This is a genomic window from Caballeronia sp. dw_276 (assembly GCF_018449635.1).
GTDB lineage: Bacteria > Pseudomonadota > Gammaproteobacteria > Burkholderiales > Burkholderiaceae > Caballeronia.
Genome location: NZ_JAAVUV010000015.1, coordinates 114,455 through 198,934, shown reverse-complemented (window position 1 = coordinate 198,934; position 84,480 = coordinate 114,455). Strand labels below are relative to the sequence as shown.

The 84,480-nt window shown below is 61.0% G+C and carries 85 protein-coding genes, 1 pseudogene and 1 riboswitch (1 of these 87 running past the window's edge); of the genes and pseudogenes, 48 read left to right on the top strand and 38 right to left on the bottom strand.

The genetic code is table 11. The annotated features are described in order from the left end of the window. Positions 1–147: 147 nt before the first annotated feature. The 5 genes from flhA to flgA all read right to left on the bottom strand — a co-directional run bounded on the left by flhA (position 148) and on the right by flgA (position 6,480). Complete coding sequence (flhA, locus tag HB633_RS27070) at positions 148–2,244, bottom strand: flagellar biosynthesis protein FlhA (protein WP_213781232.1); 2,097 nt, start codon at positions 2,242–2,244, stop codon at positions 148–150. Next, on the bottom strand, positions 2,241–3,461 hold the full coding sequence (gene flhB, locus HB633_RS27065) for a flagellar biosynthesis protein FlhB (protein WP_213781231.1): 1,221 nt from the start codon (positions 3,459–3,461) through the stop codon (positions 2,241–2,243). Before flhB ends, flhA begins: the two co-directional genes overlap by 4 nt. A gap of 475 nt (positions 3,462–3,936) precedes the next feature. Continuing rightward, the gene (locus HB633_RS27060) at positions 3,937–4,380 is read right to left on the bottom strand and encodes a flagellar protein FlgN (protein ID WP_213781230.1); all 444 of its coding nucleotides are present in this window, start codon (positions 4,378–4,380) and stop codon (positions 3,937–3,939) included. A 99-nt stretch (positions 4,381–4,479) separates the two neighbouring features. After that, a complete protein-coding gene (gene flgM / locus HB633_RS27055) occupies positions 4,480–4,812 on the bottom strand; it encodes a flagellar biosynthesis anti-sigma factor FlgM (protein WP_213781229.1) in 333 nt (110 codons plus the stop codon). Between the two features lie 189 nt (positions 4,813–5,001). Beyond that, a complete protein-coding gene (gene flgA, locus HB633_RS27050) occupies positions 5,002–6,480 on the bottom strand; it encodes a flagellar basal body P-ring formation chaperone FlgA (RefSeq protein WP_213781228.1) in 1,479 nt (492 codons plus the stop codon). A 224-nt stretch (positions 6,481–6,704) separates the two neighbouring features. On the opposite strand from flgA, the gene flgB reads away from it, so the two are divergent. From flgB to flgL, 12 genes are all read left to right on the top strand, one after another. Beyond that, positions 6,705–7,199 (top strand): flagellar basal body rod protein FlgB, encoded by a 495-nt coding sequence (gene flgB / locus HB633_RS27045; protein WP_213781227.1) that lies wholly within the window; start codon positions 6,705–6,707, stop codon positions 7,197–7,199. Positions 7,200–7,230: 31 nt separating this feature from the next. After that, positions 7,231–7,656, top strand: coding sequence for a flagellar basal body rod protein FlgC (gene flgC / locus HB633_RS27040; protein WP_056356433.1), 426 nt, complete (start codon positions 7,231–7,233; stop codon positions 7,654–7,656). A 10-nt stretch (positions 7,657–7,666) separates the two neighbouring features. Next, a complete protein-coding gene (locus HB633_RS27035; RefSeq protein WP_213781226.1) occupies positions 7,667–8,392 on the top strand; it encodes a flagellar hook capping FlgD N-terminal domain-containing protein in 726 nt (241 codons plus the stop codon). A gap of 24 nt (positions 8,393–8,416) precedes the next feature. Continuing rightward, the gene (flgE, locus tag HB633_RS27030; RefSeq protein ID WP_213781225.1) at positions 8,417–9,646 is read left to right on the top strand and encodes a flagellar hook protein FlgE; all 1,230 of its coding nucleotides are present in this window, start codon (positions 8,417–8,419) and stop codon (positions 9,644–9,646) included. A gap of 47 nt (positions 9,647–9,693) precedes the next feature. Next, positions 9,694–10,449, top strand: a complete 756-nt coding sequence (gene flgF, locus HB633_RS27025) for a flagellar basal-body rod protein FlgF (protein ID WP_213781224.1) — start codon at positions 9,694–9,696, stop codon at positions 10,447–10,449. Positions 10,450–10,504: 55 nt separating this feature from the next. Next, positions 10,505–11,293, top strand: coding sequence for a flagellar basal-body rod protein FlgG (gene flgG, locus HB633_RS27020; RefSeq protein WP_213781223.1), 789 nt, complete (start codon positions 10,505–10,507; stop codon positions 11,291–11,293). 50 nt (positions 11,294–11,343) lie between these two features. After that, positions 11,344–12,042, top strand: a complete 699-nt coding sequence (locus HB633_RS27015; RefSeq protein WP_213781222.1) for a flagellar basal body L-ring protein FlgH — start codon at positions 11,344–11,346, stop codon at positions 12,040–12,042. A gap of 2 nt (positions 12,043–12,044) precedes the next feature. Continuing rightward, positions 12,045–13,169 carry a flagellar basal body P-ring protein FlgI gene (locus tag HB633_RS27010; protein ID WP_213781221.1) on the top strand — a complete coding sequence of 375 codons (1,125 nt, stop codon included), beginning with the start codon at positions 12,045–12,047 and terminating at the stop codon, positions 13,167–13,169. A gap of 15 nt (positions 13,170–13,184) precedes the next feature. Beyond that, positions 13,185–14,216 carry a flagellar assembly peptidoglycan hydrolase FlgJ gene (gene flgJ, locus HB633_RS27005; RefSeq protein ID WP_213781220.1) on the top strand — a complete coding sequence of 344 codons (1,032 nt, stop codon included), beginning with the start codon at positions 13,185–13,187 and terminating at the stop codon, positions 14,214–14,216. A 412-nt stretch (positions 14,217–14,628) separates the two neighbouring features. Then, the gene (locus HB633_RS27000) at positions 14,629–15,378 is read left to right on the top strand and encodes a flagellar brake protein (RefSeq protein WP_255581197.1); all 750 of its coding nucleotides are present in this window, start codon (positions 14,629–14,631) and stop codon (positions 15,376–15,378) included. 343 nt (positions 15,379–15,721) lie between these two features. Continuing rightward, positions 15,722–17,671 carry a flagellar hook-associated protein FlgK gene (flgK, locus tag HB633_RS26995; protein ID WP_213781218.1) on the top strand — a complete coding sequence of 650 codons (1,950 nt, stop codon included), beginning with the start codon at positions 15,722–15,724 and terminating at the stop codon, positions 17,669–17,671. 10 nt (positions 17,672–17,681) lie between these two features. Further along, on the top strand, positions 17,682–18,935 hold the full coding sequence (flgL, locus tag HB633_RS26990) for a flagellar hook-associated protein FlgL (RefSeq protein WP_213781217.1): 1,254 nt from the start codon (positions 17,682–17,684) through the stop codon (positions 18,933–18,935). Between the two features lie 206 nt (positions 18,936–19,141). Here the strand turns inward: flgL and fliR are convergent, their stop codons facing one another. From fliR to fliF, 13 genes are all read right to left on the bottom strand, one after another. Continuing rightward, positions 19,142–19,933: a flagellar biosynthetic protein FliR gene (gene fliR, locus HB633_RS26985; RefSeq protein WP_213781216.1), complete on the bottom strand. Its 792-nt coding sequence runs from the start codon at positions 19,931–19,933 to the stop codon at positions 19,142–19,144. Between the two features lie 8 nt (positions 19,934–19,941). After that, complete coding sequence (fliQ, locus tag HB633_RS26980) at positions 19,942–20,211, bottom strand: flagellar biosynthesis protein FliQ (protein WP_056356411.1); 270 nt, start codon at positions 20,209–20,211, stop codon at positions 19,942–19,944. A 26-nt stretch (positions 20,212–20,237) separates the two neighbouring features. Beyond that, complete coding sequence (gene fliP / locus HB633_RS26975; RefSeq protein WP_213781215.1) at positions 20,238–21,008, bottom strand: flagellar type III secretion system pore protein FliP; 771 nt, start codon at positions 21,006–21,008, stop codon at positions 20,238–20,240. Beyond that, positions 21,008–21,526 (bottom strand): flagellar biosynthetic protein FliO, encoded by a 519-nt coding sequence (gene fliO / locus HB633_RS26970; protein ID WP_213781214.1) that lies wholly within the window; start codon positions 21,524–21,526, stop codon positions 21,008–21,010. Before fliO ends, fliP begins: the two co-directional genes overlap by 1 nt. Then, entirely contained in the window at positions 21,523–21,960 is a 438-nt protein-coding gene (fliN, locus tag HB633_RS26965) for a flagellar motor switch protein FliN (protein WP_213781213.1), read from the bottom strand. Before fliN ends, fliO begins: the two co-directional genes overlap by 4 nt. After that, entirely contained in the window at positions 21,953–22,951 is a 999-nt protein-coding gene (gene fliM / locus HB633_RS26960) for a flagellar motor switch protein FliM (protein ID WP_056356403.1), read from the bottom strand. The genes fliN and fliM overlap by 8 nt, the downstream gene beginning before the upstream one ends. 68 nt (positions 22,952–23,019) lie before the next feature. Beyond that, a complete protein-coding gene (gene fliL, locus HB633_RS26955; protein WP_213781212.1) occupies positions 23,020–23,511 on the bottom strand; it encodes a flagellar basal body-associated protein FliL in 492 nt (163 codons plus the stop codon). 202 nt (positions 23,512–23,713) lie between these two features. Then, positions 23,714–25,150 (bottom strand): flagellar hook-length control protein FliK, encoded by a 1,437-nt coding sequence (locus tag HB633_RS26950; RefSeq protein WP_213781211.1) that lies wholly within the window; start codon positions 25,148–25,150, stop codon positions 23,714–23,716. 43 nt (positions 25,151–25,193) lie between these two features. After that, positions 25,194–25,643, bottom strand: coding sequence for a flagellar export protein FliJ (gene fliJ / locus HB633_RS26945; RefSeq protein WP_213781210.1), 450 nt, complete (start codon positions 25,641–25,643; stop codon positions 25,194–25,196). Positions 25,644–25,677: 34 nt separating this feature from the next. Then, the gene (gene fliI / locus HB633_RS26940) at positions 25,678–27,225 is read right to left on the bottom strand and encodes a flagellar protein export ATPase FliI (RefSeq protein WP_255581190.1); all 1,548 of its coding nucleotides are present in this window, start codon (positions 27,223–27,225) and stop codon (positions 25,678–25,680) included. Then, positions 27,225–27,926 carry a flagellar assembly protein FliH gene (fliH, locus tag HB633_RS26935; RefSeq protein WP_213781209.1) on the bottom strand — a complete coding sequence of 234 codons (702 nt, stop codon included), beginning with the start codon at positions 27,924–27,926 and terminating at the stop codon, positions 27,225–27,227. Before fliH ends, fliI begins: the two co-directional genes overlap by 1 nt. After that, positions 27,919–28,914: a flagellar motor switch protein FliG gene (fliG, locus tag HB633_RS26930; protein ID WP_056356390.1), complete on the bottom strand. Its 996-nt coding sequence runs from the start codon at positions 28,912–28,914 to the stop codon at positions 27,919–27,921. The genes fliH and fliG overlap by 8 nt, the downstream gene beginning before the upstream one ends. Next, a complete protein-coding gene (gene fliF / locus HB633_RS26925; protein ID WP_213781208.1) occupies positions 28,904–30,682 on the bottom strand; it encodes a flagellar basal-body MS-ring/collar protein FliF in 1,779 nt (592 codons plus the stop codon). The genes fliG and fliF overlap by 11 nt, the downstream gene beginning before the upstream one ends. Before the next feature lie 352 nt (positions 30,683–31,034). Between fliF and fliE the strand changes: the two genes are divergently transcribed. From fliE to HB633_RS26900, 5 genes are all read left to right on the top strand, one after another. After that, positions 31,035–31,385 (top strand): flagellar hook-basal body complex protein FliE, encoded by a 351-nt coding sequence (gene fliE, locus HB633_RS26920; RefSeq protein ID WP_213781207.1) that lies wholly within the window; start codon positions 31,035–31,037, stop codon positions 31,383–31,385. 251 nt (positions 31,386–31,636) lie between these two features. Next, the gene (gene fliS / locus HB633_RS26915; protein ID WP_213781206.1) at positions 31,637–32,050 is read left to right on the top strand and encodes a flagellar export chaperone FliS; all 414 of its coding nucleotides are present in this window, start codon (positions 31,637–31,639) and stop codon (positions 32,048–32,050) included. Between the two features lie 24 nt (positions 32,051–32,074). Continuing rightward, complete coding sequence (locus HB633_RS26910; protein WP_213781205.1) at positions 32,075–32,404, top strand: flagellar protein FliT; 330 nt, start codon at positions 32,075–32,077, stop codon at positions 32,402–32,404. Between the two features lie 98 nt (positions 32,405–32,502). Beyond that, positions 32,503–33,861, top strand: a complete 1,359-nt coding sequence (locus HB633_RS26905; protein WP_213781204.1) for a flagellar hook-length control protein FliK — start codon at positions 32,503–32,505, stop codon at positions 33,859–33,861. Further along, positions 33,858–34,184 carry an EscU/YscU/HrcU family type III secretion system export apparatus switch protein gene (locus HB633_RS26900; protein WP_213781203.1) on the top strand — a complete coding sequence of 109 codons (327 nt, stop codon included), beginning with the start codon at positions 33,858–33,860 and terminating at the stop codon, positions 34,182–34,184. The genes HB633_RS26905 and HB633_RS26900 overlap by 4 nt, the downstream gene beginning before the upstream one ends. Positions 34,185–34,201: 17 nt before the next feature. Here the strand turns inward: HB633_RS26900 and HB633_RS26895 are convergent, their stop codons facing one another. Next, positions 34,202–35,902, bottom strand: coding sequence for an isovaleryl-CoA dehydrogenase (locus tag HB633_RS26895; RefSeq protein ID WP_213781202.1), 1,701 nt, complete (start codon positions 35,900–35,902; stop codon positions 34,202–34,204). A gap of 217 nt (positions 35,903–36,119) precedes the next feature. Between HB633_RS26895 and HB633_RS26890 the strand changes: the two genes are divergently transcribed. Further along, the gene (locus tag HB633_RS26890) at positions 36,120–37,778 is read left to right on the top strand and encodes an OmpA family protein (RefSeq protein ID WP_213781201.1); all 1,659 of its coding nucleotides are present in this window, start codon (positions 36,120–36,122) and stop codon (positions 37,776–37,778) included. A gap of 105 nt (positions 37,779–37,883) precedes the next feature. Here the strand turns inward: HB633_RS26890 and HB633_RS26885 are convergent, their stop codons facing one another. Beyond that, positions 37,884–38,837 carry a LysR family transcriptional regulator gene (locus HB633_RS26885; RefSeq protein ID WP_213781200.1) on the bottom strand — a complete coding sequence of 318 codons (954 nt, stop codon included), beginning with the start codon at positions 38,835–38,837 and terminating at the stop codon, positions 37,884–37,886. Between the two features lie 202 nt (positions 38,838–39,039). Between HB633_RS26885 and HB633_RS26880 the strand changes: the two genes are divergently transcribed. The 5 genes from HB633_RS26880 (at position 39,040) to metF (ending at position 43,138) form a co-directional block, all read left to right on the top strand. Beyond that, positions 39,040–39,435, top strand: coding sequence for a CidA/LrgA family protein (locus tag HB633_RS26880; protein ID WP_255581189.1), 396 nt, complete (start codon positions 39,040–39,042; stop codon positions 39,433–39,435). A 25-nt stretch (positions 39,436–39,460) separates the two neighbouring features. Then, on the top strand, positions 39,461–40,183 hold the full coding sequence (locus tag HB633_RS26875; protein WP_213781245.1) for an LrgB family protein: 723 nt from the start codon (positions 39,461–39,463) through the stop codon (positions 40,181–40,183). A gap of 52 nt (positions 40,184–40,235) precedes the next feature. Continuing rightward, positions 40,236–40,387, top strand: a riboswitch (S-adenosyl-L-homocysteine riboswitch). Positions 40,388–40,420: 33 nt separating this feature from the next. Beyond that, positions 40,421–41,842, top strand: a complete 1,422-nt coding sequence (ahcY, locus tag HB633_RS26870; RefSeq protein WP_213781198.1) for an adenosylhomocysteinase — start codon at positions 40,421–40,423, stop codon at positions 41,840–41,842. A gap of 68 nt (positions 41,843–41,910) precedes the next feature. After that, positions 41,911–42,264, top strand: coding sequence for a phage holin family protein (locus HB633_RS26865; protein ID WP_213781197.1), 354 nt, complete (start codon positions 41,911–41,913; stop codon positions 42,262–42,264). A 34-nt stretch (positions 42,265–42,298) separates the two neighbouring features. Then, positions 42,299–43,138 (top strand): methylenetetrahydrofolate reductase [NAD(P)H], encoded by an 840-nt coding sequence (gene metF / locus HB633_RS26860; RefSeq protein WP_213781196.1) that lies wholly within the window; start codon positions 42,299–42,301, stop codon positions 43,136–43,138. Between the two features lie 62 nt (positions 43,139–43,200). Here metF and HB633_RS26855 read toward each other — a convergent pair whose 3' ends face one another. Then, complete coding sequence (locus HB633_RS26855; RefSeq protein ID WP_213781195.1) at positions 43,201–44,202, bottom strand: fimbrial protein; 1,002 nt, start codon at positions 44,200–44,202, stop codon at positions 43,201–43,203. A gap of 455 nt (positions 44,203–44,657) precedes the next feature. Between HB633_RS26855 and HB633_RS26850 the strand changes: the two genes are divergently transcribed. The 8 genes from HB633_RS26850 (at position 44,658) to HB633_RS26815 (ending at position 52,655) form a co-directional block, all read left to right on the top strand. Beyond that, positions 44,658–46,292, top strand: a complete 1,635-nt coding sequence (locus tag HB633_RS26850) for an ABC transporter substrate-binding protein (RefSeq protein WP_213781194.1) — start codon at positions 44,658–44,660, stop codon at positions 46,290–46,292. Positions 46,293–46,405: 113 nt separating this feature from the next. Next, positions 46,406–47,416, top strand: a complete 1,011-nt coding sequence (locus HB633_RS26845) for an ABC transporter permease subunit (RefSeq protein ID WP_213781193.1) — start codon at positions 46,406–46,408, stop codon at positions 47,414–47,416. A 4-nt stretch (positions 47,417–47,420) separates the two neighbouring features. After that, complete coding sequence (locus tag HB633_RS26840; protein ID WP_213781192.1) at positions 47,421–48,338, top strand: ABC transporter permease subunit; 918 nt, start codon at positions 47,421–47,423, stop codon at positions 48,336–48,338. After that, positions 48,335–49,336 (top strand): ABC transporter ATP-binding protein, encoded by a 1,002-nt coding sequence (locus HB633_RS26835; protein WP_213781191.1) that lies wholly within the window; start codon positions 48,335–48,337, stop codon positions 49,334–49,336. The genes HB633_RS26840 and HB633_RS26835 overlap by 4 nt, the downstream gene beginning before the upstream one ends. Continuing rightward, complete coding sequence (locus HB633_RS26830; protein ID WP_213781190.1) at positions 49,333–50,337, top strand: peptide ABC transporter ATP-binding protein; 1,005 nt, start codon at positions 49,333–49,335, stop codon at positions 50,335–50,337. Before HB633_RS26835 ends, HB633_RS26830 begins: the two co-directional genes overlap by 4 nt. After that, a complete protein-coding gene (locus tag HB633_RS26825) occupies positions 50,330–51,403 on the top strand; it encodes a TraB/GumN family protein (protein WP_213781189.1) in 1,074 nt (357 codons plus the stop codon). The genes HB633_RS26830 and HB633_RS26825 overlap by 8 nt, the downstream gene beginning before the upstream one ends. Before the next feature lie 109 nt (positions 51,404–51,512). Then, complete coding sequence (locus HB633_RS26820) at positions 51,513–52,352, top strand: hypothetical protein (RefSeq protein WP_213781188.1); 840 nt, start codon at positions 51,513–51,515, stop codon at positions 52,350–52,352. Next, positions 52,353–52,655, top strand: coding sequence for a hypothetical protein (locus tag HB633_RS26815; protein ID WP_213781187.1), 303 nt, complete (start codon positions 52,353–52,355; stop codon positions 52,653–52,655). A gap of 186 nt (positions 52,656–52,841) precedes the next feature. Here HB633_RS26815 and HB633_RS26810 read toward each other — a convergent pair whose 3' ends face one another. From HB633_RS26810 to pxpB, 5 genes are all read right to left on the bottom strand, one after another. Continuing rightward, positions 52,842–53,798, bottom strand: a complete 957-nt coding sequence (locus tag HB633_RS26810) for a DUF979 domain-containing protein (RefSeq protein ID WP_213781186.1) — start codon at positions 53,796–53,798, stop codon at positions 52,842–52,844. Then, the gene (locus tag HB633_RS26805; protein WP_213781185.1) at positions 53,795–54,514 is read right to left on the bottom strand and encodes a DUF969 domain-containing protein; all 720 of its coding nucleotides are present in this window, start codon (positions 54,512–54,514) and stop codon (positions 53,795–53,797) included. The genes HB633_RS26810 and HB633_RS26805 overlap by 4 nt, the downstream gene beginning before the upstream one ends. A gap of 165 nt (positions 54,515–54,679) precedes the next feature. Further along, a complete protein-coding gene (gene pxpA / locus HB633_RS26800; protein WP_213781184.1) occupies positions 54,680–55,432 on the bottom strand; it encodes a 5-oxoprolinase subunit PxpA in 753 nt (250 codons plus the stop codon). A 21-nt stretch (positions 55,433–55,453) separates the two neighbouring features. Next, positions 55,454–56,485, bottom strand: coding sequence for a biotin-dependent carboxyltransferase family protein (locus tag HB633_RS26795; protein WP_213781183.1), 1,032 nt, complete (start codon positions 56,483–56,485; stop codon positions 55,454–55,456). Next, positions 56,482–57,135 carry a 5-oxoprolinase subunit PxpB gene (gene pxpB, locus HB633_RS26790; protein WP_213781182.1) on the bottom strand — a complete coding sequence of 218 codons (654 nt, stop codon included), beginning with the start codon at positions 57,133–57,135 and terminating at the stop codon, positions 56,482–56,484. Before pxpB ends, HB633_RS26795 begins: the two co-directional genes overlap by 4 nt. Positions 57,136–57,291: 156 nt before the next feature. Between pxpB and HB633_RS26785 the strand changes: the two genes are divergently transcribed. Then, on the top strand, positions 57,292–57,804 hold the full coding sequence (locus HB633_RS26785; protein WP_213781181.1) for a winged helix DNA-binding protein: 513 nt from the start codon (positions 57,292–57,294) through the stop codon (positions 57,802–57,804). 787 nt (positions 57,805–58,591) lie between these two features. Here the strand turns inward: HB633_RS26785 and HB633_RS26780 are convergent. Continuing rightward, complete coding sequence (locus tag HB633_RS26780) at positions 58,592–59,158, bottom strand: 5-formyltetrahydrofolate cyclo-ligase (protein ID WP_213781180.1); 567 nt, start codon at positions 59,156–59,158, stop codon at positions 58,592–58,594. 50 nt (positions 59,159–59,208) lie between these two features. Between HB633_RS26780 and HB633_RS26775 the strand changes: the two genes are divergently transcribed. The 4 genes from HB633_RS26775 (at position 59,209) to HB633_RS26760 (ending at position 64,113) form a co-directional block, all read left to right on the top strand. Beyond that, positions 59,209–61,176 carry a lytic transglycosylase domain-containing protein gene (locus HB633_RS26775; RefSeq protein WP_213781179.1) on the top strand — a complete coding sequence of 656 codons (1,968 nt, stop codon included), beginning with the start codon at positions 59,209–59,211 and terminating at the stop codon, positions 61,174–61,176. A gap of 100 nt (positions 61,177–61,276) precedes the next feature. Then, positions 61,277–62,230, top strand: coding sequence for a complex I NDUFA9 subunit family protein (locus tag HB633_RS26770; protein ID WP_213781178.1), 954 nt, complete (start codon positions 61,277–61,279; stop codon positions 62,228–62,230). Positions 62,231–62,257: 27 nt separating this feature from the next. Further along, positions 62,258–62,878, top strand: a complete 621-nt coding sequence (locus HB633_RS26765) for a glutathione S-transferase family protein (RefSeq protein ID WP_213781177.1) — start codon at positions 62,258–62,260, stop codon at positions 62,876–62,878. Then, a complete protein-coding gene (locus HB633_RS26760) occupies positions 62,875–64,113 on the top strand; it encodes a multifunctional CCA addition/repair protein (RefSeq protein ID WP_213781176.1) in 1,239 nt (412 codons plus the stop codon). The genes HB633_RS26765 and HB633_RS26760 overlap by 4 nt, the downstream gene beginning before the upstream one ends. On the opposite strand, the gene HB633_RS26755 is transcribed toward HB633_RS26760, so the two are convergent. Continuing rightward, positions 64,110–64,304, bottom strand: coding sequence for a DUF2905 domain-containing protein (locus HB633_RS26755; RefSeq protein WP_213781175.1), 195 nt, complete (start codon positions 64,302–64,304; stop codon positions 64,110–64,112). The genes HB633_RS26760 and HB633_RS26755 overlap by 4 nt on opposite strands. 4 nt (positions 64,305–64,308) lie before the next feature. Beyond that, positions 64,309–65,523, bottom strand: a complete 1,215-nt coding sequence (locus tag HB633_RS26750; RefSeq protein WP_213781174.1) for an SAM-dependent methyltransferase — start codon at positions 65,521–65,523, stop codon at positions 64,309–64,311. Positions 65,524–65,536: 13 nt separating this feature from the next. On the opposite strand from HB633_RS26750, the gene HB633_RS26745 reads away from it, so the two are divergent. The 6 genes and pseudogenes from HB633_RS26745 to HB633_RS26720 all read left to right on the top strand — a co-directional run bounded on the left by HB633_RS26745 (position 65,537) and on the right by HB633_RS26720 (position 71,867). Continuing rightward, positions 65,537–66,364, top strand: coding sequence for an SDR family oxidoreductase (locus HB633_RS26745; protein ID WP_213781173.1), 828 nt, complete (start codon positions 65,537–65,539; stop codon positions 66,362–66,364). Between the two features lie 27 nt (positions 66,365–66,391). After that, a complete protein-coding gene (locus tag HB633_RS26740) occupies positions 66,392–66,793 on the top strand; it encodes a dihydroneopterin aldolase (RefSeq protein ID WP_062000591.1) in 402 nt (133 codons plus the stop codon). A 44-nt stretch (positions 66,794–66,837) separates the two neighbouring features. Then, a pseudogene (gene ttcA / locus HB633_RS26735) lies at positions 66,838–67,734 on the top strand (tRNA 2-thiocytidine(32) synthetase TtcA); the annotation flags it as partial. Positions 67,735–67,917: 183 nt separating this feature from the next. Continuing rightward, the gene (gene glmU, locus HB633_RS26730; RefSeq protein WP_213781171.1) at positions 67,918–69,279 is read left to right on the top strand and encodes a bifunctional UDP-N-acetylglucosamine diphosphorylase/glucosamine-1-phosphate N-acetyltransferase GlmU; all 1,362 of its coding nucleotides are present in this window, start codon (positions 67,918–67,920) and stop codon (positions 69,277–69,279) included. Between the two features lie 79 nt (positions 69,280–69,358). Next, a complete protein-coding gene (gene glmS / locus HB633_RS26725) occupies positions 69,359–71,176 on the top strand; it encodes a glutamine--fructose-6-phosphate transaminase (isomerizing) (protein ID WP_213781170.1) in 1,818 nt (605 codons plus the stop codon). A 250-nt stretch (positions 71,177–71,426) separates the two neighbouring features. After that, positions 71,427–71,867 carry a DUF488 domain-containing protein gene (locus HB633_RS26720; RefSeq protein WP_213781169.1) on the top strand — a complete coding sequence of 147 codons (441 nt, stop codon included), beginning with the start codon at positions 71,427–71,429 and terminating at the stop codon, positions 71,865–71,867. Positions 71,868–72,187: 320 nt separating this feature from the next. Here HB633_RS26720 and HB633_RS26715 read toward each other — a convergent pair whose 3' ends face one another. From HB633_RS26715 to HB633_RS26700, 4 genes are all read right to left on the bottom strand, one after another. After that, on the bottom strand, positions 72,188–72,436 hold the full coding sequence (locus HB633_RS26715) for a hypothetical protein (RefSeq protein WP_056364551.1): 249 nt from the start codon (positions 72,434–72,436) through the stop codon (positions 72,188–72,190). Positions 72,437–72,464: 28 nt separating this feature from the next. Continuing rightward, on the bottom strand, positions 72,465–72,707 hold the full coding sequence (locus HB633_RS26710; RefSeq protein WP_213781168.1) for a hypothetical protein: 243 nt from the start codon (positions 72,705–72,707) through the stop codon (positions 72,465–72,467). 114 nt (positions 72,708–72,821) lie between these two features. Continuing rightward, a complete protein-coding gene (locus tag HB633_RS26705) occupies positions 72,822–73,094 on the bottom strand; it encodes a hypothetical protein (RefSeq protein WP_213781167.1) in 273 nt (90 codons plus the stop codon). A gap of 164 nt (positions 73,095–73,258) precedes the next feature. After that, positions 73,259–73,537 carry a GlsB/YeaQ/YmgE family stress response membrane protein gene (locus tag HB633_RS26700; protein WP_213781166.1) on the bottom strand — a complete coding sequence of 93 codons (279 nt, stop codon included), beginning with the start codon at positions 73,535–73,537 and terminating at the stop codon, positions 73,259–73,261. A 270-nt stretch (positions 73,538–73,807) separates the two neighbouring features. Here HB633_RS26700 and HB633_RS26695 point away from each other — a divergent pair, with 270 nt between their 5' ends. Next, entirely contained in the window at positions 73,808–75,190 is a 1,383-nt protein-coding gene (locus HB633_RS26695) for a sigma-54 dependent transcriptional regulator (RefSeq protein ID WP_213781165.1), read from the top strand. A gap of 40 nt (positions 75,191–75,230) precedes the next feature. Next, positions 75,231–76,022 (top strand): hypothetical protein, encoded by a 792-nt coding sequence (locus tag HB633_RS26690; RefSeq protein WP_213781164.1) that lies wholly within the window; start codon positions 75,231–75,233, stop codon positions 76,020–76,022. Positions 76,023–76,026: 4 nt separating this feature from the next. Here HB633_RS26690 and HB633_RS26685 read toward each other — a convergent pair whose 3' ends face one another. Then, on the bottom strand, positions 76,027–76,302 hold the full coding sequence (locus HB633_RS26685) for a hypothetical protein (protein ID WP_213781163.1): 276 nt from the start codon (positions 76,300–76,302) through the stop codon (positions 76,027–76,029). Between the two features lie 269 nt (positions 76,303–76,571). On the opposite strand from HB633_RS26685, the gene HB633_RS26680 reads away from it, so the two are divergent. Continuing rightward, positions 76,572–76,934, top strand: a complete 363-nt coding sequence (locus HB633_RS26680; RefSeq protein WP_218626868.1) for a hypothetical protein — start codon at positions 76,572–76,574, stop codon at positions 76,932–76,934. A gap of 15 nt (positions 76,935–76,949) precedes the next feature. On the opposite strand, the gene HB633_RS26675 is transcribed toward HB633_RS26680, so the two are convergent. After that, entirely contained in the window at positions 76,950–77,843 is an 894-nt protein-coding gene (locus tag HB633_RS26675; RefSeq protein ID WP_213781162.1) for a LysR family transcriptional regulator ArgP, read from the bottom strand. A 107-nt stretch (positions 77,844–77,950) separates the two neighbouring features. On the opposite strand from HB633_RS26675, the gene HB633_RS26670 reads away from it, so the two are divergent. Beyond that, positions 77,951–79,066: an aminotransferase class I/II-fold pyridoxal phosphate-dependent enzyme gene (locus tag HB633_RS26670; RefSeq protein ID WP_213781161.1), complete on the top strand. Its 1,116-nt coding sequence runs from the start codon at positions 77,951–77,953 to the stop codon at positions 79,064–79,066. Between the two features lie 71 nt (positions 79,067–79,137). Then, positions 79,138–79,422: a DUF6440 family protein gene (locus HB633_RS26665; RefSeq protein WP_213781160.1), complete on the top strand. Its 285-nt coding sequence runs from the start codon at positions 79,138–79,140 to the stop codon at positions 79,420–79,422. A gap of 30 nt (positions 79,423–79,452) precedes the next feature. On the opposite strand, the gene HB633_RS26660 is transcribed toward HB633_RS26665, so the two are convergent. Next, a complete protein-coding gene (locus tag HB633_RS26660) occupies positions 79,453–82,857 on the bottom strand; it encodes an autotransporter outer membrane beta-barrel domain-containing protein (protein ID WP_213781159.1) in 3,405 nt (1,134 codons plus the stop codon). 278 nt (positions 82,858–83,135) lie between these two features. Between HB633_RS26660 and HB633_RS26655 the strand changes: the two genes are divergently transcribed. Then, positions 83,136–83,339 carry a cold-shock protein gene (locus HB633_RS26655; RefSeq protein ID WP_056364527.1) on the top strand — a complete coding sequence of 68 codons (204 nt, stop codon included), beginning with the start codon at positions 83,136–83,138 and terminating at the stop codon, positions 83,337–83,339. A gap of 90 nt (positions 83,340–83,429) precedes the next feature. Here HB633_RS26655 and aqpZ read toward each other — a convergent pair whose 3' ends face one another. Further along, complete coding sequence (aqpZ, locus tag HB633_RS26650; RefSeq protein WP_213781158.1) at positions 83,430–84,173, bottom strand: aquaporin Z; 744 nt, start codon at positions 84,171–84,173, stop codon at positions 83,430–83,432. 176 nt (positions 84,174–84,349) lie between these two features. Next, positions 84,350–84,480: the 3' portion of a DUF2252 domain-containing protein gene (locus HB633_RS26645; RefSeq protein WP_213781157.1), read on the bottom strand. It continues 1,282 nt past the right edge of the window; 131 of the gene's 1,413 nt are visible here — the last part of the coding sequence; the start codon falls outside the window, past its right edge; it ends in the stop codon at positions 84,350–84,352.

The following is an 84,480-nucleotide window of genomic DNA, read 5'->3' as shown; positions in this document are numbered from 1 at the left end:
GCCGTTGGACAAAGAAATGAAGTGCCGCCACGCACAGTGGCTAACAGTGCTAAAGAAATCAGATAACAGTGAACGCGCGAAGACCTAAAAAGCAGCAACCCAGCATCAACCCCGACCACAAGAACTGCCCCCGAGCGCCAGCGAAAATCACCCTCCGATTAAATTCACCACCTTAATCCCCCGAGTATCGGGCACTTCCGCATACGACAACACCTTCAACTGCGGCAAACTCCTGCGCAGGAACCTCGCGAGCATCGCCCGCAATGAATGCTGCACAAGCAAAACCGGCGGAAGCCCAATATTCTGCTGGCGCATGATCGCGTTCTGCGTCGAATTCAAAAGCGTCTGCGCCAACCCCGGCTCGAGCCCGGGATTCGCCCCCGTCGACAAAGCCTGCGACAACACCCGCTCAAGCGATGGATCCAGCCCCATCACCTGCAATTCGCCGCCGCCCGGATACCACTGCTGCGTAATCGCGCGGCCAAGCGCGAGGCGAACAGCGGCGGTCAGATCGTGAGCATCGGAGATCTTGGGGGCATGCTCCTGAAGCGCATCGATGATCGTGCGCATGTCGCGAATAGGCACGCCTTCTTCCAGCAAATTCTGCAGCACCTTTTGCAGCGTGGTCAGCGCCATGACCTTCGGCACGAGATCATCGATCAACGTCGGCGTGTCCTTGCCAACGCGCTCCAGCAACGCCTGAACTTCCTGACGTCCGAGCAATTCGGCGGCGTGCGTGACGACCAGATGATTCAAATGCGTCGCGACGACCGTGCTGGCATCGACGACCGTATAGCCGTAGACCTGCGCCTGCTCGCGCAAACTCGTATCGATCCACACCGCCGGCAAACCGAACGCCGGATCTTGCGTCGGACTGCCCGGCAAGGTCGCGGTGACTTGCCCCGGATTGATCGCGAGCCATTGGCCGGGGAACGCCTCGCCCACGCCGACTTCCACGCCTTTCAACGCAATCCGATACCCGTTCGGCCGCAATTCGAGGTTGTCGCGAATATGAATCACCGGCGGCAGGAAGCCGATTTCCTGCGCGAATTTTTTCCGGATGCCCTTGATGCGCTTGAGCAATTCGCCATCGGTATTGCGATCGACAAGCGGAATCAACCGATACCCCACTTCAAGCCCGAGCGGATCGATCATCGCGACATCGTCCCAGCTTGCTTCGCTGTTTTCGACAGGCGCGGCCGCCGGCGCGACGAGATCCGTCACTGCCGCCGCTTTCTTCTTCGCCTGGGCGCGCTGGTTCATCGTGCGTGCGGCGTAGATGAGACCGCCGCCAAGCAGCAAGAACGCGAAGTGCGGCATGCCCGGAATCAAACCCATGATGCCGATGATCACGCCCGTGATCATCAACACGCGCGGGTTGCTGAACAACTGCCCGGTCAACTGGGTGCCGATGTCCTCTTCGGTGGCCACGCGCGACACGATCACGCCGGCCGCCGTCGAAATGATCAGCGACGGAATCTGCGCGACCAGGCCATCGCCGATGGTCAACAACGTGTAGTTCGTGGCCGCGTGCGCGAAGTCCATGTCGTGCTGCAACATCCCGACGATCAACCCGCCCACGATGTTGATCACCATGATCAGCAAACCGGCGATCGCATCGCCGCGCACGAATTTGCTTGCGCCGTCCATCGACCCGTAGAACTCGGCTTCCTGCGCGACCTGCACGCGGCGCTTGCGCGCCTGGTCTTCGTTGATGAGGCCGGCGTTCAGGTCGGCATCGATAGCCATCTGCTTGCCCGGCATCGCATCGAGCGTGAAGCGCGCGCCGACTTCCGCGATCCGCCCTGCGCCCTTCGTGATCACCATGAAGTTGATGATCATCAAGATCACGAACACCACGATCCCGACCGCGAAGTTGCCGCCCACGAGGAAGTGGCCGAACGATTCGATGACCTGGCCGGCGGCATCGGGACCGGTATGGCCTTCGAGCAAGACGATTCGCGTCGATGCCACGTTCAGCGACAAACGCAGCAACGTGGAGAACAGCAGCACGGCCGGGAACGCGGCGAAATCGAGCGGTTTTTGCGTGTACATGCTGACGAGCAGCACCATCACGGAAAGCGCGATGTTGAACGTGAACAACAGGTCGAGCAGGAATGCCGGCAACGGCAAGATCATCATGCCGAGAATCATGCAGATCAGCACCGGCCCGGCCAGTGCTCTCAAGTTCTGCGATCCCAACGCCTCAGGGCGCTTCGAGAAAAATCCGGCGCGCGCGTTCATGCTTTGCTTCCTTTTGCTGATTCGTTTTTAGCGGCTTCGTCGGCCAGCGCTTCGGCGGCTTCCTGATCGGCTTCGGATTCGGGGACGCTGCCTTTATCGAGTTCCGGCGGAACGTCGAGGTTGTCCGGTTCTTCGGGTTTTTCGCCGCCGTCTTCCTTGAATTTGCGCAGCTGATAAACCCAAGCCAGCACTTGCGCGACCGCGCCGTACAGCGCGCCTGGAATCTCGCGATTGATCTCGACGTTGTGATAAAGCGCCCGTGCGAGCGGCGGCGCTTCGAGCAGCGGAATGTTGTGCTCGCGCCCGAGTTCGCGAATGCGCGCCGCGACCAGGTTCACGCCCTTTGCGACGACCTTTGGCGCGCGCATTTCGCCATCGGCATATTTGAGCGCGACGGCAAAGTGCGTCGGGTTCGTGACGATGACATCGGCGGTTGGAATCGAGGTCATCATCCGGCGACGGGCGGCTGCACGTTGTTGCGCGCGGATGCGGCCCTTGACGTGCGGATCGCCATCGCTTTCACGATGTTCGCGCTTCACTTCCTCTTTGCTCATGCGCAGCTTTTTGGCGTGCGTCCAGAGTTGATAGGGAACATCGAGCGCGGCGACCAGGAACAAGCCGGCGATCGCCATGCCGCAGCACACCACGATCAGATGCATGGCATCGGCGAGCGCGAGACTCAGCGGCTTCGTCACGAGACCGAGCACTTCTTCCTTGCGATGCCATATTGCCCAGCCGGCCAGCCCGCCGACCACGAGCGTCTTCAGGACCGACATGCCAAGCGCGATAGGACCTTGCGACGAAAAGATCTTGCCCAGGCCGCTGATGGGATTGAGCCGGCCGAAATTCGGCGCGAGCGGTTTGGTGGTGAGCAGCCAGCCGCCGAGCGCCATGGGCGCGGTGACGGCGGCGAGCGCGGTCAGCGCGAGCACCGGAAACAAGGCGAAGAAACCTTCCTTGCCCGCGGCTGCGGCGCCGATCAGCATCTGGTTTGTATCGAGAACCGTGTTGTGGTTGAACGTGAGCGCGCCGCGCAGGATGGATTGCAGATGCTGGCTGATGGGCCCGGACATGCCCCAGATGCCAAAAAATCCCGCCGACAACAACGCAAACGACGCCAACTCCCGCGAGCGCGCGACCTGACCTTCCTCCCGCGCCTTTTCGAGGCGCTTGGGAGTGGCTGATTCGGTCTTTTCGAGGTCGCTTTCTTCTGCCACGTCGCTGCACTCCGGTTCAGCCGGCCTTCGATGAAGACCTGACGTTCTGATCCAGTGAAGCGATTATTGCGAAAAGCGGCGAGTGACCATCGGCTGATCAAGGTGGGGAAAGGGGGGTAATTCGGGGAATGACGACGCTGACGCAGCGCAGGTTTCCGTGTTAATGGATTCCCACACTGGTGGCGAAGCGTGTGGGTATCTATTGACGGAGAGGGAGGGTTTCAACTGTTCGTTGTTATTCGCCGCGCGTGCTTTTGGGGTCCCAAGCAGTCCGGAACTGCACGCTCGGGACACTTATGAGCCAATTGTTGGAAGGCGTTTTCTTTGCTTCGTTTCTTTGTCGCCGTTGGACAAAGAAATGAAGTCCCGCCACGGACAGTGGCTAATAGTGCTAAAGAAATCAGCCAGAACAGAACGCGCGAAGACTAAAAAACAGCAACCCGGCATCAACCCCGACCGCCCAAGCGCCAGCGCCCTACAGGCCCAAAACCCCCGGCACCCGTCCATCCGGCCCATAAAACGCCGACTTCACCGGCGCAATGGTCAGCGCCGCCAGCGCTGTCCGGTTGTACTCCATGCGCGTGCGGATCAGCACACCATTGTTGTTGTTGCTGCGCTTGGCGCGCCCCGCCACATCCAGCAATTCCTGCCAGTGGACAGTCAGCTTTTCATCGCCGATAACAACCTGTTCCATACCCGCGAACCCCGCAGGCAGGCCAAGCGCCCCGAGCTGCTCATCGCGCGTGCGTTCCAGCACGGCGATCTGCTCGGTCAAGACGACCTTCTGTTCGATGATCGAAGGCAGCGTCTCAAGCGGCGAAGCAGCCGTGAGCGCTTTCTCTTCGTAGGCAAGCAGCGATTCAAACGCCTCGACAGCGGCGATTTCTTCTATGACGGTGGCAAGCAAAGCGTCTTTCATGGGCGACTCGCTAAAAACTCCGGCCCGCGCTCAATGGCGGTGCCAAGGTCTGAAAAAGCCGCCCGGCGCTGCATCGGCGCCTGTAAAAGGACGTCGTGCTCAGCCGGCCGGCGGGGTTTGCGTCTTCAACAACTCGCTGGCGCTCGACAAAATGCCGTCGGCGACCTTGCCTGCATCGACCTTGTAGCTGCCGTCCGCGATCGATGCCTTGATCGCCGCGACTTTCGCCGTGTCGATATCGGCGCTGCTCGACGTACGCAGATCCGTCGATAACGCCGACAAACTCACCGTGGAATTCGAGCCACTGGTGCTGCTGGTGGCCGTAGTTCCGTTAGTGGTGCCCGGCGTTTGCGAATCGGCTTGCGCCGCACGTTGTTGCGCAGCTTCCTGCAATGCTGCGATCTGGCTGGTGTTGCTGGAATCGATTTTCACGATGGTCTTCCCTGACGATGTGATCCTTTTATCGGCGAAGCGGTGTAAAAACTTAACCCCTTGCGCTTCTGGAACCACCCGCTGCCGGGTTACATCGGCTGGAAATCCTTACACAGCAAGGCTTCCGGCTAATTGAAACAAAGTGCAACAAGTGAGGGTTAGCCCACATAAGGCGCTCAAGCCCGGCTTTTACAACTGGACTTCAACCGTCGAACTGTCCTTCACAATGCCCGTAATGATCTGGCCCCCAGCCGTTTTCACGCGAACCTGCTGTCCGGGCGTGGCGTTGTTCATGGCGCTGCCTTCCGCCGATATCGAAAAACCGGCGCCGCTCGTCACCACATGCACTGACGATCCAATCACAACCGAACTGGCGCCGCGCAGCATGTCGGTGCGCAGCGGCAAGCCGGCAACGATCCGCGACAGCGTCGTCGCGCCGACCGCTTGGGACGGATCGGTGACGATGGCTTGCGGCATCGACGTAATGTCGCCATCGCGGGCGGTCAGGTCGGCGGCGGTCAGCACTTCGCCGGGCGCCATGGCGCGGGCCGCGAGGTAATACGTTGCTTGCAGCGAGACGCGCGCCTGCAGGTAAAGCGTCCACGGCCGGTCGCCCGTGCAGCGCACGCCAACCGTGGTACGGCCCCAGATGCGCGCGCCCGGCGGCATGAAAGGTTCGAGCGTCGCGCAGGGCGCGAGGCCGCGCGGGAACACGGGCGTGACGGTGATATCGGCTTTACCGGGCAATCCGGCGGCTTGTTGCTGGAGGAACGCGAGCGCGGCGGCGCGGATGGAATCGCCGTCCTGCGAGGGCTGCCCGTTCCGGGGCGTCGCGGCGGCAGGGGCGAGCGGGGCGCGAATGGCGGCGGCCTGCAAAGGTGCGGCCTGCACTGGCGCGGCCGGGCGCATCGATACCGCCATCATCCCGCCCGTCACCGGCATGGCAGGCGCGGCGGCAATAGGCCGGGCCTGAAAACCGCGCGTGGCGATGCGATTCGGCACCACGGCGTCAGTCGCCTCGACTACAACCGGCGTCACATCTCTCGCCGATGCCCCCACGCGCTGAACCGGCCGCGCCGCAGTCGCACTATTACTAATAGCAGCGTGCGCGGAAGGTTCGCCGTTGCCGGGAATCTCGATCATGCCGCTGGCCGGCGCGCTTTGGGCCGCGCTTTGGCTCTGGCTCGGCGCCATCGCCAATTTGGGTTGCGCCGGTTTCGCTTCGCCATTCCCCGGGATCACGATCATGCCGCTGTTATCGGCGGAAGAAGATGAGGCATCGGCGGCGTCGGCGCGGGCTTCTAACGCGAGCGCTGCGGCGCGCATCGCGGCATTGGCGCCATTCACGGCGCGCGCGTAACCACGCGGGCTGGGCCCGCCCATCGATTGGACGTTCGGCTGCGGTTGAGCCGCGGGCGTCGCGCCGTTCACGGTCATTCCGGCGTTCCTGGCCATCGCGACGACGGCAGCGGGATTCGTCTCGCCCGGGCCCGAGATCATGATGGCGCCGCCATTTTCCTGCGCGAGAGCCGGCATTGCGGCAACTGCCAGCGCCAGCGCGCACCCAAACGCCAGCGCATTCAGCCGCCACGCGATAGTGCTCGTCGAGCCAACCGTCCCCTGACGGCGCGTGGCCGTTCGACGGTCAGGCGCAGCGAAGCTGTGCATTGCGTTTCTCCCAGGCAAAACCAGATAAATCTCATCGATAACAACCTACGAGACGAATTCTAGATATTGGCGGGGAAAGGCAACCGTCGAATAGAGGCCGCCTTTCCCTGTTATTCGTCTGATTGCATCTTGCGGTCCGCTCCTAAGATTCGTCTCATGCCAAAAAGTCTTCCGTGCCGCGCAGCGCCGGAACCGAAGACCCGAAAAGCCGAAGGAGAACCGTGATGCTGGACAAGCTCGACAAGGAATTTGCGTTTGGCCGCGAAGCGCTCGATGTACGGGCGTATCGGCAGGAACTGCTGTCGTCGAATATTGCGAACGCCGATACCCCCGGCTACAAGGCGCGCGACGTCGATTTTTCAAGCGCCCTCGCCGGCGCGCTGAAGAAGACCGGTGACGCGTCGGGTACGTCGGCTACGTCCGGAACGGGGTCGCTGCAGATGGCGCAGCCCGTGAGCGTATCGACGAGTGCGGGGTTGGCGGTGACATCGCCGGGACATATGGCGGGTGCATCGAAGCTGACGGCAAGCGGCGGCAGCACCGACGACTACGGCAAGCTCGCCTATCGGATTCCGAGCCAGCCGTCGCTGGATGGAAACACGGTGGACATGGATTCGGAGCGCGTGCAATTCGCCGATAACGCCTTGCACTTCGAAGCCGGCATGACGGTGATCTCGTCGCAGATCAAGGGAATGATTTCGGCGATCACGTCTAACTGAGCGTCGAATCAAGCACAGAAAAGGACAGGCCATGCCTTCTTTAATGAACATTTTCAACGTAGCCGGATCGGCGATGTCAGCTCAGGCGCAGCGCCTGAACGTGACGGCGTCGAACCTGGCGAACGCGGACAGCACGACCGGTCCCGACGGCCAGCCGTACAAGGCGAAGCAAGTCGTGTTCGCCGTCGATCCGCTCGGCGGCGCGCGCACCGCGTCCGGCCAGCAAGTGGGCGGCGTGCAGGTGACGGGCGTGATCGACGACCCGACGCCCATGAAAACCAGCTACGACCCGACCAATCCCGCGGCGAATCCGGACGGCTACGTGACCATGCCGAACGTCGACCCGGTGCAGGAAATGGTCAACATGATTTCCGCGTCGCGTTCGTACCAGGCGAACGTCGAGACGCTCAATACCGCCAAGCAGCTGATGCTTAAAACCCTGACGATCGGAACCTGAGGACAACCCCGTGACAACCAACACCACGATCGGCAACAACGGGACGACCGTATCCCAGACGCTGCTGGACACCATGAACGGCGCGTCGAGCGCGTCGTCGTCGAGTTCGGCTTCCAGCGCGACGGGCGGCCAGTCGGCGTCCGACTTGCAGAACACTTTCCTGACGCTGCTCGTGACGCAGTTGAAGAACCAGGACCCGACGAACCCGACCGACAGCTCGCAGATGACCTCGCAACTCGCGCAGATCAGCACGGTTTCGGGTATCGGCCAGTTGAACACGTCGCTGACATCGCTCGCAGGACAGTTGTCCGCTGGACAGTCGACGCAAGCCGCGTTGCTGATCGGCTCGACGGTCCTTGCGCCGGGCAACAGCGTGACGGTGGCAAGCGGCAAGTCGACCAGCTTCGGCGTGCAGACGGCGAATGCGCTCGACGACCTCACGATCAATGTCAAGAACTCGTCCGGCCAGATCGTCAACACGCTCGATCTCGGCGCGCAGCCGGCGGGCGTGGTGCCGCTCTCGGGCTGGACGCCGGTCGACAAGAACGGCGCAACCCTGCCCGACGGCACGTACACCATCTCGGCGGCCGGCACGATCAGCGGCAAGGCGGCGACGGCCACGGTGCTGTCGGCGTCGCAGGTTCAAAGCGTGGTGCAACAAGCCGATGGAACCGCCGGACTCCGGCTCGCGAACGGCACGACGGTCGGCCTGACCAGCGTCGCCTCGATTCTCTAATCAAATTCAAAAGCGGAGACCGTCATGGGTTACCAACAAGGTTTATCGGGTTTGTCGGGCGCGTCGAGCGACCTGGATGTGATCGGCAACAACATCGCCAACGCGAACACGGTTGGCTTCAAGCAAAGCCAGGCGCAATTCGCCGATATGTACGCGAACTCGGTCGCGACCGCGGTGAACAACCAGGTGGGTATTGGTACGAAGCTGGCTGAAGTTCAACAGCAATTCGGCCAGGGCACGATCACGACGACCAATCAGGCGCTCGATGTCGCCATCAACGGCAACGGCTTTTTCCAGCTCTCGGACAATGGCGCCTCGGTGTATTCGCGTAACGGCGTGTTCCACCTGAACGCGGACGGCACGATCGGCAACTCGGCGGGTCTGCTGCTGATGGGTTATGCCGCCGACAAGTCGGGCATTGTGAACAGTGCGGCGACGGTGCCGCTGACGGTATCGACGGCCAATCTTCCGCCGGTCGCGACCAAGAACGTCAAGTTCGGCTTCAACCTGAATTCGCAATCCGCCGACATCCCTGCCACGACGGCTTTCAGCGCCACGGATTCGAGCACGTACAGCGCGACCAGCTCCATCAACGTCAACGATTCGCTTGGCGGCACGCATCAGGTTGCGGTGTATTTCGTGAAGAACTCGACCGGCTCGTGGACCGCTTACGGCACGACCGGCACGCCCCCGGCGCCCGTGGGACCAAATGCGGACGGCAAGCTCGGCACGGTCGCCTTCGATGCATCCGGCAACATGACCGGCTCGAGCAAGTTCAATTTCACGATCCCCGACGGCGCGGTTGCCGGCAAGACGCAAGCCCTGACGATGGACTTCGCCGGCACGACCCAGTTCGGCGCCACAAGCGGCGTCCAGAGCAGCTCGCAGGACGGCGCGGCATCGGCGAGCCTGACGGGTTTCTCGGTCGGCACGGACGGCACGCTGACCGGCAACTACTCGAACGGCAACACGCAGGCGCTCGGCCAGATCGCGCTTGCCAACTTCGCCAACCAGAACGGCCTGCAGGATCTCGGCGGCAACGTGTACGCGCAGACCGGCGCGTCGGGCGCGGCGCAAGTCTCGGTGCCGGGCGCGACCAACCACGGCACGCTGCAAGGCGGCGCGGTGGAGAACTCGAACGTGGACCTGACGAGCGAACTCGTGAACCTGATCACGGCGCAGCGCAACTATCAGGCGAACGCGCAGACCATCAAGACGCAGCAAACAGTCGATCAGACGTTGATCAACCTGTAAGCACGGCCTAAGCACCATTAGCGACACATAAGCGAGAGAGAGCCAGCATGGACCGTCTGATTTATACCGCGATGACCGGCGCCGCCCAGTCGCTCGAACAGCAGAGCACGGTGGCGAACAACCTCGCCAACGCGTCGACGACGGGCTTCAAGGCGCAGCTCTCCGCGTTCCGTCAGGTGCCGATGAACTTCGAAGGCAACGCGAACGGCGATCCGAGTTCGCGCACCTTCGTGCTGGCCTCGACCCCGACGGCCGACTACACGCCGGGTCCGGTCCAGCAGACCGGCAATCCGCTCGATGTCGCCATCCAGGGACCGGGCTGGCTTTCGGTCCAGGCCGCCGACGGCACGGAAGCCTACACGCGCGCCGGCAACCTGCATGTGGACGCGAACGGGCAGATCGTGACGGCGAACAACCTGCCGGTGATCGGCACCGGCGGCCCGATTTCGGTGCCGCCGGGCGCGGAAATCACCATCGGCAAGGACGGCACGGTGAGCGCCATCGGTCCGGGCGACCGGGCGACGGCGATTGCCGCCGTCGATCAGCTGAAACTCGTCAACCCGGACCCGGCGACGATCTCGCGCGGCGACGACGGTCTGTTTCACACCGCCGACGGTAATCCCGCCGACGCCGATCCGGCCGTGACGGTCGCGCCGGCATCGCTTGAAGGCAGCAACGTGAATGCGGTATCGGCGATGGTGGACATGATCACCAACGCGCGCCAGTTCCAGATGCAAACCAAGATGCTCGATTCCGCGAACCAGATGGACCAATCGGCCAACAAGCTGCTCGATTTCAGCTGATCCGCCGCCGCCGATTTATCTCGCTTATTTTGTTTAGCCACAAGGCCAGAAAAACATGAACCGCTCTCTTTACATCGCTGCAACCGGCATGAACGCGCAGCAATCGCAGATGGACGTGATTTCGAACAACCTCGCCAACGTCAGCACGAACGGCTTCAAGGGTTCGCGCGCGGTGTTCGAAGACTTGCTGTATCAAACCGTCCGCCAGCCGGGCGCGAATTCCACGCAAACCACGGAACTCGCATCGGGTAGCCAGCTGGGTACCGGCGTGCAACAGGTCGCAACGGAGCGCCTCTACACGCAGGGCGCGCTGTCGCAGACCGGCAACTCGAAGGACGTGGCCATCAACGGCAACGGCTTTTTCCAGGTGACCATGCCCGACGGCACCACCGCCTACACGCGCGACGGTTCGTTCCAGGCGAGCCCGACGGGCCAGCTGGTGACATCGAGCGGATATCCAGTTACGCCGGCCATCACGTTGCCGACGAACTACACGAGCCTGACCATCGGCTCGGACGGCACGGTCACGGTCACGCAACAAGGCAGCTCGGCCAACACCACGGTCGGGCAGTTGCAGATCGCCACGTTCGCGAATCCCGCGGGCCTCGACGCGAAGGGCGAAAACCTGCTCGCCGAAACCAATGGATCAGGCGTGCCGAACGTCACGACGCCGGGCTTGAACGGCAGCGGCACATTGCAACAGGGCTACGTGGAAGCATCGAATGTGAACGTGGTGCAGGAACTCGTGAACATGATCCAGACGCAGCGCGCCTACGAAATCAACAGCAAGGCCGTGACCACGTCGGACCAGATGTTGCAAACGCTCAGCCAGATGCAGGTTTAACAGGCCCAACCGGCTTGATGCCTGCTACGTATTTCCGAAGGATCACGAAGATGTCGCCCATTTCTTTCTCGTTTCGCCGCCTTACGACCGTCGTGCTGGCGGGCGTTCTCGCCGCCACGCTCGGCGCGTGCGGGCTCGTGCCGAAAGAACCGATCACCCAGCAGCCGATGACGGCCCGGCCGCCCATGCCGCCCGTGAACGCGCAGTCGCCGGGCGCGATCTACAACGCAGGCTACGCTGGACGGCCGCTGTTCGAAGACCAGCGGCCGCGCAATACGGGTGACATCGTGACGATCGTGATCGCGGAAAACGTCAACGCGACGAAATCATCGGCGGCGAATGCGGCGCGCGGCAGCGCAGCGGCGTTTGCCGTGCCGACAACGCCAGGCATCTTCGGCGGCCTTTTCAACAACACCAACCTTTCGGCCAGCGGTTCGCAGAAGTTCAACGGTTCGGGCGGCGCGAGCGCGGCCAACACGTTCAACGGCACGCTCACCGTGACCGTCACCGGCGTGCTGCCGAACGGCAATCTGGTCGTGAGCGGCGAAAAGCAGATGCTCATCAACCAGGGCAACGAATTCGTGCGCTTCTCCGGCGTGGTCAATCCCACGACCATCTCCGGCGCCAACACCGTCTTTTCGACGCAAGTTGCCGACGCGAAGATCGAGTATTCGGCGAAGGGTTATATCGATGAATCGCAGAACATGGGCTGGCTGCAGCGATTCTTCCTCAACGTGGCGCCCTTCTGATCATGAAACTCGCTCTCCGTTTTTGTTTTGGCGCGCTTGCCCTGGCTTTGGCCGCTGTGCTGCCGCAAGCGGCGCAAGCCGAACGCCTGAAAGACCTGGTTTCGTTCCAGGGCGTGCGTGACAACCAGCTGATCGGCTATGGCCTCGTTGTCGGACTCGATGGAACCGGCGACCAGACATCGCAAACGCCGTTCACCACGCAAAGCTTGACCAACATGCTGGGCAATCTCGGCATCACGCTGAACGCCGCGACCACGCAGAACATGCAGTTGAAGAACGTCGCGGCCGTGATGGTTACCGCCGTCTTGCCGCCGTTCGCACGGCCGGGCGAGGCAATCGATGTCACGGTTTCATCGCTGGGGAATGCCAAGAGCTTGCGTGGCGGCACGTTGCTGATGGCGCCGCTCAAAGGCGCCGACGGCCAGGTCTACGCGATGGCCCAGGGCAACGTGGTGATCGGCGGCGCGGGTGCGAGCGCCAACGGCAGCAAGGTCCAGGTCAACTCGCTTGGCGCAGGCCGGATTTCGGGCGGCGCGCTGGTCGAACGCGCGGTGCCGAGCAGCTTCACCCAACCGGGCGGCACGATGCAGATGGAACTGCGCGACATGGACTTCGACAACGCGCAAAAGATCGTCGCCGCCGTGAACAACCAGTTCGGCATGGGCACGGCAGTCGCGCTCGATGGCCGCACGATCCAGCTGCGCGCCCCGACCGACCCGACGAGCCAGGTGTCGTTCATGGCGCAGCTCGAGAATATCGATGTCCATCCGTCGCAGGCCGCCGCCAAGGTGATCCTGAATGCGCGCACGGGTTCTATCGTGATGAACCAGATGGTGACGCTGCAGAATTGCGCCGTCGCGCACGGCAATCTGTCCGTGGTGATCAACACGCAAACCGCCGTGAGCCAGCCGGGCGCGTTCTCGAACGGCCAGACGGTGGCCGCGCGGCAATCGAATATTCAGTTGAAGCAGGACTCGGGCGCGCTCAAGACGGTCGCGGCAAGCGCCACGCTCGCCGAAGTAGTGAAGGCGCTCAACGCGCTGGGCGCGACGCCGGCGGATCTGATCTCGATCCTCCAGTCGATGAAAGCAGCAGGCGCCTTGCGCGCCGACCTGGAAATCATATAAAAGGACCAAGCGCACATGAACGCGAACGGGACGGCAAACAGCACGCTGGCATCACTGAGTGGCTCGGACACGAGCAGCGGCCTGAATTCTTTATCGAACCGGTTCGCGCTCGACGTGCAAGGTTTCGACGCCATGCGCGCCCAGGCCAACGCCTCGCCGCAGGCAGGTTTGAAGGCGGCCGCCAAGCAATTCGACACGGTCTTCACGCAGATGATGCTCAAAAGCATGCGTGAAGCGACGCCGTCGGACAGCCCGTTCGATTCCCACGACACCGCCACCTTCACATCCATGCTCGACCAGCAGATGGCGCAGAACATGGGCTCGAAGGGCATCGGCGTGGCCGACATGATGCTCAAGCAACTGATGCGCAACGCGGGCGCCGGATCGGCTTCGAGCCTCGACCCGAGCGGCGCGGGCGCGGGCGCGGGTGCGGGTGGCGACAGCAGTGCGAACGCCGGCAACATCGCCGCGATGAACGCCATGGCTAAGGCTTACGCGAACGCGGCGGCATCGGGGACATCGAAGGACGCATTGCAGGGCAAGGGCTACAGCGCCAACAGCGCGCTGGAACCGCCGGCACGCGGCGTAGGATCGGACAAGGTCGCGGGGTTCGTCGACCGGCTTGCAGCGCCCGCGCAGGCCGCCAGCGCGGCGACGGGGATTCCGGCACGGTTCATCATCGGACAGGCGGCGCTGGAGTCCGGCTGGGGCAAGCGCGAAATCAAGAATGCCAATGGCAGCACCAGCCACAACGTGTTCGGCATCAAGGCGACGAGCGACTGGACCGGCAAGACCACGAACGCCGTGACGACCGAGTACGTGAACGGCAAGCCACAAAAAGTAGTGGAGAAGTTCCGCGCGTACGACTCGTACGAGGACGCGCTCACCGACTACGCCAGCGTACTCAAGAGCAACCCGCGATACGCGCCGGTGGTCGAAGCATCGCGCGATGCCGCCGGTTTCGCGCACGGCATGCAGAAGGCCGGATACGCGACCGATCCGCAATACGCGAAGAAACTGATTTCGATCATGAAGCACATTGCATGAAGAAGCGTGCACTGGCGCGCGTTTTGCTGCAATTTGTCGGGTGGAACATTAGTAATACGAGTAATGTGTCATAAGCGACGGGGCCAATGTCGCAATAGAAGACGAAGCCGGCCGGCGTCCGGTTCCCGCAATTTGCGTTGCGCGGGACGGACCGCCGGCCGAGCCGCATAGAAATGGGGCTGAGAGCGGGTTTGTTTCTTTTCGTGCGCTTTGGACGTTTTCGGTTGCGAAATCCAGGTAAATCAGGGGTAAAGCGGGGTTTTTAGGAAATTTTTGCAGCTAGCCCTAAATAATCCTGCCCTGTTGCCGCTAAATGGAACACCGAAGTGCCGGATCCAAAGGTCCGGTTGGACGCCTACCGGCCTTGATAGCCGGGGCGGCACGAGCAAACGAACACGGCAAGCCCATGAATATGAACGAGTCGAACGGTTCCGACATCGCTGACGACGAGTCCGACCATCCCGATTTTGGCAGGCGTAATCCTCTGGAAATCGGTGTATCACTACGCAACCTCGTCAATCGAGGCGATTTCCTGACCGTCGAGCACGGCAACGGGCAGATCGTGACGCGTCTGCTCGACGTGAATCCTGCCGCGCATACATTCGTGTTCGACTGGGGCGCGGTCGCCGGCGAGAACGCGGCTGTCCTCGCGACCGAAAATCTGATGTTCAGCGCGAGCCCGGATGGCGTGCGCGTGGAATTCGCCACCGGCACGCCGCGTGAAATCGTTTTCGAAGGACATCCGGCGTTCGAAGCGGACTTTCCTCCGGTGCTCTTCTACATGCAGCGGCGCGAGTATTTCCGCGTGGAAGCGCCGGTGCTCGATCCGTATATCTGCAGCGGTACGTTGCCAAGCGGCGAGCGTTTCCGGTTCGAAGTCAACGATCTGTCGCTGGGCGGCGTGGCGCTGCGGACCATGGATGAGCGCGTTGCCGCGCTGGAAGTCGGTGTGATCCTGAAAGATGTAGAACTTCATTTCAGCAACCCGGGCAAGGTCGTGCTCGACGTACAACTGATGTCGAACCGGCAAATCGTGAACGCGAAGGGCGACCGGCGCTATACGCTGGGCTTCAAGTTCATGAGCTTGCCGGGTTCGGCGGAGAACACGCTGCAGCGCCTGATCACCCAGCTCGAGATGAAACGGCGGTCACTCGCGCGGTGAATCTGCCGCTAATTGCCGATACAAGCCCGCGGTTTTATCGCGGGCTTTTTTATCGGCGCGATGTTTGTTCCCGTCGTGTCACTTCATTGCGTTACATCGTTCCCGTAACGTCGCGGATCCTTCCGGGTCCATCCCCCGAATTAGCCCCCAATGTCCCTGCTGCTTCACGGATTGCATCCGGCCACGCCGGTGAATAATCCGGACAAGGCGCAGTGCGCTTGCGGCGCGGTACATCGGCGGATAAAAAAGCCGTGCGCCGCTCAACTTTTTTCCATTTCGGCCGATATACATCAGTGTCGCCACTTGGCGAGCCGGGGCTCATGCCTTTACCAGGATTCCTTGCATGTCCAGCAACCTATTCGATATTGGCGTGAGCGGTCTCAATGCAGCCCAGTGGGGACTGACGACGACCGGCCAGAACATCAGCAACGCGGCGACTCCGGGCTATACGCTCGAGCGCCCGGTTTACCAGGAATCGTCCGGGCAATACACGGCATCGGGCTTTGCCGGACAAGGCGTGACGACGGCCACGGTCACGCGTTCCTACAGCGATTTCCTGACCAAGCAACTCAACAGCAGCCAGTCGAACAGCAGCTCGCTGAACACGTACTACTCGATGCTTTCGCAGCTGAACAACCTCGTCGGCGATCCGACCACGGGTATCGGCGCGGGCATCACCAGCTATTTCACCGGCTTGCAATCGGTCGCGAACAGCCCGGGAACCACGGCCACGCGGCAAACGCTGATGAGCAGCGCGCAATCGCTCTCCGACCAGATGAACGCCGCCGCCACCACGTACAACCAGTTGCGCGATGGCGTCAACCAGTCGTTGAGCAGCGCGGTCGCGCAGGTCAACACCTACGCCAAGCAGATCGCCGACCTGAACGTGCAGATCGCCACCGCCAGTTCGGCCGGCCAGCCGCCGAACCAGTTGCTCGACCAGCGGGATCTCGCGGTATCGAACCTGAGCCAGCTCGTGAGCGTCCAGGTCACCACGAACAACAGTGGCTACAACGTATCGTTTGGCAACGGCCAGCCGCTTGTCGCCGGCAGCAGTTCGTACCAGTTGACGACGGCGCCGTCGCCATCGGATCCGAGCGAATTGTCGATTGCGTACGCTTCGCCCGATGGTTCCACGCAAACCGCCAAACAGACCCAATACTTGCCGGATTCGATGTTCAGCGGCGGCGGCACCATTGGCGGCTTGCTCGACTTTCGCAGCCAGTCGCTCGATCCGGCGCAGGCCAAGCTCGGCGCCATCGCGACCAGCTTTGCCACGCAGCTGAACGACCAGAACGAACTCGGCATCGACTTGAACGGCAAAGCGGGCGGCGCGTTGTTCTCGACCGGCAGCCCGACCGTCTACGCAAACTCGCGCAACAGCGGCAACGCAACGCTCAACGTTTCCATCAACGATGGCACGCAACCGCCGACCGGCGACTATTCGCTCGGCTTCGACGGCGCAAACTACACGCTCACCGACCGCTCGTCGGGCGCGGTAGTCGGCCAGTTCGCAAGCCCCGCGACGAGCGGCACGATCGCGGGCATGACCATATCGATTGCAAGCGGGTCGATGACGAAAGGCGATTCGTTCACCGTCCTGCCCACGCGCGGTTCCCTCGACAATTTTTCGCTCAGCAACTCGAATCCGTCGGCGATTGCCGCGGCTTCGCCGGCAGTGGCGTCGGCGGCGACGGGCAACACGGGCACGGGAAAGATCTCGGCGGCCACCGTCACAGCGGGATACTCGATCCCCAGCCCCGGCATCACGCTGACCTACAACTCCGACAACACCCTGACGTCGAACGTGGACATCACGCTGCCGGACAACACCAAGGTTACGGCCGGCACCAAATTCCCTTACGACCCTACCAAGGGCCTCACCATATCCAACGGCTCCAAGGTAAGCGCGACCATCAGTGGCACGCCGTCGACCGGCGATAGCTTCACGATCGCGCCGAACAAAGGCGGCACGAGCGACGGCAGCAACGCGCTTGCCATGGCCAACCTCGGCACCGCCAAGTCGATGAACGGCGGCACGGACACCTTGACGAGTTCATACGCGAACTTCGTCAACCAGATCGGCAACCAGACGAACGCGCTGAAGGCATCGAGCACGTCGGCGACCGCGGTACTGAATCAGGCTACGTCGGCGCAGCAGGCGGTATCGGGCGTGAACCTGAACGAGGAAGCCGCCAACCTGATCCAGTACCAGCAGCTGTACCAGGCCAACAGCAAGGTCATCCAGACGGCTTCGTCGCTGTTCCAGACACTGCTCGGCATCTTCAACTGAGGCTTTCACGATGCGTATTTCCAGCTCGCAGTACTTCACGATGAACGTCCAGACGATGAGCGACCAGCAGGCGTCGCTCGCCGCGCAGTACGCGCAGATTTCGTCGGGCAAGAGAATCCAGAGCGCGTCCGACGATCCCCTCGGCGCCGCGCAAGCCGTGCAGTTGAGCAGCCAGTCCGCCACGCTCTCGCAATACAGCACCAACCAGTCGGCCGCGCTGACCTCGCTGCAGCAGGAAGATTCGACGCTGACCAGCATCGGCAACGTGATGCAAAGCATCCAGACGCTCGTGGGGCGCGCGGGCAATGCATCGTTCAACGATACCGACCGCGCGTCGATGGCGACCCAGTTGCAGGGTTACCGCGACAACCTGATGACGCTCAGCAATTCCACCGACGCCAACGGCAACTACATTTTTTCGGGCTTCAAGGGCACCACGCAACCGTTCACCGACAACGCATCGGGCACGGGCGCGACCTACGCGGGCGACAACGGCCAGCGCCAGGTGCAGATTTCCGATGGCCGTTCCATCAACGTCGCCGACAACGGCGCAACCGTGTTCCAGAGCGTGTCGCCGAACGAGAGCTTGCCGGTTTCATCGTCGTCGGCGGCCAATACGGGCTCGGGCACGATCGGCCCGGTCAATGTCAGCAACCGGGGTGATCCGGGCAATGCATCGACTTACACGATCGCGTTCGCAACCACCGGCACGGGTTCGACGGCCACCACGACTTACACGGTCACGGACCAGAACGGCGCTGTGGTCACGCCGGCAACGCCGTATGTAGCGAAGCAGGACATCGCGCTGGGCGGCGGGCAGAAAGTGGCGATCGACGGTGCGCCGGCCAACGGCGACAAGTTCACGGTCGCGCCGGCGAACACCGGCAATGCCTCCGATACCGACATCTTCTCGACGCTCGACTCGCTGATCAGCGCGCTGAAGCAGCCGACCACGGGCAACCCGGCTGCGCAGGCGACGCTGCAGAACGCGCTGACCACGGGCGGCACGAAGGTCAACAACATGTACAACAACGTGCTGACGACGCAGGCATCGGTCGGCGGCCGCGAGCAGGAAGTCACCGCGACGCAGACGGCGATGCAAACGACATCGACGCAAACGGCCAGCACGCTGCAGGATCTGACCAGCATCAATCTGGTCAGCTCGATCAGCCAGTACGAATTGACGCAAAACGCGTTGCAAGGCGCGCAGCAGGCGTTTGCGCAGATTCAGAAGATGTCGCTGTTCCAGTACATCAGCAGCTGACCGAGGCTCGATTTACGGGGAATGATGTGGGTAGTTAGGAAGTGTTTTGGGCCGCCTTTCGAGGCGGCCCTTTTTATTTGTTCAAGGTCGTGCGGCGATCAGAGAGCTTATTCACCGCAAATTATGCGGAGAATAAGCAAGCTATTCACCGCATAATCTTCGGCGAATACGTCCGCTTTGTGAGAGGTCCGTCCGGATCCAAGCGGCTAAAGCGCCGCCGCCACCCGACCCATCTGATCGATGCCGTTCTCAAAAATGCGTTGAAAGAACGGAATCAGGTTGGGGATCATCAACTGGATGAGCAGAAATCCCACCAGCATGGTGACGGGGAAACCCACCTGGAAAATCCCGATCTGCGGCGCCGCGCGATTCAGGATCCCGAGCGCCAGATTGGCGATCAACAACGCCGCCACCACCGGCAGCGACAACAACAGGCCCGTCGAAAACACGCTCATGCCGTAGCCTGCGACCGTCTGCCATCCGCGCGCGTGGGTCACCGCGCCGAGCACGTTCGCGCTCACCGGCACGTTTTGAAATGTCTGCACGAGGGCGCTGATCATTTGCAGATGGCCATCGAAGACGAGAAAAGCGAGGAACGCGATGGTATTCAAATACCGCGATATCACCACCGAATTGCCGCCTTGACGCGGATCGTAGAGCATCGCGAAACCCAGGCCCATCTGCTGGCCGATGAATTCGCCAGCGGCATCGATGGTCGCAAAAGCAATCTGCATGGTCATGCCGAGCGCCGCGCCGACCATGAACTGGTTGATGAGGATCAATACGCCATCGGCGGAAAAAACGGTGACCTGAGGAACCGCGCCAATGGTGGGCGCCACGATCAGCGAGATGAAGGCGGCAAGCCCGACTTTGACCCGAATCGGGATCGCCATATGGCTCAATAACGGCGCGGTCGCGATCAACGCGAGAATCCGCGTGAACGGCCAGAGGAACGATGTCAGCCAGACATTGAGCTGCGCATACGTGACCGAAAACATCGACGACGTCAGCCGGTAATGGCGGGCGTGATCGTGAACACGTGGCGCATGTAGTCGAGCAGCGTTTCCATCATCCACGGACCGGCAATCACGAGCGTGACGGCGACCGCGAGCAGCTTCGGAATGAACGAGAGCGTGCTTTCGTTGATCTGCGTGGCGGCCTGGAACAGACTCACTACAAGGCCTACGACCAGCGCGACGAGCAACAAGGGAGCCGCGAGCAACAGCGCCACGTACATGGCCTGATGCGCGATCGACATGACGGATTCGGGGGTCATCGTGTGTATCTCTGTGCTTTGAAGGCTTACGAAACGAAGCTCTGCGCGAGCGAACCGATCAGCAATTGCCAGCCGTCGACCAGCACGAACAGCATCAGCTTGAACGGCAGCGAAATGGTCGATGGCGACACCATCATCATCCCCATGGACATCAGCACGCTCGCCACGACCATATCGATGATCAAAAACGGAATGAAAATGGTGAAGCCGATCTGGAAGCCAGTCTTGAGCTCGCTCGTCACAAACGATGGCACCAGCAGAGAAAGCGGTACGTCCTCGGGACCGTTCATCGGCGGGGCCTTGGAGATCTTGGCGAAGAGCGCGAGATCCGCTTCGCGCGTCTGGCGGATCATGAACTGCTTGAACGGCGTGACGCCGCGCGTGACCGCCTGGTCCATCGTGATCGTGCCGTCGGAGAAGGGCTTGTACGCGTCGTTATAAGCGCGGTCGAGCACCGGCGACATCACGAACAACGATAAAAACAACGCCAGCCCGACCAATACCTGATTTGGCGGCGTGCTGGTCGTGCCGAGCGCCTGGCGCAACAGCGACAACACAATGATGATGCGCGTGAAGCTCGTCATCATCAGCACCATTGCCGGCAGGAACGACAGCATGGTGAGCAGCAGCATCGTCTGGACGCTGAGCGAATACGTCGTTCCGCCGTTCGGGCCCGGGCTGGTGTTGAACGCGGGCAGACCCGCCGTGCTTTGTGCGAAGGCCGCGTAGGGAAGGGCGGCGATGATGACCGGCAGCGCCAGCTTCGCGCATCGTGTTGCTGAAAACCGAACCTGCATTACTTGCTCCCGCCCGCGAATTTTTGCAGACGTTTGGTCGCTTCACCGGCGAGGGCATCGCGAAAACGTTGACCGAAATTGCCTTGCAGTCCGCTCGACTCAGGCGCTGTTCCCACTTCCACGCCGTTGGGTTCCACCGATCCCGCCGGCATGGTGTGCAGCAAGCGCACGTTGCCGGGCGCGGCGCCGAGCACGAGCCACGTATCGCCGATTTCCACCACCGATACTCGTTCCTTGTTGCCAAGCGACGCACCGCCGATCACCTTCACCAGGCCCGTGCGCTTCGTTCCCGCCACGCCGAACTTGCGTGCAAGCCACGCGCAACCGAACACGAACGCGATAACGATCGCCAGCCCGAGCAGCGTCTGCAACACAGCGCCGAAACCGAGCGACGGCACCGCCGTTCCCGCGCCCACGCCCGACGCAATTTGCGCGGCATGATTGACGGCGTTCATATCGGCGGCGTGCGCTGAAAATGCTGAGACGAGCGCCGGGAAGGCAACGGCAAAGCGTTTCATCGATTCAACTTCCTGATGCGTTCCGACGGCGTGATGATGTCGGTCAGACGGATACCGAACTTGTCGTTCACGACCACCACTTCGCCCTGCGCGATGAGGCAGCCGTTGACGAGGACGTCCATTGGTTCGCCGGCGAGGCCGTCGAGTTCCACCACCGACCCTTGCGCCAGTTGCAGCAAGTTGCGGATCGCGATCTTCGTGCGCCCGAGTTCCACCGTCATCTGCACGGGGATATCGAGAATCATGTCGATGTCATTGCGCGTTGTCGGCGCCGCGACTTTCGACAAAGGCTGGAACACCCCCGCCGACGATGCCGCCGCCGGCGTCTCGTTGCCGTTCTGCTCGGCCAGGGCGCTGGCCCAGTCGTCCATGCCGAAATCCTCGCTTTTCAGCGGGTCGGACGGCAGCGTGCCCGGTTCGGTTACGTCACTCATATCCACCTTCCTTCATCGTGTCGGTTGCGCTGATCATCTTCTGGACGCGCAACGCGTATTGACCATTGAAAACGCCGTATCCGCATTCCATCACCGGCACGCCATCCACTTTTGCCGTGACATGTTCGGGTACGTTGAGCGGCAGGACGTCGCCGGCGCGCATGTTGAGAATCTGTTCGAACGTCGTGCCCACCTGCGCGAGATCGACCGTGAGTTCCACCTCGGCGGACTGCACTTGCTGTGACAAGACGCGGATCCAGCGCCGATCCACTTCGAGCGCTTCGCCTTGTATGGGCGATGACAGCACGTCGCGGATCGGCTCGATCATCGAATACGGCATGCAGATGTGGAGCGTGCCGCCCGTCGAGCCGAACTCGATGGAAAACTGCGTCACGATCACGATCTCGTTCGGCGTGGCGACGTTTGCGAATTGCGTGTGCATTTCCGAGCGCACGAATTCGAAGTTGAGCGAGCGCACGCTTTTCCAGGACGCCGCGTACTGTTCGAACACGAGGTTGAGCAGCTTGCTGATGATCCGATGCTCGGTCTGCGTGAATTCGCGGCCTTCCACGCGCGTGTGGAAACGGCCGTCGCCGCCGAAGAGGTTGTCGACGACGAAAAACACCAGGTTCGGATCGAACACGAACAGCGACGTGCCGCGCAAGGGCTTCACGTGGACGAGGTTCAGGTTCGTCGGGATCGGCAGATTGCGGGTGAATTCGCTGTACTTCTGCACCTTCACCGGACCGACGGAAATCTCCGCCGAACGCCGCATGAAGTTGAAGATGCCCACGCGCAAGAGACGCGCGAAGCGGTCGTTGATAATTTCCAGGCCCGGCATCCGGCCCCGGACGATACGTTCCTGCGTCGCGAGGTTGTAGGGGCGCACGCCTTGATAGCGTGTTTCGTCGGCAATGGTGTCGACTTCCCCGGTGACGCCCTTGAGCAGGGCATCGACCTCCTCCTGCGACATGAACTCTTCGTGGCCCATGAGTGTTCCTTGGTTCCTGTCCTGCGCTTATCTGGTTCGGCTTCGTTTTTGCGCTTACTCGCCACGCATTACTGGACGACGATTTCCGTGAACAGCACTTCCTGCACATGCGCCGGTTCTTCCGGCGTGCCGCCGAACGTGTTGACCGTGGTCAGGAGTTCTTTCGCCAATGCGCGTTTTCCATCGATACCCGCAAGGTCGTCCGGATGTTTCGCCGACAGCAGCATCAATATGTGGCTGCGCACTTCCGGCATGCGTTCGGCGAGCGCGGCTTGCGCCTTGTCGTTCGGCAGCTTCAGCGTGAGGCCGATGCGCAGGTAATGCATGCCGTCGTCGGATTGCAGATTGACGGTCATGGAATCGAGCGGATAAAACACCGGCGGCACGGCGGGCGCGGGTTTCGCGGGTTCGTGCGAGGCGGTTTTATGCAGCCAGAAATACGCGCCAGCGCCGCCTGCGCCGAGCAGGACGATTGCGCCCACCGCGATCAGGAGGATGCGTTTGAGCTTGCCGGTTTTAGCCGGGGCGACGGGTTGTTGTGCTGTTGCTGTGGTTGCCATGTTTGCGGGCCTCTTTCTGTAGCCTGAATTGTTGGCGAAAGTAGGCTTGCGCGATGGGTCGAACAGAAGGGGTTATTAGTGCTAACTCGGGAGTTTGCGCAAAGAGGAGGGTTTTACGTTTGCGACGCGCACAGCGCGGCAGACGTGAAAAAGCCGCGCGGCGGTGAGGCTCGCGCGGCTTGTTTGCTACGTCTGACGCGGCTCAGGCGAACGTATCCACCAACCCGACCTGACGGCGCAGCGGCATGCTGACGGTGCTTGCCGTATCGCCCACGGCACCAATTCCGCCGCCCTGACCCGATCCGCCCCACGGCGACGACCTTCCGCCGCCATCCTGCTGCCCCGAACTCGCCTGCTTTCCGGCGAAGCCATCGCTGACACTCGTGCTACCCAAACCGATGCCGCTTGCCTGCATCGCTTCACGCAAGGTCGGCAATGCAGCTTCAACGGCCGCACGAACCTGCGCATGGTCCGATACAAACAGCGCATGCGCGTGATTCCCCGCGACCTGCAGCACCACTTGCAGCGGCCCGAGATCCTTCGGGTTCAACGTCAGCTCGGCGCTTTGCTGATGCGCATTCGATAAAAACACGACCTTCTGGCTGAAGGCATCGTCCCAGCCGCTCGATCCGACGTGCGGCGCAATCGCCGCGCTATCGGCTGCGGTCGCCGCGCCTTGCAGGGTCGCTCCGCTCGTCGCCGCCGATGCCGCCTGTTGCACGCCCGCGTGCGCGGTGGCGTCGGCGGTTGCCGCGCTTGCCTTGTATGCGGCGCTGCCGTCGTCGGGCGGGGTCAGCGCGGCGAGGGCGGCTGCATCGGCTTGTTGCGTGGCGGCCGCGCCGCCTTGTTGCGTCAGCGCCGCGTTGCCCTGGGTTTTGGCATCGGTCGTTACGCCAAGCGGCGTGTCGCGGCCGGCTTTCGTGCCTGTCGTTGTGCCGTTGTTCATATTGCCGGCGTGCGCTGCGCCCATGGCTGCCGCGGCCGCTGCATTGAGCGGCGTGGCCGGGGTTTGCACATTCGCCGCCGCCGTCAGCGATGCCTGCAACGCGTCGGCTGCGGCTTTTGCATCGGCGGCTTTGGCGGGCGCGGGGATGCTGCTTGCGTCGGTGGCATCGGTGGATGCCGTGTCCGTTGCCGCCGATGCCGCCGCGTCAGCCAGATCCGCCGGGGTCTTGGCCGTACCGTTGGCAGCGCGTGCCTTCAAGAGCGCGGCCTTTTGCGCGGCAGCCGTTGCGATGGCCTCGGCGGTCTCCGGCGCAGCCTTTGTCACGTCGGTGGTTTTATCGGTCGCGGCAGGCTTGTCGGCGGTCGAAGCCGTCGTCTGATCCGCCGCCGCGCTTTGATCCGCATCGCTTACTGATTTATCCTGATCGGTTGAATCCGTCGCATCGGCTTTTGAGGCGTCGTGCACGCTGCCACGCGCTGCAGCGGCCTTCGCAGCGGCTTTATCGGCTTGAGCGCGTTCCTGCACTTTAGCCTGAGCGGCTTCGCGCTCATTGGCCTTGGCGGTGATGTTATGGAGCGTCGATCCAAACGATGCCGCCGCTTCATCGCGAGCGGACGCCGCCGCTGCGCTGCGTGAAACAGCCGATACGCTCGATAAACCCAGCAACGCGCTGGCCGAATTAACTGACGACATGGTGACCTCTTGTATCTTGTGCGAGATAAAACCGCGATAAGACTTAAGCCCGTTCGGCCCGCATCCGCAGAACCTTCGCGGAGTGCTCATCCGAATCGCGCTGTTCGATCCGGGCGTCCTGTTTGGCCTGCACGGCGTCCGCGCGCGCGGCCAGAACCTGGTACGAACCCAGCTTCTGCTTTTTCTGCTGCCATTCAGGCTTCGCCGCCTCGAGACGCGCGGTCGCGGCCACGAGCAAATTGCGTTGCTGGTTGATTGCCGAATCGAGCGTATCTACGAATGCCTGGAAATTGCGCAAGGTCTGTGCGGTCGTGCCTTCTTGCGCCGATGCCGTGAAGCGCGCGTGATATTCATCGCGATACGTCACGAGCGAATTCAACTGCGTCTCCACTTCGTTGCGTTCCTGCTGCAGCTTGCCGAGCTTTTTAGTCGCGGCTTCGAGTTCTTCTTCTGCGAGGTTGATCAGGGTATTGATCGGCAGATGCTTTGACATGGAGGTCTAATTCCTGATTATCTTTATCGTGTTGTTACGCGAACAGCTCGTCGAGTTTGGCCAGACTCGGCTCGAACATCGCTTGCTCGCGAAATCCTTGCTGCAAAAACGCTTCTATGCGCGGATACAACGCAATCGCCCGGTCCAGCAGCGCATCGCGTCCGCTGGAATACGCGCCCACGTTGATCAGGTCCCGGTTGCGCTGATAACGCGACAACATTTGCTTGAACAGACGTACTCGGTCCAGATGTTTGTCGTCGATAAGCGCCGTCATTGCGCGGCTGATCGATGCCTCGATATCGATGGCCGGATAATGCCCCGCTTCGGCCAGCGACCGCGACAACACAATATGTCCATCAAGAATCGCGCGCGCGGAATCGGCGATAGGATCTTGCTGATCGTCCCCTTCCGTCAAGACCGTATAAAACGCCGTAATCGATCCACCGCCTTCCGGCCCGTTCCCCGTGCGCTCCACGAGTGCAGGCAACTTGGCGAACACCGACGGCGGATAGCCTTTGGTGGCGGGCGGTTCGCCGATGGCCAGGGCGATTTCGCGCTGGGCCATGGCATAGCGCGTGAGCGAGTCCATGAGCAGCAGTACGTGTTTGCCCTGATCGCGAAAATATTCGGCGAGCGAGGTTGCATATGTTGCGCCCTGCATACGGAGGATCGGCGAAACGTCGGCGGGCGCGGCGACCACGACCGAACGTGCGAGTCCGTCCTCGCCAAGAATCTGTTCGATGAACTCCTTCACTTCGCGGCCACGTTCGCCGATCAACCCGATCACGATGACTTCGGCGCTGGTGTAGCGCGCCATCGTGCCGAGCAGCACGGATTTACCCACGCCCGAACCCGCGAACAGGCCCATGCGCTGGCCGCGTCCCACGGTCAGCAGCGCGTTGATGGCGCGCACGCCGACGTCGAGGACCTTGTGGATCGGTTCGCGATTCAACGGGTTGATGGTCGGCGCGGACAACGGCGCGTCGCGCTTGGCGCCAAGCGGACCGAGGCCATCGAGCGGACGGCCGGAGGCATCGACTACGCGGCCGAGCATTTCCCAGCCGACCGGCAGGCGCTTGGCGCCGGCCATCGGATCATTGATGGGCGCGCTTTCCAGCGGATAAACGCGTGCGCCGGGCAGCAAGCCGGAGACTTCGGTGGTCGGCATGAGGAACAGCTTGTCGCCCGAGAAGCCGACGACTTCGGCTTCGGCCATCGGAATAGAACTGCCTGCGGGCAACTCGATCATGCATTCGGATCCCACGCCGAGCTTCAAGCCCACGGCTTCGAGCACGAGGCCGGCCGCGCGGGTCAACCGGCCACACGCGCGCAATGGCTTCGAAATCTGGCTGCGCGCCTTGCTGGCTTCGAGCTGGGTGCGCCATCCATCGAGATGCGGGTTGTTGACCATCTCCGCCAATTCCACGATGGTCTGTGCCGCCATGTCTTCCAGAGTCGGCTCGGGCGTCACGTCGGGATCGGCGAGCGGTCCGAACGACGCCCGCGCGAGTTCCTGTTCGAGTTCGCTCAAGCCTTCCTGCGTCACGCGGCGCGCTGCGCTCGCGGCGTTATGAGTTTGCATTACCACGGTTGCGACCTCCCGAGCGCCGCTGCGACGCGCTCCCAGCGCGTTGCATTGGTTGCATCGATTTCACCGCTTGCCGCGTGGGCCTTGCAGCCGCCGCGTTCAATGTCCGGATCGGTGCGGAAGGTCCATCCGGCTGCCTGCAATTCTTCCAGCAAATAGGCTTCGACAATCGGCAGATCCGCCGGGTTCACGATCAGGTACGGCGCGCCGGAGAGCGCCGGTTCGGCCGCGATCACCGAGCGCGCAACGGCCAGCACGGCGGTCGGGTCGAGCGTCAAATGCTGCGATACGACTTGCTGCGCAATATCCAGCGCCAACGCGGTCAGCGCCTCGGCGACAACGGCGTCGGCGGCTTGCAGGGCGGTCTTGAAGGCATCGGCCATCGATGCCAGCCGCGCCGCTTCAGAACGGGCATCGAGGCGGCCTTCTTCTTCGCCCTTCGCGTAACCCTGGTCGTAGCCGGCCTGATATCCCATCGCCTGGCCGGCAACGTGGCCTTGCGCCAGACCTTGGGCATGCGCTTCATCGCGGACACGGCGAAGATGCTTTTCGAGCGCGGCCTGATCGGCAGCGGATCGATCCACCGGAACCGGATCGAACGACGCCATTTCCCAGCGCTGATACGCGGTCATGCGCGCCTTCTTTTCGGCGTCTGTCGCGTGAGCCTGCTTCGCGGCTTCTGCTGCGTCAGACATATGCGTCCTCGGCCTTGCCGCCTAACTGGATCTGGCCGCTTTCGGCAAGATTGCGCACGACTTGCAGGATCTTGCGCTGCTGCGTTTCCACTTCCGACAAACGCACCGGACCGCGCGAATCGAGGTCTTCCGCGAGCAGTTCGGCGGCACGCTGCGACATGTTCGCGAGGAACTTCTGGCGCAACGGCGGTTGTGCGCCTTTCAGCGAAACAATCAGCGTTTCCGACTCCACTTCCTTCAGCAACATCTGGATGGCGCGGTCTTCGAGGTCCATCAGGTTTTCGAACACGAACATCTGGTCGATGATCTTCTGCGCCAGTTCCGCATCGAATTCCTTGACGTTTTCGATCACGGATTCTTCGTGCGCCGTCGACATGAAGTTAAGGATTTCCGCCGCCGTGCGAATGCCGCCCATCGGCGCGCGCTTGAGGTTGTCGCTGCCGGAAAGCAAGGTGGTGAGCACGTCGTCGAGTTCGCGCAGCGCGGCGGGCTGAATGCCGTCGAGCGTGGCAATGCGCAACAGCACGTCGTTGCGCAGGCGTTCGGTCAGGAGCGCCACGATTTCCGATGCCTGATCGCGGTCCAGATGCACGAGAATCGTCGCGATGATCTGCGGATGTTCGTTCTTGATCAGCTCGGCGACCGCGGCGGAATCCATCCACTTCAGGCCTTCGATACCGCTCGTATCGCTGCCCTGCAAGATCCGGTCGATCAGCGCGCCGGCCTTGTTCTCGCCGAGCGCCTTGGTCAGCACCGTGCGGATGTATTCGCTCGAGTCGAGCGACAGCGCCGTGTGCTGTTCGGCTTCGTGCACGAACTCGGTCATGACGTTATCGAGCTGCTCGCGCGTGACGTTCTTCAACTGCGCCATGGTCGCGCCGATCTTCTGGACTTCACGCGGTCCCAAGTATTTGAAGACTTCCGCTGCTTCGGATTCACCAATCGACATCAGCAGGAGCGCGGCTTTGTTGAGGCCTTCAGCGTTCATCGGACACCCAGTTCTTGACGACCGTCGCAACGATTCTCGGGTCCTGGCGCGCGATCATCCGCGCGTAGTCGAGATTGCGTTCGAACTTGGCCTTGTTGCTTTCGTTGCCGAGCAAGCTGACTTCGGCATCCTTGTCTTCATCGATCGCGCTCTTCGGCATGGACGGACCGTCGAGCAGCGACAGTTCATCCGGTGCGCCGAGTGCGGGCGGCGGGGGCGGCGGCGGGAAAGCGCGGCGCAGCGCCGGCTTCACCATCGTGAAATACAGGAACATCGCCACCAGGCCAATACCCGAGTACTTCGCCAGCTGGATGCCGCGCGCGATCATGTCCGGCGTGCGCCACCAGGGCACATCGGGGATCACGTTCGTATCCACCAGGAAAGTGCTGTTCACCACGTTGACCGAGTCGCCGCGCTTTTCGTCGTAGCCCATCGCGTCTTTCACGAGTTGCTGGACTTGCGCGAGCTTGTCGGCGGGAAGCGGTTGCATCGTGACGATGCCTTTCGCGTCCACTTGCTTCTGGTAATTCACGACCACCGCGACAGAGAGGCGCTTGATGCCGCCCATCGGCTGCTCGTAGTGGCGCACGGTCCGGTCGACTTCGTAGTTGGTCGTGGTGTCCTTGCGCACGTTGACCGGCAGCGTCTTTGCGCCGTCGGCGCCGCTCGCCGCTGCATCGATAGGCGCCGATGCCGCTGCCGGCGGCTGGTTCGACAACGCGCCCGGCACGCCGCCCACGCTTGCCCCGCCACCGTCCTTCGATTCACTCGATTGCTGGCTGCGGATCGCGGTGTTTTGCGGATTCGCGTTCGGGCCGTAGCTTTCGGCGGTCTGTTCGAGCTTCGAAAAGTCGATGTCCGCGCTCACCTGCGAGTGGGCGTTGCCCGCGCCGAACAACGGCGCCAGGATTGCATCGATACGCGATTGCGTATTGCGTTCGATCTGCTGCACGTATTTGAGCTGCGAGGCGTCGAGGCCGTTCGGCCCGCTGCCTTGCTGCGTCAGAAGGTTGCCGTCCTGGTCGACGATGGTCACGTTCTTCACCGGCATGTCCGCCACGCCCGAGCTGACCATGTGCTGGATTGCGAGCGTCTGCGCTTCGTCGAGCGCGCGGCCGGGATAGAGATTCAGCATGACCGACGCTGTCGGCAATTCCTTTTCGCGCACGAACACTGTCGGCTTCGGAATGGCGAGATGGACGCGGGCTTCGCGAACCGAGGATATCGACGCGATGGTCTTTTCCAGCTCGCCCTCAAGCGCGCGCTGATAGTTGACCTGTTCGGCGAACTGGCTGATGCCGAATTTCTGGTTGTCCATCAGTTCGAAGCCGACCGAGCCGTTCTTGGGCAATCCTTGCGATGCCAGCCGCAAGCGCGTTTCGTGCACGGCTTCGCTCGGAACCAGGATCGCGCCGCCGGATTCGGCGATCTTGTAGGGAATGTTCCCTTGCTGCAGCGCGGCGACAATCGCGCCGCCGTCACGATCGGACAGATTGCTGAACAGCACCCGGTAATCCGGCTGACGCGACCACATCACGAGTCCGGCGACGACCATGGCCAGCACCGCCACGGCGATGATCAGCGGCATGCGCGGGTTGTTGCGGAACTGGTTGAGCATCGGCATGCGGCCGCCGAGATTGCCGCTGAAGTCGGAACTGCCGGCAAAACCGGCGCCGCCCGAACCTGCCGCGATCGATCCGGCCGCCGGCTGCGCGCCGGCCAGACCCATGCGGGCGTCCGGGTTGATCAGGTTATTGGTGGAATCCATGCGTCGAAGCTCTCCGAATCTTGCGTTTTCCGCGAGGGGTCCGGTTGAAGCCGGGCGCATTCGCAGACTCTTTCATGAGAGGAATTATCCGTAAGGACGGGTAAGTCGATTGGGCGAACAGAAGCCGGTTTTGGCGCTCTTTCCGGGCTTTGCGAAACAACGCCGCTGCTAGACTTTTTCGTAATCGGTCAGGCCGTATGGCGAACCGCCCAGGCTCCGGTGCAGACGCCAGCCTTAGGCCCGGGACAGGCCCCGGTTCGAAATGTCCCAGAAACACCGCCCACCATACGTTGCCGCCGGTTACTCATTGTTTTGGAAAGTTTGTTTACCGCTTGATCCTTCTGGAGTCACCATGAATGCATCCATCAGCCCGCTGAGTTCGGCGCTCCAGCAACTTCAGTCCATGGCCACGCAGGCCGCCGGCGGCGCGGGCAATGTCGCGGGCGGCGCCGTCGTGCCGGAATCGGGGGCGGCGAGCGCGGGCAGTTTCGCGGATGCGCTGAAATCGTCCATCGACAACATCAGCGGCGCCCAGAAAAGCGCCATGAGCGAAGCGCACGCGTTTGAAATCGGTGCGCCGAATGTGTCGCTGAACGACGTCATGGTGGACATGCAGAAAGCCAACGTTGGCCTGCAATTCGGGCTGCAGGTGCGCAACAAGCTCGTCTCCGCGTACAACGACATCATGAATATTTCGGTCTGAGCCGGGTTGCGCAGACCGCTTGATGGATACCGCACCACCGGCATCTGAACGCCGCCTGGCGACCGTTGCACTTTCCGGAACCCGCTGTGACGCAAACCCTTCCTAAAGCTTTCGCCGCTTTCTCCGATAACCCTAAGTAACAGCACGGCAAACAGTCAGACAAATCAACAGGTCTTGATCGCAATGCCGGCATCGGTTCATCACGATTTCCGCAATCGGCACGCGCGGACATCGAAATTGGAGAAAGTCGGATGTTTTCCCAGGGACATGCGGGAGCCAACGCGTACGCACGCGTCGGCGTGCAAACCGGAGTGATGGGCGCCAGTCCGCACAGACTCGTCGTCATGCTGTATCAGGGCGCGCGCCAGGCTATCGCCCAGGCGCGGATGCACTTGCAGCAGGGCAACATCGCGGCGCGCGGAGAGGCGATCACGAAGGCGATCGGCATTATCGAAAGCGGTTTGCAGCAGGCCCTGAACAAGGAAGCCGGCGGAGAAATCGCAGCGCGGCTGGACGCGCTCTATACGTATATGTCGCACCGCCTTCTGCAAGCGAACGTGCAGCAAAGCGAACCGATGCTGGTGGAAGTCGATGGCTTGTTGGCGACTCTGGAAGACGCCTGGATCGCAATTGCACCCGACGCAGCAAGAATGGCTGCGGCGTGACAATGCGAAATTTGTCCGCACATAATGAAAACGACACAAGAATATTTCTCTCATTACGAAGCGATTGCTGAACTTTCTGCGCGCATGCTGGCCGCGGCGCGCACGGGGGAATGGAGTGAGTTGAAGATCATGCAGGGGGCGTATCGCGAGTTGATCGACGGCTTGAGAGAAGTCGATGCCGCCTCCCAGCTCGACGACACCGCGCGCGCCCGCAAGTTTGAGCTGGTGCGCCGGATTCTCGCCGACGACGCCGCCATTCGCGACCTGAGTGCGCCCAGCCTTGCGCGTTTATCGGCGCTGTTCACGGTGAACAGGCCTGCGCGAGTTTTGAAAAAGATGATCGGGCTGCGATAAACACGTTTCTTGTGGTTCACGTGTTTGCAGCCCGCCGAAAACCGGTGACGGGCAGATCCGATTGTTGATCGCTTGACCGGTGACCCGAGGAAACCGGCATGCCTGGTCTGGACTCCGCGATCGCTGCGCTCATCGCCAGCCGCACTGACATGCTGTTATCGGCGCTCCTTCCGCAGGGCGGATCGACCTCGGGCGCGACGGCGCAAACCAGCACGTCGCAACTTCTCGTCGATACCCCGCCGTTTACCGTCCCCGTTCCAGCAAACGCGGCGAACACGCCGCCCTCCGCTTCCGCGCAAACCGCGCTCAGCAATGTCGCGCGCACGCTCGACGCCATTTCCCGTTTCGGCGGCCAAAACACGCCGCCAATGACAAGCGATACCCCGTTGTGGCCAACCGCGCCACGGCCGCTGCTTGCCGCGAGCGCGTTCGCAACGTTATCGGGGTCGTTGTTCGATACGCAGGCGGCTTCCGCGTATTCCACGGCGCCTTCGACCGCTTCCGCGGGGTCCATTGCTGCCACCGCCTCCACCGCCGCTGTCAATCAAGCCGCGCAGGTTTTGCCTGCCGATGCGCTGGCGTCTGTGCTGGCGAAAACCGTGAGCGAAAGCGGGCTTTTCTACGAAAGCCATATCGCGCAATGGCTCGCCGGGCAACGCACGCTCGCGTCGCTGAACGATGAGCCGCAAGCGCGTGCGGATAACCTGACGGCCGCCCTTCCGTTCGACACGCCGCAACCGCAGCCTGATCTTCCGGCAGATATGTGGATCGATGAATCCCTGCTGCCGCCGACGTTCTCCGCCGATCCGCCCGATCCGATGAACCCCGTGCGCCTCGTCCCCATGCCGCTCACGCCGCAGCAGGCGGCGGCGCTGGCGGCGTCGGTGCGCGCGGTGCCGCCGAACGTGTTCTCTCCTCCCGGCACGCGGGCGGGCGCTGGATCCGCATCCGCCGCATCCGATGGAAACACGCATGATCCGGCCGTACAGGCATCGATCAGCGCGGGCATTCATCCATCGACTATTCCGCTGGTGCGCCAGCAGCTCGATCTGCTCGCCACCAACCAGTTCCGCTGGTCCGGCGAAGCGTGGCCCGGTGCGAAATTCGAGTGGGAGATCCAGCCGCGAGAGCGCCGCGCGCGGGATGGTGCGGAAAACCTGCCGCTCGGCGATGAACGCGCCTGGCACACACGCGTGACCTTGGCGCTGCCGACGCTTGGCAACGTCGACGCGAACCTCGTGCTCACCGGGCAGCAGTTGCTGGTGAAGCTCAACGCGAGCGCGGACGGCGCGATCCTGCTTGCCCGCGATGGCGCCCATTTCCAGCAGCAACTCGAAGCCGCCGGCCTGCGGCTCGCCGGCATCACCATCCGCGCGATGGACCCGCTGGCCGAATCGACCGGCGATATATCACCGGATACGGGTTCACCGCCGGCCGGCGCGGAGAGTGCGGCATGACGCAGCAAAACGATGCGCGCAAGCAAGCCACCGCGCTCACCTACGACACGAAGAAACCCGACGCCGCGCCCCGCGTGGTTGCAAAAGGTTACGGCCTGGTCGCCGAGATGATCGTGCAGCGCGCGAAGGACGCCGGGTTGTACGTGCACGAATCGCCGGATATGGTGTCGTTGCTGATGCAGGTCGATCTCGATGCCCGCATCCCGCCCGCGTTGTATCAGGCGGTGGCGGAATTGCTGGCGTGGTTCTACAGACTGGAAAACGGGCTGGAAGAGGGGCCGGCGCCGGAAGTCGCGCCGGTCGCCGGAATGCCCAAAAGATAGGCCGTCCTTCCCAAGTACTAGGCGGCAAACGCCCGCGCGATGATCGCCGCAAAATCAAACCGCGCCGGCAACGTGCCATATACGCGATTCGCGGTGCCGCGTGCATCGCCGAGACGGGTTTCGATGAACGCCGCCGACACTTCCGCCGGCGCGTGCTGCGCCAGCAACACCCCTTGCGCGGTCAGCACGAGCTGCTGCGCGATCCGCCGCGCCGATGCCTCGCGCGAAACCGCATCGTCCTGAAGCATCCCGAGCAGCGTGTTCAACGCGTCGCGCAACGCCGGATGCTCCTGCGCGACCGCACGCCACGAATCGAGCAACGCGCGCGCGGCTTCGGGTTCACGCTCGATCGCCCGCAACACGTCGAGGCACATCACATTGCCCGAGCCTTCCCAGATCGAATTCACCGGCGCTTCCCGATAAAACCGCGCCATCGGCCCCGTCTCGACGTAACCATTGCCGCCCCAGACTTCCATTGCTTCGCCGGTGAATTCGAGCGCGCGCTTGCAGACCCAGAACTTCGCGGCCGGCGTCACGATCCGCCGCCACGCGCGCTCCTCAGGCGCCGATGAATCCTCAAACGCGCCCGCGAGCCGCATGAACAACGTGGTCGCCGCTTCGGACTCCAGCGCGAGGTCGGCGAGCACGTTGCGCATCAGCGGTTGATCGACGAGCTTCGCCCCAAACGCACTTCGATGCCGCGCGTGGTGGATCGCGTGGATCAGCGCGGCGCGCATCAACGCCGCGCTGCCGATCACGCAATCGAGCCGCGTGAAGTTCGCCATTTCGATGATCGTCGGCACGCCGCGTCCCTCGTCGCCGATCATGATGCCGTAGGCATCGAGAAACTCGATTTCGCTGCTGACGTTCGAGCGGTTGCCGAGCTTGTCCTTCAGTTGCTGAATCTGAACCGCGTTTTTGGAACCATCGGGGGCGAAGCGCGGCACGTAGAAGCACGAGATCGGGCCTTTCTCATCGGCGCTTTCGCCGGTCCTCGCGAGTACGAGATGCGCGTCGCATTGCGGCGCGGAGAAGAACCATTTATGCCCGATCAGCCGATACTCTCCACCCCGTCCGCCCGCGCCCAACGCCATCGCGCGGGTCCGGTTGCTGCGCACATCCGAGCCGCCTTGTTTCTCGGTCATGCCCATGCCGATCATCATGGATTCCTTGCCGGCGTCGAGCGGGATATCGCGAGGATCGTGCTTGCGCGAAAGCAATTGCGCCTGCAGGCGCGCGTATAGCGCGGGTTCCTTCTGCAGGACCGGGATGCTCGCGAACGTCATGGTCAGCGGACACAACGATCCGCTTTCCAGTTGCGCGTGGAGAAAATATCCGGCGGCGCGCGCGGCCATGGCGCCGGGCCGCGGCTTGCCGGACGAACCGGATTCGAACGGCAACGCGTGCAAGCCTTGTTCACGCAACATTGAAAGCAGCGTATGCCACGCGGGATGAAACTCGATGGCATCCACACGCTCCCCGCGCGCGCTGAACGGATGATGTTCGGGCGCATGCCGGTTGGCGAGGTCGGCGAGCGCGAGGACGCCCGGTTGCGTCAGCGCACGGCCGTCGCGCACGAGCGTTTCGAGATGCCAGTCCGCGCCTTCGCGCCCGAGCGCGGCGATTAGCGCCGGGTCCCCGGTCATCGCGTCATAGCGCTCGAGCGGCGGCGCCTGGTTCGTGATTTCGTGGGTCTGGCCGTAGGTGGATGGGGTCATCGGTTACCTCCGTCGGAGTGAATATTTTGCTCCTAAAAGCCGCGCTTCGGATCGACCCGCCTAAACCGGGAGCCGTTGAGAACCGTCTTAATTATTCCGCCTTGAGGTATTTCCGATTTTTAGTCGGAAGTCCTTATCTCTTTAAACCCGAACCTATAATCGCCAATCCCATTCTGGGCGTTTGGCGACATCACGCAAGTAAGGAAAGGCAAATCAAATGAGCATCAATGTTATTCAGCTAGTACAGGGCGCTTTAACCGAAAGCGTGTTGCAGCAACTCGCCACTAAACTCGGCGTTGCGCCGGAAGCGGCAAAGCGCGTGGTCGGCATGATCGCGCCGGCAATGGTCGGTTCACTCATGAACAAGGCGTCGTCGCCGGAAGGCGCACGCGGCTTGTTCGCATCCATCATGTCACCGGATTCGAACGCGAACATTGTCGAGATGCTGCCGCAACTCGTGCACGGCGACGGCTTGCAATCGCTGCTCGCAGCGGGAACGCGACTCGCTTCGGGCGTCGCTTCCGAAGATCGCATCAACGGACTGAGCAGCGCAGTTGCCGCGAAAACCGGCGTGTCGGTAGGCGCTACGCACGCGCTTGGCGGCATTGTCACGACCGCATTGTTCGGCGTGCTGAAACACTACTTCTCGAAGTCCGGCGGCAACGTCGGTCAGTTGCCAACGCTCCTCGGCCATCAATTGCCAATGGTGAAGGCGAGCATGTCGGAAGACATCTCCAGCGCGCTGGGTCTTGGCGGCGCGGGCAGTTTCCTGACGGGCGTGGCGGCGCAATTGAAAGCGGTGTCGTCGCATCTGGAACATCCTTCTACGGCCGGCGGTTCGTCATCGGCTGCGAATTCATCGCTCGACAAGATCGTGATGGAAGAGAAGGCAGGATCGAAGAAATGGTGGTGGCTCGCAGTTGCCGCCGCGCTCGCATTGCTGGCCCTGCTGTTCGGCCGTAGCTGCACCAACCAGCAGCCCGTGACAGCCGCACCGGCTGAAGCGCCTGTGGTGAATTCGACCCCGGCAGTCGCAGCCTTGCCGGCATCGGAACCTGCTTCGGCGCCTGCTGCCGTCGCGGCTCCCGCTCCGACCAAGGACGCATTGCTGACGTTCACCGTCGACAAGCTCGGTGCACCGTCGATTCACGCCACCGTTGGCAGCGAAGAAGAAAAGGCCAAGCTGCTTGCCGCATTGACGGCGAAGTTTGGCGCGGATCATCTGAACGCGACCATCACGGTTGATCCGGACACGAAGCCCGCAAGCTGGCTCGACAAGCTCGACGGCCTGTTGCCGCTGATGCAATTGCCGGGCGCGGAAGCAAAGTTGTCGGGCGAAAAGATTGAACTGAGCGGTACGGCTGCGGACGTTCGCAACGGCTGGATGGACAAGCTCAAGTCGCTGTTCGGCGCAGGCTTCACCATTGGTACCTTCGACGTCAAGCAAGCAGTCGAAAACGCGAAGGACTCGTTCATGAGCGCGTTCTCGTCGCTGAATGATGACTGCGCCGCGGCAGATGTCGCCAAGGTGCTGAACCTGCAAGTCATCAACTTCCGCACCGGTTCGGACGTGCCGCCGCAAGACGCGCAACTGGCGCTGGCTAAATCGGCTCAGCTGTTGAAGTCGTGCCAGGACGCCGGCAAGACGGTCAAGCTGAACATTGGCGGTTACTCGGACAACGTTGGTCTGGCCAGCTCGAACCTGACTTTGTCGAAGAAGCGTGCTGAAGCAGTGCGCGCCTTCCTGGTCAAGCACGGTGTTTCCGCCGACGGTCTGACGGCACAAGGTTATGGCGACCAACACCCGATCGCCGATAACTCGACGGCCAGCGGACGTTTCGCTAACCGCCGTATCGACTTTGCGGTTCAAGAGTAATTGTGTGACCGGGCGTGTTTAAGTCCGGGTAGCAAAGCAGCAAAAAAACACCCGGTCGCGCGTGACGCGTGACCGGGTGTTTTTCGTTGTGTTTTGATCGGGCCGTTATCTCGATGAAGCGTCGCGCACCTGTGCAGGAAACCGGGCCGCCGCGCCTTGCAGGAAGTCATCGCCGAGATTGGCCGGCAATGCCTTTCGAGCGACTTCCAGCCACGCGCGCGCGGCGTTCGATAAATACCCGTTGCGCCGCCAGCCAACGGCCATGTCCCAGTGAATCTCCGGATCGACGACCGGCCGGCACGTAAACGCATTGATATCCAGCCGGCGGCAATACGGCGCCGGCAGCAATGCAATGCCAACACCGGCCTGCACCAGCGCCGCCATGAAATCCCAATGTCCACTGCGGCTAACAATAGTCGGTGAGAAACCCGCTTCGCGGCACGCGTTCAGAACCAGATCCGACAACGCAAGACTTTCGCCGTAGAAAACAAACGATTCCAACGCCAGATCGCCGAGCGGCACGTCAGTCATTGCGTCCCAGCGCGAACCCTTCTGCGCCACGAGCCACAGCAACTGCCGGCTGACAGGCATGACGTCGAACGTAGCAAGATCGACGGGTTCAAGCACACCGCCGAGTTCCAGTTCGCCGTCGATCAAAGCGGCTTCGATCGCTTTCGAACCACGCTCGAACAGTTTCAGCTCCACTTTGGGATAACGTTTCTTGAATGCGGCGATGGCCGGCGTGAACAGCGATCCGCCCATCGGCGGAATGCCGATTGTGAGCGTGCCGCGTCCGAGTTTGCCGAGATCGTTGAGTTCGGCTTCGAGTTGCGCGTGCGCCGCGAGTACTTCGAGTCCGCGCTGGTAGACGATCTGCCCGGCATCGGTCAGCACCATCTGGCGGCTTTCGCGCAGCAGCAGCGGCGAGCCGATTTCGTCCTCGAGCGATTTCACCATCTTGCTGATGGTCGGCTGCGTGACGAACATTTTCTCCGCCGCCGCAGTGAAGCTTTTTTGCTTCACCACCTCTACGAAGTACCGCAACGATCGCAACTCCATACACGCCCCTTTGATTCCACCTTGGAATGCGGTCGATAAGTTTAAGTCATTTTAATTATGTTTAGACGCACGCTATATTCGACTACAGGTTAACCCTTATTTCACCGCATCCGTTTGCAGCAGGCCCGTCATGATCGTTCTCGCCGCCATTTTGCCTTTTTCAAAATTTGTAACGCGCAGTCGGGCGCCCGCCAGCCGGTTCATGCGAATCGCGTTACAGAGCGCGGCGCTGGCGGGAATCTGGTTACTCGCCGACCTGGCCGCGCGCACGTTCCATTTGCCGGTTCCAGGCGGCGTGATCGGCTTGCTGGCGCTCCTCGCGCTGTTGTTTAGCGGCGGCATCGCACCGCGCTGGGTCAAGGCCGGCGCGGATTGGCTGTTGACCGACATGCTGTTGTTTTTCATCCCGGCCGCGGTCGCCGCGGTCCAATACGGCGGCCTGTTCCGCGAAGATGGCTGGCGGCTCGCGCTGGTCGTCGTGTTCGGCACGCTGATGGTCATGATCGCGGTGGCGTTTGCCGTGGAACAAGCCTCGAAGTTCGAGCGCCGGCTGGAACTGCGCCGCATCACGAGCGCTCGCCGGGCTGCCCGCGCCTGAGCCGAACAAGACAATGCTGCCCGCAATGCCGTACCTCCCCGAACCTCTTTTCTCCGATGCCGCCGGCAGCCTCATCGCGGCGGGTTGCTTCGTGTTGACGGTGGCGCTGTACTTTGCGCTCAAGCGCCTGTACGCCAGATTCCGCCGGCCTTTGCTCACACCCATGCTGACTGTTCCGGCCGTGCTCGTGATCATCGTCATGGCTGCACGGATTCCGTACACCGTTTATTTCGCCGATACCCGCTGGCTGATGTGGCTGCTAGGCCCGGCCACCGTGGCTTTTGCCGTGCCCATCTTTGAATACCGGCATCTTTTGAAAAAGCACTGGCTGTCGTTATCGGTTGGTGTGACGGTCGGGATTCTGGTGGGCGTAGGCGGGTCGCTCGCGCTCGCCAAATTGCTGCATTTGTCGCCGGAATTGCAGCGCAGCCTTTCCACACGGTCGGTTTCCACGCCTTTCGCGCTCGCCGTTTCCGACAAACTCCACGCGCCCAAGGATCTCACCGCGTTGTTCGTGATAGCCACGGGCGTGGTGGGCATGCTTTTCGGCGAAGTCGTGCTGGCGCTTGTGCCATTGCGCGCCCGGCTCGCTCGCGGCGCACTGTTTGGAGCCGCCGCGCACGGCGTAGGCACGGCGAAAGCGCGCGAACTCGGCAGTGAAGAAGGCGTGGTCGCCAGCCTGACAATGATGATTTCCGGCGTTGTCATGGTTTTGCTCGCGCCGTTACTCACCTTTTTGCCTTTCTGATCTCGCCGATAGCACTCACCGCGCGCCATCCCGATTTGCTACAATCCGATTTCGCTTCGAGGAGCGTTGCGACGGTTTGTATTACCACCCGGAAAACTTTCCGGAAAACCGCCAGGCTCGAAGCATTCAATCGGACGGAGCGACCAGCGCTGGTCATTAATCAAGCGCTTGTTGAACCACCGCATCGAACGGCGCTCACGTCAAATTTCTATGTTTCTTTTTAGAAAGGAGGGCGTGATGAACGCCGCAGTTCTCGATTCAAAAACCAACCAAGATTTCCTCGTCGCCGATATGTCTCTTGCCGCCTGGGGCCGCAAGGAACTGAACATTGCTGAAACGGAAATGCCCGGCCTCATGCAAACGCGCGAGGAATACAAGACGCAACAGCCGCTGAAAGGCGCGCGTATTGCCGGGTCGCTGCACATGACCATTCAGACCGGCGTGCTGATCGAAACGTTGACGGCTCTCGGCGCGGACGTGCGCTGGGCATCGTGCAACATCTTTTCGACGCAGGATCACGCTGCGGCCGCCATCGCTCAAGGCGGCGTGCCGGTGTTCGCGTTCAAGGGCGAATCGCTCGACGAATACTGGGAATTCTCCCACCGCATCTTCGAATGGCCGAACGGCGAATTCGCCAACATGATCCTCGACGACGGCGGCGACGCCACGTTGCTGCTGATCCTCGGCTCGAAGGCTGAAAAGGACCGCTCGGTCATCTCCAAGCCGGAAAACGAAGAAGAAGTCGCGCTGTACAAGTCGATCGCCGCTCATCTCGATATCGATCCGACGTGGTATTCCAAGCGCCTCGTGCACATTCAGGGCGTGACGGAAGAAACGACCACGGGCGTGCATCGTCTGTATCAGATGGAAAAGGAAGGGCGTCTGCCGTTCCCGGCCATCAACGTGAACGACTCGGTCACGAAGTCGAAGTTCGACAACCTGTATGGCTGCCGTGAATCGCTGGTCGACGGCATCAAGCGCGCGACCGACGTGATGATCGCGGGCAAGATCGCGGTCGTCGCAGGTTATGGCGACGTGGGCAAGGGTTGCGCGCAATCGCTGCGTGGTCTGGGTGCAACGGTGTGGGTCACGGAAATCGACCCGATCTGCGCGTTGCAGGCAGCAATGGAAGGGTATCGCGTAGTCACCATGGAATATGCCGCCGACAAGGCCGACATCTTCGTGACGGCGACGGGCAACTTCCACGTGATCGGCCACGATCACATGAAGGCGATGCGCAACAACGCGATCGTTTGCAATATTGGTCACTTCGACTCGGAAATCGACGTTGCATCCACGCGCCAGTACACGTGGGAAAACATCAAGCCGCAAGTCGACCACATCATTTTCCCCGATGGCAAGCGCGTGATCCTGCTGGCCGAGGGGCGCCTGGTGAACCTGGGTTGTGCAACGGGCCACCCGTCGTTCGTGATGTCGGCATCGTTCACGAACCAGACGATCGCTCAGATCGAACTGTTCGTGCACGGCGACAAGTACGAAAACAAGGTCTATGTTTTGCCGAAGCACCTTGATGAAAAGGTCGCGCGTCTGCATCTGGGGCGTATCGGCGCTGAACTGACCGTGCTGTCCGACTTCCAGGCGAAGTACATCAGCGTGGACAAGATGGGGCCGTTCAAGCCGAATCATTACCGCTATTAATCGTTAGGCTGCGCATGGGTTTTTTTGCAAGCCCATGCGCTCTGACTTCAAGTTCCAGGAGACCATCGATGTCCGTGTTGCTGACCTGGCTGATCAACGCGCTCGCGTTGTTGATCATCACTTACCTCGTGCCATCGATCCACATTCGCAGTTTCGGCACCGCGCTGATCGTGGCGATCGTGCTTGGGCTGATCAATACCTTCCTGCGTCCGCTGCTGGTGCTGCTCACGCTGCCGGTGACCATCCTCACGCTCGGGCTTTTTATCCTGGTCGTGAATGCGTTGTGCTTCTGGCTGTGTGCTTCCTTGCTCAAGGGCTTCGAGGTATCGGGTTTCTGGTCGGCGTTCATTGGTTCGATTCTTTACAGCATCGTGTCCTGGCTGCTGTCCGCGCTGATTCTTGGTCAGCGCACCTTCGGGTAATGCGTCAAACGCACGCGCCCGGTTAAAGATCATCATGAAACCGATCGAACTCTCATTCGAGTTCTTCCCGCCGAAAACGGCGGAAGGAATCGAGAAATTGCGCGCTACCGGCGCGCAGCTCAAGACGCTCAATCCGAAGTTCGTCTCCGTGACGTTCGGCGCGGGCGGTTCCACGCAGCAAGGCACGCTCGATACCGTGCTCGAGATGATGAAGCAGGGACTCGAGGCGGCGCCGCATTTGTCGTGCATCGGGTCATCGAAAGAAAGTTTGCGCGGGATTCTTGGCGCGTATCGCGAACATGGCATTCGGCATATCGTCGCGTTGCGCGGCGACTTGCCTTCGGGCATGGGCGAGGTTGGCGAGTTGCGCTATGCGTCGGAACTGGTGAGCTTCATTCGCGCCGAGCATGGCGACTGGTTCAACATCGAAGTCGCGGCGTATCCGGAATATCACCCGCAGGCGCGCTCGCCGAAGTCCGATTTGGATAACTTCGTGCGCAAGGTGCAGGCGGGTGCGAATTCGGCGATCACGCAGTACTTCTTCAATGCGGACGCGTATTTTCGTTTCGTCGATGACGCCCGCAAACTCGGCGTGGATGTTCCCATCGTGCCGGGCATCATGCCGATCACGAATTTCTCGCAACTGATGCGCTTCTCCGAGATGTGCGGCGCGGAAGTGCCGAAGTGGATTGCGCGCCGCCTGGAAAGTTTTGGCGATGATAAAGAAGCGATCCGCGCTTTCGGGCTGGATGTGGTGACCGGTTTGTGCGAACGGCTTGTTGCGGAAGGCGCGCCCGGGCTGCATTTTTATACGCTGAACGGCGCGGCCGCGAGCAAGACGATTTGCGAGCGGCTGAAGCTGCAGGGGAAGTAAAAGTCTGGTTTTACCCGCGCGGCGTTCGTCGCGCGGTTCTTGATTTTCCGGGTCACTCCGCCTTAGTTATATTCCATAGTGAACGTCGCGTTCGAATCTGCTGTGCCCGGCGTTCTGTGCGGCGCGATCGGCACGTAGCGAGCGCTGAAGTTGAACTTGTTGATACCATCCGGCGCGGCAGCGGCCAGCGGCATCATTTTTCCGAACGTGATTGGTCTGGGCGACGAGTCAAGAATCTGCAATCCGATACCGGTCGCCACACCCGGTTCGTCTCGGAGCTGCAAGACTGTGTCGTTGCCGATCACCGTTGTGCCGTCGAACTGGATCGATATGTTGGGACTCGCGGAGCATGTCATCTCAATCGTGAACGCTTTCGACGCAGCGGGCGATGAAAACACCACATCGGGCAATTTGACGGTGCCCAGATCCACAACAAGACGAGACGTGGTCACGCTGCAGGTTTTGAGCGCGGAAGTACCTTTGACGGTCAGTGTCGTTATGGTCAACGGGCTCGATTGGCCAGATTGGTCGCTGACTACAAGGAGCGGAGTGGTCAGCTGCAACACACCGCCTTCAAGGCCCGGCGCTGTGCGGACGAAATCGAGCTGGATGTAGTTGTATCCGGCACCGAACACCCCGCTGGCCAGGTTTTGGACGGGTAGCTGATACGGAACGACCTTTGGCGTGGTGGGCATTCCGTAATATCCGCCGCCAACTCCAATTGTGATTTGGCCCTGTGTCCAGACGTAGATGCGTATGCCTATGCCCTGGAGATTCGTGTCGTACACGTCTGTAAAACCCGCGGATAGCGCGCCCGGCGCGGGGTAAGTAAGCAACGTTTGGCTTCCGCAAGCACCGGTCGAATTCGAGCCATATGCAGTCCATTTCCCCTGCATCGTTTTAATGACCGAACCGACCGCAACAACACTTCCCGTTCCGATGTTGATCGTCCCAACGTCTATCGTCAGCGTTGCGGGATTGGAAATGCATGCCGCAGCTGCGCCCGTATGCCAGCTTGAAACAATACAGAGTACCGCTAGCCACTTCCCGGAAAGATGCCACATGATTTCTCCGATTTGAATCCAGATTGTTATTAATGTGTTTTCGAAAACGAGCGATCGAAGAAGATCGAGATAGTCGACTATATGCATATTTGGAAGTTAGAAAGCGGCTTTCCCACTTCATGGACACGAGTTAATCAGTCAACGATATAAACAAATGAACCACCGCAGAAAACGAGTCAATGCGGGTAAATAAAAAATTCGACCGAGTCGAATTTCGGTTCAATCGATTGTTCTATACCAATAGGCGACGAAGCGCCGATAGCACGAAGATGCAACGCCACGAATCCATTCCCACCGCCGTTTGCGCGCCCCAACGCCTTCGTCCCCTATCACCCCTGGTAATATGCTATTACCAGACACATTCCCTCCGATAATTTCGTCGCCTTGTTCCTCCCGGCAAAGCTCAGTAATATCGCGCTACGCCGGTTTTAGCCGGCACAAGACCTGGAGGAAACATGAAGAAAATTGGCCTGTTGCGAGCTGCCCATCTGTCGATGGCCGTCAGCGCCGCCATCGCGGCATCGCTCGTAACCGCGAGCGTCGCCCACGCGGCACCCATCCCCAACAAAACGCTCGTCTACTGCTCAGAAGGCAGTCCGGCCGGTTTCGACCCCGCCCAGTACACAACGGGCACGGATTTCACCGCGAACACGTTCACGGTCTTCAACCGCCTCGTTGAATTCGAACGCGGCAGCACAAAGGTAGAGCCGGGCCTCGCTGAAAAGTGGGATGTGTCGGCCGATGGCCTGACCTACACGTTCCATCTGCGCCACGGCGTGAAGTTCCAGACCACGTCGTTCTTCAAGCCGACGCGCGAATTCAATGCGGACGACGTGCTTTTCACGTTCAACCGCATGCTCGATCCGAACCAGCCGTTCCGCAAGGCGTACCCGGCATCGTTCCCGTATTTCACTGACATGGGTCTCGACAAGCTGATCACGAAGATCGAAAAGGTCGATCCGTACACGGTCAAATTCACGCTGAAAGAAGTAAATGCGCCATTCATCCAGAACATGGCGATGGAATATGCATCGATTCAATCCGATGAATATGGCCAGCAATTGCTGAAGGCCGGCAAGGCGTCGGACATTAATCAGCAACCAGTCGGCACGGGTCCGTTTATTTTCCGCAGCTATACGAAAGACGCGACCATTCGTTTCGACGGTAATCCTGATTATTGGAAAGCGGGCGCCGTCAAAATCTCCAAGCTGATTTTCTCGATCACGCCGGATGCCGCCGTTCGCGTGCAAAAGCTGAAGAGCAACGAATGCCAGGTGATGAGCTATCCGCGTCCGGCTGACATTGCGCCGCTGAAGGCCGATGCCAATCTCGACACACCGTCGTCGGCCGGCTTCAATGAAGGCTACGTGGCGTACAACGTGACGAAGAAGAACGTCGACAACGTCGATGTCCGCCGCGCGCTCGACATGGCGATCAACAAGAAGGCGATCATCGAATCGGTGTATCAAGGCGCAGGACAACCCGCGAACGCGCCGATGCCGCCGACGCAATGGTCCTACGACAAGAACCTGAAGCTCCCCGCCTACGACACCGCCAAAGCCAAGGCGCTGCTTGCAAAGGCCGGCTTCCCGAATGGTTTCGAGATCACGTTGTGGGCCATGCCGGTCCAACGTCCGTACAACCCGAACGCGCGTTTGATGGCCGAGATGATCCAGGCCGACTGGGCGAAGATCGGCGTGAAGGCGAACATCACGTCGTACGAGTGGGGCGAATACATCAAGCGCGCCCACGCCGGCGAACATGACGCCATGCTGATTGGCTGGACGGGCGACAACGGCGATCCGGATAACTGGCTCGGCACGCTGCTCGGCTGCGAAGCGGTGAATGGCAGCAACTTCTCGCACTGGTGCTACAAGCCGTTCAACGACCTGGTGATCAAGGGCCGCAACACGCCCGATCAGGCGCAGCGCACGCAGGCCTATACGCAAGCGCAGCAGATTTTCGCTGAGCAACTGCCGTTCTCGCCGATCGCTCACTCGACGGTTTATCAGCCCACCAGCAAGAAGGTCACGGGCATGAAGATCGAACCGTTGGGCTATTTGCGCTTTGACGGCGTGGGCGTGCAGTAAGCTTCGCGCGGTACGCTTCTTGCACGAAAAATATAACTAGTCGAAAAGGTCCGGCGACAAGGGTCACAAGCCCGCGTCGCCGGTCGCATTTTTCCTCCCCAAAGAGACGAACCATGTTCCGATTCGTTCTGCGACGCATAGGCATGGTGATTCCGACGTTTATCGGCATCACGATCCTGGCCTTCGCACTCATCCACCTGATCCCGGGCGATCCTATCGAAGTCATGATGGGCGAGCGCGGCGTGGACCCGGCAATGCATGCCGAAGCCATGAAGCGGCTCGGGCTCGACCTGCCGCTGCCTGTTCAGTATTTCCACTATGTCGGACACGCGCTGAAAGGCGACCTCGGCATGTCGATCATCACCAATACCAGCGTGATGGGCGAATTCCTCGGCCGCTTCCCGGCCACCTTGGAACTTGCTTTCTGCGCGATGATCTTCGCCCTCGTCGTGGGGTTGCCCGCAGGCGTGGCCGCTGCGCTCAAGCGCGGCACGGTTGTCGATCATGGCGTGATGGGCACGGCGCTCACCGGCTATTCCATGCCGATCTTCTGGTGGGGCTTGATCCTCATCATGTTCTTTTCGGCGAAGCTGGGCTGGACGCCGGTTTCCGGGCGTATCGCGGTGGAATACGACATTCCGCACCGCACGGGCTTCATGTTGTGGGACGCACTTTTCTCCGAAGATGAAGGTGCGTTCAAGTCCGCCGTCAGCCATCTGATCTTGCCGACCATCGTGCTGGGCACCATTCCGCTGGCGGTGATCGCACGGATGACGCGTTCATCGATGCTCGAAGTCTTGCGCGAGGACTACATCCGCACGGCGCGCGCCAAGGGTCTTGCGCCCGGACGCGTGGTGATCGTGCATGCGTTGCGCAACGCGCTGATTCCCGTGGTCACCGTGATCGGCTTGCAGGTCGGCACGCTGCTCGCGGGCGCGGTGCTGACCGAGACCTTGTTCTCGTGGCCGGGCGTGGGCAAATGGCTGATCGATGCCATCAGCCGACGCGATTATCCCGTCGTGCAGGGCGGTATCCTGATGATCGCGACGCTCGTCATTCTCGTGAATCTAATCGTCGACTTGTTGTACGGCGTGCTGAATCCGCGCATTCGCCATACGAGGTAAGCCGATGGCCGACATTCAAAACAACCCCGGCGCTTTGGCGCCCATCCCAGGCGGCCGCTTTCTGGCGGGCCGCGAATTCTGGGCAAACTTCTCACGCAATCGTGGCGCGGTCGTGGCCGGCGCGATCGTGCTGATCCTTGTGTTTATCGCGATATTCGCGCCGTTGATCGCGCCGCATAGTCCGATCGAGCAATATCGGGATAACGTCAAGATTCCGCCTGCGTGGCTCGCCGGCGGCAATTGGCGATTCGTTCTCGGCACCGATGAAGCCGGCCGCGACATCCTCTCGCGCCTGATGTACGGCGCGCGGCTGTCGTTCTGGATCGGCTTTGTGTCGGTGGTGCTGGCGCTGATTCCGGGCGTCGTGCTCGGGTTGATCGCGGCGTTTTTCCAGAAATGGCTCGATACCCCCATCATGCGCATCATGGATGTGCTGCTTGCATTGCCTTCGCTGTTGCTGGCGGTTGCGGTGGTCGCGATCATCGGACCGGGGCTGGTCAATACGATGCTCGCCATCGCGATCGTCGCGTTGCCGGGATACGTGCGTCTGACGCGCGCTGCGGCGCTTGGCGAATTGCAACGCGAATACGTGACGGCGTCGCGCGTGGCCGGTGCCGGCACCGTGCGGCTGATGTTCTCGCAAGTGTTGCCGAACTGCGCTGCGCCGTTGATCGTGCAGGCGACGCTGGGCTTTTCATCGGCGATTCTGGATGCCGCCGCGCTCGGCTTTCTCGGTCTCGGCGTTCAGCCGCCGGCCGCGGAGTGGGGCGCGATGCTGGCGTCGGCACGGGATTACATCGAAAGCGCGTGGTGGATCGTGACCATGCCCGGGTTGTCCATCCTGATTTCGGTGCTGGTCATCAATCTGCTCGGCGACGGTCTGCGCGACGCGCTCGACCCCAAACTCAAGCGGATGGCATGACCATGGAAGATCTCCTCACTATCCGCAATCTTGCCGTGAGTTTTAACGGCCTGCCCGCAGTCGACCGCATCGATATCTCCGTGAAACCCGGCGAAGTGGTTGGCGTTGTCGGCGAATCGGGTTCCGGCAAAAGCGTCACGATGATGGCCTTGATGGGTCTGATCGACGCGCCCGGAATCGTCACCGCCGATCAGGTCACGTTCAACGGCATCGACTTGTTGAAGGCGTCGGCGCGGCAACGCAGGAAGATCATTGGCAAGGACATTGCGATGGTTTTCCAGGACGCGTTGTCGAGCCTGAATCCGAGCTATACGGTCGGGTATCAGATCAAGGAAGTTTTGAAGCTCCACGAAGGCTTGCGTGGATCGAAGCTGCATCAACGCGCCTTGGAACTGCTCGACCAGGTCGGCATTCCCGATGCAAAAAGCCGTATCGATGCCTTCCCGCATCAGATGTCGGGCGGCATGAACCAGCGCGTGATGATTGCAATGGCCGTTGCATGCAACCCGAAGCTCCTGATCGCCGATGAACCCACGACCGCGCTCGACGTCACCATCCAGGCGCAGATCATGGAGTTGCTGGTGAAGCTGCAGAAGGAGCGCGGAATGGCGCTCGTGCTGATTTCGCATGATCTCGCTGTCGTGTCGGAGGTCGCGCAGCGCGTGGCCGTGATGTACGCGGGCGAGATCATCGAAACGAATCACGTGCCGACGATCTTCAGCGAGCCGCATCATCCGTACACGGAAGCGTTGCTTGCCGCGATCCCCGAGCATAGCCGCGGCGCCGAGCGTCTCGCGGCGTTGCCGGGCATGGTGCCAGGCCGTGATGATCGGCCGGTCGGATGCCTCTTCGCGCCACGCTGCAAATATGCCGTCGAAGATTGCCGTAAGGCCCGTCCGGCGCTCTTTCAACTCGCCCCAAACGATCCCGCTGTCCGCGCGCGCTGCATCAAGCCGCTGAACATGGAACTCGTGGCAGAACACGGAGGCGCGCAATGAACGCAGTTCCTCAAGTAGCGGCTCAAGATACCGTCCTCGTCGCCGATAAACTCACCAGGCACTACAGCGTCAAGCGCAGCATGTTTGCGCAAGGCACGGTGAAGGCGCTGAACGGCGTGTCGTTCTCGCTTCAGCGCGGCAAGACGCTTGCCGTCGTCGGCGAATCGGGCTGCGGCAAATCGACGCTGGCGCGCCAGTTGACGATGATCGAAGCGCCTACATCGGGCCGATTGTTGATCGATGGCGAAGATGTGGCGGACGCGAACCGCGCGAAGATCGCGGATTTGCGCCAACGCGTGCAGATGGTGTTTCAGAATCCGTTTGCTTCGCTAAATCCGCGCAAGACGGTCGAGCAAACGCTCGGCGAGCCGCTCGCGATCAACACGAAGTTGACCGCGAGCGAGCGCGCCGAGCGCATCGCGCACATGATGCGCACGGTCGGGCTTCGGCCGGAACATGCGGCGCGGTATCCGCACATGTTCTCGGGCGGGCAGCGCCAGCGTGTGGCGATCGCGCGTGCGATGATTCTCGACCCGCAGATTCTCGTCGCCGATGAACCCGTCTCCGCGCTGGATGTATCGATCCAGGCGCAGATCCTGAATTTGTTCATGGATCTGCAACAGCAGTTCGGAACGAGTTATGTGTTCATCTCGCACAACTTGTCGGTGGTGGAACATATCGCCGACGACGTCATGGTGATGTATTTTGGCGGTGTTGCCGAACTCGGGGACAAAGCAACCATCTACGCACGGCCGCGGCATCCGTACACGCGCGCGCTGATGTCGGCGACACCTGCTTTGTTCGAAGAAGACCGGCGCATCAAGATCCGGCTGCAAGGCGAAATGCCGTCGCCGCTGAACCCTCCATCAGGTTGCACATTTCATCAGCGCTGCCCGTATGCAATCGATAAATGCCGCGTGGAAGAACCGGCGCTGCGTTTCGTTGATGGGCGGCACGTTTCGTGTCACCGCGCCGAGGAGGTCGGGGAGATCGATGCCTGACACGACGGCGGCGCGGCACATCGCGCGCCGCTTTGCTGGTTTTATCGTTGTAATGGCTTCGTGTTGTTCGGCGCCGGCTTTCGCCTTGACGGGCGTGGCGGCGCCGCCCACGCCCTCCGCGGCGCCTTCTGCATCATTGCCCGGTTTGCGTGTGCCATCGCCGCGCCCCGCGGCACCGGATATCACCGACCGTTCCGACGGCACTACCGCGAGCGGCCCGGTCCGGGCGCAACCGGCGCATATGCCGTTCTACGTCGCCACGCGCGGCCAGACCACCATCTATGTGCTCGGCACGCTGCATGTGGGATATCCGGACGACTATCCGGCCAGCATGCCGTTTCGAAAGCCGATACTCGGCGCGCTGGATGCATCGCCCACTCTGGCGCTCGAAATCTCGCCCGATGACCTGCTTGTATCGCAAGATGAAGTCAGCAAGTACGGCACGTGCCGCGTGCCTTGCCTGCAGCGCGCATTGCCCGATGCGCTGTGGAAACGCCTGGAAGCGCGCTTGCGCAACAACCCAGCCATGTTCGCGGATATCAGCCGGTCGCGTCCGTGGCTTGCATCGATGCTGGTTGAAACCGTCGATACGATCAAGGCCGGTTTCCAGACCGAATACGGTTCCGAGACGCAATTGCAGAACGTGTATTTGCGGCCACGCGGACGTGTGGTTGGGCTTGAGACGATCAGCGAGCAGATATCGGCATTCACGCGGCTGACGCAGGCGCAGCAGCGCGAAATGCTCGCGCAGGATCTCGCGCAGACGCCGGCGGAAAATGTCGCCGATGTGAAGGAGCTGCACCGTTTATGGCGCATTGGCGATGCCGATGCGCTCAAGGCCTGGGACGATGCCAAGACGGAAAAGATCGCCCGGTCGAAGGCGCTTGCGGCGCAGATCGATAACCGCGTGGTTTATGACCGGAATTATCGGTTTGTCGCGCGGACGGTGCTGCTGGCGGCGCCGAACAAGCCGATTTTTGTGGCTATCGGAGCGTTGCATCTGGGGGGGAAACGGGGGGTGCTGGAGTTGTTGCGTCGGCGGGGGTTTGTGGTCGAGCCAGCGTAGGGGTTTAGAGTGCGCCATCAGATCATGATGCTTTTCCGTGCGGTTTTTGAGATGGGCGCGTGGAAAAGTGCGTTAGCGTAACGAGCGTTACAACAACGAAATAATCAGGATGACGACCGAATTAACGCGTTACAACGGCTACCGCTACGTGATGCGCAAGGCGCAACGTTTCAGCTTTAGCGATGACGCCGATAAAACGAAGGCGGGGCGCGCCATGCTGATGGGCGCGGACATGCACATATGGGAATCGAACGCGGCGCTTGTGGAGCGCGTCGAGTCGTTCTTGAGGGGCGGCTTTTCGTGGTATTCGCAATCGGACAAAAGCGCGCGGGACACGCTGCGAACGTTGCTTCCCTACGTGCGCGATGGCGCGGTCGATATCCTGCAGGAAGACGGCGCGACAACGAACGCGTTCGAGAACGGCGGCTTTACGCTTGATCCGCCAGCGCGACAAGATAGACCGGATACGCCGCCGTTCGATTACAACGCGCTCTTGGATGCGGATCGTGAATCGCTGCGTAGATACAACGCGGCAATCGACGAGCGTATCGAGCGGGAAGCGCGGTTGAGTCCGTCGCATTTCGAAACCGTGGAAGAGTCGGAAATGCCGTTCCTTCTATCGGTCGTGGGTATGGTCGCGCGTAGCGCGAATCTCGAACGTGAAGCGATGCAAAAGGCCGCGTCCGTCTTTAACGAGATTGCAGACAAGGTGAGCACACCGCTAGGCGATGCCGTACCGTTTGAGTACGCGAAAAGCGCGACGGGCAATGATGTATTGTCTATTGCGGCGCGCGGCGTGAGTGAATCGCATGAAGCACAATGCTTTGCAGATTACGAAAACGACTTAGAAATATGCAATTTTGCGGGTGCGTTGTATAAAGACCCGCGTACTTTTGCACTGTGCAAACAGAGAGCGTTCTCTAATTACCAGACCTGTCGAGGTTACTAGATGAATTTACGATACTTGCTTACCGGCTACGATCCAGCTACAAAAACACTTCGCCAATTTTTTGTATCGGAAAACGCGATCAATGGTATTGATGACGCACAGAAACGGGCACTTATCGAAGTTCCTGCGGACGATGAGAATGTGCTCGATGACGAAGCAGCGCGAAGAATCGGCGGAATGGTTTTAATGTCTTTAGTTTCGCAATATCCCGAACTGCGCCCACTCGCGTTGATAACCGACGGCAACGGAAAAACGTTAATGGAGCGAACGGACGGGGGCCGAAAGTCGCCGTTTGAGCCGTAGACGCGCCGCCAAGCATTTAGCGCATCGGCCCGCATACGTGCGAGCCTGTTTGTATTGGCGGCGGCGCGGCGTCGTCACTCGCCGCCCGGTTCTCATGGAAAACGGAATGCATGAAGCCCGGAAAAGCAATTCGGCGCCGACTCCGAGCACATCCTCACAAACCACAATCCCCGCCGCGCCCCGTCCTCAAATAAACATCAGCCAGTTCAACAAGAAGATATTCACGACCAGCAATGAGAGAGCCGTCGGCACCTGCACCTTGATCACCGCATTCTTATCGGGTAACTCGAGCAACGCCGCCGGCACCATATTGAAGTTAGCGGCCATCGGCGTCATGAGCGTTCCGCAATAACCGCAGAACATGCCGATAGCGACCATCGTCGCGGGATTGCCGTGGAACACGCCGACCAGAATCGGCACGCCCACGCCCCCGGTCATCACAGGAAACGCCGCGAAGCCGTTGCCCATGACCATCGTGAAGAGCGCCATGCCGACGCAATACACCGCGACCGCGACCAAGCGATAGTCCAGGTTCACATAAGCCGTCGTCACGTGCGCGACCGCCTTGCCCACGCCCGCATCCGAGAACACCAGCCCAAGCATGCCGAGCATTTGCGGCAACACAGCCGCCCATGAAAGGGCATCGACGAGACGGCGCGTTTCCTTCATCGACTGACCGACGGTATCGCGTGTCATTACGCAAGCCACAGCCAGCGCGACGATACAACCAATCCCAAAGCCCATCAGCGTGACGTTCTTCGGGTCGAGCAGCGGCTTGCCGCCGAACACCAGATGGCTTGCGGCCAGCGTCAATACAACGGTCACCACCGGAATGGTCAGCGCCGGCACAAAGAGCTTGTTGCCGAGACGAATTGCGGTTTTGCGACGTGTTTCTTCCGAGAGCATTTTGGGCTTGGCGGCCGTGACGCCTCCCAAACCGGCAATCAGCGCCATCGCTACAACCAGCCCGCCAACGACATTCGCCGGCAACCAGTCGCCGATCAGAAAAATCAGCGCATAAACCAGCCAGAACGTGCCGGCGGTGAGACGGCGCGGATGGGTTTTATCGACGTAGATCATGCCCGCGACAATCACGAGCACCACGCCGAGCAAATAGAACAGGTAGTTGATCGTGAGCGTCATGCTGTTTCTCCGCGAACGTTCTTGGTGAGCGCGCCGAGTTCGCGAGTCAGTCGCCGATCGAGCAGCCAGAGCCGGAAACCGTGGATCAGGAACGCGCAGATCGCGGTCGGAATACCCCAGACGGCGACATGCAATGGTTCGACCACGATGCCCGCTTCACGCAAAAAGGTAGTCATCAGCACGATGGCGCCGAACGCCACGAAAATGTCCTCGCCGAAGAACAGGCCGACGTTGTCCGTCGCGGCGGAATACGCGCGCAGTTTGTAACGGGTTTCATCGGAGATCTTGCCGTAGCGGGCTTCGGCCGCGCCTTCGGCCATGGGCGCGAGCAGCGGTCGCACCATCTGCGGATGGCCGCCCAGGCCGGTCAGGCCAACGGCGGCGGTGAGTTCGCGTATCAGCAAATAGACGATCAACAGACGCCCGACCGTCGCGGCCTTGATGCCCGAGATCCAGATCTGCGCGCGCTCACGCAGCCCGTGTCGTTCGAGCAAGCCGATCACGGCGAGCGGCAGCAAGATGATCAGCGGGATATTGCGCGTCTTCAAAAACCCCGTGCCGATGGCAGTAAGAATGCGATCGATCGGAAAATGCGCCGCCAGCCCGGTGACGATGGCGGCGGCGGCCACGATCAGCATCGGATTGAAGCGCAGGATGAATCCCACGATGATGACGGCCACTCCGATCAGCGGCCATAGATTGACTGCGGTTCCCATTCAGATCTCCAAAGCTCGGGTGATTGACTTGCCGCCGCTGGACGGGCCGCTTGCTTTGAGTGGCCCATTCCATCGGCTCGACGAAAAGCGGTTCTATGGCCGCTTGCTAAAACGCCTCGTGTTGACCCGAGGCGTTTAATTTGTTGTGACGTGGTTACTTTCGGTTCAAGCGGCTTGCGCGTGAGCCGCGCGCACTTCGATACCCGCCGTTTCCAGCGCGCCGCGAATCCGCTTGGCGAAGGCCAGTGCGTGCGCGCCATCGCCGTGAAGGCAGACGGTTTGCGCGTTGATCGGCACCCATTCCCCGCTGATCGCCTGCACGCGCCGTTCGGTTGCCATGGCGAGCGTGCGCGCGAGAACCGCTTCTTCGTCGTCGAGCAGCGCGCCCGGGTCCTTGCGCGGCACGAGCGATCCGTCCGCGCGATATCCGCGATCCGCAAACACCTCTTCGATGGCCGCCATGTTCGCCTTGCGGGTGGCATCGACGAGATTGCTGTTTGCGAGGCCAAACACGAGCAGCGAAGGATCGAAGTCGTGGATGGCGGAGACAATCGCCTCGGCGATCCCGGGGTTTTTCGCGGCCTGGTTGTAGAGCGCGCCGTGCGGCTTCACGTGCGCGATCTTGCCGCCTTCTGCCTTGGCAATTGCGGCCAACGCGCCGAGCTGGTACAACACGCCGGCATAAATCTCGGATGCCGGAATATCCATTTCCTTGCGCCCGAAATTTTCGGGATCGTTGAAACTCGGATGCGCGCCGATCGCTACGCCCTTCGCGACTGCCCACCGCACGCAATCGCGCATGGCCGTGGCGCCGCCTGCATGCCAGCCGCACGCGATATTCGCCGAGCTCACCAGATCGAGCAGCGCTTCGTCAGAGCCACACCCTTCGCCGAGATCGGCATTCAGATCGATTTCCATGGTCGTTCCTTTCACGTTTATCTACCGGTCGTAGCGTTCGGCGTGCATCGCGATAGCCGCTTCGACCTGTTTCACATACATGCGCTCTTCGGCCAGCGCATGGCGCGCGGCCTCCACCGTTGTTTCGATAAATCGCACGCCGCCATTCAACCGCGCTTGCGCGAGCTTCCACAAATCCGCCCGGATCACCGATCCGATCTTCGGATAACCGCCCGTGGTCTGGGCGTCGCCCATCAGCACGATGGGCTGGCCGTTCGGCGGGACCTGGATCGTGCCGGGCAGCACCGCGTGCGAGAGCAAATCGGCTTTATCGGTACGTTCCAGCACCGTTCCGGCAAGCCGGAAACCCATGCGATTGCTGTTCGGCGTAATGGTCCATTCTTCGTCCCAGAAATCGTGCTGCGCCGTTTTCGTGAAGGTCTCATATTCAGGACCGCGCAAGACCCTGACCGGCAATGACCACGCGTTGCCCGGCGTATGTTTGCCGCGCCGCAAGGGTTCTTCCACATATACGAACTTGCACCATGCGGGCGCTTTCACGCCGAACGCCACGCCCGTTGGCGAAAACGCGCCGTTCTTGTGTGGCTGCGGCACGCCGGTCGCAAGACGATCGCCGTCGCGCAACGCCCGGCCACCAAGGCCGCCGAAACACGCGCCGAGATCCGTGCTGCGCGAACCGAGCATGGGCAGGACATCGATACCCCCCGCCACACAAACATACCCGCGCATGCCGTGCCTCGCGCCGCGCAGCGTCAGTTCCTGGCCGGCCTCGACCGGCAGGCTCCACCACGAGTAGACGGGTTTATCGTCGAGAGTTGCGCCGAAATCCGTACCCGTGATCGCGATGCGCGTCGCGCGCGTGAATTTCAACGTAGCCGGTCCGAGCGTCAATTCGATACCCGCCGCGTCTGGCCGGTTGCCCACGATCCTGTTGCCAATTTCCAGCGATAAAGCGTCGAGCGCCCCGCCCGAACTCACGCCCAGGTGCCTGTACCCTTGACGCCCGAGGTCCTGCACTGAAGACAGCATGCCGGCGCGAATCACGTCGATCATGCGAGCACCTCCAGCGCGGTGAAACGCACGTGATCGCCCGGCTGCATAAGCGTGGGCGGGTTGCGCGCGGGATCGAAAAGCTTGACGTCCGTGCGCCCGAGCAACTGCCAGCCGCCCGGCGACACCGCCGGATAGATCCCCGTCTGCTCCCCGCCGATACCCACCGATCCCGCCGGCACTTCCAGCCGCGGTTTCGGGTGCCGCGGCGCGTTGAGCGTCGGATCGAGCCCGCCGAGATACGCAAATCCCGGCTGAAAACCCAGGAAGAACACGATGTAATCGGCTTGCGTGTGGCGCTTCACGAGTTCATCGATGCTCAATTTCAGGTGCTTCGCCAGCGCTGCCAGATCAGGCCCGTCCGTCCCGCCGTAACGCACGGGAATTTCGATTTCCGCGGTCCCGACGTCCGCCTCGAGCCCCTCGTCCCAGGCGTTTTTCAATTGCTGCGCGAGATTGGTTTGCTCCAGTTGCAACGGATCGAAGACGAGCGTCAGGTTGTTCATGCCCGGCACCACCTCCAGAACATGCGGCCAGAGCCGCGCTGCATCGGCGAGCGCCCACATTCGGCGCTGGCATTCGAGCGTTGCCGGGGCCGGCGCTTCGCAGACCAGCGCGGTATCGCCGAGCGGATGAATTTTGGGTGATGTCATGCTGACCTTGCCGGTATTCGAGGTCGCGCCTCGATTCGATCATCGGAATGTACATTGTCAATAAATTATCGACAAATTATCAATAAGAATGTGTACTAGTTATTGAAATTTCGGTCGATACGCTACACTCGTTGGCACATTGTTCCGTTAAACGCCATGCCCCGCCACCCGACCAAGATTGTTTCCTCCGAGCATCTCGTATCCGAAACCAGCGCGGAATTATCCGAGTTCGAGTACGGGTTGATCATGGCTGGCAACGCGTTCAACCGATGGATGGTGCGCTGCATGTCGGCGGCGGGCGCCAAGGACATGACGGCGGTGGAAGTATCGCTGTTGCATCATGTCAGCCACCGCGATCGCAAGAAAAAGATCGCCGATATTTGCTTTGTACTCAATATAGAGGACACGCACGTTGCGAGCTACGCCTTGAAGAAGCTGATGGCGCGGGGGTATGTGGCGAGCGAAAAGGTGGGGAAGGAAGTGTTCTTTTCCGCAACGCCGGCGGGCCGCGAGTTGTGCGGGAAGTATCGGGAAGTGCGGGAGAGTTGCCTGATCAGCGCGCTGAAGGAGAGCGGGCTTTCGAATGAGCAGATTGGAGAGGCGGCGCAGTTGCTGCGCAATGCTTCGGGGTTGTATGACACGGCGGCGAGGGCCGCAGCATCGCTATAGGTTTTTCGTTCGCACTCTGGGGTTGGGGGTTGGGGTTGACGCCGGGTTGCTGCTTTTTAGGCTACCGCGCGTTCGTTTCTAGCTGTTCTCTCTAGCACTATTAGCCACTGTCCGTGGCGGGACTTCATTTCTTTGTCCAACGGCGACAAAGAAACGAAGCAAAGAAAACGCCTTCCAAACGAGGGCACATAAGTGTCCCCAGCGTGCACTGATAACTATTTGGTACCCCAAAAGCACGCTCAGCGCATAACCCCGGACAGTTGAAACCCTCCCCCTCCGAACACAGATACCCACACGCTTCGCCACCAGTGTAGGAATCCGTTAACACGGAAACCTGGCCTACGCATAACAACGGAATAGCCCACAACGGGTTCAAGCATCTTGAACCCATGGCCTCGCCACCGGCGCGGCCGACCCTTCGTTTTGGGCGCCAGCGCGCGCAGCGCGGAAGCCTGGTTGATGGATTCCCACACTGGTGGCGAAGCGTGTGGGTTGCCGTTGACGGAGGGGGAGGGTTTCAACGGGACGAGGTTATTCGCCGAGCGTGCTTTTGGGGTGCCAAAACGTTGTCACTGCACGCTTTGGACACTTAAGAATTAGCGGTTGAAAGGCGTTTTCTTTGCTTCGTTTCTTTGTCGCCGTTGGACAAAGAAATGAAGTCCCGCCACGGACAGTGGCTAACAGTGCTAAAGAAATCAGATAACAAGAAACGCGCGAAGACCTAAAAAGCAGCAACCCGGCATCAACCCCGACCGCCCTCCAACCGAGTGCGAACGAAAACCTATCGCTAATAAATAGCGGATTCAGTCACAATCGCGCCCAACGGCAAATCGAACTCCCCGCGCGGTAGCGCATCACACTTCGCAGATTCAAACGCCACCCCGACCGTCGCGGGTTTCTTCTCCGCGGGCCAGAACGCCAGCGTCCGGTCGTAATATCCGCCGCCATATCCCAGCCGATACCGACCGGCATCGAAACCCACGCAGGGAATCAGCAGTAGATCCGGAACCACCACGCGTTCCTCCTGCGGCACGGCAATGCCATAACGCCCTTTCTTCATCGCGGAATCGCACCGCCACGCGTGAAAAACGAGCGGTTGCCTCGGAGCAACGACCACCGGCAACGCCGCCGTCCTCGACGCCGACAACGCCAGCCAAACGGCCAACGCATTGCGTGCATCGAACTCCCCGGCAACGGGCCAGTAAAACCCGATGCTCGATACATCCGGATACCGCGCCACGACCTCCATCAAACGCCGCACAAGCGCTTCGCCACGCGCCTCGTGATCGGCCTCGCCGCCTTGTGTTTCGCGGGTTGCAAGCAAGCTCGCGCGCAGCGCGCTTTTGGCTTCCATCAGAGGGTTGCATGCTATGCTTTGGATCACTTCGCGCTCCGCAAAAAACGATGTCAAAACGTCTCAAACGAGTATATCTCGCAGCCGCCACGGCGCTCGCCACGATCACGCTGATCGGGTGCAGCACGGCTTCGGCAGTTCGTCCTTCAGTCGATTATTCGCTGTCGCAAGACGACCGGACTTTCATTCAGCTGCGCGAAGCCGCGCGCGCGAATGACGCCGGCCGCGCCATGCAGCTCGCCGCGCAAATTCCGAACTATCCGGCGCCGGGTTACGTCGAATATTTCACGCTCAAGCCGCAACTTTTCGACTCGCAAGGCCACGCGCGCATCGACGCGCCGGACGAGCCGGTGCTGTCGTTCCTGCAGCGCTACGACGGTCAGGCCATCGCCGATCGCATGCGCAACGACTATCTGGTCGTGCTGGGCGCGCGCCACGACTGGCGCAATTTCCTCGATCAATACCAGCGCTTCGTGCTGAACGACGACACCCAGGTGAAATGCTACGCGCTCGAAGCGCGGGCATCGCGCGGAGAAAACGTGTCGGATGCCGCGCGGGCATTGCTCGTGGATCCTAAGTGGTATGGCGACGGTTGCGTGGACCTGATCAACGGGCTCGCCGTATCGCAGCAATTTACCTCCGACGACGTTTGGCAACAGATTCGTCTCGCGTACGAGCAGAACTACACGAACACCGGCAGCAAGATTGCCGACGCACTCGGCCAACAGCGCCCAAGCCAAAACTCGTTCGACAGCGCAGCGAACACGCCGCCGCTGTATCTCGCGCGTGGCGTAGGTCGTGACACGTCGTCGCATCAACTCGCGTTGCTCGCCATCACGCGCATGGCGCGCAACGATCCGGCCATGGCGGCGGCATCGTTCAGTTCGGTGGCGCCTGCCTTGACGCCGCTCGAGCGCGCGACCGGCTGGGGCACGATTGCGTATCAGGCTGCGTCGAAACGCATGCCGAGCGCGGTGGACTGGTACAGGTTGTCGGTGAATGCGCAGTTGTCGAATCCCGCTTACGAATGGCGTACGCGCATGGCATTGCTCGCCGGCGACTGGACCATGGTGCGCTGGTCGATCGAGCAAATGCCACCCGCGCTGCGCAACCAGCCATCGTGGATTTATTGGCACGGACGCGCATTGAAGCAAGCCGGAGACACCGCCACGGCCGCGCAGGAATTTACGAGCATCGCGGATCAGTTCAATTTCTACGGGCAACTGGCATCGGAAGAATTGGGGCAGAAGATCACCGTGCCGCCGCGCACGACCGTGACCGACGCTGAAATCGCCCAAGCCGGGACGGTGCCGGGTTTCGCGTTGTCGCAGAAGTTCTACAACATGAACCTGCGCCTCGAAGGCAACCGCGAATGGAACTGGCCGCTGCGGACCATGACGGACCGTCAGTTGCTGGCGACGGCGCAGTACGCACGTCGTATCGAATTGTTCGACCGCACCGTGAATACCGCCGATAAAACCAAGACCGAGCACGATTTCTCGCTGCGTTATCTCGCGCCGTACAAGGACGTGGTCGACCGGGAATCGAAGAATACCGGGCTCGATATTGAATGGGCGTACGGCCTGATCCGCCAGGAATCGCGTTTCATCATCAACGCGAAGTCCGAGGTTGGCGCGGGCGGCCTGATGCAGTTGATGCCTGGCACCGCGCAACTCGTGGCGAAGAAGATTGGCATGGGCCCGGTTTCGCGTGAGCAGATGAATGACATCGATACAAACATTCTGCTCGGCACGAACTATCTGGCCATGGTCTATAACCAGTTCGACGACTCCGCCGTGCTGGCAACGGCCGGCTACAACGCGGGTCCGGGACGGCCGAAACAATGGCGCTCCACGTTGAACGGTCCGGTAGAGGGCGCGATTTTTGCTGAAACCATTCCATTCACCGAAACCCGCGATTACGTCAAGAACGTGCTGTCGAACACCGTGTATTACGCGGCGTTGTTCGAGGGTCGTCCGCAATCGCTGAAGGCGCGGCTCGGCTACATCGCGCCGTAAGCGTATTGCATCAGGCTCGCCGCGCGTTTCGCTTATCCGGCAACGCGGCGCGCGGGGAGCCACCTTCCGCGCGCCGCCGCTGTCACTCACAGAGGCGAATATGCGACATCAAACCATTGCGTTGATCGGCGGGTCGGGGTTTATCGGCAGTCATCTGGTCAACGCGCTTGTCGAAGTCGGCAAGAACGTGCGCATCGCCACCCGGCGGCGCGAGAATGCAGCGCACCTCACCCTTCTGCCCGTGGATGTGATCGAAACCAACGTCTACGATCCCGTTCAACTCGCTGCGTTCGTGTCTCAAGCCGATGCCGTGATCAACCTCGTCGGCGTGTTGCAAGGCAAACGCGGCGTGCCCTACGGTCCGCAATTCGCGAAGGCGCATGTCGAGTTGCCGAACAAGATCGTGGCCGCGTGTCAGGCGAAAGGCGTGCGGCGCCTGCTTCACATGAGCGCGCTCGGCGCGGATTCCAACGGCCCGAGCATGTACCTGCGCTCGAAAGGCGATGGCGAAAAAGCCGTGCGCGATTCGAATCTCGCCGCGACCATCTTTCGTCCGTCCGTGGTTTTCGGCCCCGAAGACAATTTCCTGAATCAGTTTGCGTTCCTCGAACGGATCTTTCCCGTGATTCCTCTCGCGTGTTCGCAGGCGCAGTTCCAGCCCGTTTTTGTCGGCGATGTCGCCAAGGCCTTCGTCAACGCGCTCGACCTCGATGCCGCCAGCGGCCGTGCTTACGAACTCACCGGCCCAACAGTCTATACGCTCGAAGAACTCGTGCGCTTCAGCGGCGCGGCGATCGGCAAGAATGCTCGCATCATCCGCTTGCCCGAGTCTCTCGGCCGCCTTCAGGCCATGTCGCTCGAGCTCGCGCCCGGCGAACCCATGATGTCGCGCGATAATCTGGATTCCATGAAAGCGCCGAACATTGCGAGCGGTCCGATTGCGCCGGAACTGGGTATCGATCCGGCGAGCATTGAAGCGATTGCGCCCATGTATCTCACGGGCGCATCCACGCGTTCGCGCTTCAATACGTTCCGTGCGTCGGCGGGGCGTTGATTCACGTTTTTAACTTCAAATATTGCGATGAAACTCGTTATCGGTGACAAGAATCAATCGTCGTGGTCCATGCGGCCGTGGCTCGTGCTCAAGCACTTCGGCATTGCGTTCGAAGAGGTCTTGATCCGCCTTGGCCAGCCGGATTCGACCGCGAACATCTTGGCGCATTCGCCGTCCGGCAAAGTGCCGTGTCTTGTGACCGATGCCGGCGACGCCGTCTGGGAATCCCTCGCGATCATGGAAACGCTGGCCGAGCTTTACCCGCAACACGCCATGTGGCCGCGCGATGCCGCTTCGCGCGCGCACGCCCGCAGCATCAGCGCTGAAATGCACGCGGGTTTCGGCGATCTGCGCGAACAAATGTCGATGAACATCCAGCGTCAGGCGTTCGGCCAGCCGTTGACGGCGGGTGCGTTGTCGAACGTGAAGCGCATCGACAAGATCTGGAGTTCGTGTCTGAGCGTCCACGGCGGACCGTTCTTGTTCGGCAAGGAATTCGGTATTGCCGACGCGATGTTCGCGCCCGTTGTCATGCGCTTCAATTCGTACGCGCCGAAGATCAGCGACACGGCACGCGACTATTGCAAGCACATCACGACCATGCCGGAAGTCGCCGAATGGATTGAAGGCGCGCGGAAAGAGCAATGAACATCTACGCCGTGGGCGGTGCAATCCGCGATGAAATGCTCGGTTTGCCGGTGCAGGACCGCGATTACGTCGTGGTTGGCGCCACGCCCGAGCAAATGACCGCGCAGGGTTTCAGGCCGGTCGGCAAGGATTTCCCCGTCTTCCTGCATCCGCAAACGCACGAGGAATATGCGTTGGCGCGGACTGAGCGCAAGACATCGGCGGGATATCACGGGTTTCAGTTTTTCTACGCCCCAGACGTCACCCTGGAAGAGGATCTCGCCCGGCGCGATCTGACCGTCAACGCAATGGCGCGCGAAGTGCGGCCGGATGGCGAACTGACCGGGCCGGTGATCGACCCGTTCAATGGCCGTGCGGATATCGAAGCACGTATTTTCCGGCATGTCGGCGATGCGTTCATCGAAGATCCGGTGCGGATTCTGCGGATCGCGCGGTTTGCGGCGCGCTTTGCGGATTTCACCATCGCCGATGAAACTCTCGCACTGATGAAACGCATGGTCGCCGATGGCGAAGTCGATGCGCTCGTGCCCGAGCGCGTCTGGCAGGAAGTATCGCGTGGGTTGATGGAGAAGATGCCGTCCCGCATGTTCGAGGTGCTGCGCGCGTGCGGCGCGCTCGTGCGGATATTGCCGGAGGTGGATTCGTTATGGGGCGTCGCGCAACGGGCCGACTATCACCCCGAAGTCGATACCGGCATTCACGTGATGATGGTCGTCGATTACGCGGCGGCGCATGGTTTTACGTTGCCAGTCCGGTTTGCCGCGCTCACGCACGATCTCGGCAAGGCGACCACGCCGGAAGATATCTTGCCGCGTCATGTCGGACATGAAATGCGCAGCGTCGATCTGCTGAAGCCGCTTTGCGAGCGGTTGCGCGTACCAAACGATTGCCGCGACCTCGCAATGCTGGTCGCGCGTGAGCACGGAAATATCCATCGTGTGATGGAGTTTGGCGCGGCCGCGCTGGTGCGTTTATTCGAGCGATGCGATGCGTTGCGCAAACCCGCGCGGTTCGCCGAGGCGCTGCAAGCTTGCGTCTCCGATGCCCGGGGCCGTCTCGGTTTGAGCCAGCAGCCGTATCCGCAGGCCGAGCGTTTGCGCGAGGCGCTGGTGGCGGCGCGCGCGGTCGATGCCGGCGCCGTCGCGCAGCAATACGCGAACGAGCCGGCGAAGATCAAGGACGCGGTTCACGCCGCGCGGGTCGCGGCTGTGGAAGCTGCTCTTCAAAGCGCTTAAAGCGCCCGCGCGATCAGCGAAAGAATGATCGAAAGCAGGATTGTTGACATGAACGGGAACGAATACTCGCGCCCGAACAACCGCAATGTGAAGTCGCCAGGTAATTTGCCGATGCCGAGTTTCTTCATCCACGGCAAAGAAGCCGAGAGAATCGTCAACGCAATAAACGTGGTGAGAACCCAGCGGATCATGGCGTCATAGCGTGTGCGAGCGGTCGCCGGACGAGAACGCGGCGATCGTGTCATCGATACCCCGCGAGAACGCGATCACCTTGAACAACTCGCCCATTTCCGCCTCCGATAACAACTTTTGCACCGCGTTAGCCGCGGGCAGGAAACGGCGGACATCGGTTGGATCGATGTCGGAAAGCGCGTCTGTAATGCCCGCGTTCATCAGAAACCGCGCCTGGGACGTGAAGCCGAGCAGCTCCGCGCCGGCATCGGTTCCAGCTTCCGCGATGCCCGAAAACTCCACGTGCGCCGTGATGTCCTGCAAGCCCGGATACAAGAACGGATCGCCGTGCGCGCGATGCCGGTAATGGCACATCAGCGTGCCCTGAGCGCGCTGAGCGTGATAAAACTCGCGCCGCGGAAACCCGTAATCAATAAAGAACGCCGCGCCGCGCGTGAGCATCGTGCAAATGGTGCGCGTAAAGGCCAAAGCGGCTTCGTGCGTCTCGCTCACATATTCGATGAACGGCTCGTCGTTGACTTCGTCGATGGTCGTATCGATTTCGGCGAGCAAGGGGTTATCGAGCGCGGCCAATAAAGGTTTGTCGTTGAAGGCGAAATGATCTTGCGCCCAGATAACGCCGCGTTCCTGCCATTCGCCAAGTTTGCGCACGACCAGCCGCACGGGCATGGCGTCCAGAACTTCGTTGCCGATCACCACGCCTTCGAATTGCTCGGGCAGCGCGCTCAACCACCGGACTTTCGATGCCAGATCGGGCGTCTCGGATTCTATCGTCGCGCGTTGGCGTTCCTGCAATTCGCCCGACAAATCCACGATGGCATAACTGTCGAAAGGAACGTCGAGGGCCTTGAGCGCGTTCAGCAAACCCGCCGCGAGCTTGCCCGTGCCGGCGCCGAACTCCATCAGGTTACGCGTGCTGCTGTCGCGCAACGCCTGCGCGACAGGCCGGGCAAGCGTCGCCGAGAACAATGGCGACATTTCGGGCGCGGTGACGAAATCGCTGCCATCGTCGCCGCGTTTGCCGAATTTCATCGCGCCACCGCTGTAATAGCCGAGGCCGGGCGCGTAGAGCGCGAGGTCCATATATCGGCTAAAAGGCATCCAGCCGCCTGCGGCCGCGATTTCTTCGCGGATGCGCGCGGTCAGCCGTTCGGACTGCGCGAGCGCGTCGGGGCCGGGAGCGGGTAAACTGTCGGATTCGTGAGCTTTTGGATTCATTCCGGCATTGTAAATGAGCGTTTCTTCGTCCACTTCTCCTGATTCTTCCGTCCCCAAAACCCGAGTCGTGCTAGTCACGGGCGCGGCGAAACGCATCGGCCGCGGCCTGGCGCTCGGTTTCGCGGCGCGCGGCTGGGACGTCGCCGTGCATTTCGGCGGCTCGGAAACCCACGCGCAGGAAGTCGTGCAATCGATCCGCGCGCTCGGCCGTAATGCGGTTGCGCTCGGCGCGGACTTGGGGCGGGAAGACGATGTGGCGAAGCTGGTTCCGGCGTGTATTGAAGGGTTGGGCGGCTTGCATTGCGTGGTGAACAACGCGTCGCGGTTCACGGAAGATACCGCGCGGGATTTCGGTTACGCGCATTTGCTCGAAATGATGGCCGTCAACGTAGGCGCGCCGCTGGCTCTGGCGCGCGCCTTGTACGAAGCCACGTCCGACGCCGCCATCGACGATGAATCCCAGCGCGCGTGCGTCATCAACGTGCTGGACCAGAAGCTGTACAACATGAATCCGGATTATTTGTCGTACACGCTGAGCAAGGCGGCGCTCGAAAACGCGACCGTCGCGCTGGCTCAGGCGCTCGCGCCGAAGTTGCGCGTGGTCGGGCTCGCGCCGGGCCTAACGTTGCCATCGGCGGATATGACGGACGCCGAGTTTGACGCCGCGCATCGTGTGACGCCGCTCGGCCGTGCTTCGCGCGTGGAGGACGTGGTTGCGGCCGCGTGTTATCTCGCCGAGGCATCGGGCGTGACCGGCACGACGCTGGTTGTCGATGGTGGTCAGCATCTCGTGCCATCGCCGCGCGACATCATGTTTCTGATGTCCAACCGTTCCCAGTAAGTTAATCAGTTTCACCAGGATACGACCATGCTCGCCGTACTTTCGCATCCCCGGCTCGCCGATTGCCGGCGGCTTTTTCTGCGCAATTACGAAGTGCGCATCAACATTGGCGTGCACGATTTCGAGAAGCAGGGCGAACAACGCGTGGTGATCAACGTGGAATTGTTCGTGCCGCTGGCTTTATCGACGCCGGTCGAGGATAAATTGCGCGAAGTCGTCGATTACGATTTCATGCGCTCGACCATCGCCAAGCGTGTGGGCAAAGGGCATATCCACTTGCAGGAAACGCTTTGCGACGACGTCGCCGCTGCGCTGCTTGAACATCCGAATGTGCGGGCGGTGGTGGTATCGACGGAAAAGCCTGACGTGTATCCCGATTGCGATGCCGTGGGCGTCGAAGTCTTTCGCATCAAAGAGGTGGCAGCATGAGTTCGATTATCGAGCCAGTTTCGGTTCCTAAAATCCGTGAGCCGATGACGCGCCACGAGCAAAAACAGGCATACGAGAACAACAAGTTGTTCAAGCGTCTCGCGCGTCAGGTTGGCGAAGCGGTGGTCGATTACAAGATGATCGAGGACGGCGACAAGGTGATGGTGTGCCTGTCGGGCGGCAAGGATTCGTACGCGATGCTCGAATTGCTGATGCGTTTGCGCGAGCGCGCGCCGATCAACTTTGACATCGTGGCGGTCAATCTCGATCAGAAGCAGCCCGGTTTTCCCGACCACGTGCTGCCCGAGTATTTGAGCAAACTCGATATCCCGTTTCACATTGAAAATCAGGACACGTACAGCATCGTCAAGCGGCTCGTGCCGGAAGGCAAGACCACGTGTTCGTTGTGTTCGAGATTGCGTCGCGGGATTTTGTATCGCGTGGCGGGTGAATTGGGCGCGACGAAAATTGCGCTCGGCCATCATCGCGATGACATTCTGCAAACGCTGTTTCTCAATATGTTTTATGGCGGCAAGTTGAAGGGCATGCCGCCGAAACTTCAATCCGATGACGGCAAGAACGTAGTGATTCGACCGCTGGCCTACATCAAGGAAAAGGATCTGGAGAAGTTCGCGGAATTGCGCGAATTCCCGATCATTCCGTGCAATTTGTGCGGCAGTCAGCCGAATTTGAAGCGCGCCGAAATGAAAGCGCTGATCCGCGATTGGGAAAAGCGTTTTCCGGGGCGGGTGGAGAACATGTTCAATGCGCTATCGAATGTAGTGCCATCGCATTTGATGGATCACAAGCTTTTCCCGTTCGGCGGTTTGCGTGCAACGGGCGTGGCTGATCCGGCTGGGGATATCGCGTTCGATGAAGATCCTTGTTCTACGGAATCGGCATCGCAAACTATTTCGATCGTCCAGTTTGACGATATTTGAGTGGCGACACGCCGCGCTTGACCAAGGCGCGGCGTAAAAGCACCCAATAAGCTCGCGCCTCGGCCCGGTCTTTCACCCCGCCAAAGTCTGCGCAAATCGTTGCTCAGCAAGGCGCGCCGCAATTTCCCGCACCCGCCCGCGTGCTATATTGACGCCTCCAACACTTCCAAAAAAGCTGACGCCATGAATATCGTTATTTTGGCGGCAGGCACCGGTAAGCGCATGCGTTCCGCCTTGCCGAAAGTCCTTCATCCCCTGGCTGGCCAGCCGCTCTTGTCCCATGTGCTCGATGTCGCGCGCACGCTCAATCCCACGCGGCTTGTCGTGGTGGTCGGGCACGGCGCCGATCTGGTTCAGAAAGCCGTCAGCGCGCCCGACGTTCAGTTCGCAATCCAGGAGCAGCAACTCGGCACCGGCCACGCGGTCATGCAGGCGCTGCCACTGCTCGATCCCACCGTTCCCACGCTGATTCTCTACGGCGACGTGCCGCTCACGCGTGCAAGCACGCTAAAACGCCTCGCCGATACCGCCGGCCAGCAGTACGGCGTCCTGACCGTGACGCTCGACGACCCCACGGGTTACGGCCGTATCGTGCGTGACGCAATGGGCAAGGTTCAGCGCATTGTCGAGCAGAAGGATGCCAACGCCGATCAGCAGAGGATCACCGAGATCAATACCGGCATCGTCATTACGCCGACGGCGCAGCTTGGTGAATGGCTGGCATCGCTGAAAAATGACAACGTGCAGGGCGAGTTTTATCTTACCGATGTCGTCGAGCGTGCGCTCGAAGCGGGTATCGACGTGGTGACGTCCCAGCCCGACGAAGAATGGGAAACGCTCGGCGTGAACAGCAAGCAGCAACTCGCCGAACTCGAGCGGATTCATCAGGGCAACGTGGCGGACGCACTGCTGGTCGCGGGCGTGACGCTGATGGACCCGGCGCGTATCGATGTGCGCGGCACGCTGACGTGTGGACGCGATGTTTCCATCGATGTGAATTGCGTCTTCGAAGGCAACGTGACGCTGGCGGATAACGTGACCATCGGCCCGAATTGCGTGATCCGCGACGCCACTATTGGCGCCGGTACGCGCGTTGATGCGTTCACGCATATCGAAGGCGGCACGACTGGCGCGAACGTCGTGCTTGGACCGTACGCGCGTTTGCGGCCGGGCGCGGTGCTCGGCGACGAAGCGCATGTCGGCAACTTCGTGGAAGTGAAAAACGCGGTGTTCGGGCGTGGCTCGAAAGCGAATCATTTGAGTTATATCGGCGATTCGGACATTGGCGCGCGCGTGAATATCGGCGCGGGCACGATCACCTGTAATTACGATGGCGCGAACAAATTCCGCACGGTGATCGAGGACGATGTGTTCGTCGGATCGGATACGCAGCTCGTTGCGCCGGTGCGCGTGGCGCGCGGTACGTCGATCGCGGCGGGGACGACGATCTGGAAGGATATCGTCGAGGAAAACCAGCTCGTGATGAACGAGAAGACGCAAATCAGCAAAAGCGGTTACGTGCGGCCGGTAAAGAAGAAAGCCTGAAGCATCACGATGCTCGCGCTCCGGCGAGCGCCCTTGCGGCGAACGCGGTGCGATTCAAAAACAACTTGAAGGAAAGATCATGTGCGGAATTGTCGGCGCGGTTGCGCAACGTAACATCGTCCCGGTGCTCGTCGAAGGTTTGCGGCGGCTCGAATACCGCGGCTACGATTCGTGCGGCGTTGCCGTCATCGCCGATGGCGAAACCAAGCGCGCGCGCAGCGTCGCGCGCGTCGCCGATCTCGCCGAGCAGGTCCGCGCAAGTCATCTGGATGGCGTGACCGGCATTTCGCACACACGATGGGCCACGCACGGCGCGCCCGTCACCGACAACGCGCATCCCATCTTCTCGCGCAACGAATTGGCGCTGGTGCATAACGGCATCATCGAGAACTACGAAAGCCTGCGGGCCACGTTGCGGGAAAAGGGCTACGAGTTTGTATCGCAGACCGATACCGAGGTCATCGCGCATCTGATCCACAGCATGTATCGCGGTGACCTGTTCCAGACCGTGCGCGAGGCCGTGAAGCTGTTGCACGGCGCATACGCGATTGCCGTGATTCACAAGGATCAGCCGAACACAGTGGTTGGCGCGCGCGCGGGTTCGCCGCTGGTGGTCGGTGTGGGCGATGGCGAGAACTTTTTGGCGTCGGATGCGCTCGCGCTCGCGGGCAGCACGGATCGCTTTGCGTATCTGGATGAAGGCGATGTGGTCGAGATTACGCTCGATGGCGTGAAGATCGTCGATCGCGACGGCCTGCCGGCAGAACGCGAAGTGCGCGTGGTCGCGGCGTACGGCGGCGCGGTTGAACTTGGGCCGTACCGGCATTTCATGCAGAAGGAAATCTTCGAGCAGCCGCGTGCCATCACCGACACCATTCCACAAGCCGAGCGTTTCACGCCCGAATTGTTCGGCGCGAACGCGGCGGAGGCGTTCGCGGATATCGACAGCGTCCTGATCCTCGCGTGCGGCACGAGTTCGTATGCCGGCATGACGGCCAAGTACTGGCTTGAGTCCATCGCCAAGATTCCCACGCAGGTGGAAGTGGCGAGTGAGTATCGGTATCGCGAGTCGGTGCCGAATCCGAAGGCGCTGGTCGTGGTGATATCGCAATCGGGCGAAACCGCCGATACGCTCGCGGCGTTGAAGCACGCGCAATCGCTTGGGCACAAACACACGCTGGCGGTGTGCAACGTGGGTTCGAGCGCGATGGTGCGCCTGACCGAGCTGACGTTCCTCACGCACGCGGGCACCGAGATTGGCGTGGCATCCACGAAGGCATTTACGACGCAACTGGTCGGCATGTTCGTGCTGGCGGTGACGCTCGGCGCGATGCGCGGGCATGTGAGCGCGAAGCAGGAAACTGCGTACCTCGCGCAACTGCGGCATTTGCCGGCGGCGCTCAATAGCGTGCTCGCGCTGGAGCCGCAGATCATCGCTTGGGCGGAGGAATTTTCGCGCAAGGAAAACGCGTTGTTCCTCGGGCGCGGGTTGCATTATCCGATTGCGCTTGAAGGCGCGTTGAAGCTGAAGGAAATCTCGTATATCCACGCTGAGGCGTATCCGGCGGGCGAGTTGAAGCATGGGCCGCTGGCGTTGGTCACGGAGGCGATGCCGGTGGTGACGATCGCTCCCAATGACGCGTTGCTGGAGAAGCTCAAGTCGAATATGCAGGAGGTGAAGGCGCGCGGCGGCGAGCTATACGTTTTCGCCGATGCGGATACGCGCATTGTCAGCGAAGCCGGCATTCATGTGATCCGGATGCCGGAGCACTATGGTTTGCTGTCGCCGATTTTGCATACAGTGCCGCTGCAATTGCTGGCTTATCACACGGCTTGTGCAAGAGGCACGGATGTGGATAAGCCCAGGAATCTGGCTAAGAGTGTGACGGTGGAGTGAGGGGGTGGGCTTTTTTGGTCAGCCATTAAAGCCACGGAGTCCGCACTGGATCGTAAAGCGCCGCGTTGATGCTTGTCATCTACGCGGCGCTTTTGTTTCGTCAGCCGCAAACATCGCAAGCGGGCGTTAGGCGCCCCAAACGGTCTTTGCCTGTCAATGGACCCCAAGGACGCTACGAATGTGAAGAGCGGGCTGCGAACGGCCACGATGACGCCATACCCAACGCGGAATCATCACGAGGTCCCGAGCCATGCGAGTCAAAACCATCGGCTTCACGCAAAAATCGGCTGAACGCTTCTTCACGCTGTTGAAGGCAGCAGAAATCAAAACCGTCCTCGATGTCCGGCTGAACAACACTTCGCAACTCGCGGGCTTCTCAAAAAAACCAGACCTTGAGTTCTTCCTGTCCAAGCTACTCGATATCAACTACGTCGACCTTCGCGAGCTCACGCCTGAGCGCGATCATCTCAAGCGATATCAATCCGGCGACCTGTCGTGGGACGACTACGCGTCGGCATACATCGAGGTACTGGCGAAGCGCCGGGTGGAGAGCAACCTCGACGTCATCCTGTTCGATGGCGCCTGCCTACTCTGCAGCGAACACACGCCCGACAGATGCCATAGAAGGCTTGCCGTCGAATACCTGAACTCGCGATGGTCCAACCGCTTGACCATCCAACATTTGCTGTAACGCAGACCCGTGCTCACTTTATAAGCGCCGCCAACAACACCCACTCCTCGCGCCTTAATGTTTTTATCGTGAGTGATATGTATACATAGTAATAGTTAACAAGCATCGCTCGTTTCTGTGGACAAGCACTGAAAGCTTCATCGGATCAACGCTCTACAGAACAGATAACCGCAAGCACGCTTGCGGGACAACGCGCGCAACCGAAGGATAACTTCCGCTTCACCACGCACGCGTCCGTGGTTATCAAGAATCAGCACACACCAATCCGTGTTGTTATGCCGAAGTTATCCAGAGGTGGCGGCGAATAACTTGCATCGGTATCAGCCGATGTTCATCAGCGTCATCTGGCTCACGAGCAACGCGCGAAGCTCGCTCAAGTCCGGCCGCGTTCCCCAGTTGCGCGCGCCCGCAACGGACGCGATCGCCATCCATGAGTTGGGCGGAAACCATTCACGCAGTGCGACTTCGTCCTGGAGGATCCGAAGCCGGCCGGTTTCCTCGCAGTAATCGGCGCACATCTGCGTGCCGGCCGCTTGCGTTGTCACTCGAAGACTCCGGGGTCGCAGCATGCGTGCTCCTCCTGTTCGATATACCCGCTCAGGACGGCGTCGCGGCGGCGTGCTGGTTTGCTTCTATCGCGCGTTCTTTCGCTTTTTCCTTCGCCATGTGATGCCCGACAATGCAGCCGCCTACAGCGCCGACAATCGCATGGTGTCCCGCGACATGGCCGGCAACGCCGCCGACGACAGCGCCTTTGAGACATCCCGCCGCGTTGGCCGTGCCGGCTGCTGCGAAGAGAGCCAGCAACGATAAAGCTGCAATCGAAATCCGTTTGTTCATTCCTGATCCTTGAAGGCGTCCGGTGACATCGATATGAATGTCATCCGGTGAACGAAGTCTATGTGCAGTCTTCGCTCGCAAGTGAAACCGGTTTGCGAGTTTGGTAACGCGCAGTTACCGCGCGTCAGATGCACGCGTGCGTTCGCCGACCACGAGGCCGCGCTCGGGTTGCGCATTGGGCTTTAGCCCGCTGAGCGGATCGGCGATGTGTGTATCGATGAAAGGCGGGACATTCGTAACAACGGGCACCGCTTTCGATGCCGGCACGGCGCCCGTCAACGTCATGACGCCGATACCGCTCACCACGATCACTGCAATGCCTGTGGCGGCGATCAAAGAATGGATACGGCGACGTTGCTGCTCTTGGAGATTCGAGCTGACGCTCATGACAAACCTCGCGGATGGGTGCGTCTTGCTACAACGCGCTCGCCGCGATGCCCGTGCACCGTCCGCGCTTCAGATTTGTAAGTAGATGTGCGACTTACGATCAAATTGCATTGCGCAAACAAAAACCCCGTGCGAGGCACGGGGTTTTCAGGTCGCACAAGGCTTTAAACAGTTGGCCCGGCGCGTCCACGGCTGAAGAGCCGCACGATGATCAACAGTATTACCGCGCCAATCACCGCCGTGATCAGCGACCCGATAATGCCGCTTCCGAGATGAATCCCGAGCGCTCCGCCCAGCCATCCGCCTATAAATGCGCCGACGATCCCCACGATGATGTCCACCACAATCCCAAAGCCGCCGCCATCGACAATCCGGCCGGCGAGCGCGCCGGCAATCGCGCCGATGATGAGCCAGAAGATGATTCCGTGCGAAACAGGTTCCATAGCGTTCTCCGTTGGGTGGTTCCGCGTGCGGTAAACGTAAGGTGGACGCGGTGTCTCGACTGGTGCAAACCACGTGCCCGGTCCGCGCGAAGACAGTCGGTTACAACTGGCGATCTTTTTCATTCATGGATACGCAAACTAACTTTTCGTTTCACCTGACGCGAGTTTGCATCGATAGGATGGGTCACCCGGAAAGTTGCGTCCGTCGCGACTGGCCAAGCTGTTCCATTCAGGCGTAAAGAAAGGCTTACCAGAGAATCTCTTACAACCATGGACCGCGTGCATCGGACGCTTGTTTATATAGGCGACAAGCCTGACGAAAAACTTCTAAAAAATCTCAGCGATGCCGGCTGGAAAGTGGTGCACGCAATCAGCGCAAACGCTTCAACCGACTTACCCGACACACCCATGCCTGCCCTGCTCGATCTCACGGCCGGTGTCAACAAAGTGCATATTGAACGGGTCGAACAGCTTTCGCGCTCAGCGCTGTTGGCGTGGGTTGCGCTGGTATCGCGTGAATCGCGGGACCTGCAGGAAGTGCGCGATGCCATCGCCACGCATTGCTTCGACTTCGTCACGGTGCCCACGCCGCATGAGCGCATCCTGAACGTGTTGTCGCAGGCGGTCGGCATGGAGGCGTTGCGTTTCGACGAAGACGCAATGCCCGTAGACGACGTCCTGGCGAGCAGCATGATCGGGTCGTCGGAAGTAATGCGGACGCTTCATCGCGCGATTGGGAAAGTGGCTTCGACGGATGCCACCGTTTTCATATCAGGCGAATCGGGGACCGGAAAAGAATTGACCGCGCAAATGATTCACGCGCGGTCGGCGCGGCGCGACATGCCGTTTATTGCGGTGAACTGCGGCGCGGTTCCGCATGAGCTTTTGCATTCGGAATTGTTTGGTTACGAGCGCGGCGCGTTTACCGGCGCCACGCAACGCAAGACCGGGCGCGTGGAGGAGGCCAGTGGCGGAACATTGTTCCTCGATGAAATTGGCGACCTGCCATCGGAGAGTCAGGCCGCTTTATTGCGCTTTATCCAGGAACGGAAAATTGAACGACTGGGCGGTATTGAAAGCATAGACGTGGATGTGCGCGTGATAACGGCGACGCATGTCGATATGCAGGCCGCTGTAGACGAAGGACGCTTCCGGGCCGACCTGTTTTTCCGCCTTTGCGTACTGGAAATCAGGGAGCCGCCGCTTCGGGTTCGCGGGAAAGATATTACCGAGCTGGCGTTCTACGCGCTCGAACGTTTCAAGGACGAGCGCGCACGCCGCATTCATGGTTTTGCGCCGGATGCCATTGCCGCGTTGCATAACTACGGCTGGCCCGGCAACGTGCGCGAACTTATTAATCGCGTGCGTCGCGCAATAATTTTATCCGAGGGAAAATACATCACTGCTGAGGATCTCGAACTATCCGAGCACGCCGCGAATGCACCAGATTCGCTCCGTGAGGCCCGCGCGGCCGCGGATCGGCGTGCGATAGAAATGGCGCTCTTCATACATAAGGGCCGTATCGTAGATGCGGCCCGAGGCCTTGGAATTTCCAGGGTTCACTTACATCGGCTGATGCAGGATTTGGGCATGCCCACACGCGCCTCGAGCGAGGAAATGCACGAGAACGGCGACCCGGCCCAAGCCCTGTGATTTCACCGGTACCCACTTAACCATGGAGACTTTTATGCGCATGCTGGAGTCTATCGGTCACGCAGCGTGGACGACATGCGACGAGTGCGGAAATGACTTTCCTGCAGGTACTTACAGATGCGGGCGGTGCGGTCACACGCCGAATTTCCTGCGTCGTATTGCGAGTTTTGCTGCCGCTGCATTTCAGACAAATGGCATCAGGCGACCCCAGCGTTCGAAAGGCGCATATCCGGGGCTTGCCGAAGGTGCGCTCAAGTTTTATCAGGCGCGCAGGAGACGCGCGGAGCGTTTCTTATGGATAGGGTTGATTGCCGGCGGCGTGTTGATAGTGTGGGCTTTGAGCGGCTCGCATTCTTCCGACATGGATTTGAAACCGCAACCCGTTTCTTCTCATACGTTTGCGAGCGGAGCGGTCGTTCGGAATCAGGCGGCAAGCCCAAGCTCGGTCCCAACGCCAACGCCAACGCCAACGCCAACGCCAGCGCCTGCCCCAAGCGCCGCTCCGGTTCAACCGCCCGTAGCCGCATCGACGATTCCCGGCGCCGCCGAGTTTTATCGTGCGATGCAAAGCCGGAACCTGTTTGTGGCGCATCGGCGTCTGGCTGCCATGCCGGATACGGGCGATGCAAATGGTCCGTTGCAACAAATGCGTGCGCAGCTGGAAACGCAGGAGCATTTGCGCGATGGCCTTTTGAGTCGCGCGCGGCAATGCCGTGCAGCGGGCGACTGGCAATGTGTAGTATTGAATGCCGGGCAGGCTTCAGGCGTGGATGCGTCGAGCGTATCTGCGCGACGTCTTGTTTCGCAGGCCGCTCAGGCAGGCGGCAAATGATGGATCAAGCTATCCACGAAGGCATTCCGCCGCCGATCTTCGAGTGAGCCGCGTCGTTGGTCGCCGACACGCAAAGCAGCACCTTGACGCGCTTTGCCTGCTCGGCGACTAGATCGAAATGTTCCTGCACGAAGGTAAGTCGGGCCGTCCAATACGCACCGTTCAAATGCGGAACGGGCCCTTGCGCGCGCGACAAACGCAGCATTTTTTCCAGATGGTCGATTTCTCGCTCTGCGAGTACTGATCGGAATTTTGCCGGTGCGGAAATCGTCGATGCCATGTTTTGCCCTCGTGCATTTTGTCGAATCGAGGGACACAGCAAGTGATGTGCCCAAAACGAAATCGTTCGGCATACCCTTGCCCACTTTTTTATTGGCAACATTTTTGAACGAGTAACTTACGGTTTGAAGCTCATCGGCTTTCGCGCCGCAAGCAAGTTTCCCGCTTGGGCGCAATGCTTGTTTCCAGGAGTGGGCTTTTGTTTCCTTCGATTCCATCCGCGAGCGTGATCCGGCCGTAGCCGCATGACGCCATCACGAGGTGCCGCCGATGAAAGCCCCGTTCCATACCAAGCACGGCCGTTTGATTCCGGCGGCAATACTTTCCGCCACGTTCTTCTCAGCCGATGTTCTCGCGGATGACGCTTGCCCGCAGCTCGTGGAATCGCGCGCGGGCAGCGTGTTCAATATGTCTGCTTTTATAAAGGACAACGGTTCGCCTGAAGCTGCACTGAATACGGCTCGCGAAGCAGTGACCAAAGTCAATCGCGGGGGCGGATGCCGGGTGCTGAGCGACGTTCCCGCATGCGAAGAAACGCTCAAGCTGGCAAGCGTCGCAATCGAGGCGCTGCAGACGTGCGCTGCATCGCGGGTGCATCGGCAGATGAGCAATAACAGCGGGGCAAGCGGTTAGAAGTATTGCCGCAAACTAGTCGAGAAATGCCTTCGCGCGCTTTTGCAGCATGGTCCTGAAATCATCGAGCCAGCCGATGGACAGTCGCCAGCTTTGCCAATAAAGATCGACGTCCATGCGCGCGCCCGGCACGACGCGCACGAGTTCGCCCGATTCGATCAGCGGCCGGATCATGCGCTCGGGACACATGCCCCAGCCCATTCCGGACGCGCAGCCGCGCACGAAACCCGCCACGTGCGGGATCAGATGCCGCGGCGGATCGAGATCCGCGCGCGTGATGCGGCGGATGAAGCGCCGCTGCATCTGGTCCTTCGAGTTGAACTCGACGCGCGGCGCATGGCGCAGCGCGTCGCGCGTGAGACCTGCCGCGAAGTATCGATGAAAAAACGCCGGCGAACACACCGCCAGATATCGCATGCGCCCGAGCTTGGTCGACCGGCAACCCTGCACCGCTTCGGATTGCGTGGTTACGGCGCCTTGCACGCTGCCATCGCGTAGTTGCTGGGCGGTGTGATCCTGGTCGTCGATCACGAGGTCCAGCAGCATTTCCCGCTCGACGCAAAAGTCCGATACCGCGTCGACAAACCATGTCCCCACGCTGTCGTCGTTGACGGCTACGCGGAACGTCGGCCACGCTTCGGCAAGCATGCCGGGCAGCGTCGGCATCTGGCTGCCGAGTTCGGTTTCGAGCCGCCGCACGCGTTCAATATGACGGCACAGCAACGCGCCTGGCGGTGTAGCGATGCACGGCTGGCCGCGCTTCACCAGCACGCTTCCCACGCGCTCTTCCAAGAGCTTCACGCGTTGCGATACCGCCGATGGCGTCACGTTGAGTTCGCGCGCGGCGCGATCAAACGAACCATGGCGCACGACGGCGCCGAGTGCATCGAGGAGGGCGTAATCGAGCATTAGCGTTTCTTAAGTGGCATTAGGAGAGTTAGCTTCTTTTATGGGCTTACGAGCGGCAGACTACGCTTATCGATAACGCCCGTCACGCTTATTCCCCCTGGACCGCCATGCAACCCACGCCATTTGCGCTCGAACGGTACTTCGCCGTTCACGAATTCACCGCACGCTACCTGATGTGCAGCTCCGACCCGGAGTCCATGTCGATAGCCGATCTCCTCGCGCTCGAACCCGGTTCCGCCGATGCCTTCAACAACACGTGGCTGGGTTACACCGAATACCCGGGCGCGCCCGAACTTCGCCGCGAACTTTCGACCTTGTACGAATCGATAGGAACGGACGAACTGATCGTGCACACGGGCGCTCAGGAAGCGATCTTCTCGTTCATGAACACCATGCTCAAGGCCGGCGATCATATGATCGTGCACATGCCCGGCTATCAGTCGCATTACTCGGTGGCGCAGGCGCTGGGCGTAAACGTTTCGCCGTGGATGGCGCGTGAATCCGATGGCTGGTCGCTCGATCCGGACGAACTGGAAAAGTTGCTGCGTCCCGAGACGAAGGCCTTGCTCATCTGCGCCCCGCACAATCCGACGGGTTATTTGCCGGATCGGGAACGCTTCGATGCAATCGTCGACTTCGCGCGCAAACACGGGCTATGGCTTTTCAGCGATGAGGTCTATCGGGGACTCGAACACGATCCCGCGCACAGGTTGCCTGCCGCGTGCGATGTCTACGAGAAGGCGATCTCGCTCGGGGCTTTATCGAAGTCGCATGGTCTCGCGGGCTTGCGCGTTGGCTGGGTCGCGTCCCGCGATCGCGACGTGCTTGCCGCCATGAACACGTTCAAGGATTACCTGACCATCTGCAATAGCGCGCCGAGCGAGTTTCTGGCGGCCATCGCGGTGCGCAACACCGACGCGTTGATTGAGCGGAATACGGCAATCGTGCGAAGCAATCTGGCTTTGCTCGATCCGTTCTTTGCGCGTCATCGCGAGATACTGGAATGGCATCGGCCATTGGCGGGGACGGTTGCTTTTCCGCAATTGAAGCAGGGCGGGGCGGAGCGCTTCTGCGCAGAAGTGCTCGAACGTACCGGCGTGCTGCTGCTTCCCGGCACGTTGCTGGATCATGGCGATACACATGTTCGTATTGGTCTGGGACGACGCAATCTGCCCGACGTCCTCACTATCCTCGATAACTATTTGCGTGAGCACTACCGGTAGTTGAACCTCGTCCGGGGTATTCCATCGAACGGGATGCGTATCTTTTGCGCATAACGTCACGAGGAACGCACATGAAAAGCTTGTTGGTATTGCTGGCGGTAGGCGCGTCGTTCGCGGCGCAGGCACAGAACGTTCCGAACGCCGATCCAAAACCTGCCTTAAAGCCCGCTTCAAAGCCCGCTCCTCGCGCGAGCTTTTCGAGGTTCACGCGCGAGACCACCGAGGACATCAATCTACATCTGGAAACCGATCACGAGACCGGTTGCCGATATCTCATCGCGGAAGGACAGGGCATCACGCCGCTGCTCAAAAGCAACGGCACGCCCGATTGCAGCGCGCCGAAACTCGGCGAGTAGGGCGAATAGGGCGAATAGGGCGCGCGGGTTTTACCATTTCCACCGGACGCCGGCGTTGCCGCCTATCGTCCGTTGATGCGAGCCGCCTAGATTGGTGAGGTAGCTCGCCGTCACGAACGCGCTGCCCGATCGCGTCACCTGGGCGACAAGTCCCACGTTCACTTGCCCCGATGTCTGCCCGACACCGCCCGGTATTACCGTGGTTCCCGCGAATGTCGTGCTGTCGCCCTCGCCGAACGCGCGCAGCACGCTCACGCGCGCGTAGGGTTGCCATGTCACGCCGGCGCCGCTGAAGGTCTGCTGGAGCCGCACGCCGAGGCGCCCGATGTACGTGTTGCCGTTGTTGAACGACACGGACGAGACGCCGTCATTGAAGTCGTTGAGCGACAGGTTCTGCCACACGATCTGCGCCTGCGGTTCGACCACAAACGCGTTGCCGAGCGCTATCGGAAAGCCGCCTTCCACGGAGCCGGTCACCGCCGTGCCGTGTGTGCCCGCGCCGGTTCCCTGATTCGACAACGGGTCCACGGTTATCGATGAACCCATCAGCACGGCGTCCGTGTACCAGCCTGTCGGGCCGACGTGCGTCCAGTAGCCGCCGAGGCTGTAGGCGTTCATCGATAAATGGCCGACGTTGACGTTCGGGAAGCCGAGCGCGAAACCATCGACGTCGCCGGTCGCGCGCGCGAAGCCGAGGAACAGGCCGTAGTGGTTCTTGTGGCCGCTTGGGGTTGAGTCGGCGTAGATGTCGTGGCCGACTTGCGCGCCGAAAACGGAGCCATCGAATTCCGGATTGGCCGCACCGTCCTGACTCTGCACGGAATGCGCGCCCCAGACGCGGCCCCACGCGGCGGGTAACGCGCCGGTTTCGGTGAGCAGGGACTGATCGCCCTGGCGGTCGTGGAAGTTATCGATCTGCTGGAAGCCGAGTTCGCGCGCGACCATCGGGATGGCCGCATAAAGCGCCACTTCGGGCCGGTACAACGGGATAGGCGCGGAGCCGGCGGCCGGCGCTGCGGGAAGCGGCGGCGTGCCGGGCGCGGCTATCGGGCCGGGGCTTGGTGCGGGTTCTGAAGGCGGCGTGGTGCCGGGCGTTCCCGGTGCGGTTGGCTCAGACGGCGTTCCTGGCGAGGTCGGCGTGGTCGGTGTCGTCGGCGTGGTCGGCGTTCCCGGTGTCCCCGGCGTTGTCGGTGGTGTAACCGGCGGCGCAGCGGCGGCCACCGTATTTCGCAGATACCAGCTTTCGCTCGTCCCGGCCGTAACGCCGCCTTTCGCGAGGTAGTAGGTATAAGCGCCCGCCTTGATGGACGCCGGCAAGGAGAACGCGCCAGCAGCCGATGTCGCGCCATTTGCGGCCTGAACCACCTGTATGCCGTCGGCGGTGGTCGCGGCGCCCGTGCCGCCAATGTTGTTGATCAGCAACGTGCTGGAGCCGCTCGCGCTGCCGCCGCTGACGATCAGCTTGTCCGATGCCGAGTTGTCCGGCCCGACCACGGTATTGAGCGCGATCCGGGCGTTCTGCCCGACATAATTCCCTGTCACCACGAGCTGATTGCCGACGCCCGGCCCGGCAATCTGCGCAAGGCCGTTGTTCGTGAGCTGTCCGCGCACCTTCAAAGCCCCCGTTCCCGCCGATGCAAACGCCGGCAGCGCATTGGCCGCGAAGATCGTGCCGTTGTTCGTGACATCGCCGACGACGCTCCCGTAGCCGCCCAGATTCGTCCCCGCCGCGATGGAAACCGCTCCGCCTCCGCCAAGCGCCGCGCCCGGGTGCGCGCTATCGCCCACGGCGAGCGTCCCGGCGCTGAGCGTGGTGCCGCCCGTGAACGTGGTCGGCGCCTGCAGCAGAAGCTGCCCGGCGCCGAGCTTTGTCAGCGACCCCGCGCCCGAGATGTTCTGCTCGATGGTGGTATCGAAATTTTGGGTATCGATGACCCCGCCCGCCGCGCCAAGCACGATTGGACGCGTCGCCGCCAGATCCAGCGTGTTGTTCAGCCGCAGCGTGCCGCCGTCGAGCGTCAGGCCGCCGGTCGCGGCGCCCAGTGCGTTATCGGCGCCGATGGCGAGCGTGCCGCCCAGAACCGCCGTACCGCCGGAATATGTGTTGCCGCCGGCCGCTACCGGGGCCAGCGTCAATGTGCTCGCACCGGTCTTGTCGACCGCCCCCGTGCCCGAGATCGTGCCGCTGTACGTGCCGTCGCTGTCCTGCGCGAAGCGCACGAGGCCGTTGTCGGTGACACTGACCGGCAAGTTTTGCGCGGTGGCTTGCAACGTGCCGGGGGCATCGACCAAAGCGACGGTCGCCGGCGCGAACGAACCAGTCAGATTGAGCGTGCCGGTCTGCACTTCGGCGAGGTTGAAGTCGCCCGTGCCGCTGAAAGTCCAGGCGTCGCCGGCCATTCGCAAGGTTTGAAAGCGCGTGAACGCATTCGATGCCTCACCGCTTCCCTGAAGGATGACGGTGCTCGCGCCCGGGCCGCCCCCGCCATCCGCCCCGCCGATGATCTGCGAGCCCGTCTGCAGGATCAGCGTGTTGACGCCGTTGCCCATTGCAACTGCCAATGGACCGCCGGATTGAAGCAGACCGGCATTGGTGACCGTGGACGCGCCGTTCAGCGTTCTGACCGCGGCCGCACTCTGGCTGAAAATTTTACCGCCCGCCCGGTTTTCGATCGTCGCCGAGAAACTCGAGCCTGCGGTATTGGAAAACACGGCGTCAGAGTCGGTGCCCGTCGCGGTGATCGTGCCGGTGTTGACGAGCGAATCGTTGTTGCCCTGAAGATACGCTGTGGGACTGTTGGCGCCTGAAGTCGAAAGCGTTCCGCTGTTGTTGATCGTCCCGCTGCCACCCACGATCGATGCCGCGCGCGCATTGCTGCCGCTCGTCGATACCGTGCCCGTGTTCGTCAGGGCGTTGGTCGCCTGACCAACATTTGTCTGCCCCCAGGCGGCCGACATGCCGTATGCGTTCGGTCCGGCGGTCGAGATGGAACCGTTGTTCACAAGCGAATTGCTGCTGCCGTTGGCGGCCATGCCGTCGTTGTAAGCGCCGGTTGTGACGATCCTCCCTGCGGACGCATTCGTAAGCCGGTTGTTATCGCCCGTTCCCAGCAAAACCGCCCCACGATTGGTCCCGGAACCGCCGCCGCCGGTCAGGGTAAGTGCGCCGCTGCTGGTGATCGTGCTCGATCGCGCGACGCTGAACGATACCGGCGATCCCGTGCGCGTGAGCGCTGCGGCCACGGTTGAATCGATAGTGACGTTGACGCCCGTCGACCCGGTCAGCGCAGCCACTGGAGCGACGCCGGTTCCGCTGCAGACCACGCTCGTACCGGTTGGCGGTGCAGTTGAAGTGCATGCGGCATTCGCCGTCCCGCCAAGTGCTCCCAAAAAAACAACAGCGCTGCAAATGCCCAAATCGACTGCTTTCTTCATTGTCTCGGTCTCTTAGAACGGCCAATGATTGATAAAAATAGACTTATTTCTTTGCCTTACCAAATGTTTTAATTATTATTCGCATGTCCGCTCGGATGAACGGCAAGCGTCTCCGCACTATGTACACGCGCTTTTTGGACATAATTTCCGGGAACATCGGGGAGAATCCAATTGCAGAGTGACATTTTCGCGTGGTAAAAGGAGGCAGCAACGCTTTGCCGTTTGACGGCGGGTGGCGCTACCAAACGGAATTACGTCTCTTCTAGGAAAATCAGCAAATGGCAACAGGTATTGTGAAGTGGTTTAACGATGCGAAGGGTTTTGGCTTCATCACGCCGGACGGCGGCGGTGACGACCTGTTCGCACACTTCTCGGAAATCCGCACGGAAGGCTTCAAGACCCTCCAGGAAAACCAGAAAGTGAGCTACGAAGCGAAGCAAGGCCCGAAGGGTCTGCAAGCATCGAACATCCAGCCGCTGTAATTCGACGGTTCAAATCGATACAGCTAGCTTGATCGCATGAATGAATGGCCCGCTTCGGCGGGCCATTTTTTATGGCGCAGCGCTACCGCATCAAGGCGCGGCGTCGATGGCGAGCGGCGCAGGCGCAATCGCCGTGACCTTTTCCGGGAAGAGCCGCGGATACAGCGCCCCCGCTATAAACGCCCCGATGATCGGCGCGACCCAGAAGAGCCAGAGCTGGCCTAGCGCCGCACCGCCCGCGAACAGCGCGGGCCCGGTCGAGCGTGCCGGGTTGACCGACGTGTTCGTCACCGGTATCGATATCAGGTGGATCAGCGTCAGGCACAGGCCGATGGCAAGCGGCGCGAACCCGGAGATGGCGCGTCCATCGGTTGTTCCGAGAATGACCAGCACGAAGAAGAACGTCATCACGACTTCGCACACGAGGGCCGCGGTCATCGAATAGCCGCCGGGCGAGCGCGCCCCGTAGCCGTTGCTGGCGAAGCCGCTGGCGGCGGCATCGAACCCGGGTACGCCCGATGCAATCAGGTACAGCACGAACGCGCCGAGCGTTGCGCCGGCCACCTGCACGACAATGTATGGCGCGAGTTCTTTCGCCGGAAAGCGGCCGGCGACGGCCAGGCCGACGCTGACCGCCGGATTTAAATGCGCGCCCGATATATGGCCGAGCGCATAAGCCATGGTCAGGACGGTTAATCCGAATGCCAGCGATACCCCCACGAAACCAATTCCCGCACCTGGAAACTTGGCGGCGAGGACTGCACTTCCGCATCCGCCAATTACTAGCCAAAACGTGCCAAACAATTCCGCAATGAGACGCTGTTGTAATCGCATGATGTGCCATCCATTAGGTCTAACGGGTTGCGATATGAATCGTCGAGACTGCTGTAAATGGTTTTAGTGATCCTGACTATTTGTCTGCTGAGTGACGCGACGCGTGAATGCGCAATACCGGCCACGCAATTAGTGTAGGTCAGGGATTTTAAAAATCGACCCTATCGATGTGTCTTTCAAACGTGAAAGTCCGCGGCCATATCTTCGTCGGTGCGGGCGAGCAGGCGGCCGCTTCTGCAAGCCTGGGTGAACAGATCGAAGTCGCGTTCGACCTGGTCCGCGTAGTCCTTCGAATACGCAACCAGCG

Bases quoted from the DNA above. Each gene is read 5' to 3' on its own strand.
- flhA (WP_213781232.1), bottom strand. From the start codon at position 2,244: ATGAACGCGCGCGCCGGATTTTTCTCGAAGCGCCCTGAGGCGTTGGGA.
- HB633_RS27060 (WP_213781230.1), bottom strand. From the start codon at position 4,380: ATGAAAGACGCTTTGCTTGCCACCGTCATAGAAGAAATCGCCGCTGTC.
- flgA (WP_213781228.1), bottom strand. From the start codon at position 6,480: ATGCACAGCTTCGCTGCGCCTGACCGTCGAACGGCCACGCGCCGTCAG.
- flgB (WP_213781227.1), top strand. From the start codon at position 6,705: ATGCTGGACAAGCTCGACAAGGAATTTGCGTTTGGCCGCGAAGCGCTC.
- flgC (WP_056356433.1), top strand. From the start codon at position 7,231: ATGCCTTCTTTAATGAACATTTTCAACGTAGCCGGATCGGCGATGTCA.
- flgE (WP_213781225.1), top strand. From the start codon at position 8,417: ATGGGTTACCAACAAGGTTTATCGGGTTTGTCGGGCGCGTCGAGCGAC.
- flgF (WP_213781224.1), top strand. From the start codon at position 9,694: ATGGACCGTCTGATTTATACCGCGATGACCGGCGCCGCCCAGTCGCTC.
- flgG (WP_213781223.1), top strand. From the start codon at position 10,505: ATGAACCGCTCTCTTTACATCGCTGCAACCGGCATGAACGCGCAGCAA.
- HB633_RS27015 (WP_213781222.1), top strand. From the start codon at position 11,344: ATGTCGCCCATTTCTTTCTCGTTTCGCCGCCTTACGACCGTCGTGCTG.
- HB633_RS27010 (WP_213781221.1), top strand. From the start codon at position 12,045: ATGAAACTCGCTCTCCGTTTTTGTTTTGGCGCGCTTGCCCTGGCTTTG.
- flgJ (WP_213781220.1), top strand. From the start codon at position 13,185: ATGAACGCGAACGGGACGGCAAACAGCACGCTGGCATCACTGAGTGGC.
- HB633_RS27000 (WP_255581197.1), top strand. From the start codon at position 14,629: ATGAACGAGTCGAACGGTTCCGACATCGCTGACGACGAGTCCGACCAT.
- flgK (WP_213781218.1), top strand. From the start codon at position 15,722: ATGTCCAGCAACCTATTCGATATTGGCGTGAGCGGTCTCAATGCAGCC.
- flgL (WP_213781217.1), top strand. From the start codon at position 17,682: ATGCGTATTTCCAGCTCGCAGTACTTCACGATGAACGTCCAGACGATG.
- fliR (WP_213781216.1), bottom strand. From the start codon at position 19,933: ATGTTTTCGGTCACGTATGCGCAGCTCAATGTCTGGCTGACATCGTTC.
- fliQ (WP_056356411.1), bottom strand. From the start codon at position 20,211: ATGACCCCCGAATCCGTCATGTCGATCGCGCATCAGGCCATGTACGTG.
- fliP (WP_213781215.1), bottom strand. From the start codon at position 21,008: ATGCAGGTTCGGTTTTCAGCAACACGATGCGCGAAGCTGGCGCTGCCG.
- fliO (WP_213781214.1), bottom strand. From the start codon at position 21,526: ATGAAACGCTTTGCCGTTGCCTTCCCGGCGCTCGTCTCAGCATTTTCA.
- fliN (WP_213781213.1), bottom strand. From the start codon at position 21,960: ATGAGTGACGTAACCGAACCGGGCACGCTGCCGTCCGACCCGCTGAAA.
- fliM (WP_056356403.1), bottom strand. From the start codon at position 22,951: ATGGGCCACGAAGAGTTCATGTCGCAGGAGGAGGTCGATGCCCTGCTC.
- fliL (WP_213781212.1), bottom strand. From the start codon at position 23,511: ATGGCAACCACAGCAACAGCACAACAACCCGTCGCCCCGGCTAAAACC.
- HB633_RS26950 (WP_213781211.1), bottom strand. From the start codon at position 25,150: ATGTCGTCAGTTAATTCGGCCAGCGCGTTGCTGGGTTTATCGAGCGTA.
- fliJ (WP_213781210.1), bottom strand. From the start codon at position 25,643: ATGTCAAAGCATCTGCCGATCAATACCCTGATCAACCTCGCAGAAGAA.
- fliI (WP_255581190.1), bottom strand. From the start codon at position 27,225: ATGCAAACTCATAACGCCGCGAGCGCAGCGCGCCGCGTGACGCAGGAA.
- fliH (WP_213781209.1), bottom strand. From the start codon at position 27,926: ATGTCTGACGCAGCAGAAGCCGCGAAGCAGGCTCACGCGACAGACGCC.
- fliG (WP_056356390.1), bottom strand. From the start codon at position 28,914: ATGAACGCTGAAGGCCTCAACAAAGCCGCGCTCCTGCTGATGTCGATT.
- fliF (WP_213781208.1), bottom strand. From the start codon at position 30,682: ATGGATTCCACCAATAACCTGATCAACCCGGACGCCCGCATGGGTCTG.
- fliE (WP_213781207.1), top strand. From the start codon at position 31,035: ATGAATGCATCCATCAGCCCGCTGAGTTCGGCGCTCCAGCAACTTCAG.
- fliS (WP_213781206.1), top strand. From the start codon at position 31,637: ATGTTTTCCCAGGGACATGCGGGAGCCAACGCGTACGCACGCGTCGGC.
- HB633_RS26910 (WP_213781205.1), top strand. From the start codon at position 32,075: ATGAAAACGACACAAGAATATTTCTCTCATTACGAAGCGATTGCTGAA.
- HB633_RS26905 (WP_213781204.1), top strand. From the start codon at position 32,503: ATGCCTGGTCTGGACTCCGCGATCGCTGCGCTCATCGCCAGCCGCACT.
- HB633_RS26900 (WP_213781203.1), top strand. From the start codon at position 33,858: ATGACGCAGCAAAACGATGCGCGCAAGCAAGCCACCGCGCTCACCTAC.
- HB633_RS26895 (WP_213781202.1), bottom strand. From the start codon at position 35,902: ATGACCCCATCCACCTACGGCCAGACCCACGAAATCACGAACCAGGCG.
- HB633_RS26890 (WP_213781201.1), top strand. From the start codon at position 36,120: ATGAGCATCAATGTTATTCAGCTAGTACAGGGCGCTTTAACCGAAAGC.
- HB633_RS26885 (WP_213781200.1), bottom strand. From the start codon at position 38,837: ATGGAGTTGCGATCGTTGCGGTACTTCGTAGAGGTGGTGAAGCAAAAA.
- HB633_RS26880 (WP_255581189.1), top strand. From the start codon at position 39,040: ATGCGAATCGCGTTACAGAGCGCGGCGCTGGCGGGAATCTGGTTACTC.
- HB633_RS26875 (WP_213781245.1), top strand. From the start codon at position 39,461: ATGCCGTACCTCCCCGAACCTCTTTTCTCCGATGCCGCCGGCAGCCTC.
- ahcY (WP_213781198.1), top strand. From the start codon at position 40,421: ATGAACGCCGCAGTTCTCGATTCAAAAACCAACCAAGATTTCCTCGTC.
- HB633_RS26865 (WP_213781197.1), top strand. From the start codon at position 41,911: ATGTCCGTGTTGCTGACCTGGCTGATCAACGCGCTCGCGTTGTTGATC.
- metF (WP_213781196.1), top strand. From the start codon at position 42,299: ATGAAACCGATCGAACTCTCATTCGAGTTCTTCCCGCCGAAAACGGCG.
- HB633_RS26855 (WP_213781195.1), bottom strand. From the start codon at position 44,202: ATGTGGCATCTTTCCGGGAAGTGGCTAGCGGTACTCTGTATTGTTTCA.
- HB633_RS26850 (WP_213781194.1), top strand. From the start codon at position 44,658: ATGAAGAAAATTGGCCTGTTGCGAGCTGCCCATCTGTCGATGGCCGTC.
- HB633_RS26845 (WP_213781193.1), top strand. From the start codon at position 46,406: ATGTTCCGATTCGTTCTGCGACGCATAGGCATGGTGATTCCGACGTTT.
- HB633_RS26840 (WP_213781192.1), top strand. From the start codon at position 47,421: ATGGCCGACATTCAAAACAACCCCGGCGCTTTGGCGCCCATCCCAGGC.
- HB633_RS26835 (WP_213781191.1), top strand. From the start codon at position 48,335: ATGACCATGGAAGATCTCCTCACTATCCGCAATCTTGCCGTGAGTTTT.
- HB633_RS26830 (WP_213781190.1), top strand. From the start codon at position 49,333: ATGAACGCAGTTCCTCAAGTAGCGGCTCAAGATACCGTCCTCGTCGCC.
- HB633_RS26825 (WP_213781189.1), top strand. From the start codon at position 50,330: ATGCCTGACACGACGGCGGCGCGGCACATCGCGCGCCGCTTTGCTGGT.
- HB633_RS26820 (WP_213781188.1), top strand. From the start codon at position 51,513: ATGACGACCGAATTAACGCGTTACAACGGCTACCGCTACGTGATGCGC.
- HB633_RS26815 (WP_213781187.1), top strand. From the start codon at position 52,353: ATGAATTTACGATACTTGCTTACCGGCTACGATCCAGCTACAAAAACA.
- HB633_RS26810 (WP_213781186.1), bottom strand. From the start codon at position 53,798: ATGACGCTCACGATCAACTACCTGTTCTATTTGCTCGGCGTGGTGCTC.
- HB633_RS26805 (WP_213781185.1), bottom strand. From the start codon at position 54,514: ATGGGAACCGCAGTCAATCTATGGCCGCTGATCGGAGTGGCCGTCATC.
- pxpA (WP_213781184.1), bottom strand. From the start codon at position 55,432: ATGGAAATCGATCTGAATGCCGATCTCGGCGAAGGGTGTGGCTCTGAC.
- HB633_RS26795 (WP_213781183.1), bottom strand. From the start codon at position 56,485: ATGATCGACGTGATTCGCGCCGGCATGCTGTCTTCAGTGCAGGACCTC.
- pxpB (WP_213781182.1), bottom strand. From the start codon at position 57,135: ATGACATCACCCAAAATTCATCCGCTCGGCGATACCGCGCTGGTCTGC.
- HB633_RS26785 (WP_213781181.1), top strand. From the start codon at position 57,292: ATGCCCCGCCACCCGACCAAGATTGTTTCCTCCGAGCATCTCGTATCC.
- HB633_RS26780 (WP_213781180.1), bottom strand. From the start codon at position 59,158: ATGGAAGCCAAAAGCGCGCTGCGCGCGAGCTTGCTTGCAACCCGCGAA.
- HB633_RS26775 (WP_213781179.1), top strand. From the start codon at position 59,209: ATGTCAAAACGTCTCAAACGAGTATATCTCGCAGCCGCCACGGCGCTC.
- HB633_RS26770 (WP_213781178.1), top strand. From the start codon at position 61,277: ATGCGACATCAAACCATTGCGTTGATCGGCGGGTCGGGGTTTATCGGC.
- HB633_RS26765 (WP_213781177.1), top strand. From the start codon at position 62,258: ATGAAACTCGTTATCGGTGACAAGAATCAATCGTCGTGGTCCATGCGG.
- HB633_RS26760 (WP_213781176.1), top strand. From the start codon at position 62,875: ATGAACATCTACGCCGTGGGCGGTGCAATCCGCGATGAAATGCTCGGT.
- HB633_RS26755 (WP_213781175.1), bottom strand. From the start codon at position 64,304: ATGATCCGCTGGGTTCTCACCACGTTTATTGCGTTGACGATTCTCTCG.
- HB633_RS26750 (WP_213781174.1), bottom strand. From the start codon at position 65,523: ATGAATCCAAAAGCTCACGAATCCGACAGTTTACCCGCTCCCGGCCCC.
- HB633_RS26745 (WP_213781173.1), top strand. From the start codon at position 65,537: ATGAGCGTTTCTTCGTCCACTTCTCCTGATTCTTCCGTCCCCAAAACC.
- HB633_RS26740 (WP_062000591.1), top strand. From the start codon at position 66,392: ATGCTCGCCGTACTTTCGCATCCCCGGCTCGCCGATTGCCGGCGGCTT.
- glmU (WP_213781171.1), top strand. From the start codon at position 67,918: ATGAATATCGTTATTTTGGCGGCAGGCACCGGTAAGCGCATGCGTTCC.
- glmS (WP_213781170.1), top strand. From the start codon at position 69,359: ATGTGCGGAATTGTCGGCGCGGTTGCGCAACGTAACATCGTCCCGGTG.
- HB633_RS26720 (WP_213781169.1), top strand. From the start codon at position 71,427: ATGCGAGTCAAAACCATCGGCTTCACGCAAAAATCGGCTGAACGCTTC.
- HB633_RS26715 (WP_056364551.1), bottom strand. From the start codon at position 72,436: ATGCTGCGACCCCGGAGTCTTCGAGTGACAACGCAAGCGGCCGGCACG.
- HB633_RS26710 (WP_213781168.1), bottom strand. From the start codon at position 72,707: ATGAACAAACGGATTTCGATTGCAGCTTTATCGTTGCTGGCTCTCTTC.
- HB633_RS26705 (WP_213781167.1), bottom strand. From the start codon at position 73,094: ATGAGCGTCAGCTCGAATCTCCAAGAGCAGCAACGTCGCCGTATCCAT.
- HB633_RS26700 (WP_213781166.1), bottom strand. From the start codon at position 73,537: ATGGAACCTGTTTCGCACGGAATCATCTTCTGGCTCATCATCGGCGCG.
- HB633_RS26695 (WP_213781165.1), top strand. From the start codon at position 73,808: ATGGACCGCGTGCATCGGACGCTTGTTTATATAGGCGACAAGCCTGAC.
- HB633_RS26690 (WP_213781164.1), top strand. From the start codon at position 75,231: ATGCTGGAGTCTATCGGTCACGCAGCGTGGACGACATGCGACGAGTGC.
- HB633_RS26685 (WP_213781163.1), bottom strand. From the start codon at position 76,302: ATGGCATCGACGATTTCCGCACCGGCAAAATTCCGATCAGTACTCGCA.
- HB633_RS26680 (WP_218626868.1), top strand. From the start codon at position 76,572: ATGAAAGCCCCGTTCCATACCAAGCACGGCCGTTTGATTCCGGCGGCA.
- HB633_RS26675 (WP_213781162.1), bottom strand. From the start codon at position 77,843: ATGCTCGATTACGCCCTCCTCGATGCACTCGGCGCCGTCGTGCGCCAT.
- HB633_RS26670 (WP_213781161.1), top strand. From the start codon at position 77,951: ATGCAACCCACGCCATTTGCGCTCGAACGGTACTTCGCCGTTCACGAA.
- HB633_RS26665 (WP_213781160.1), top strand. From the start codon at position 79,138: ATGAAAAGCTTGTTGGTATTGCTGGCGGTAGGCGCGTCGTTCGCGGCG.
- HB633_RS26660 (WP_213781159.1), bottom strand. From the start codon at position 82,857: ATGAAGAAAGCAGTCGATTTGGGCATTTGCAGCGCTGTTGTTTTTTTG.
- HB633_RS26655 (WP_056364527.1), top strand. From the start codon at position 83,136: ATGGCAACAGGTATTGTGAAGTGGTTTAACGATGCGAAGGGTTTTGGC.
- aqpZ (WP_213781158.1), bottom strand. From the start codon at position 84,173: ATGCGATTACAACAGCGTCTCATTGCGGAATTGTTTGGCACGTTTTGG.